Annotated in this window: 94 protein-coding genes and 2 tRNA genes; 34 read left to right on the top strand and 62 right to left on the bottom strand. The window is 34.0% G+C overall.

The genetic code is table 11. The features are described from left to right. From Q0912_RS11360 to mfd, 6 genes are all read right to left on the bottom strand, one after another. The coding region (locus Q0912_RS11360; RefSeq protein WP_299115119.1) for a DUF6443 domain-containing protein at window positions 1-2,012 on the bottom strand (2,012 nt) is incomplete at its 3' end. An 11-nt stretch (window positions 2,013-2,023) separates the two neighbouring features. Then, entirely contained in the window at window positions 2,024-2,461 is a 438-nt protein-coding gene (locus Q0912_RS11355; protein WP_299115117.1) for a hypothetical protein, read from the bottom strand. 11 nt (window positions 2,462-2,472) lie between these two features. Next, a complete protein-coding gene (locus tag Q0912_RS11350; protein WP_299115115.1) occupies window positions 2,473-5,844 on the bottom strand; it encodes a hypothetical protein in 3,372 nt (1,123 codons plus the stop codon). Window positions 5,845-6,205: 361 nt separating this feature from the next. Further along, the gene (locus tag Q0912_RS11345; RefSeq protein WP_299115113.1) at window positions 6,206-7,507 is read right to left on the bottom strand and encodes a thioredoxin-like domain-containing protein; all 1,302 of its coding nucleotides are present in this window, start codon (window positions 7,505-7,507) and stop codon (window positions 6,206-6,208) included. Window positions 7,508-7,550: 43 nt separating this feature from the next. Continuing rightward, window positions 7,551-8,414 carry a DMT family transporter gene (locus Q0912_RS11340; RefSeq protein ID WP_299115111.1) on the bottom strand — a complete coding sequence of 288 codons (864 nt, stop codon included), beginning with the start codon at window positions 8,412-8,414 and terminating at the stop codon, window positions 7,551-7,553. 19 nt (window positions 8,415-8,433) lie between these two features. After that, a complete protein-coding gene (gene mfd / locus Q0912_RS11335) occupies window positions 8,434-11,766 on the bottom strand; it encodes a transcription-repair coupling factor (protein ID WP_299115109.1) in 3,333 nt (1,110 codons plus the stop codon). 75 nt (window positions 11,767-11,841) lie between these two features. Here mfd and Q0912_RS11330 point away from each other — a divergent pair, with 75 nt between their 5' ends. Continuing rightward, window positions 11,842-12,384: a dihydrofolate reductase family protein gene (locus tag Q0912_RS11330; protein ID WP_299115107.1), complete on the top strand. Its 543-nt coding sequence runs from the start codon at window positions 11,842-11,844 to the stop codon at window positions 12,382-12,384. A 105-nt stretch (window positions 12,385-12,489) separates the two neighbouring features. Beyond that, a complete protein-coding gene (locus Q0912_RS11325) occupies window positions 12,490-12,921 on the top strand; it encodes a TerB family tellurite resistance protein (protein WP_299115105.1) in 432 nt (143 codons plus the stop codon). A 47-nt stretch (window positions 12,922-12,968) separates the two neighbouring features. On the opposite strand, the gene budA is transcribed toward Q0912_RS11325, so the two are convergent. The 3 genes from budA to fbp form a co-directional block, all read right to left on the bottom strand. After that, window positions 12,969-13,664 carry an acetolactate decarboxylase gene (gene budA / locus Q0912_RS11320; protein ID WP_299115103.1) on the bottom strand — a complete coding sequence of 232 codons (696 nt, stop codon included), beginning with the start codon at window positions 13,662-13,664 and terminating at the stop codon, window positions 12,969-12,971. A gap of 67 nt (window positions 13,665-13,731) precedes the next feature. Continuing rightward, window positions 13,732-18,165 (bottom strand): histone deacetylase, encoded by a 4,434-nt coding sequence (locus tag Q0912_RS11315; protein WP_299115101.1) that lies wholly within the window; start codon window positions 18,163-18,165, stop codon window positions 13,732-13,734. Between the two features lie 129 nt (window positions 18,166-18,294). After that, a complete protein-coding gene (gene fbp / locus Q0912_RS11310) occupies window positions 18,295-19,305 on the bottom strand; it encodes a class 1 fructose-bisphosphatase (RefSeq protein WP_299115099.1) in 1,011 nt (336 codons plus the stop codon). A gap of 221 nt (window positions 19,306-19,526) precedes the next feature. Here fbp and Q0912_RS11305 point away from each other — a divergent pair, with 221 nt between their 5' ends. From Q0912_RS11305 to Q0912_RS11290, 4 genes are read left to right on the top strand one after another with little or no spacing between them, the layout of a single operon-like run. Then, complete coding sequence (locus Q0912_RS11305; protein WP_299115096.1) at window positions 19,527-20,009, top strand: GNAT family N-acetyltransferase; 483 nt, start codon at window positions 19,527-19,529, stop codon at window positions 20,007-20,009. A gap of 30 nt (window positions 20,010-20,039) precedes the next feature. After that, window positions 20,040-21,290, top strand: a complete 1,251-nt coding sequence (locus Q0912_RS11300) for an aspartate kinase (protein ID WP_299115094.1) — start codon at window positions 20,040-20,042, stop codon at window positions 21,288-21,290. Window positions 21,291-21,327: 37 nt separating this feature from the next. Beyond that, window positions 21,328-23,142 carry a lysophospholipid acyltransferase family protein gene (locus Q0912_RS11295; protein ID WP_299115092.1) on the top strand — a complete coding sequence of 605 codons (1,815 nt, stop codon included), beginning with the start codon at window positions 21,328-21,330 and terminating at the stop codon, window positions 23,140-23,142. After that, on the top strand, window positions 23,126-24,142 hold the full coding sequence (locus Q0912_RS11290) for a carboxypeptidase-like regulatory domain-containing protein (RefSeq protein WP_299115090.1): 1,017 nt from the start codon (window positions 23,126-23,128) through the stop codon (window positions 24,140-24,142). The genes Q0912_RS11295 and Q0912_RS11290 overlap by 17 nt, the downstream gene beginning before the upstream one ends. 42 nt (window positions 24,143-24,184) lie before the next feature. Here the strand turns inward: Q0912_RS11290 and Q0912_RS11285 are convergent, their stop codons facing one another. The 17 genes from Q0912_RS11285 to Q0912_RS11205 all read right to left on the bottom strand — a co-directional run bounded on the left by Q0912_RS11285 (window position 24,185) and on the right by Q0912_RS11205 (window position 40,632). Then, the gene (locus Q0912_RS11285; protein WP_366125132.1) at window positions 24,185-24,664 is read right to left on the bottom strand and encodes a YtxH domain-containing protein; all 480 of its coding nucleotides are present in this window, start codon (window positions 24,662-24,664) and stop codon (window positions 24,185-24,187) included. A 62-nt stretch (window positions 24,665-24,726) separates the two neighbouring features. Further along, entirely contained in the window at window positions 24,727-25,113 is a 387-nt protein-coding gene (locus Q0912_RS11280; protein ID WP_299115088.1) for a VOC family protein, read from the bottom strand. Between the two features lies 1 nt (window position 25,114). Then, complete coding sequence (locus tag Q0912_RS11275) at window positions 25,115-25,573, bottom strand: DUF1801 domain-containing protein (protein WP_299115086.1); 459 nt, start codon at window positions 25,571-25,573, stop codon at window positions 25,115-25,117. Window positions 25,574-25,593: 20 nt separating this feature from the next. Next, on the bottom strand, window positions 25,594-26,100 hold the full coding sequence (locus Q0912_RS11270) for a DUF4199 domain-containing protein (RefSeq protein WP_299115084.1): 507 nt from the start codon (window positions 26,098-26,100) through the stop codon (window positions 25,594-25,596). A gap of 103 nt (window positions 26,101-26,203) precedes the next feature. Continuing rightward, window positions 26,204-26,614, bottom strand: coding sequence for a response regulator transcription factor (locus Q0912_RS11265; protein WP_299115082.1), 411 nt, complete (start codon window positions 26,612-26,614; stop codon window positions 26,204-26,206). 9 nt (window positions 26,615-26,623) lie between these two features. Continuing rightward, complete coding sequence (locus tag Q0912_RS11260) at window positions 26,624-27,601, bottom strand: 2-hydroxyacid dehydrogenase (protein WP_299115080.1); 978 nt, start codon at window positions 27,599-27,601, stop codon at window positions 26,624-26,626. After that, a complete protein-coding gene (locus Q0912_RS11255; protein ID WP_299115129.1) occupies window positions 27,598-27,963 on the bottom strand; it encodes a cupin domain-containing protein in 366 nt (121 codons plus the stop codon). Before Q0912_RS11255 ends, Q0912_RS11260 begins: the two co-directional genes overlap by 4 nt. 170 nt (window positions 27,964-28,133) lie before the next feature. Then, on the bottom strand, window positions 28,134-29,504 hold the full coding sequence (gene mgtE / locus Q0912_RS11250) for a magnesium transporter (RefSeq protein WP_299115078.1): 1,371 nt from the start codon (window positions 29,502-29,504) through the stop codon (window positions 28,134-28,136). Window positions 29,505-29,546: 42 nt separating this feature from the next. After that, entirely contained in the window at window positions 29,547-30,332 is a 786-nt protein-coding gene (gene rsmA / locus Q0912_RS11245) for a 16S rRNA (adenine(1518)-N(6)/adenine(1519)-N(6))-dimethyltransferase RsmA (RefSeq protein WP_299115075.1), read from the bottom strand. Window positions 30,333-30,402: 70 nt separating this feature from the next. Beyond that, on the bottom strand, window positions 30,403-30,726 hold the full coding sequence (locus Q0912_RS11240; RefSeq protein ID WP_299115073.1) for a DUF4286 family protein: 324 nt from the start codon (window positions 30,724-30,726) through the stop codon (window positions 30,403-30,405). 413 nt (window positions 30,727-31,139) lie between these two features. Then, window positions 31,140-32,927 carry a hypothetical protein gene (locus Q0912_RS11235; protein WP_299115071.1) on the bottom strand — a complete coding sequence of 596 codons (1,788 nt, stop codon included), beginning with the start codon at window positions 32,925-32,927 and terminating at the stop codon, window positions 31,140-31,142. Between the two features lie 405 nt (window positions 32,928-33,332). Next, a complete protein-coding gene (serS, locus tag Q0912_RS11230) occupies window positions 33,333-34,604 on the bottom strand; it encodes a serine--tRNA ligase (RefSeq protein ID WP_299115067.1) in 1,272 nt (423 codons plus the stop codon). Window positions 34,605-34,738: 134 nt separating this feature from the next. Further along, window positions 34,739-36,088, bottom strand: coding sequence for an HTTM domain-containing protein (locus Q0912_RS11225; RefSeq protein WP_299115127.1), 1,350 nt, complete (start codon window positions 36,086-36,088; stop codon window positions 34,739-34,741). Beyond that, the gene (locus Q0912_RS11220; RefSeq protein ID WP_299115065.1) at window positions 36,085-36,981 is read right to left on the bottom strand and encodes a bifunctional riboflavin kinase/FAD synthetase; all 897 of its coding nucleotides are present in this window, start codon (window positions 36,979-36,981) and stop codon (window positions 36,085-36,087) included. Before Q0912_RS11220 ends, Q0912_RS11225 begins: the two co-directional genes overlap by 4 nt. A gap of 63 nt (window positions 36,982-37,044) precedes the next feature. Then, a complete protein-coding gene (gene pth / locus Q0912_RS11215; protein ID WP_299115063.1) occupies window positions 37,045-37,677 on the bottom strand; it encodes an aminoacyl-tRNA hydrolase in 633 nt (210 codons plus the stop codon). Window positions 37,678-38,333: 656 nt separating this feature from the next. Next, window positions 38,334-38,819 carry a hypothetical protein gene (locus Q0912_RS11210; RefSeq protein ID WP_299115061.1) on the bottom strand — a complete coding sequence of 162 codons (486 nt, stop codon included), beginning with the start codon at window positions 38,817-38,819 and terminating at the stop codon, window positions 38,334-38,336. Between the two features lie 28 nt (window positions 38,820-38,847). Continuing rightward, window positions 38,848-40,632, bottom strand: a complete 1,785-nt coding sequence (locus Q0912_RS11205; RefSeq protein ID WP_299115059.1) for a hypothetical protein — start codon at window positions 40,630-40,632, stop codon at window positions 38,848-38,850. 149 nt (window positions 40,633-40,781) lie between these two features. Here Q0912_RS11205 and Q0912_RS11200 point away from each other — a divergent pair, with 149 nt between their 5' ends. The 3 genes from Q0912_RS11200 to Q0912_RS11190 are packed head-to-tail and all read left to right on the top strand — an operon-like array spanning window position 40,782 to window position 44,749. Further along, window positions 40,782-41,306 carry a sigma-70 family RNA polymerase sigma factor gene (locus Q0912_RS11200; RefSeq protein WP_299115057.1) on the top strand — a complete coding sequence of 175 codons (525 nt, stop codon included), beginning with the start codon at window positions 40,782-40,784 and terminating at the stop codon, window positions 41,304-41,306. Window positions 41,307-41,355: 49 nt separating this feature from the next. Further along, window positions 41,356-42,255, top strand: a complete 900-nt coding sequence (locus Q0912_RS11195; protein ID WP_299115055.1) for a FecR family protein — start codon at window positions 41,356-41,358, stop codon at window positions 42,253-42,255. Further along, on the top strand, window positions 42,242-44,749 hold the full coding sequence (locus Q0912_RS11190) for a TonB-dependent receptor (protein ID WP_299115053.1): 2,508 nt from the start codon (window positions 42,242-42,244) through the stop codon (window positions 44,747-44,749). The genes Q0912_RS11195 and Q0912_RS11190 overlap by 14 nt, the downstream gene beginning before the upstream one ends. Before the next feature lie 77 nt (window positions 44,750-44,826). On the opposite strand, the gene Q0912_RS11185 is transcribed toward Q0912_RS11190, so the two are convergent. Further along, a tRNA-Ala gene (locus Q0912_RS11185) sits at window positions 44,827-44,900 on the bottom strand. Between the two features lies 1 nt (window position 44,901). Beyond that, window positions 44,902-45,699, bottom strand: a complete 798-nt coding sequence (locus Q0912_RS11180; protein ID WP_299115051.1) for a universal stress protein — start codon at window positions 45,697-45,699, stop codon at window positions 44,902-44,904. A gap of 38 nt (window positions 45,700-45,737) precedes the next feature. Here Q0912_RS11180 and Q0912_RS11175 point away from each other — a divergent pair, with 38 nt between their 5' ends. The 5 genes from Q0912_RS11175 to Q0912_RS11155 all read left to right on the top strand — a co-directional run bounded on the left by Q0912_RS11175 (window position 45,738) and on the right by Q0912_RS11155 (window position 49,104). Beyond that, the gene (locus Q0912_RS11175) at window positions 45,738-46,238 is read left to right on the top strand and encodes a GNAT family N-acetyltransferase (RefSeq protein ID WP_299115049.1); all 501 of its coding nucleotides are present in this window, start codon (window positions 45,738-45,740) and stop codon (window positions 46,236-46,238) included. Then, on the top strand, window positions 46,235-47,569 hold the full coding sequence (locus Q0912_RS11170) for an MATE family efflux transporter (RefSeq protein WP_299115047.1): 1,335 nt from the start codon (window positions 46,235-46,237) through the stop codon (window positions 47,567-47,569). The genes Q0912_RS11175 and Q0912_RS11170 overlap by 4 nt, the downstream gene beginning before the upstream one ends. Window positions 47,570-47,612: 43 nt before the next feature. After that, window positions 47,613-47,789, top strand: a complete 177-nt coding sequence (locus tag Q0912_RS11165; protein WP_299115045.1) for a hypothetical protein — start codon at window positions 47,613-47,615, stop codon at window positions 47,787-47,789. Between the two features lie 99 nt (window positions 47,790-47,888). After that, window positions 47,889-48,341 carry a 6-carboxytetrahydropterin synthase gene (locus tag Q0912_RS11160; protein ID WP_299115043.1) on the top strand — a complete coding sequence of 151 codons (453 nt, stop codon included), beginning with the start codon at window positions 47,889-47,891 and terminating at the stop codon, window positions 48,339-48,341. 10 nt (window positions 48,342-48,351) lie between these two features. Further along, on the top strand, window positions 48,352-49,104 hold the full coding sequence (locus tag Q0912_RS11155) for a UDP-2,3-diacylglucosamine diphosphatase (RefSeq protein ID WP_299115126.1): 753 nt from the start codon (window positions 48,352-48,354) through the stop codon (window positions 49,102-49,104). Here the strand turns inward: Q0912_RS11155 and Q0912_RS11150 are convergent. From Q0912_RS11150 to Q0912_RS11135, 4 genes are read right to left on the bottom strand one after another with little or no spacing between them, the layout of a single operon-like run. Further along, window positions 49,101-50,375, bottom strand: a complete 1,275-nt coding sequence (locus Q0912_RS11150; RefSeq protein ID WP_299115041.1) for an MFS transporter — start codon at window positions 50,373-50,375, stop codon at window positions 49,101-49,103. The genes Q0912_RS11155 and Q0912_RS11150 overlap by 4 nt on opposite strands. A 3-nt stretch (window positions 50,376-50,378) precedes the next feature. Beyond that, entirely contained in the window at window positions 50,379-51,488 is a 1,110-nt protein-coding gene (locus Q0912_RS11145; RefSeq protein ID WP_299115039.1) for an OmpA family protein, read from the bottom strand. 26 nt (window positions 51,489-51,514) lie between these two features. Further along, on the bottom strand, window positions 51,515-53,206 hold the full coding sequence (gene recJ, locus Q0912_RS11140) for a single-stranded-DNA-specific exonuclease RecJ (protein WP_299115037.1): 1,692 nt from the start codon (window positions 53,204-53,206) through the stop codon (window positions 51,515-51,517). Window positions 53,207-53,212: 6 nt separating this feature from the next. Further along, window positions 53,213-53,650, bottom strand: a complete 438-nt coding sequence (locus tag Q0912_RS11135) for an OsmC family protein (RefSeq protein WP_299115035.1) — start codon at window positions 53,648-53,650, stop codon at window positions 53,213-53,215. Between the two features lie 142 nt (window positions 53,651-53,792). Between Q0912_RS11135 and Q0912_RS11130 the strand changes: the two genes are divergently transcribed. Next, a complete protein-coding gene (locus Q0912_RS11130; RefSeq protein ID WP_299115033.1) occupies window positions 53,793-54,395 on the top strand; it encodes a carboxymuconolactone decarboxylase family protein in 603 nt (200 codons plus the stop codon). A 65-nt stretch (window positions 54,396-54,460) separates the two neighbouring features. On the opposite strand, the gene Q0912_RS11125 is transcribed toward Q0912_RS11130, so the two are convergent. Then, the gene (locus Q0912_RS11125) at window positions 54,461-55,030 is read right to left on the bottom strand and encodes a uracil-DNA glycosylase family protein (protein WP_299115031.1); all 570 of its coding nucleotides are present in this window, start codon (window positions 55,028-55,030) and stop codon (window positions 54,461-54,463) included. Window positions 55,031-55,079: 49 nt separating this feature from the next. Further along, on the bottom strand, window positions 55,080-55,748 hold the full coding sequence (gene rsmI, locus Q0912_RS11120) for a 16S rRNA (cytidine(1402)-2'-O)-methyltransferase (protein WP_299115029.1): 669 nt from the start codon (window positions 55,746-55,748) through the stop codon (window positions 55,080-55,082). 92 nt (window positions 55,749-55,840) lie between these two features. Here rsmI and Q0912_RS11115 point away from each other — a divergent pair, with 92 nt between their 5' ends. Continuing rightward, complete coding sequence (locus Q0912_RS11115) at window positions 55,841-59,254, top strand: gliding motility-associated C-terminal domain-containing protein (protein WP_299115027.1); 3,414 nt, start codon at window positions 55,841-55,843, stop codon at window positions 59,252-59,254. Here the strand turns inward: Q0912_RS11115 and Q0912_RS11110 are convergent. Together Q0912_RS11110 and Q0912_RS11105 are read right to left on the bottom strand one after the other, a co-directional pair. Then, on the bottom strand, window positions 59,251-59,607 hold the full coding sequence (locus tag Q0912_RS11110) for a DoxX family protein (RefSeq protein WP_299115025.1): 357 nt from the start codon (window positions 59,605-59,607) through the stop codon (window positions 59,251-59,253). The genes Q0912_RS11115 and Q0912_RS11110 overlap by 4 nt on opposite strands. Before the next feature lie 4 nt (window positions 59,608-59,611). After that, entirely contained in the window at window positions 59,612-60,358 is a 747-nt protein-coding gene (locus Q0912_RS11105; RefSeq protein WP_299115024.1) for a hypothetical protein, read from the bottom strand. A gap of 83 nt (window positions 60,359-60,441) precedes the next feature. Here Q0912_RS11105 and Q0912_RS11100 point away from each other — a divergent pair, with 83 nt between their 5' ends. From Q0912_RS11100 to Q0912_RS11060, 9 genes are all read left to right on the top strand, one after another. Next, window positions 60,442-61,095, top strand: coding sequence for a thymidine kinase (locus Q0912_RS11100; protein ID WP_299115022.1), 654 nt, complete (start codon window positions 60,442-60,444; stop codon window positions 61,093-61,095). Next, entirely contained in the window at window positions 61,088-62,200 is a 1,113-nt protein-coding gene (gene alr / locus Q0912_RS11095; RefSeq protein WP_299115020.1) for an alanine racemase, read from the top strand. Before Q0912_RS11100 ends, alr begins: the two co-directional genes overlap by 8 nt. A 68-nt stretch (window positions 62,201-62,268) precedes the next feature. Continuing rightward, window positions 62,269-62,670, top strand: coding sequence for a large conductance mechanosensitive channel protein MscL (gene mscL / locus Q0912_RS11090; RefSeq protein WP_299115019.1), 402 nt, complete (start codon window positions 62,269-62,271; stop codon window positions 62,668-62,670). Between the two features lie 136 nt (window positions 62,671-62,806). Next, window positions 62,807-63,796: an aspartate-semialdehyde dehydrogenase gene (locus Q0912_RS11085; protein ID WP_299115017.1), complete on the top strand. Its 990-nt coding sequence runs from the start codon at window positions 62,807-62,809 to the stop codon at window positions 63,794-63,796. Window positions 63,797-63,984: 188 nt separating this feature from the next. Continuing rightward, window positions 63,985-66,150, top strand: coding sequence for a prolyl oligopeptidase family serine peptidase (locus tag Q0912_RS11080; RefSeq protein WP_299115015.1), 2,166 nt, complete (start codon window positions 63,985-63,987; stop codon window positions 66,148-66,150). 32 nt (window positions 66,151-66,182) lie between these two features. Next, a complete protein-coding gene (locus Q0912_RS11075) occupies window positions 66,183-68,252 on the top strand; it encodes an HAD family hydrolase (protein ID WP_299115013.1) in 2,070 nt (689 codons plus the stop codon). A gap of 115 nt (window positions 68,253-68,367) precedes the next feature. Then, complete coding sequence (locus Q0912_RS11070) at window positions 68,368-69,735, top strand: hypothetical protein (RefSeq protein WP_299115011.1); 1,368 nt, start codon at window positions 68,368-68,370, stop codon at window positions 69,733-69,735. 16 nt (window positions 69,736-69,751) lie between these two features. Next, entirely contained in the window at window positions 69,752-72,853 is a 3,102-nt protein-coding gene (locus Q0912_RS11065; protein WP_299115009.1) for an FG-GAP-like repeat-containing protein, read from the top strand. Between the two features lie 76 nt (window positions 72,854-72,929). After that, the gene (locus tag Q0912_RS11060) at window positions 72,930-73,844 is read left to right on the top strand and encodes an ABC transporter ATP-binding protein (protein ID WP_299115007.1); all 915 of its coding nucleotides are present in this window, start codon (window positions 72,930-72,932) and stop codon (window positions 73,842-73,844) included. 7 nt (window positions 73,845-73,851) lie between these two features. Here Q0912_RS11060 and Q0912_RS11055 read toward each other — a convergent pair whose 3' ends face one another. The 19 genes from Q0912_RS11055 to pdxA all read right to left on the bottom strand — a co-directional run bounded on the left by Q0912_RS11055 (window position 73,852) and on the right by pdxA (window position 92,777). After that, window positions 73,852-76,104, bottom strand: coding sequence for an MMPL family transporter (locus tag Q0912_RS11055; protein ID WP_299115005.1), 2,253 nt, complete (start codon window positions 76,102-76,104; stop codon window positions 73,852-73,854). Then, window positions 76,104-76,670 carry a 4'-phosphopantetheinyl transferase superfamily protein gene (locus Q0912_RS11050; RefSeq protein ID WP_299115003.1) on the bottom strand — a complete coding sequence of 189 codons (567 nt, stop codon included), beginning with the start codon at window positions 76,668-76,670 and terminating at the stop codon, window positions 76,104-76,106. The genes Q0912_RS11055 and Q0912_RS11050 overlap by 1 nt, the downstream gene beginning before the upstream one ends. Then, a complete protein-coding gene (locus Q0912_RS11045; RefSeq protein WP_299115001.1) occupies window positions 76,670-76,921 on the bottom strand; it encodes a phosphopantetheine-binding protein in 252 nt (83 codons plus the stop codon). Before Q0912_RS11045 ends, Q0912_RS11050 begins: the two co-directional genes overlap by 1 nt. A gap of 102 nt (window positions 76,922-77,023) precedes the next feature. Beyond that, entirely contained in the window at window positions 77,024-78,298 is a 1,275-nt protein-coding gene (locus Q0912_RS11040) for a beta-ketoacyl-[acyl-carrier-protein] synthase family protein (protein ID WP_299114999.1), read from the bottom strand. Beyond that, entirely contained in the window at window positions 78,295-78,732 is a 438-nt protein-coding gene (locus Q0912_RS11035) for a FabA/FabZ family ACP-dehydratase (RefSeq protein ID WP_299114997.1), read from the bottom strand. The genes Q0912_RS11040 and Q0912_RS11035 overlap by 4 nt, the downstream gene beginning before the upstream one ends. 1 nt (window position 78,733) lies before the next feature. Further along, window positions 78,734-79,528: an SDR family oxidoreductase gene (locus Q0912_RS11030; RefSeq protein WP_299114995.1), complete on the bottom strand. Its 795-nt coding sequence runs from the start codon at window positions 79,526-79,528 to the stop codon at window positions 78,734-78,736. A gap of 2 nt (window positions 79,529-79,530) precedes the next feature. Continuing rightward, window positions 79,531-80,583, bottom strand: coding sequence for a type III polyketide synthase (locus tag Q0912_RS11025; RefSeq protein WP_299114993.1), 1,053 nt, complete (start codon window positions 80,581-80,583; stop codon window positions 79,531-79,533). Further along, window positions 80,584-81,288, bottom strand: coding sequence for a methyltransferase domain-containing protein (locus Q0912_RS11020; RefSeq protein ID WP_299114991.1), 705 nt, complete (start codon window positions 81,286-81,288; stop codon window positions 80,584-80,586). Between the two features lie 10 nt (window positions 81,289-81,298). Beyond that, entirely contained in the window at window positions 81,299-82,435 is a 1,137-nt protein-coding gene (locus Q0912_RS11015) for an NAD(P)/FAD-dependent oxidoreductase (protein ID WP_299114989.1), read from the bottom strand. Next, entirely contained in the window at window positions 82,436-82,948 is a 513-nt protein-coding gene (locus Q0912_RS11010) for a YceI family protein (protein WP_299114987.1), read from the bottom strand. 65 nt (window positions 82,949-83,013) lie between these two features. Next, window positions 83,014-83,469 (bottom strand): 3-oxoacyl-ACP synthase, encoded by a 456-nt coding sequence (locus Q0912_RS11005; RefSeq protein WP_366125131.1) that lies wholly within the window; start codon window positions 83,467-83,469, stop codon window positions 83,014-83,016. After that, entirely contained in the window at window positions 83,466-84,581 is a 1,116-nt protein-coding gene (locus tag Q0912_RS11000) for an FAD-dependent oxidoreductase (RefSeq protein ID WP_299114985.1), read from the bottom strand. The genes Q0912_RS11005 and Q0912_RS11000 overlap by 4 nt, the downstream gene beginning before the upstream one ends. A gap of 53 nt (window positions 84,582-84,634) precedes the next feature. After that, window positions 84,635-87,616 carry a reprolysin-like metallopeptidase gene (locus Q0912_RS10995; RefSeq protein WP_299114983.1) on the bottom strand — a complete coding sequence of 994 codons (2,982 nt, stop codon included), beginning with the start codon at window positions 87,614-87,616 and terminating at the stop codon, window positions 84,635-84,637. Between the two features lie 173 nt (window positions 87,617-87,789). Continuing rightward, on the bottom strand, window positions 87,790-89,142 hold the full coding sequence (gene accC, locus Q0912_RS10990; protein ID WP_299114982.1) for an acetyl-CoA carboxylase biotin carboxylase subunit: 1,353 nt from the start codon (window positions 89,140-89,142) through the stop codon (window positions 87,790-87,792). A 77-nt stretch (window positions 89,143-89,219) separates the two neighbouring features. Next, window positions 89,220-89,699: an acetyl-CoA carboxylase biotin carboxyl carrier protein gene (accB, locus tag Q0912_RS10985; protein ID WP_299114980.1), complete on the bottom strand. Its 480-nt coding sequence runs from the start codon at window positions 89,697-89,699 to the stop codon at window positions 89,220-89,222. Between the two features lie 29 nt (window positions 89,700-89,728). After that, the gene (locus Q0912_RS10980) at window positions 89,729-90,727 is read right to left on the bottom strand and encodes a beta-ketoacyl-ACP synthase III (RefSeq protein WP_299114978.1); all 999 of its coding nucleotides are present in this window, start codon (window positions 90,725-90,727) and stop codon (window positions 89,729-89,731) included. A 178-nt stretch (window positions 90,728-90,905) separates the two neighbouring features. Next, a complete protein-coding gene (gene rpmF / locus Q0912_RS10975; protein WP_218545603.1) occupies window positions 90,906-91,109 on the bottom strand; it encodes a 50S ribosomal protein L32 in 204 nt (67 codons plus the stop codon). Window positions 91,110-91,117: 8 nt separating this feature from the next. Next, window positions 91,118-91,657: a DUF177 domain-containing protein gene (locus Q0912_RS10970; RefSeq protein ID WP_299114975.1), complete on the bottom strand. Its 540-nt coding sequence runs from the start codon at window positions 91,655-91,657 to the stop codon at window positions 91,118-91,120. A 79-nt stretch (window positions 91,658-91,736) separates the two neighbouring features. Then, window positions 91,737-92,777 carry a 4-hydroxythreonine-4-phosphate dehydrogenase PdxA gene (pdxA, locus tag Q0912_RS10965; RefSeq protein ID WP_299114973.1) on the bottom strand — a complete coding sequence of 347 codons (1,041 nt, stop codon included), beginning with the start codon at window positions 92,775-92,777 and terminating at the stop codon, window positions 91,737-91,739. 98 nt (window positions 92,778-92,875) lie between these two features. Here pdxA and Q0912_RS10960 point away from each other — a divergent pair, with 98 nt between their 5' ends. Continuing rightward, window positions 92,876-93,466 (top strand): riboflavin synthase, encoded by a 591-nt coding sequence (locus Q0912_RS10960; RefSeq protein ID WP_299114971.1) that lies wholly within the window; start codon window positions 92,876-92,878, stop codon window positions 93,464-93,466. On the opposite strand, the gene Q0912_RS10955 is transcribed toward Q0912_RS10960, so the two are convergent. The 3 genes from Q0912_RS10955 to mce form a co-directional block, all read right to left on the bottom strand. Further along, window positions 93,463-93,663 carry a hypothetical protein gene (locus Q0912_RS10955; protein ID WP_299114969.1) on the bottom strand — a complete coding sequence of 67 codons (201 nt, stop codon included), beginning with the start codon at window positions 93,661-93,663 and terminating at the stop codon, window positions 93,463-93,465. The genes Q0912_RS10960 and Q0912_RS10955 overlap by 4 nt on opposite strands. 258 nt (window positions 93,664-93,921) lie before the next feature. Beyond that, window positions 93,922-93,995, bottom strand: a tRNA-Ile gene (locus Q0912_RS10950). Window positions 93,996-94,081: 86 nt separating this feature from the next. Next, entirely contained in the window at window positions 94,082-94,486 is a 405-nt protein-coding gene (gene mce, locus Q0912_RS10945; protein WP_299114967.1) for a methylmalonyl-CoA epimerase, read from the bottom strand. A 117-nt stretch (window positions 94,487-94,603) separates the two neighbouring features. Between mce and rbfA the strand changes: the two genes are divergently transcribed. Next, window positions 94,604-94,996 carry a 30S ribosome-binding factor RbfA gene (gene rbfA, locus Q0912_RS10940; protein ID WP_299114965.1) on the top strand — a complete coding sequence of 131 codons (393 nt, stop codon included), beginning with the start codon at window positions 94,604-94,606 and terminating at the stop codon, window positions 94,994-94,996. Window position 94,997: 1 nt separating this feature from the next. Further along, on the top strand, window positions 94,998-96,200 hold the full coding sequence (locus tag Q0912_RS10935) for an FtsX-like permease family protein (protein ID WP_299114963.1): 1,203 nt from the start codon (window positions 94,998-95,000) through the stop codon (window positions 96,198-96,200). A 61-nt stretch (window positions 96,201-96,261) separates the two neighbouring features. On the opposite strand, the gene dusB is transcribed toward Q0912_RS10935, so the two are convergent. Then, window positions 96,262-97,254, bottom strand: a complete 993-nt coding sequence (gene dusB, locus Q0912_RS10930; protein WP_299114961.1) for a tRNA dihydrouridine synthase DusB — start codon at window positions 97,252-97,254, stop codon at window positions 96,262-96,264. Window positions 97,255-97,424: 170 nt separating this feature from the next. On the opposite strand from dusB, the gene Q0912_RS10925 reads away from it, so the two are divergent. Genes Q0912_RS10925 through Q0912_RS10910 form a run of 4 tightly spaced genes read left to right on the top strand, consistent with a single transcriptional unit; the run spans window position 97,425 to window position 100,691 of the window. After that, window positions 97,425-98,324, top strand: a complete 900-nt coding sequence (locus Q0912_RS10925; protein ID WP_299114959.1) for an N-acetylmuramoyl-L-alanine amidase — start codon at window positions 97,425-97,427, stop codon at window positions 98,322-98,324. A gap of 39 nt (window positions 98,325-98,363) precedes the next feature. After that, window positions 98,364-99,107 carry a prolipoprotein diacylglyceryl transferase family protein gene (locus Q0912_RS10920; RefSeq protein WP_299114957.1) on the top strand — a complete coding sequence of 248 codons (744 nt, stop codon included), beginning with the start codon at window positions 98,364-98,366 and terminating at the stop codon, window positions 99,105-99,107. Beyond that, the gene (locus Q0912_RS10915) at window positions 99,097-100,491 is read left to right on the top strand and encodes a radical SAM protein (protein WP_299114956.1); all 1,395 of its coding nucleotides are present in this window, start codon (window positions 99,097-99,099) and stop codon (window positions 100,489-100,491) included. The genes Q0912_RS10920 and Q0912_RS10915 overlap by 11 nt, the downstream gene beginning before the upstream one ends. Continuing rightward, window positions 100,488-100,691 (top strand): hypothetical protein, encoded by a 204-nt coding sequence (locus Q0912_RS10910; protein WP_299114955.1) that lies wholly within the window; start codon window positions 100,488-100,490, stop codon window positions 100,689-100,691. The genes Q0912_RS10915 and Q0912_RS10910 overlap by 4 nt, the downstream gene beginning before the upstream one ends. Here the strand turns inward: Q0912_RS10910 and Q0912_RS10905 are convergent. After that, a complete protein-coding gene (locus Q0912_RS10905; protein ID WP_299114954.1) occupies window positions 100,656-101,051 on the bottom strand; it encodes a DUF4345 domain-containing protein in 396 nt (131 codons plus the stop codon). The genes Q0912_RS10910 and Q0912_RS10905 overlap by 36 nt on opposite strands. Before the next feature lie 89 nt (window positions 101,052-101,140). Beyond that, window positions 101,141-102,385 (bottom strand): M28 family peptidase, encoded by a 1,245-nt coding sequence (locus Q0912_RS10900; protein ID WP_299114953.1) that lies wholly within the window; start codon window positions 102,383-102,385, stop codon window positions 101,141-101,143. Window positions 102,386-102,449: 64 nt separating this feature from the next. Here Q0912_RS10900 and Q0912_RS10895 point away from each other — a divergent pair, with 64 nt between their 5' ends. Continuing rightward, window positions 102,450-103,565, top strand: a complete 1,116-nt coding sequence (locus Q0912_RS10895) for a hypothetical protein (RefSeq protein WP_299114952.1) — start codon at window positions 102,450-102,452, stop codon at window positions 103,563-103,565. A gap of 7 nt (window positions 103,566-103,572) precedes the next feature. Here Q0912_RS10895 and Q0912_RS10890 read toward each other — a convergent pair whose 3' ends face one another. Beyond that, on the bottom strand, window positions 103,573-105,978 hold the full coding sequence (locus Q0912_RS10890) for an outer membrane beta-barrel family protein (RefSeq protein WP_299114951.1): 2,406 nt from the start codon (window positions 105,976-105,978) through the stop codon (window positions 103,573-103,575). Between the two features lie 152 nt (window positions 105,979-106,130). Between Q0912_RS10890 and lepA the strand changes: the two genes are divergently transcribed. Further along, on the top strand, window positions 106,131-107,927 hold the full coding sequence (gene lepA / locus Q0912_RS10885; RefSeq protein ID WP_299114950.1) for a translation elongation factor 4: 1,797 nt from the start codon (window positions 106,131-106,133) through the stop codon (window positions 107,925-107,927). The last annotated feature ends 769 nt before the right edge of the window (window positions 107,928-108,696 follow it).

Raw genomic sequence — 108,696 nt, 5'->3', positions numbered from 1 at the left:
TAGGTATAGTCTATATCTTGTAATCTATCGATCGCATTTTGCTTACCACCTACACCCTTAGCTGTCAGTTGCCCCAGGTCGTCGTAGCTATTATCGGTAATGACCTCATAGAGTGGTGCATGTGCAAACTTGTTTCTATGCTCCAAAACACGATTGGTATGGTCATAGGTATACTGGTCTATAAAACTCAGCGTTATCCCAGAGCGTTCCTTAGAGCTTGTGGTCTCTGTAGCTCTACCATCAAAGGTGAGGTCGCTCTTTATTTTATCTACAGTGTCTAAATACGCATTTTTAGAATACACATAGATAGGTCTCGCCTTGTCATCGTAATAGGTCACGGTGGTGATCCAGTCGTTGGTGCCCAGTACTCTTACCTTGCTCCCTGTAGCCAGGCCTTTAACATTGGTAATCGGTGTTACGCCATAGGCCGTTTCTGAGCTGCCACCATCGAGATCGAAGTTATAATCGTCGTAATAATTGATGGTTAACAATTCTTCTAAGTGCATAAACCCTGAGGCATTGGTGTAATATAAGGTTGTGCCTGCTACAGTAATGGGTGTGGTAAGCCGTGTTTCGTATTGCTGTGTTTGACCATTGATTACATCCTGTACAGCCGTTCTGGTATATAATGTATTTGACTCTTCTATAGCTGTATAGGCCACACGCCCAAAGGCATCATACTTTGTTATTAGCCATTTGTAAGGAGCACTTCCCCTTTGTATAGCATCTTGTGTCGCTATGGGTTGATCTAACTTATTATAAACAATATATTCCCAGCCTTTGCCTGGTATTTTCTTTTCTACCAAACGGTTAAGGTCGTCATAAATATATTGGTAACACAACTCACTAAGCTCTGTAGGATCTGGCTTAGCGGTATGGGCTTCGGCCTTTGGTGGCAGTACAAAGCTAAGGTTACCATAATCATCATAGACATAATAAGTGTCGTGGGCCACATTGGTCTGAGCAACCCCATCTACTTCAGAGGTTCCATAAGTACGCTTTAAAATCACCTGGCCTTGTTTGTTTTTAAATTCTTCGGTGGTATGAGCCTTGGTACTTGTACCATCGTGGTTTTCATCTTTGGTTATCGTTTTGGACAACTCATTTGCAGTATAATAGCCATTGTCTTCCAAAGAGGTAGTGTAGGTGATTACAGAGTTGGTAACGTCTTTAAACAGTTTTACATAATAATGTTTGACCTCGTTGGTACCGTTGGTGAGATAGTCCATTTCAATCTCATGGCCATTACCCATTTTCCAATCCTTACCTGGTGCCGCCTGTTTCATCACTCTATTTAGTGGTGAGCTGTCAAATTCTTTCTCAGAATAGGGATTGATATCTGCAACGCTCATCCCTGGAAAATCATCGTCATAGGCCGTGGCATCGTAATAGCTGTTGGTGGCATCAAAGGCATCGACTCTAAAGTCGCCAATATTTGTTGTAGCACTGTAAGGCAGGTATTCTTTGGTCTGTCTGCCAAAGGCATCATAGGCTATATGGGTAATGATATCCTGACTTTGTCCACCAGCACGTATCCCAATGGATTGGCTGGCACGTCCGAGCCCATCAAAATAGGTGATGCTCTCTATCTTTTCATTATTGCTTAGCGTAGTGATATCTGTGGTAGCGATCCGCGGTGTAATGTTATGTATATAGTTAAGTAGGGCCACACTGGTGGTTGGTGGTGCGGCCTGTACAACCACGTCCATACTTTCCAATAAGGAGTTGCTCTTACCACGGGCCTCAACCTTATGGGTACCAATGGTTGGCCATGTGACATCGACGGTATAGGTGGTCCCTGAAGAGCTTGAGCTTACCTGTGTACCACCGATAATGTTCCAGCTCAGGTTGGGCTTTATGTTACCGTCGTTATAGGTGTAAGTTTCGGTGTTACCTACCGTTACGGGTGTTAGCCCCGAGAGGTTCTGAGCATAGGCCTGTATGCTTAAAAGTACAAACCCTAATAGCATCATAAATGGCGTTAACGATGTGATGTTTCTCTGTCTTTTCATGATCTCTTGTTTTAAAGGTGGGTTAAGGTGTCAGTGTCTATCTCAAACAGGTAAATATCATCACTGCCGCCCGCCTGATGAATGCTCAGGGTCATGGTCATGGTCTCAGTTGTGCCAGAGATACTTAGTGTGGCCGTTTGCTGGTCAATGGACTCAAGGTCGTAACTGAGTGTTCCCAGATGGTTTTGCGTATCCCAACTGCCTGAGCTTGCAACGATGGTATAAGTATCAGAGCTGTTGGTATTGTAACCCAGCTGCTGCCAGACAAAGTTTGAGCCTTGCTTGCTTAGAATTGAATGTATTTCAACTTTGGTAGTGTTAGCAGTTACCAGATAACTTTCTGCAGACCAATCGGTGTTTTGGTTTTGTGAACATACGCCAGAGGTCCCTGCAAAAAGGCAAAGGACAAAAACTATGGCTATCTTATGGATTATTAGTGCTGTTTTCATCATATTATGTTTTAGTTGTTGGATTGGAGATGGTAGTTGTACTTGTTCTCGCTCATGATTTTACCATCCTGGTCTTTAACGCGTTGCAGACGGTTAAAGTCATCGTACTCGTAGTATACGGTATAGCCCTTAGGGTCGGTCATACTGGTGACACCAATTAATGGGTCATAAGTATAGGTCGTGACCATGGCCTGTTGCAGATCGGGATGGTTGCGCAAGGCCTCCAAGGCATCCCGAAGTGCCGCTTCTGAAGCTGCATCATCATCATTGTAAGAAGCATTCTTTGCTGCTGAGATGGCACTATTAAGACTTGTAGATATGCCTACATAACTGGCATTTTCAATCTTGGCAATTGGCAAAGTTTCGTTATAGCCCCATACGTACATAATTCTTGTCCCATCTACTTTACTGACTTCCTTGGGATTACCATAGTTGTCATAGGAGTGGAATTTAATACGGTCCTTAAATACATTGTTCTGAGAATCTTCACCTTTTCGGGTTTGAACGATCTGTGGTAATATCCTACCACTACCCCAATCGTGATATACGGTCTTAGTAGTATTCTGTGATAGGATGGTGTTGCCGTTCTTTAAAATGGCATCGGTCTGTATAGTCTCGTAGCGATCTTGATTGATGAGTTCCTGCTCGGCAGTTGTTGGGCTTTGCAAATCCTGCACATAAGTGACATGGTTCTCCTGCGTATGACCACTGCTATGTGCTGTACTGGTGCGTGATGCCAAAAGTGGGTTATTGTCATAATAATAATCGTTAGTGACTGTAATGTCTCCAGTATTGCGGTATTCTGTTGTGGTCTGTGACTTTAAGCGATGGTATTCGGTTTGATAATCGTACTTTGTAGCTTTATAGTTTTCAGCGCTAAAAATACTTCCACCTACTAAAATGAGTACTGGCATACGCATGGATTGAACACTAAAGTAATTGCTGTACTGACTGCCAGAGCTTTCATATGTAGAAATCGATTTCTGAACTAGAGTTCCTAATCTGTCATATACCCTTAAAGAATCAATATTACCATTTAGCCAATCTGGATTTAGCTTAAAATCAAAGTTGTTTGGAATCGGTGGTGCAGTAAAACCTATTGGGGAAGGAGTTGCTTCAAATTGTAAGAAACCATCGGTAGAAAATTCGTATTCTTTATAGCCGGTTCCGTTAACCCCATTAAAGGTTTCGGTAACATTGGTATAGCCTACATAGCTTCCTTTGGTCTGTAACATGGAGCTACTATTATCAGAAAACAATTTAAAGGTGAGTATATCTGCACTATGTGGTGACGCAAAGCAAATTATTCTCCAATTATCTATAAAATTGTCAATAAATCTTATCGTTTTTCCACTAGTAAGTTGATTGCCCCCAAATAGATTGTAGTCATAGCTTCTCGACAAAGGTGATGCCTGTTGATCAGAATAGGTATTAACTTCTTTTATGCGCAGTCCACCATACATAAATTCATTAGGTGTAGGGTCTGTATAATGATTGGCAACAACTTGTAAATATCTCGGCGCTCCTATGGTACAGTTTTGGTTTTGACATGGGTAACAGGTTATAGGCGTATTAGACTCTGCCGTAATTTTATAGGTTTTCCCAGGGAGAAGTTCTAATTCAAAATCACTCTGTAATATAGGATTAGAATAAGGTGTATCCACTCCCTCTAACCTAATCTTATAAGCGCAAGTCGTAAGGTTAAGATCTGGTCCTGGACAGCCGTCCATAGCAATTTGAAAATCTACCCATCCTGTGCTATTAACGTCTAATGTGAATTGTGTTGAAAAGTCAATATCTGGATCAGAATCCCCAAACAGGCACTCTGAGTTTTGTAGTACTACAGGACTCTTAATTAAATGGTCCACATATTGATCTACTTCTGGGGAAAGGGCGTTGGGTTGTTGGATAAAATTGTTTTCCCATACAAATTCTTCATAACCTCCAGTTGGGAATGTTATCTTTTTTAAGATACAGGCTTGAGTATAATTAGGGTCTATCGATCGATCAGCATCTCCAAGACGATGAATAAAATTATACATTGTATACCTCGATTTTGGAATCAGACTTGTATTAGATTTGCCATTATAATAGCCAAAATAGTCCTGCGATCTTGAAAATCGATCTGGTAACGGAACTGCGTTGTATTCGAATATGTAAGGAATTGAACTTACAGAATTTTTATCATACTGCGAAATAGAGTCTAATCGTAATCGGTGTTGCCCCTCATTATATACATCGAAAAAAGGATTCTCATCATTTGGGCTTATAAAATACGAGGTATTTAACTTAAACTGTCTAATAAGCTTACCATCATTATCAAGTAACTTTATATATTCTAATGGGTAAGAATTATTTAAATCTGATCGTTCAGAAGTACCTCTCTGAAAAAGTACCTTCCCCTTTGGAAATTCGATGCTTTCTATTTTAGGCTGAGCAAATGTCTTTTCGAGGTAATTTTGATTGTAAGTTTCCACAAAACAATTGCCATCAACATTAGTTGGTGCATGGATTCCAGGTTTAACATAGTCTTCACCTTGCGGAATATTAGTTAAAACATTGTTTTCTGTTATATAGTTAAATGTGATTTTTTGGGTGGTATTTGGAAAGATAATTGAGGTTAGCATCCAGGTTTGATAATATGCATTTGTTCCTCCTGCAGAATAAAATGCTGTATTACCTGTGATTAAATTACCATTGCTCAGTGTCTTTGTCTTTGCGCTTAAAATAGCCTCTCTGGCTTCATCTAATATACCAATCCCAAACTCATACTTTATACCTTGAGTATCTGTGATTCTAAATCCTGTAATTCGACCTGTTCCACCTATAGATTCTATGATGAAGTTTGTTTTAGGGTATTGTACGAACTCATCTAATGTTTCATCGTAAAAGAACTGACCTGATCCACCTGGGAGACTAAAATTAAAAATATCAGGCTGATAATCCCTATCTGTTGCATTATCAGTATCTAGCTGATTATACTTATAACTACTGTTTCCATTGGTTAAATCCTCAACAGTAAAAGGTGTGTTCATACATCCCAATGAGCTATCATCTGGTAATCCCCTTATAGTCCTACTGACCAACCCACCAGCTTGTAGATTCCATCCCAGACCTGCCCAGGACGCAATATCGGTTACTTTGATGCCACCTCCACTATATCCCAGACCAATGGGAACAGAAACCCCTTTATGGCTTATGGTATAAAAGGGGATGGATATACTTGGAAGACCTGTATAAGGGGATACTTCCGTTTGCGAGTACTTAATCAATTCCGCAGCCTCAGGAGAGGGAGGGACAACATTTGGCAACTCTTGTGCCAAGGTGCCAATTGAAAATGTGAGCATAAAGATGCTCATAAGGATGTTGAAATACGTTTTCATAGAAAAAAGGTCTTAACGATTTATGTTTTATCGACCAACTGAAAAAAGTGTAGGAATTTTATGTGTTTACACTAAATATCCCTTTAGCAATAAATTTTAACTGCTTAGTTCTGTTAGGTCGAAATTAGACCATAAAGTTAGAGTGGCTTCTTGACTTTACACAGAGCATTTTGCTTTAAAATACTAAGCATTTTGCTTGGTGGGAAATGGTCTTTGGAGATTAAATTGAGGGTTAATTATAGTAAAAATTACTAAGGTTAAGGAATAAGGTTACCTTAATATAAAATACGGTCAAGAAATGTTATAATCACAAAGCCCAATTCAATTGAATTGGGCTTTGTATGTTTTTATGGTCAATATATTACAAATCCTTCAACACCACTTCCAAATCTTCAAATGCATAAGGTTTCGCCATAATAATCTTGTCTGCACTTAACAAAAAGTACATTGGTGTGGCTGCGACCCCATAGGTTTTTACAATGGGGTTTTCCCATTTACCCAAACCAATGTTATGGATAAAATCAGGATAATTTTTAATGGCTTCTGTCCATTGAGTGGGTTCACCCTCAAGGCCAAAGGCAACTACTTTTATGTTTGATTTTTTAGCTACAAGCGCTTTTACTTTTGGGAGCTCGTTTAAACAATGCCCACAACCACTACTCCAAAACACAAGCAGATAATATTCCGAGCCTTTTAAATCGTGAAGGGTTGTAGTGTCTTCGCCAGAGCTAATTTCAAAATTAGGCGCTTTGGTTCCTAAAGAGGTGTTTTTATAAGAGTTGATGGTTTCTGCTAAGACTTTATTTTCAGTCTTTTTAGCCAATTGTAAAAGGTATTTATCAGTTATATAATTAGCCAATTCATGATTTTCTAAGGTTACAAATCGCTGCCATAAGATTTCTATTAAATTGGCTTTAATTACCAGATCAAAATCACTAATGCTATGTGCAACATCATCTACGTGTTTTTTATATGTAGTATTACTTGGACTATCTACAATATCAAACACATAACTCGTAACACGATCGACTAAAAATGAGGAGCTCTGTAATAAATAATTACTAAAATCTATATGACTTAGAAAGTTGTTTTTAAGATTGTTTGAGTAGGTACTTATATCTTCATACATCGTAGGAATATAAGGTCTGTTAGCCATTATAAAAGCAGAAACCAATCTGCCATTGGCCGATTCTTCATAAGCTAATTGTGTGTCTTTTACAACCTTAAAAATAGAATTAAACCCTTCCTCATCAGTATTGGCTTTAGAATAGTAATTACTAATCGTTTGGTTAACCATATCCATACTATGCAAGTACGAATTCCAAAGTTTATTTTCTTCAGATTCTGTGAATTCTACACCTTTATCATAACTAAAATTAAAAGCCACAGTTTCTTTACCATCATAAATAAAGTCGAAATTATTTTCTTCTGGTGGAATTGCATATACAATCTTATAAATACCTGGGGCAACAGTAGAATCTAATGGGATTTCAAAATTACCTTCACGATCTAACTGGCCACGATTAACGTAGTTAGCCCCTTCTGGTGTGGCTTGGTATAAAAACGCATAGGAAAAATCTTCTGCTGGCGAAAATGTACCTTTTACACTCTGACTAAAAGTTAATAGAGGAAGTATACAAAGGATGAATACTGTTTTTTTCATTTTATATAATTTTATTGTTATAACGACTTCAATAATTAAGCCATTATGTCTTTTTAGATCTAATACTTTCTATAACAACGGTACAAAGGATTAAGGCGCCTCCAACAAATGTATGTATTGTTGGTGTTTCTTTCAAGAAAAAATAGGCAATTATAATTCCAAAAACAGGTTGTGCACTACCAATAATACTTGCCGTGCTTGCCTTAAAGTATTTTAAACTATTAACAAATAAGGTATGTCCAACAGCTGTAGTGAGTAGTGCCAAAATTATAACATATGGATATTGAGTAGTAATGTTAGCTGTACTTTCAAAGTACAAAACAGGAAGTAACACGATGCTTATGATGGCTACTTGATAAAACATAAGCATAGTACTATTGTATTTAGTAACTTCTCCTTTTAAAATTAAAATTCTGAGTGCGTAACATAATGCAGATATTAAACCAAATAGTACACCTTTAAATTGACCACTTTCTATGTTAAAATCTGGAGCTAAAATGTATACACCTAAGAGAACGATAATGCCTAAAACAATATGAATGGCGTCGGGTTTCGCTTTAGAAAATAAAGGTTCTAATAGTGCTGTTATAACCGGAAATGTAAACAATGACAGCATACCAATAGCAACATTAGACAATTTTAAGGCATAGAAATATGTCACCCAATGTGCGCCCATAAAAAGTGCTCCAAGTACAAATGTCCAATGGTCTTTACCACTATTAATTTTTAAGCTAATGCCTTTGTATAAACAGAACGTAAACAGAAAAATTGCTGCCAAAATTGAGCGCCACCAAATAACAACAGACGTAGGCATATCTATAAATTTCCCTAAAGCGCCAGATGTGCTAATAAAAATGGTAGCAACGGTAAGCCAGAGTAAATGGTTTAAATGAGCGTTTTGTTTCATTCATTTAAAATTTGTCAATTCAATTGAGTTTTGAAAGTGCGTCAAGGGCTTTCTTTGTAGATGTTATATTCTCGAATGTAATGAGTAAGCGTAAACCATTTCTTGTTTGTTTTTCTTTCATTTTACATTTGCCTGTATTCATCTGGACAAAATGTAACACTTTAGTAAATGCCTCACTTTGATAAAACTTACTTTGTTGGTCTTGAATAAAATACCCGATCAATTTGCCTTGTTTCATAATAATTTTTTCAAGCCCCATTTCTATAGCAATCCATTTCAATCTCACACTATCAAATAAATCAACAACTTGAGAAGGGAATTCCCCAAAACGATCAATAACTTCAGATTCAAATTGTTTAAGCCCTTCTTCAGTTTTAATAGTATTTAACTTGGTGTAAAGGTTCAAGCGCTCAGTAATATTATTGACATAATCATCTGGAAATAATAGCTCAAAATCCGTATCGATAGTAATGTCTTTAACATACTGCTTAGGTTTGCCGTCATCTTTATATAAATCAGCAAATTCTGCTTCTTTTAATTCTTCAATAGCTTCATTTAGTATTTTTTGATAGGTATCAAAACCGATATCATTGATAAATCCACTCTGTTCGCCACCTAATAAATCACCTGCACCTCTAATTTCTAAATCCTTCATAGCGATATTGAAACCACTTCCTAATTCAGTAAACTGCTCTAAAGCTGTAATTCGCTTACGAGCATCAGTAGTCATGGCAGAATACTCGGGAGTAATGAAATAACAGAAGGCTTTTTTATTACTACGACCTACGCGACCGCGCATTTGATGGAGGTCGCTCAAGCCAAAATTATTAGCGTTGTTGATAAATATAGTATTAGCATTTGGTACATCCAAGCCACTTTCTACAATAGTGGTACTTACTAAAACATCGAACTCACCATTCATAAAAGCGAGCATAAGTTGCTCTAGTTTTTTACCATCGAGTTGGCCATGACCTATAGCGATTTTGGCATCGGGTACTAAACGTTGAATCACCCCAGCAACCTCTTTAATGTTTTCAATTCTATTGTGAATAAAAAACACTTGACCTCCACGTTGAATTTCGTAACTAATTGCATCTCTAATGATGTCTTCACTAAAACGAATTACGCGGCTTTCAATTGGATAACGGTTAGGTGGTGCAGTGGTAATAACCGACAAGTCTCTTGCAGCCATTAAACTAAATTGAAGCGTTCTAGGGATAGGGGTAGCTGTCAATGTTAACACATCAACATTTTCTTTTATGGTCTTTAGCTTTTCTTTTACAGCAACACCAAACTTCTGTTCTTCATCTACTATAAGCAAACCCAAGTCTTTAAACTTTACATTTTTATTAGCAAGCTGATGCGTGCCAATAACAATATCAACGCTTCCTTTTTCTAAGCCTTCTAATGTTAATCGTTTTTCTTTCGCCGTTCTAAAGCGGTTAACATAATCTACAGCTACAGGAAAGTCTTTTAAACGCTCAGTAAATGTGCGATAATGTTGGTACGCCAAAATAGTCGTTGGCACTAAAATTGCTACTTGCTTGCCATTATCAACCGCTTTAAAAGCTGCTCTTATAGCAACTTCAGTCTTACCAAAACCAACATCACCACAAACCAGGCGATCCATTGGTCGTTCGCTCTCCATATCAGCTTTTATATCTGCTGTAGAAGTAATTTGGTCTGGTGTGTCTTCATATACAAAAGAAGCTTCCAGTTCGTGTTGCATGTAGCTATCTGGAGCATATTGAAAGCCCTTTTTCAACTTGCGCTTAGCATAGAGTTTGATGAGATTGAAAGCAATTTCTTTAACTCTTGATTTGGTCTTCTGTTTTAAGGTTTTCCAGGCTTTGCTTCCTAGCTTATAGATTTTGGGTGGTTTGCCATCTTTACCATTAAATTTGGTGATTTTATGTAAAGAGTGAATGCTTAAATACAACACATCGCGCTCCCCATAAACTAATTTTATAGCTTCCTGTTTTTTACCTTCTACATCTATTTTTTGAAGTCCACCAAACTTACCGATACCATGGTCTATATGTGTTACATAATCACCTATTTCGAGATTAGTTAGTTCTTTTAATGTAATGGCCTGCTTTTTAGCATATCCATTCTTTAGGTGAAATTTATGGTAGCGATCAAAGATTTGATGGTCCGTATACACTGCAATTTTACGTTCCTCGTCAATAAATCCCTGATAAAGAGATAGCACAACTGTTTTATAATGTACCTCAGCTTCATGGTCTTCAAAAATATCATGAAAGCGTTTGGCTTGTTGCTCACTTACACAAGCTATATAATTAGTAATGCCGTTAAGATGATTTTCGTTAAGATTTTCAATTAATAAATTGAATTGTTTATTGAATGAAGGCTGAGGTTTTGTGTTAAAGGTAATTGTATTACCAGACATTATAGTATCAGACCCAAATTCAACAAGATTGTACTCTAAAAACTGACGCTTTAGTAATTCTGAATTACAAAACAATTCATCGGGTGAAGCATGCCTTAAATCACTATTTAAGGCATTAAATGCTTCAACAGCTTTTTCGTAAAACGCATCGATCCTGGAAAATAAAAGTGGTGCATTTTTAGCAAAAACTACAGTTTTATTAGAAATGTACTTAAGGAAGCTTTCCCGTTTTTCTGCAATTTGTTTATTGGCAACATTGGGTATAATACTCACCTTTTTTATACGCTCAGTAGATAACTGGGTTTCAACATCAAAGGTTCTAATACTATCAACCTCATCACCAAAAAACTCTATGCGATAAGGCTCATCATGCGAAAATGAAAACACATCTATAATACCTCCACGCACTGAAAATTCACCTGGTTCAGTAACAAAATCAACACGCTTAAATTTATATTCAAACAGTACTTCATTTACAAAATCGATGCTCAATTCGTTACCAACAGAAATCTTTAAGGTGTTTTTCTCTAATTCTCTTTTTGTGACGACTTTTTCAAACAAGGCATCAGGATATGTAACAATGATTGCTGGTTTTTTCCGTGAGTTAATTCGGTTTAAAACTTCAGCTCTTAAAAGCACGTTAGCATTATTGGTTTCTTCAATTTGGTATGGTCTTCTATAACTACCTGGATAGAATAATACATCCTTATCATTAATGAGTTGCTCTAAATCATTAAGGTAATACGCAGCTTCTTCTTTGTCATTAAAGACTAAAAGAAATGGTTTTTCTACTGATTTAAATGCTGCTGCTATAGTTATTGAAAATGAAGAACCAACAAGACCTTTTAAATGTGTTTTCCCTTCGGGCTGGACAATAAAATCCTGCAGATTTTGCAATTGCAAAGCCTGTGCATACGTTTGCGAGATAAGCGTTTTGCTCACGTATTATAAATTGAGAGTGCAAATATAGCAGGTTATTGTTAAAAGACTAATTTGTAACTTGTAATTTTAAGTCATATGGAGCCAAAAAACAAAGTATTTATCGCTACAAGTCTTGATGGTTATATTGCCGACAAAAATGGAGGTATAGCCTGGTTGGATGATATCCCTGAAATCAACACCATTGATACAGGTTATGAAACATTTACATCACAAATTGATGCTATGCTAATGGGGCGTACTACATTTGAAACTGTTTTGAGTTTTGGAATCGAATGGCCTTATAAAAAACCCGTTTTCGTGTTAAGTAGAACCTTAACTAAGGTACCGCAAAACTTAAAGGGTAAAGTTTTTTTAGTCAATGGAACCTTAAAAGAAGTATTGCAAACTATTCACAACAAAGGGCTTTATAGGTTGTATATAGATGGAGGAAAAACCATCCAAAGTTTTTTGAAGCAGGATTTGATTGATGAAATAATTATCACCATCATTCCAACTTTATTGGGTGGAGGTCTTTCTCTTTTTGGTGAACTTTCAGAAAAATTACAATTTGAATGTGTTTCATCTAAAGTATATTTAGATAAGATTGTTCAAAATCGTTTTGTCAGAAAAAAAGTATAAAAAACCCACTCTTTAGGAGGCGTTTTTTAATGAAATTAGGATTCTTTTTCATTTTATAACCACTTAATAATAATTATATTTGCAGCACCATAAAAAACAGAATATATGTCATTTTCAGAATTATTTGAAAGCGGGTTTAAGAAACGTAATAGTGATCATTTTGCTGCTATAGTTAGAGTAGCGATGAGTGATGGTATTATTAATGATGCAGAAAAAGCGTTTTTAGATCGTCTTGCTACGCGATTAGATATCACAGAGCACGAATATAAAGAGATCCTTAAAGATTATAAAACACACCCTATAAATGCTCCGCATTCTTACGATAAGCGCTTAGAACGTTTGTATGATTTAGCACGTATGGTATGGGCAGATCATATTGAAGGCCCTAATCAGTTAGTGTTATTAGAAAAACTTTGTATAGGATTAGGGTTTAATCAAGACAATGTAAAATACATTGCAGATAAAGCTTTAACTCTTGTACATTATGAAGTCGATCTAGAAGAGTTTACTGAGAAAATGAAAAAAATGAATCAGTAATTATTATTTTCAAGAGATAAAAAAGGCGGACATAATGTTCGTCTTTTTTATCTCTCTATAGTATCTAACTCTTTTTGGGTTGTTTTTGTAAGATCAACATTTTTAAAAGAATTGTCTTTAGGAAGAATCATTTGAAATCCATAAATTGGATTAATAATAAGTTCTGCTTTCAAAACCTCTATATCAAGAACATGCCCTCCAAATAACTTGTCATCGGATAAGAAATGAAAGTGATAACCCGTTACATTAATATCTTTCATATAAGAAGGGAAATAAAATCCTACGAGAGTTCCTCTGGTTTCTGAAGGTTTTATAAAAGGTTTAATATCTTTAGCCACTTCAGTAAGTCGAATGCTAGTCTCTTGTTTGGGGACACTACGCGCTTTAATATTTTTAAAAAAGCCATCTATTCTAAAAGCATAAATGTAGTTTTTTGATGGTAATACCTTATCCAATTCTAACTCTAAATGGTGAAAATTCTTCACAGCACTTATTTTACTACTTTCCTTATTATTAAACTTTGTTACTACTGAAAACGGTGTGAGTTGCTCATCAGACACTTTTACGATTGATCCGTTAGATTTAACTTGATAGAATTCACCATCAAACCCAATCATTTCTCCATCTAAATCCTGAAAGGTACCTAAACCAAAATCGCCATATTCTTTTAGCTCACCAAAGCTAATATCCCCTTTGTAGATACCTTCTACCAAAGCATTTATTGTTGAGTTTTGAAAAACCATACTACTATTTTTTAAATCGTTATTATTTCTGCGACAAGAAATACTTAAAAGTATTATACAAAAAACACTAACTAAGTAAATGTTTCCAAGTCTTTTCATCATTGAACAGTTTATAATTAGAGTTTTTTATTTTACAATCTTTCATAGATAAAACTCTTTTTTTAAGCATCTTTTTAACCTCTTTGAGTTTTTCTGTGTCTTCTTTCTTATTATTTTTTATAAAACCTATTTCATTTTGGTCAATTTTCCAATCTCCTATAATATTCATCATATGTGTAATGCTATTAGCTAATCCTTCTAAACCATAACCACCTTCAACAGCACCAACAGTTTTAATCTTTAGTTTAGACATTACTCTAAAAATACTTTCTGATAAGGATATATATGCTTTTTCGCTAAAGGCACCACCTGGATTCAGTTCGTCATCAAAATGCCCATCAAATCCTGCTGAAATCATAATTAAATCTGGCTTATACTCCAAAGCTAATGGTTCTATAAATTTGGTTGCTATATAATTATAAGCTTCGTCTGTAGTATAACTTGGGTACATTAAATTAAAATTATAGCCTACACCTTTATTTATTCCTATGTGCTCAGGAAATCCACCATCTTTTGCATGACTTCCTTCAATATGAATAGAAAGATAGATGACTTTATCATCTTCACTAAATACTTTAGCTGTGTGCTTACCATGGTGCGCATCACAATCAATGATTAGAACTCTTTCAATAGTTTCTTTATATTCTTTTAGGGCATACTTTGCTCCTATGGCTATATTGTTAAGTATGCATATAGCATTATTTGCTAGGTGACCAGGAGGTCTCCCAAGAGACCAAGCTGAATTAGCCTCATTTTTCATAATATAATCTATAGCACTAATGACACCACCAGCTGAAAGTTTTGCAATCTCAAATGATTCATATCTTAATTCTGCTGGTCCAACTTGTTTTCGCTTTTCTCCTTTCTTTAGTGAATTACTAGCTTGTTTGACCTCGACTAAATAATTTTCCCATAAGGTACCATCACTGTGATAATCATTTTCTTTGCGTTTTCCATGAACAGCTTCGAGTTGAGCTCTTGACGGATTTATTGGTAAAACCCAATTATAATATGTGTCTCCCAATTGAGTTAATTTATTTAATACAGCTTGTATTCTTTGGCGGCACTCTGTGTGATTATCATATGAAGTTTCTAAATAAAAAGGAGTGTAAACCAAACCTGTTTTGTCACATTTGTGTTTATCCAGAATTTCGCCTCCTTTAGTATTAACCTTTTCTTTAGACCAGCTTATTACGGGTATTTTCTCAAGCAAATTTAAATATCTAGAATGCTCTCTTGTTAGTTTAATACTAAGTAAAGTTTCGTTAACAATATAATCTAATTGAGCATTATCTAACTCAAGAGCTTTTTCTAAAACATCCCATATCCAAGAGTTTGTTGAGACATCTCCATACTTGTGCCATTCTTTGAGCTCAAATATTAGATTCCATATTCCCCAAAAAGAGATAGAAGCAGAGTGTATATAGTCTAGGATTTTTTCAGCATATTTTTGATTTCCTTTAACGAGATATGGCAATGTCGAAAAGGCCAAATCTTTTGAGTAAATTGATGCTTCTTTTTCTGCAATAAGCGTATTTAATATTTTCCAAATACCTTTTAGCTGTTTCTCAGAAAGGACTAATTCAGAATCTTTTATAATCTCACTAACAGCAAAGATCAAATTTCTGGATAACCAAAAACTTTTTTTATATTCAGCTTGTACAGATAGATTTTTTATTACTTTAATAGAAGTCCCTAATTCAATTTTTGATAGTCTTGCCAAAACTTGAGTAGAAAAAATTTGTAAAATTCTATTGTTATTCTCTTCGGACCAATCTTGCATACTTGAAGTCACAATTTCTGGTTCTAGTTTGGCCATTTTTTCTAAAGTGTTTTCTAAATCCCAAAGGATAACAAAATCTTCACTTTTTTTTGCAAAATTTCTAAGCCTGCTAAGAGCTTGTCTAATTAAATAATCACTTTTTTTCTTATCTGCTTTTTTAACAAAGCCAGCTAAAAGTGATGAAATTCTCAATGTGGCAAATGCTTTTTGCAAATGGATAAAACTAGCATGTTTACTGTGAAGAATTGTTTGGATTAAATCTAAAAACAATAACGGGGAGTCCTCATATTTTTTATCATCCTCGGTAACTAAAATAGCATATTGTATTGCACCTACTAGGTTAGTAAATGGCTGTTGTTTTTCTTTGAGTTGATTGTCTAAATCTAAAAGACTCTCTAAATCTTGTTTTATTAAATCTTCGGTATTAGGTTTATTAAGAAACTTGCCCCAACGCTTTAATGCGATATAGCGTCCTAAAGTATATTCGAAATACGATTCAAATACAAAGTTATATTTACCTTCTTCCTCTTCTTTATCCAGAATCAAGCCTTCATCTATAAACATATAAAAGATAGATTTATCAGAGGAATCAAAATCATTTTTAGACAATTTTGCATCAAAATGATCTATTTGCTTTGCGACAGCCATAGCTTCATCTAATGTGATATATGCTCTTTTTTGCTTGAACATTAATTCACACAAGCTAATTAAGTAATTTGTAGTATAATTAGCTATCTTCTTTTCGCTTAAATTCTTAGATTTTAGATTTCTATTTAAGCGATTAATCATCCTTTTCCGGATATTTGTAACAAAGGTGTCAAACACTCTTTTTTTCTGAAGAATTTCAGGAGATTTAACTTTTACAACATCAATTAGTGATGGTGGTTTAACTCTATCGTCGTTATCTCTGTTGGTATATGCCTCACATAAGTACCTTAGCATTAAAGGGTCTTGACATTGGATTCTGGCTTTACCTTTGGGCTCACCCTTTAGTCTAAACCAATCAAAATGCTTTTTAATAATATCATCTATTTCATCTTCGGGATAATCCCCAAGTTCGTAGCTTGGGTTTTGACTTAATGTGGGTTCAAATGTATCTTTTAGAACCCAATCATGGTCATAAAAGAAATTCCAAAAATCTGATCTGCAACTCACGCAAAATAGAAACGGATAATTATTTGATTTTGTTAATTGTATTAGCTCATTGAGTTGTTGACCAAAAACTTCAAAAACATCGAAATCATCGTCGCGATCTAATTCGTTAATAGCATCAAAGAAAACAACCAATTTTGGTGGTTCGTTACCTTTTGTGTCCTCAGTTTTTAAATCAGCTTCATTCTTTAATATATCACTAATCTCATGTAGGCTTGAACCTTCAAAACTAGCCTCAATTTTTTTAATTAAAGTGTTTTTATTTAGTTTTAAGTCAGGGCAGTTAAGTAATAAGGACAATCCGTTATCATATATTCCTGTGGAAGACGATGCAAGCTTACAAAAAAGAGAGGTTTTACCTCTACCTGCTTTACCTGTTATTACAAAACATTTTTTCTTGGTCTGTGTTTTAAACCTATCAAATTTTTCGTGAGCTCCTTTTCTAACATGATAAATAGGTTCTATATATTTTTTGTGAAAATGACTATGATTGTCAAAATTCTCTTCAAACAATTTAGTTGCGATGCTTCTTAGATCTTTGTAGGTTTTAGGTTTTTGGGTAATTATAGTGTTTAATTGATTAGGTAGTGACTGTTCTGTAACTTTGGAGTTTAAAGAGTCAATACTCGACTTTATATCTTTTAGGCCTTTCTCAATAAAGGGAAGTCTTTGAGTATCGGATTTAATCGATGATAACTGAGTTATAATATCATTTTTTAGTTGCGAAATCGCATTTTCAAAAAGTTCTTTAAGTTCCTTACTTGTTGCCAGCTTTTTTTGCCAAACCTCTAAGCTATGTAATAAATGTGTGTGGTAACTTACTCTTGCTACGTCATCATCATTCAATTCTATTTTAAAACGATCTATAAAACTTGTTTTAAATGTTTCTACTATGACCTCATCAATCTCTTTTTTCTCTTTTAATGATATTTTTGATTCAGAATTAGGTGCATTAAAGATTTTGTTTAGATCGAGATGGTCTTTTATTGCCTTCTCTATAAAAACAACAGGCTCTAAATGACCATTGTTATTAAACAGTTCTTCCACATAAGCTTCTTGTGTTAATTCTTTTGTAAAATCAGTAAAAATGCTTTTAGATTCTTTTTTATCAAACAAATCAGAACATCGAGGGTGGTCTAATAGTTTCAAATAAACCTTCTCTGATGCCTCATTCATCAATTTTAAAACTGATCTGGAAAACAACTTTAAATTAGAGTGATTTTTTTCTGCTTCCGCCCTTTTTTGATAACCATCAATGTAAGAGCTTACAAACTCTGGAAGACCCATTTTTAAACCTTCAGCAAGTAATGTTTGTAATTTGTCATTAGCAATTAATTTTGAAGATATCATTGTTGGATCAATGAGAGCTATGGCCATACCTAGTGCAGATAAAATAGCAGGTGCGGCTACTTTATCTGTATTAGGCAATTGTTTTTTTAAAAGATTGAAAGATACTTTTTTAGACACTTTAGTTATCTGTATTTTAAATTACTTCTAAATTTAAAAAAAGTAAACTGATTAAGAGTGTCTTACCAATTTTAATTAAGATTAATAAAATAGTGTGCTTGTTTTCAAAACACAAAAGGAGAAAGTGAATTATGCATTACGCATAAATTCTTCGGCTTTTTCTACCATATTTCGACTTCCGCAGATAAAAGGTACACGTTGATGCAATTCTGTGGGTTGTATATCCATAATACGAGTAAAACCATCACTAGCTTTTCCATTGGCTTGTTCTGCCAAAAATGCCATAGGATTACATTCGTACAACAAACGAAGTTTACCATTACTAGCTTTAGAGCTTTTTGGATACATATAGATACCTCCTTTAATCATGTTTCTATGAAAATCAGAAACCAATGAGCCTATATAACGACTAGTATATGGTCTGTCACCTTCTTCTTCCTGGCAATATTTTATGTAGTTTTTAATGCCCTTTGGAAAATGAATATAGTTACCTTCATTTACCGAGTAAATACGACCATCTTCAGGGAATTGCATGTTTGGGTGCGATAAGTAATAAGACCCAATGGCAGGGTTTAGGGTAAACCCATTAACCCCATCTCCTGTTGTATAAACCAACATAGTCGAAGTTCCGTAAACCACATATCCAGCCGCAACTTGTTGATTGCCTTTTTGCAGAAAATCTTCAAGTTGTACAGGCGTACCTATAGGTGTTACACGTCTGTAAACTGAAAAAATGGTTCCAACAGATACATTTACATCAATATTAGACGAACCATCTAATGGATCAATCAACACCACATATTTATTTTGATGATTTTCGTCCTGGCTGTTTATAGTAATAAAATCGTCCTCTTCTTCACTGGCTATACCACAGACAATATTTCGTTTTGTCATAGTTTGTATAAACTTCTCATTAGCATAGACATCTAATTTCTGCTGATCTTCACCTTGGATATTAGTATCGCCTGCCGCACCAATGATATCTACTAAACCTGCTTTATTAACTTCGTGATTAACCACTTTTGCTGCTAAACGAATGGAGTTTATTAATCTTGAAAGTTCCCCTGAGGTATATTTAAAAGACGCTTGATTTTCAATGATAAACTCACCTAAGGTTTGATTTAGTTTAGAATTAGACATGTAGCATTATATTGATTAGATGACACAAATATCGCATTTTTTAACAAACTATAACGTTTTCGTATCGCAAACTATCTGCAAGTAAATTACAGCCCAATCTTTGGAGCCGACGCATAAAATATTTAAGCAAGCTTATATGTATTTAAATCACTATTATCGCGTAAATAAATTATGGAGTAAAGCGAGTTTTAGATTATATTTGATTTCCGTTTTTATCATTAATGATGCATCATCCAAGACCAGCTACTAAACAAGACATGCCAAGAGTTTTAGAACTTATAAAAGAATTGGCTGTATTTGAAAAAGAACCTGAAGCCGTTGAAATTACTCTTTCAGACTTAGAACATGATGGTTTTGGTGAACAACCAAAGTTTAAATGCTTTATTGTAGAGGTAAAAAATAAAGTTGAAGGCTTGGCGTTGGTATATCCCAGATATTCTACATGGAAAGGCAAAACATTACATCTCGAAGATCTTATTGTAAGTAAAACATCTAGATCTAAAGGTTTAGGAACAATGCTTTTGGATGCTGTTGTAAAATATGGCCATTCAATTGGTGTAAAGCGTATAAGTTGGGAGGTTTTAGATTGGAATGAATCTGCAATTGCATTTTACGAAAAAAAAGGAGCAAATGTTATGAGAGATTGGGATGTGGTTCAACTCGATGAGAACGGAATAAAAAACTATTTAGGGAATATTAATTAAAAAAGATTTCCTTTTTTATGAGAACTAATTATGCGAATTTTCAAATTTGGAGGAGCATCAGTAAAAGATGCTGAAGGTGTAAAAAATTTAGCTAAAGTTTTAAAAACCACAGGTTATGACAATACTTTAGTGGTGGTTTCTGCCATGGGAAAAACTACTAATGCCATGGAATTAGTAGTAAAAAACTATTTTGAAAACAAAGCAGAACTGCAAAGCGCTATCCATGACGTTATAAAATATCATAATGAAATTCTGTTAGATTTATTTGATAACGAACGTCATAAAGTATTTTTAGCTGTTAAATCTCTTTTTGATGAATTAGCCTTGTTTTTTAAACGCAATAAATCCCCAGATTATAATTTTGTTTATGACCAAACGATAGGTTTTGGGGAGTTGGTCTCTACGACAATTATTAGTCATTATCTCAATGATCTCGGTTTAAAAAATAATTGGCTAGATGTTAGAGATTACATAAAAACAGATAACTATTACAGACATGCCAACGTAAATTGGGACGTAACCCAAACTCAGATTTCTTCTCAGCTCAACACTGCAATTCTAAATATTACCCAAGGATTCTTAGCAAGTGATACTAACAATTTCACGACCACTTTAGGCAGAGAAGGTAGTGATTATACTGCAGCAATTTTTGCGTATTGTTTAAATGCTAATAGCGTTACCATTTGGAAAGATGTACCAGGTGTTTTAAATGCTGATCCTCGTTATTTTGAAAATGCACAATTGCTTCATCAAATTTCGTATAGAGAAGCAATAGAGTTAGCTTTTTATGGGGCTTCGGTCATACATCCCAAAACACTTCAGCCATTACAACGCAAAGAAATTCCGTTATATGTAAAGTCGTTTTTAAATCCTAATGCCGATGGCACCTGTGTGAGTAAAGGAAAAACCTTAGAGCCTGAAATTCCATGTTTTATTGTGAAAAAGAATCAGATTTTAATTTCACTATCATCATTGGATTTTTCATATATCGTTGAAGAGAATATTAGTGAGATATTTAGTTTATTACACTTATATAAAATGAAAGTTGATGTCATTCAAAATTCTGCCATTAGCTTTTCTGTTTGTATTGATAATTTATACGACAATCTCGAAAAATTATTCCAACATTTAAAAGCAAAATTTAAAGTCACATCTTACGAAAATGTAAGTCTTTATACTATTAGACATTATAATGACACTGCAATAACGGAGCTCGAAAAAGATAAAACCGTGCTATTGAAGCAGTTAACACAAGGAACAGTACAAATCGTAACTAAATAACATTTACTACATTTGTTTTATGGGGAAATCATCTGATATGGGATTAGTTACAGCTAAAGAGGTTGCTAAAGCAATCCATGCCGATAAATATGGTTTCTTAGGCACGTTTTTCGGTTGGATATTAATGAAAGTACTTAAGATCTCTACGATAAATAAAATTTACAAGCGTAACAAACACTTATCAAACTTAGATTTTTTAAACGCATTACTTGATGACTTTCAGATTAAATTCGAAATTCCCGAAGAAGACTTAAAACGACTTCCTAAGGATGGTGCCTATATCACCATATCTAACCACCCTCTTGGCGGCATAGATGGTATTCTACTACTAAAGCTAATGTTAGAGCAACGAAATGACTTTAAGATTATTGCTAATTTTTTGCTTCATAGAATCGAACCTCTCAAGCCTTATGTAATGCCAGTGAATCCTTTTGAGGATCGTAAGGATATAAAAAGTAGTATTACTGGATTTAAAAATGCTATTTTACATTTAAAAGAAGGGCATCCTCTCGGAGTATTTCCGGCAGGAGAAGTGTCTACCTACAAAGATGGTAAATTGGTAGTGGACAAACCCTGGGAAGAAGCCGCAATGAAGCTTATACAAAAAGCCGAAGTCCCAGTAGTCCCAATTTATTTTCACGCTAAAAATAGCCGTCTATTCTATAGGCTATCTAAAATAAGTGATACCCTTAGGACAGCTAAATTACCTTCGGAATTGCTAACGCAGAAACGCAGAGTTATAAAAGTAAGAATAGGCAGACCTATTTCTGTGAAAGATCAAAAAGAACATAAATCACTTGCTGATTTTTCAGAATTTTTAAGACGAAAAACCTATATGCTATCAAAATCTTTTGAGGATAAACCAAAAATTTTAGATAATCTACAGTCGCAACTAAAAGTATCTAAAGTACCAAAGCGTATTGTAACTCCGATAGATACAAATATTATGATTACTGAAGTTGAGCAACTTAAGAAAAAAGATTGTAGACTTTTAGTAAGTAAAAATTACGAAGTGTATTTAGCATCGGCTAAGGACATGCCAAATATTCTGAGAGAACTTGGAAGGCTAAGAGAAATTACCTTTAGAGAGGTTGGTGAAGGCACAAATGAAGCTATAGATTTGGATACATTTGACACTTATTATCACCATATGTTTTTATGGGATAATGAGAAGAATGTTGTAGCTGGTGCGTATAGAATGGGATTAGGTTCTCAAATTTTTGAGCGCCATGGTATCAATGGTTTTTATTTGCAAGATCTGTTTAGGTTTGAACCCGAACTTTATAAAATGATGAGTCAATCCATTGAAATGGGGCGTGCTTTTATCATTAAGGAATACCAACAAAAACCGATGCCCTTATTTCTTCTTTGGAAAGGCATTGTACATACTACTTTACGTTATCCTGAGCACAAATATTTAATTGGTGGTGTAAGTATTAGTAATCAGTTTTCTAACTTTTCTAAAAGTTTGATGATTGAGTTTATGAAATCTCATTATTACGATCCATATGTAGCACAATATGTACATCCTAAGAAAGAATTTAAAGTAAAGCTCAAAGATGCCGATAAAGATTTTGTTTTTGATTCTACAGAAGCTGATTTAAATAAGTTCGATAGAATAATTGACGAGGTTGAGCCAGGTGCATTACGTTTACCCGTTTTACTTAAAAAGTACATAAAACAAAATGCCAAACTTGTAGCATTTAATGTTGATCCACTGTTTAATAATGCAGTTGATGGTTTAATGTATATAAAAATCGCTGATCTGCCAGAAAGCACTGTAAGACCTGTTATGGAAGAGTTTCAGGCAGAATTAGAACGAAAATTTATGGGTAATGGTGAAGATAAGTAAACTTGTTTATATAAGTTTTTTCCTCCCTCTTATTTGTATTTCGCAAACCCTTACAGGACGTGTTATTGATAAAGTCACAAAACAACCTTTAGAAACTGTAGCGGTATATTTTGACAATACAACAGTTGGAACAACAACAGACGAAAAAGGCGAGTTTTCAATTTCATATACAGAAGCCATTCAATCTACATTAGTAATCTCTTACCTAGGTTATGAAAAAGTTTTAATCCCAGACTTTAGAACCCAAAATAACATCACCATAGAAATGGTTGAAGCCAATAACGAACTCGATGAGGTTCTTATAGCATATGACGATGGTTTAACCAGAAAACAAAAACTAAGATTATTTAGAAAAGAATTTTTAGGATCTTCTAGATTCGGAAAATCTTGTAAAATTTTAAATGAGAGTGATATCATCTTAAACTATAATAAGCAAGAGAAAGTATTATATGCAAGTGCCAAAGTGCCTATTATTGTAAAAAATAAAGCCTTACAATACGAGGTGAATTTTGACTTAAAAGATTTTGCAATAGAATTTAGGTATGTTGATGCCAGTGTTAATGAGTTTGTGTTAAAAACTGTGGCATTTCAAGGGACAACTTTTTATAAAAACCTGAAAAATGCCGATCGTAAAAAGACTTTAAAAAATAGAGCAAAAGCATACAAAGGTTCTATACAACATTTTATGCGCTCCTTATATAATGAAAACTTGAAAGATGAGAATTATAGTATATATTACAGAGGGTTTAAAGTAGACGAATGGACTTATTTTAAAATTGAAAAGGTTAAGGATAGTCCATACAAAAAAGTAGTGCTTATAGATAAGGTTTCTATCTTATATGATAAAAAATTTCAATCGAGTTTAAGGGTATTGGTCCCAGAGTTTTTTGTAAACTCGTATGGTTATTATTTGCCTATCCTTGGTATCTACTTTAGTGGAGATATGGGCAATCAACGTTTAGGTGATATGCTACCTTTTGATTATGATTTAAACGATTAAAAAACAAAAAACCCAGAATTAATATTCTGGGTTTAGATATCTTTAAAGACCTTTAAACCATTCTTGAAATTGTGCTCCAAGCAAAAAAACCGGTTTTTGTTCACCTCCCAATGCACTGATTAAACTCATCACCCAAGCAATAAATAAAACAAACCCTATAATAAGTCCTAATATAGGAATCCAACCTGTTGCAAAACCAATAAGCATCAATCCTAGCATTTGTCTAATATAAAAAGAGCCAAATTCTGTTTTTTTGCTGCTATTCATCACAAGTGCTATAATCCATCCTATTAGCGTAATATGAGCAATAATACCTATATTTTTACCATCACTTAATACTTCTTTAGCATCATCGGCAAAATCAGAAGTTGCTTCTTTAGCATCTTGATATACTTCTTTTACTTTCTCTTTGGCATCACCAGCCATTTCTTCGGCTTTGTTTACTGCTTTTTTAGCACCTTCTTTAGCATCACCTAACATATCGTTAAGTTCATCTCCTAAATCTTTATTATCGTCTGCCATAATTCTAAATTGTTTTATGAGTTAATTTATTGAGTCTAAATTTAATAAAAAAACAGATGCAATTATTTAAAAGCTGCATCAATAGGTTCCCACAATTCAATTTTGTTATTTTCATTGTCCATTATCCATGCAAACTTTCCATAATCGTACTCTTCCATCTCTCCTACTATTGTGACACCTTCTTCTTTTAAAGTCACTAATAATTCATTTAAATTTTCAACTCTATAGTTAAACATAAAATCCTTTTTAGAAGGTTCATAGTATTTGGTATCTTCTGCAAATGGACTCCATTGTGTAGAACAATCTTTGCCGTCTTTGTCTTTCCACCAAAAGGTACAACCGTAAGCATCCGTATTGAAACCCAGATGCTTTTTGTACCAATCTTTTGATGCTTTAGGGTCTTTACTCTTAAAGAACAAACCACCTACTCCCGTTACTCTTTTTTTCATCTTATTTCTTTTTTAAGGCTGTTTCGTATATATCTATCCATTCCTTACAAGTCATTTTTCTAGTAAGTTCTCCTATAAGTTCAAAAGGAATTTCGTTCATTTTTTTAAATCTTATACAGCTTTTTCCCATATCTAATTTACGTTTGCTATGCTTTGGATACTCATTGACAAACCAATCGTGTAGCTCTTTTTTAGCATAGATACCACTGTGATATAAGTTAACCGAGTTCTTTTGCGATGCAAAGCTCATAAATGGTAGTGGTGTTTTGGGGCTACAATGGTAACCATCGGGATAAACCGAATGTGGTACGTAATAACCTATCATTTTGTATATCATACCTTCTTCAAAGTCCTTAGGTAAATTGTCATTGATAACTTTCCTCAGTTTTTTAAGGGTTTCCTGACGTTCTTCAGGGACTTGACTAATATAGTCTTCTGGTGATGTTGCTTCGTATTGCATAATTATAAATGTTTTAGTTATTATTTACGCTGTAAGATTAAGCCAGATATTAAAGATATAATAAATCCAATCAAGACAACGGTTATAAACATAAGTGTGGCCATAAAGCCTGAGCCTCCGTAGTCTTCCATCTGTTTTGTAAGTTCTGCTTTTTTTGCAGCAAGCTCTTCGCCAGAATAAAGTGCTTCGTAGCTTTCTATTGTTTTAGTTAGATATTCTTCGGCAAAATCGGGATTAATAACTGTAGTATATAGATAGTCTATTATACCTACACCAAAACCAACAAAAGCTGAAATTAAAAGTCCTATTAAAAGTGCTTTACCAAAAGAGACTTTACCGTCATTAACCTTATCTCTGTAATGTTTAATGCCAAAATAAACAAATGATAAAGACGCTACCATTGAGCCATAACCAATAATTTCCTGAGTTGTATAGCTTAAGCCATCGCCAAAAGTTAAGGCTAATCCAAAAACAACGGCTCCTAATATTAAGCCATAGCCACCAAATTTAAGTACTGTGTTTTTCATGTTTTTAAAATTTTTAGTTCATAACAAAAGTAGCTTCTCTTGCTATTTTTGGGTTCATACTAAAGTACCAAAGCCTTAGTACTTTAGTCTAAAAGTATGGTTTTTAAATAATTTTAAGTGTTTTAGCAATTTGTAGGGCTTGCGTTCTACGCTTGGCATTTAGTTTTAGTAGTAAATTTGAAACATGTGTTTTAATAGTGCTTTCAGAAAGAAATAATTTCTCACCAATTTCTTTATTAGATAAGCCTTCGGAAATACATTGTAAAACCTCATATTCTCTTGAGGTTATTTCTAAGTCCTTTATTTTTTTATGATCAATTGTAATTAATTCTGTTTTATGCGTATTGCGTGATTTTTTATTGATATACAGACCTACAAAGAAAAATACTATAGCGATAATAGAAACAACAATTTCTGTACTAATATCACCTGTAGCAATAGTGTACTTACTAAATTGAAATAGTAGAAGTAATGCAAGAATCAGCAATCCAAAAACGAGAATGGTTTTCTTCATACTTTAAAATTAGCAAAATTTTGCTTTAATTTTATCTACAATCGTTTGTGCCAGTTTTATTTTACTTTCAACAGTCCAACCTGCTACATGAGGAGTGAGAATTACATTATCAGCATTAATTAAGTACTCGAAAGCTTCAGGTAGATTGGACTTTTTACCTTTTCGCATCCAACGAAATTTAGGCTCATCAATTTTAAATAAATTCTCAAATGATGATTTTTCATATTCTAAAACATCGAGTCCTGCGCCCAAAATTTTTCCTGAGTCTAAAGCAGTTATTAAATCTTCGGTAACAACGCTTTTACCTCGCGCTGTATTAATTAGCCAAAATGGTTTTTTAAAACTATTGATAAACTCGGAATCCACCATGTTAATAGTTAATGGTGTTTGAGGTGTATGCAAACTCAACACGTCTGCTTTTTCCTGAAGATCGCTAAGCGATATTTGGGTAGCATTCTCATCACCAACATTGGGTTTAATGTCATAACATAAGGTTTCAACATCAAAACCACGTAACTTTTTCGCAAAGGCTTTTCCCATATTACCATAACCAATAAGTCCAACAGTTTTGCCATCGAGTTCTAAACCGCGATTGGCTTCGCGTAACCACTTACCTTGTCTTACTTCCTTGTCTGCTTTATTGAGTTTATTGAATAAAGACAATAGCATTCCCAATGTATGCTCACCTACAGCATTTCGGTTACCTTCTGGTGCAGAAATAAGATATACCCCTTTTTGCTCAGCATAGTCACAATCAATATTTTCTAATCCAGCACCTACTCGGCCAATGAATTTTAGATTAGTAGCTACATCTAAAAATTGTTGGTCTATAGTAAATCGACTACGAATAATAATACCTTCGTAATCTGATATTTTGGTTTCAATTTCAGACTTTGAAGCTGTATAATTTTCGTGGTTGGTAAAACCTAAATCATTGAGTTGATCTATGAGTAAAGGATGGTTTTTGTCTAGGTGTAATACTTTCATATCCAAGGATATTCTGTTTGTGTCATTTCATCTTTGATATTACCTGTATGATCTGTATTCAATTTCTCAAACAGTAAAAGGTGTACTTCTTCACCATCTTTAGTAGACGGATTATGCTCTACACCTTTGGGAACGACGATTATTTCGCCCTCTTTTACGACTTCAGTTCTGTCTCTAAATTGCATATAAAGTGTACCTTTAATTACCTGAAACAATTCATCTTCGTTATCGTGACTATGCCAAACAAATTCACCTTTAATTTTAGCAAGTATAACCTGCATATCATCGACTATTGCGATACGATGAGGGTGCCATTGCTTTGAAAACAAAGCATGTTTATCTTTAATGTTTATTACTTTCATATTCATTTTCCACGAAAGTGGGAATCTCATGTTTTTAGATACACCAACTAAATCGGTATAACAGTTAACTTTTAATTGATGTTATAAAGTTACGAAGTTTTTTACGTTAAGGATTGAAGCACTATGCTTATTATAGATCAATATCAGGGAGGGAATGGCAAAGGAATTTTTTAAATGCCTAGAATTATTTTAGCAATCCAAAAATAAATTAAGATTCCGAATATATCATTACTTGTTGTAATAAATGGGCCTGTAGCAATAGCTGGGTCAATACCTCTTTTGTCTAAAAATAATGGCACAAAAGTTCCTATAAGTCCTGCAACAATAATCACTGCTATGAGAGAAACAGAAATAGCTAGGGCTGTATTAAAATCGTCTTTTGTAATCCACACAAAAATGAAAAGAAAAAGTGCTAAGATAGTACCGTTAAGTGCGGCTAATAGCATTTCCTTAATTAGTCTACTATTAATACTTCCTTTTACATCATCATTAGCTAAACCTTGAACAATAATGGCACTAGATTGCACACCAACATTACCAGCCATTGCGGCAATTAAAGGTGTAAAAAAGAATAATACGGCGTATTTACTAAAGGCCTCTTGAAAACCTTCCATAATTAAAAATGCTCCGACTCCGCCAACGAGTCCAAGAAATAACCATGGTAAACGTGCTCTTGTGAGTTCAATGATACTATCATCTGCTTCGACATCTTGTGTAATACCAGCTGCTAATTGATAATCTTTATCGGCTTCTTCTTTTAAAACATCAACGATATCATCAATGGTAATTCTACCTAATAAAGTTTGCTTGTCATCTACAACAGGAATGGCTTCTAAATCGTATTTTGCCATCACTTTGGCAACATCTTCATCATCATCATTGACGTGGACAAAGTCCACATTGTCTTTAGCGATATCAGCAATTTTCTGATCACTTTTAGCGACAATTAAGTCTTTTAGGGACAGGCGACCGATTAACTTTTCTTCTTTATCTACAACATATATGGAATGTACACGGGTTACTTCTTTGGCTTGCCCTCTAATTCTGCGCAAACAGCCAGCGACAGTCCAGGTTTCATATACCTTAACGAGCTCTTTTGCCATAAGACTCCCAGCAGTATTATCGTCGTAAGTAAGTAATTCTTGAATTTCGGCTTTGTGTTCCTCATCTTCAATTTGAGAGAAGACGGCCTCTTGTCTCTCCTCAGGCAGTTCCGCAATAATATCAGCTGCATCATCGGTGTCTAATTCTTCTAACTCTTCTGCAATTTCTTTAGCTGATAAATTTTCCAGAACTTTTTCTCGATTGTCTTCATCGAGCTCTGTAAGGACATCTGATGTAGTTTCGGAATCTAAAAGTTTAATAACATAAACGGCATCATCAAGGTCTAGCTCATCAAGAATTTCGGCAATATCAGCGTAGTGAAACTCATTTAAAAGAGCTTTAAGTTCTTTGTCGTTTTGGTCTTCGACAAGAATCTCTACCTTTTCGATAAGTTCATCCGTTAACTGAAATTGTATGTTGTCTTGAAGTTCTTCCATTAAACTTACTAGCTGTCAAATTGAGCGCAGAGGTAATACTATTTAGCTATCATTCTCTATCAGCGACGTTAGCTCAATAAATTGTGATACACTTAATTGCTCTGGTCGCTGCCCAAAGATAGTATTTGCTTTTAAATTATCTGAAAGATTGAAAGTTTTTAAACTATTACGTAATGTTTTTCTGCGTTGTTGGAAACCTGTTTTCACTACCTTAAAGAATAATTTTTCATCACATGGTAAGGTATAATTGGCTTTTCGTTTCAACAGTAAAACACCAGAATCTACTTTTGGTGGTGGGTTAAAAACCGAAGGAGGAACTGTAAATAAATACTCAGCATCGTAAAATGCTTGTGTTAATACCGATAGAATGCCATAGACTTTAGACCCTTCTTTAGAGCAAATACGCTGTGCAACTTCCTTTTGAAACATCCCTGAAAACTCAGGAATTTGATGCCGCATTTCTAAGGTTTTAAAAACAATCTGAGACGATATGTTGTACGGGAAATTACCAATGATAGCAAAAGGCAGGTTCTTAAAAATTTGAGTAAGATCGTGTTTTAAAAAATCCTTCTCGTAAATTCTGCTAGAGAGGTTAAGATAGTTGTTTTTTAAATATTCAACAGACTCTGTATCAATTTCTATAACATGTGTGGTAGTATCCTTTTTAAGTAAATACTTTGTGAGAACTCCCATACCAGGACCAATTTCTAAAACATCGTTGTAGCCCTTTAAGGATAACGTATCAGCAATTTTTTGAGCGATATTTTCGTCTCTAAGAAAATGTTGTCCTAGATGCTTTTTAGCTTTGACTTGGTTTTGGTTTGACACGAGAAGAAGAATATTTAATTATTTGCAAGATATGAAAAGACGCTTCGACTGCGCTCAGAGTTACACTATATTATTTAAAGCTAACAGAATACTCATCAATAACTTCTAATTCTGTTCTAAACGCCAACATTTTATCAGCAAATTTCTTTAGACCATCACCTCTAAGACGTTCTGCATCTTCAGCATAATAAGCGTCTAAGGCTTCTCTTGAATGCGCTTTGTATTGTACAGAGTAGGTGGTGCCTCCCATATCTTCTTCAACCAAAACTTTAGTGAGTTTGGCATCAATGAATTTACCAGTAGCCAAGACTTGTGGAATATGTTCTTTAATCCAAACGAGCCATTCGTTGTGGACAGAATCATCTATGTTTATGGTGACGTTGTATATGATCATTCTTTGAAATTATTTATAAGGGACAAAAATAACTAATTCAATTTCAATTTTTTTATTTCATTTTGCTAGACTATATATATTACTGCATTTTAAATTCTACCGTATTTTCTTCTAATTTTTATTCTGTAAATGTTTTTTTTGCTAACGGCTCAAGAGTTTAAAAAGTCTGATTTATTTTTATAGCGGGCTATCTTTATTAGAAGTCCTAACAGAGAGATATAAAATAAGAGGTTAGGAATTCCAGCAAGTAAACCCAATTCTATAGGCTCAAAATTTAATTCCTCAATCAAATAAGTTATAACTTGCTCTTGGAATACAGCAAGAACTGTTTTTATTAGCCAACATATTATTAAAATATAGATGAAGTACTTTACCTTCATAACTTGGTTTTAATGATTTTAAATTGTAGCTAGCTAATTAATACTATCACCTCGTAGCATTCTAAACTTCTTTCGAGCTTCAATAAAGTAGATACTGTCTTCAAACTCAAAAATAATTTTTTCGTAGAGTTGTTTGGCATCTTCTGGTTTTGCCAAATGCGTGTTGTAAAGTTCAGCCAAATGGTAATGCGCATCATCAGCTAAGATATCTTCTTTCCAGTCTGAAATAATTTTAAGATAATTAGCTTCTGCTTTATCATATTGCATTTTCTTCTCGAAAAGCTTTGCTTGCTTAAAAAGTGCCTGATCGGTGATGCTTTCTCCTTGATGCTCTTCTAGTATTTTATCTAAAAGTGTTATCGCTTCATCCGTTTTATTCTGAAAAGCAAATAAATCGGCTTTGGCATAATACTTTAGTGCGGTTTGCAGGCTGTCTTCAAATTTATTATCAGAAATCAAAAGTTTTAAATCCAAAGCGTCATTGGCTATAAGTTGTGATGTTGAAGATTTTAAAATCTTAAGCTGTGATTCTGCCCAGTCAAAATCACCCTTGTAGTAACTTGTTTTTGCGACTTTAAAACGTGCCTCTTGCGAAATGGTACTATTCTTTAGGCTCAACTGAATTTGAGAATAGAAAATCAAAGCTTCATTAAAACGCTCTTGTAAGACTAAGATATCCGCAAGTAATAACTTGACTTTAGCTTCTTGAAATTCTGAGATATTTAGCTTCATACTTTTTCTCAAGAACTTAGTTGCGCTTTCCGTATCTTTTTGATGGAATGCTAGAAATTCGCCATAAGCTAATTGTAATGGTAATGTTAATTCTGACTTACCAAATTCATCAAATAATGTATTATAGACCTCATCAATACGTGTGAGTTCTTTTTTAGAAGAGGCATTTTGTGTGTCAATCTCTAAAATATATTGATGTGCTGTTAGGGCAGTGCTTGCATCTTGAGTGGTTTCTAAAATGTAGTTGAAAATATTTTTAGAAGTTCCATCATCATTATCATTAAGTGCTGTTATAGCAAGTTCTATAATACGCTCTAAACTTTCAGGATTGCGTTTGTAAAGTGCTTTTTCTTGTATAAACGATTTATTATAAGCCTTCTCTTGCACATACAACCAGCTTAATAATTCGTACCAATATGGGCTTGGATCTTGCTGAATTCTCTTAAGAAGCAGTCGTCTTAAATATGTATTATTTTCATTGGACTTGTTCTCGGATATAAAATCGCTAACTGCGCGCTTAATATTGTTGAGATAATTAGGTCTATAGGCTATATAATCCATATAGTTTTCGAACATTTTTTCAATATCTCCCTGATCTCCATAAATGCGTGCTAATTGTATACTGTAATTTTTGTCTGGTGATAATAATTTTCCTTTATCATACACACTAATAGCTTCATCTAATAAGGAATGGTCTTCAAATTTTTTAGCTATACTATAGATGTAATTAGGGTTTTCGTCTACATAGGCTATCGCTTCTTTATATAATACATTAGCCCTATCTATGCTATCTTTAAGCTGAAAGTTATAGCCTAGCTCAATTATTAGTGTTGGGTTTCGTCGCTTTGCTAAACGTTGTACCAATATATTTTCTGCCTCATCAAACTGTTCTAACTGTTGGTGTGTGTCCACTAATTTGTATATGTACTTGTAACTATAAGGCTTTTCTTTGTTAAGGTTCTCGTATATAACAAGTGCTTTTTTAAATTCCCCTTTTTTATAATAACTATCAGCAAGCACCTCACTGTTTTGGGCAGAACTATAATAGATACCGAATAGTAGTAGTAGTATTGAAAGAATCCTTTTCATAAAATCAGGTAAAGTGTAAATATAACAAAAGCGTAATCTAGATATTGTAAAAGCTTAGTTAAATCATACTCATAAAAAAATGCCTAAACTATTCGTTTAGGCATTTAGACCAGCAAAATAAATGTGCTATTAACCATTATTCATTATAAATATGATTCAATTACTTTGTCGTGGTGTTTTACTATTTTACTATTTCTAATTATAGTTAAAACAAAACTTTACTTACCATAACAACTAATGCAATGAGTAATACAATGCGTTTTAGGTTTTTCATAATTAGGTTAGTTCTTAGATTGGGGATACTAACTTCACGAAAATAATGAAAATAAACGAAGAAATACCTAAAAAATCGATAAAAAACATCTTTTTTTAACAATTAAATCATATTTCCTAAAAGATAAGATGCTAAGAAATCATGTCAAAACCCGTATAAGGCACTAAAACATCTGGAATTTTAATACCTTCTTCGGTTTGATAGTTTTCTAAAATTCCGGCCAATACTCTTGGTAAAGCTAATGAACTTCCGTTAAGTGTATGGCAAAGCTCATTTTTACCATTACTGTTTTTATAACGTAATTTTAATCGATTGGCCTGAAAGGTTTCAAAATTTGACACCGAAGAAATTTCTAACCAACGGTCTTGAGCCGTTGAGAATACCTCAAAGTCGTATGTTAACGCAGAGGCAAACGTTACATCTCCACCACAGAGTTTTAAAATTCTGTAAGGAAGTTTTAGCTCTTTTAGAATGCTCTTAACGTGTTCTATCATTCCGTCAAAAGCCTTGTAAGAGTTATCAGGATGCTCAACTCGTATAATTTCTACTTTATCAAATTGATGAAGTCTATTAAGCCCTCTTACATGTGCTCCGTAACTACCTGCTTCCCTTCTAAAACATGGAGTATAGCCTGTTACACCGATTGGTAAATCACTTTCGTTTAATAGTGTATCTCTAAAAAGATTAGTACCAGGAACTTCTGCTGTAGGAATTAAATACAAGTTATCTGCAGTGACGTGGTACATTTGCCCTTCTTTATCTGGTAATTGCCCTGTTCCAAACCCAGACGCCTCGTTAACCAAATGCGGTAATTGATACTCCGTGTAACCTGCATCTGTGTTTTTATCCAAAAAATAAGCGATTAGAGCGCGTTGTAACCTTGCCCCTTTGCCCTTATATACTGGAAACCCGGCACCAGTAATTTTATTCCCCAATTCAAAATCAATGATATCATATTTTTTAGCTAATTCCCAATGTGGTAGTGCGCCATCAAATAATTTTGGGATGTCCCCTTCGCTATAAATTTCTTCATTATCTTCATCAGAGTTTCCTTCTGGTACTGATATATGAGGCACATTAGGAATTTTATACAACAACTCTGTTAAAGCATCTGCTTTATCATTAAGTTCTTGCTCTAAAGTCTTAGTAGTTTCCTTTAGTTGTGTTGTCTTTTCTTTTAAAAGATTAGCTTTTTGAGCTTCACCAGATTTAAATAAGTTACCTATCTCTTTGGATAAAGTATTAGATTCTGCTTTTGTACTATCTAATTTTGTTTGAAGCGCTCTTCGCTCCTCGTCTAATGCAATAGCATTATTAATCATTTCAGCGGCATCAATGTTTCGCTTTGCTAAGCGTGTAATAACATCTTCCTTGTGTTCTCTAATAAAAGCAACTTGTAACATATCTAAAATTTTGAATTTACGCTTTAGACGTAGAAAAATCAAGCCACAAAAGTAATGAACTCATTTAAACTTTTTCTATTTGCCTAAAAAATATTCTTTTGCGATGGGTAGTATCTCTAGTATGTTATCTTTGATTAGCGTAAATTAATAGAATTGGTATCCGTTTTATTTTTATCTGATGGTAATATCCAATCGTGGTGCTTAAAGTGGTGCCATTCTTCATTGGCCAAATCAACTTCAGGGTCTATAAGCTGTTTATAGGGTTTTTTACCATTGACTTTTACAAAGGCTGTAACATAAACTTTGACAGACTTTCCTCGTTTAGCAAAATCTTGCTTTAAATGCTGCGCAAATTGCCAAATCACATCTGGTTTTGTACTTGCCCCACGTCGTTGTTTATCTGTTAGATAGTCTCCTAACTTTATTGGTATCTGCTGATTAGTAGCTTTATCAATAACTCTATAACTCACACTACCACTTTTAGCACGTAGCATCATTCTCCAGGAAAGACGATGACCTTCTTCGGTCCAGAGGACGTTGTCTTCAAAAAAGTGATGCCTAAGAGGAAGCGCAATATGAATCAGAAAATACAAAGAAAATAAGCCAATTAGTAATGTGTTGTATTTAGGCACCATAACTTCTGTCGAATTATAAAATTCTTTTTTCTTTAAGAATAGATTTCGAACTACTTTAGGTTCAAAAAAGAATAAACTAAATGCTAAAGATAGATATGGAAAGATGCCTATTTGAAAAACTATAGAATTGAATATATGAAAAAATATAGAGGCAAAAAACGCATACTTCCGTGTTGGTTTAAAAAGTAATAACGGAATAATGAGTCCATCAAATAAAATACCCCCATAAGCTATAAAATAATGAATATACTTTTGTTGTAATACATCACCAATTATAGGGTAATCTGCTTTGTTTTTCATTAATAATTCCACTACAGAAGTATCTAACCAATCTGGGTATAATTTAGCAATTGAAGCATAGGTGTAAAGTATAAATAACTGAATAACAAAAATCCATTTACACCAACTTGGCATGGAAATACGTTTTAGATCAGGATTAATTTTTACATCTAAAGACGCATATCTGTTTGCTGGCAAAAACACCATTAAATAACTTAAGATAAAGAGTAAATAATAATGGTTGTTATAAGACGATTTTTGCATTAAATATGTGGCTGTCCACATTGTAGCAAACATAAACATGCTTAAGCGGTACTTATGGCCTACCATAATGAGCAATCCAAAAATTCCCATTACAGCATAATAAACATACATCCAATTGCCTGGTAAGGGTTGTAACCACTCAAAGCCAATAAATGAGAATGTAAACTCAGGTTCAATTAAAGTGCGCCGTATCCATCCTGTTAATATGGCCCCAAAAGACTCTAAAGCACAGAGTAGTCCAAAAATGATTCTAAATACTATTAGACCCGAATTGTCAATATGTTTAAATAGAAACTTATTCATTATAAGCTATTGATATAACCCAGAGCAATGGTCTTATCATTACGAAGCTGAGATTTTAAGGCTTCGAGATTTTTAAACTTTTGCTCACTTCTAAGACGTTTTAAGAATTCAATTCTTAATTCAGAATCATATATATCTTCATCAAAGTTAAAGAAATGTACTTCAATAGATCTTGTTTTTCCATTCACTGTTGGATTTGTGCCAATATTCATCATTCCAAAAATGTCAATATCCTTAATTTGGGACTTCACAACATAAACACCGTCCTTGGGAATTAATTTATAAGATGCCTTAATATAAATATTAGCTGTCGGAAAATCTAAGGTCCTTCCTAAGCCTTTTCCTTTAATTACTTTACCCGTAATAAAATAGTTATAGCCTAAAAACGAATTCGCTAAAGCAACTTTTCCGTCATTAAGTGCATTTCTTATTTTGGTAGAACTCACTGTGATGTTTTCTATATCTTGTGCTGAGATTTCTTCAACTTTAAAATCGTATTTATTTGCGATTTCTTTTAAGTCAATAATATTTGCGCTTCTGTTTTTACCAAAATGGTGATCGTAACCTATCACTATTTGCTTAGTATTAATCTCATCAACTAATATCGTTTTAACATAATCCTCAGCGGTAAGATTTGAGAATTCCTTAGTAAACTCTTTAACAATAACTTCTTCTACTCCAATAGTTTTTAGGAGCTCAATACGTTCTTCAATAGTATTGAGCAGCTTTATAGAATCCTCTTTTTGAAGCACCATTCTTGGATGTGGAAACAAGGTTAAAACTGCAGGAGTAGAACCAAGTTGTTCTGCAAGTTTTACAACACGTTCTAGTATTTTTTGATGCCCAATATGTACACCATCAAAGGTGCCAATTGTTATTGTTTTTGGGGATTTCACTATGAGTTTAAATATTTATTCAAATTTATAGGTTTAATAAATAGGTAGACGCGTTACCCCTTTTTATTTTCCATTAAATTGGTTCATGGTGTTATTTATACCTGCCAGAGCAAAAGACTTTATTAATTCCGTAGCAGTTTTTAAGCGTTCATCTAGTTTAGAATTTTCATCCTCATTCCATTCTCCAAGAACATAATCTACCTGTCTTCCTTTACTAAAGCGATCACTAATACCAAATCTAAAGCGATTATATTTTGTTGTTTGTAGCTTGTCTTGAATGTCTTTGAGGCCATTATGTCCTCCATCACTGCCTTTTGTTTTTAATCGTAATGTGCCAAAGGGCAAATTAAGGTCATCCGTTATAACCAAAAGATTCTCAATAGGGACTTTTTCCTTTTCTAACCAATACTTTACAGCTTTACCACTAAGATTCATATATGTATTCGGCTTCATAAGAACAAGTGTTCGCCCTTTTATTTTTAAATATGCTACATCACCAAGTTTTAAGGTTTCAAAAGAAACAGCATCATTGTTTGCCAGGTAATCTAAAACCTTAAAGCCAATATTATGTCTGGTGTTAGCGTACTTTTCACCTATGTTACCCAGGCCAACAATTAAGAATTTTTTCATATTATCTTCTTCGCTTTGATTTATAGTGCTACCAAAACCAAGCCATTTTTTTAATCGTCTACACATACCTCGTGCATTTAAAATAAAAAGTGTATATCTATTGATTTACACTTTTTTAGAAAAGTTGTATGCAAAAAACTTTAACTCGTCTATGTTAATGTGATTTAGTAAAGCTTACTTACTTTATTTCTTAAAACTAAGGGTAAAATCATATTACCCAATTAGCCTCAGCAAATTTATACATTTTAGCGCAAAATACATCACTAAGCCTCATAACGGAAGTTTATATCATTTTTTTTAAAACTGTTTTAAAAAGGTTATTTTACTTATAAACTGCCTGGTTTGTGTTGTTGGGTCAAATAAGCCTGTCTGTATATCATTAAAGACTAAATAGATGAAAGATAACGGCATATATTCCCAACTCAATCTTAAATTCCAGCGTCTTTGTTCATCAAAAGTATTGAATTGATAAAAGCTATTGAACTGTACTCTGGGGTTTAAAGCGAGTCTTAAGTTAGCCGAATACAAATCGGTCTCTAAATCTTCATTTAGTGATCCAAGATTATTAATATTATAAAGAAAGATTATCCATGAAAATATTTGAGTAGTAAATCTAAAAATCTACAATTAAAAGACCAACCGTAAAATTTACGGTTGATCTGCTATTAATCAAATAATTTGGAGCTAAAGGGGCAAAATTACTAACTTATTTATTTACCTTTTTAGTTTCTCTCGAAAGTGAGCATATCTGTTCCACCATTTCCTCCACTAATATCAATGAGTTCAATTCTAGTGGATAATGTTGTTACTACATCCCAATCATCATTTAAGTCTTCAAAATCATTGTCATCTGATACAGGAAAGAAAATGTTGAAATCGATGTCGTCATCACTACTACTGTCATCACTACTGTTGCTATCATCTGTTACAGACCAAGTTCCTGTTAGGGTATTAGACCCATTTGTCGCTGTAAGTGAACCATCAGAGTTAAATGTAAAGTCATAACCATTGAAATCAGAGGTTTCATTTTCTCCTGAATCATTAAAGTTTGTGATTCTCCAAGTTCCTGACTGTACTGTACTTTCGATTTCTGCTATTTGTTGGCTGTTATTGTTTGGGTTTCCATCGTCATCATCGCTTGAACACATAGATGACATAAGCGAAAAACTTAGCATTAATAACAGTCCTAGATTGAATACTTTTTTCATAATTCTTTAATTTAAATATGTTTTTAGGTTATAGTTTTTGAAGGGTTAAAGTATCAGTTCCGCCACCGCCACCGCTAACATCTTGTATAACGACTTCTGTGTTAGTTACAGAAATTACATCCCAATCATCATCATTAAATTCCTCAAAAGGCATGTCTGTTCCGAAATTTAAAGTCATTTGATTACCAGAACTAAATACTGACCATGTTCCATTGTTAATGTTAGAGCCATTTGAGGCTGATACTGTACCATCCATGTTAAAATCCAATTCATAACCTGCATAATCTGAAGTTTGATCATTTGTATCTTCAGTATAAGATGCTACAATCCACAAACCATCAGTTAGAATATCCTCCAAGTCATCATTTCCATTGCCTCCATCGAAGGGCTCACGCTCAAAAGTTAAAAAGTCTTCCGAACCATCTCCGCCACTAACATCTTTTAATCTAATGATATCGTTAGTTACTTCAAGGACATCCCAATCATCAGCTAATTCATCTAATGGAATCCCAGTTCCAAAGTTTAGGTTTAACCCAAGCGAGGTATCATCTCCTGATGTCGTTGACCATGAGCCGTTGATAGTTCCATTCATATCTGTCGCTGTTGCGGTATTATCAGAAGCAAAATTGAAAGTATAATCAGCAAAATCTGCTGTTTCATCTGTATCATCAAAGAAGTATGTTATATACCAATCTCCATTGGTAAGGGCATTGACTAAGACGGTATCGTCAATACTACCATCACCTGAACAATCGCTTTCAAAACGCAATCTGTCATCGCCTAATCTTAAATCGACTTTTGTTTCATCATCATCTTGTTCAATCTCATGTAAGTTCCACGTGTCATTAAAGTCAGATAAACCTGTAACATTAATAACTACTGAAATATTATTACCTGTACCTGAAGCTTCCCAAGTACCATTGAAAGTATTAGTACCTTGAGTAACTATAATAGTTCCATCACTATTAAATTCAAATGCATAGCCTACATAGTTGTCTTCAAAGTCATTGTCATTACGCTCCAATTTATCAACAATCCATTCAGAGCAATCAGCAAAAACAGTTTCGAGGTCATTGGTTGTACAATTATCACAATCATCATCATCAAAATCATTATCATCATCTTCATCACAAGTGTCATCTGCCATTTCAATAGCGTTCTCTAGCTCTAGTATAGAATTAATGGTTTGTGTTGAGCCATCTGCAAAAATCACGGTAAGTGGGAAGTTAATTGTTACTGCTGCAAATTCATCTAAATCATCAATGAAATCATACATATCATTATCATTATTAATAGTGATAGTGTTAATTAAATCATTGTTTTCATCAAAAATAGATGCTATAATAGGGTATTGAAAATCAATACACTCTATATCGTCATCATCTTCATTTTCACCAACACAATTAGTTGTAAGAGCTGCTAATTCAGAGTCTGAATTTACTACAACAGTTGAAAAGTCTACGAGGATTACAGTTATAGGATACGAAATAACAACAGAATCGACATCATCATCAAACAAATCAATAATATCTTCTATGTCTTCATAACCATCTTCATCATTAATTTCAAGTTCAATACTATTAACTGTAACCGTAACAGGAAGTTGAACACTTAAACAACTAGCATTATCAATAATGTTATCACTAGAGCCATCATTAGATGCCGTTCTACTCATTAAATTAGCTATTGTTGAATTTGCTTCGATTGTTTCTTCAGTAGGAGGATCAACCGCTAAATCGTCTTCAGTTCTACAGGATGTCATAGTAAATAAAACACCAAGAACTATTAGTAAGATTGGTTTCAATGTTTTCATAATAAATGTTTTAATTAATCGAGTTCGTTTTTTGATTTGCCTTTATCTAGGCTCTTTATTCTTAAAACAACCGACTAAAAAATTGTCCCAAGAAAAAATAGATTTTTTTTTATTTATCTTTCATTTCTAAAATCAAAAAATATTTTTCCTTGTCAAAATCATTGCACAAAGATATATGTGATAAAATTCGCTTTTCCAAGCTTTATGAAAAGTATGCACAGTCATTGAGCAATATATTGTTTTACAAATACGGAGAGCTTTTAAACCCTTCTGACAAGGTACAGGAAGCATTTATTAAACTTTGGGAAAACTGTTCTAAAATAAAGCCAGAAGCTGTTAAATCGTATTTGTATACTACAGCAAATAATATGATGCTTAATGAAGTAAAACATCAGAAGATAGTAATGAAGTATCAACAAGTAAAACCAAAAGATTACACAAATGAATCCCCAGAATTTGTTCTACGGAAGAAAGAGTTTTTAAAGCGGTTTGAACGTGCATTATCAGAATTAAATGAAGAGGAACGAGTTGCATTCATCTTAAGTAAAGTAGATGGTAAAACTCATAAAGAAGTAGCTGAAATTTTGGGTATTACTAAAAAGGTGGCTGAACATAGAATATATGGTGCTTTGAACAAACTTAAAGCAGAGCTTGAAGAACTAAATCGAAAATAATTTTGGGACAATTATATTTTGAGTTGTTTTAAAAATATAACAGCACGTTATGAACAAAGAACAATTAGTAATAAAATGGTTAAATAATGACCTTACAGAGGAAGAGTCAAAGGCTTTCAATGCATTAGAAGATGCTAACCTCTATAAGGAGATTATTGAAGAAGCTCAAAGGTTCAATGGAAACACACATGCCAAAGTTGAATCTTTTGATGCATTGGATGAAAAACTAGTTTCCAAAAGTAATAATTCTATCAATTGGGTAAAAGTTGTATCTAGTATAGCTGCAATTTTTATTGTTGGTTTTGCACTCTTTACATTTTTGAATAAAGACCAAATAAGCTCTTTTCAGACCACTTTAGCCCAAAATGAAGTCATTACCTTGCCTGACAACTCAACTGTTAATCTTAACGAATTATCCGAGCTACAATACAATAATTCTAAATGGGACACTAATAGGTCATTAGATTTAAGTGGAGAAGCTTTTTTTGATGTAGAAAAAGGTGAACGATTTGATGTTAATACCCCATTTGGAATCGTGAGTGTTCTTGGTACTGAGTTTAATGTTCTATCCAGAGATAGTATTTTTAAAGTCTCTTGTTATGAAGGCTTAGTACAAGTAGCATACAATAATAATGAAGTCAAAATACCTGCTGGAACAGAGTTTAGTTTGGCTTTAGGAAAAGGTATTAAGTCCAATATAGCTATTGCAGAGCCTTATTGGTTAAAAAACATGAGTGTTTTTGAAAACGCTTCTTTTGAAGATGTTATCATAGAACTCGAAAAACAATACAATATAGAAGTTCAGCATCCATCTGATTTAAATATTCAGTTCACAGGTGCTTTTGAACATGATAATCTTAAAAACGCCCTAAAATCAATCTCTAAGCCCTTTAATTTGACCTATAAAATCGACACAAATAAGGTCATTATTACGAATGGAGAGAACTAGATTTTACATATTTCTGTTATTAAGTGTCTTTCCACTATATCAAATATTAGGACAAAATTCTGAACAGGGAGTACCTATTTCTAAAGTTCTTGAAGAAATTTCGCAGGTTCACTCAGTCACTTTTAATTATGAAAGCAGTCTTCTAAAAGATATTCTTGTAGAACCTATGCCAAAGGATTTAAAACTATCAGCTAAAATTAAGAATCTCGAAAACCAAACTAACCTCATCTTTGAGAGGGTTAGTGATATGGTATATACTATTTCTAAAGCTATTCAATTATGCGGTTATATTAGAGATTCTGAATTACAAAGTCCACTCGTTTCAGCTACGGTAACGAGCAAGTTTGCTTATGCTGTGACTGATGATAACGGTTATTTTGAAATTGAACTCAAATCCTTAAATGAAATATTGACCATTAGGCATATTGGATTCAAGACTATAGAACGTCAATTAAAATACTTCAACTTAGAAGCCTGTTCAACAGTAGCAATGCTTGCCCAACAAGAGGTCATAGCACCTGTACTTATTGAAACGTATCTGGTTCGTGGAATTGACAAAAGACAAGACTGGACAACATCCATTGACTATAAAAAGTTCAGTTTGTTGCCTGGTCTTATTGAATCTGATGTTTTGCAGACTGTTCAAGCACTACCAAGTATTTTGAGTGTTGATGAAACAGTTTCAAACATTAATATTCGAGGAGGCTCAAACGACCAGAACTTAATGCTTTGGGATGATATAAAAATGTATCAGACAGGTCACTTCTTTGGTCTCATATCAAGTTTTAACCCTCTTATGACACAAACTGCTAATGTAATTAATAATGGTTCGGATGTAGCATTGACAGATGGTGTTTCAGGAACAATCCACATGCAAACAGACAAACAAATTGATTCAAAATTTAATGGTGTTTTTGGACTTAACTTCTTAAATGCGGAGTTATTTTCAAACATACCAATAGGTAATAAGTCATCACTTCAAATTGCATCCAGAAAATCAGTAGATGATTTTGTTAGAACACCTACTTATGATGTGTATTTCGATAGAGTAATTCAAGAAACTGAAGCTGATAATAATGTCGCCAATGTCATCAATTCAAACCAAGAGTTTGATTTTTATGATGCTTCTTTAAGATGGTTATATCAACCAACGGATAAAGACTATATAAGGTTGAATTTTATTTTAATTAATAACAACTTGGGCTTCAATGAAACTGCTGATGTAAATGGGTCTTCACAAACAAGGAGGAGTAATATTTCTCAAAATACTTTAGCAATTGGATTACATTATAAAAGACAATGGAATGAGAAGTTGACCTCAACCATTAACATTTATGATAATGAATATAAACTCGATGCTCTTAATGCAGATGTCTTGAACAATCAACTTCAATTACAAGAGAACATTGTTTCCGAAACAAGTATTCGATTGAATAACTTATATGAAGAAAATAGATGGCGTTTTAATCTTGGTTATCAATTCACAGAAACTGAAGTCATTAACCTAAACGATATTGACTTACCTCGTTTTGTTAGGCGTGACGAAGAAATATTAAGAGAACATGGAGTCTTTGGTCAAGCTTGGTATAAAAACCCTAATAATGACTTTTCAGTTAGAGGTGGTGTAAGAGCAAACTATTTAACTCGCTTTGAAAAATTGATAATCGAACCTAGATTAAGTGTTAGAAAATCAATAGGGGAACATTTTGAAATAGAGGCACAAGGGGAATTTAAACACCAAAGCACTTCGCAAATCGTCAATTTCCAAAATGACTTTTTAGGAATTGAAAAAAGACGATGGCAACTAACAGATAAAGATAGTATTCCTGTTTTACAGAGTAAGCAAGCTTCAGTCGGAATTTTGTATGAGAATAGCGGTTGGCTTTTGAATGCTAAAGGTTATTACAAAACTATTGATGGTATAACTACCCAAAGTCAAAGCTTCACAACTAAATACGAATTCGCAAAGGAAAAAGGCAGCTATGAAGTCTATGGATTTGAGTTCCTATGTCGAAAAACGTTTGGTGATTTCAATAGCTGGTTAAGTTATTCTTATATGGATAATACTTATATATTTGATGCACTCGAAGATGTTGAATTTCCAAGCAACTTTGACATCACACATTCTGTTACTTTAGGTACAACGTTTAGTAATAAATCTTGGAATATTTCAGCTGGATTGAACTATAGAACTGGCAATCCAACGACTATTCCATTAGTTGGCAATGAAATAAATGATGATGACGACGTAAATTTCGATGAAGGTAATAGTCAAAGATTAATTGACTACATGAGAGTTGATGCTTCTGCTATTTACAAATTTAAAATAAGTAACACCTTTCGGTCAGAAATTGGTGCATCCGTATGGAATATATCTAATAGGCAAAATGCTATCAACGATTATTATAGAGTCAATGAAGTTGATGGAGTAAATAAGTTCTCACGATTTTCTCTTGGCTTAACTACTAATGCGGTTGTTCGTGTATATTTTTAACTCAAAACGCACCACTACACTACACCACCATCAAAATAAAAAAGCCTTACATCTCTGTAAAGCCTTGTTATTCAGAGTGGAGCATATCGGAGTCGAACCGATGACCTCTACGCTGCCAGCGTAGCGCTCTAGCCAGCTGAGCTAATGCCCCATTATTTTAAACCACTTAACACTAAAACCGGAATTTTAGAACTGTGAAAATCTTGCTTTAAAATTACATCATCTTCCCAAAGTTTTGAGAAAAACCCACGTTTTCGTCTTACCACACATAATAAATCCGGGTTGTGATTTTTATAATGTTCTAATACCGCCTGAAATGTCGTAGGTCGTTCTGCAATTGTTGTATTAGTAACCATTTCTTTTAAATCATCATTAAGTACAAAGTCGTCGTCTTTATGGTGAGCCGTTTTTACTAAAAGGATATTGACTACTGCTTTAAACTGGTTTTTAATGGCGCTCAATGGGTTTAAAACACCTTTTTTTCTGATAATAGCAGACTTGGTCGCAATTAGTATTTTAACGATTGGTTTATAAAAATACCCTTCTGGAACAATCAAAGCCGGGATTTGTGTGCGTTTTACAATCTTACCAGAGGTCTTGCCTAAATATACTTCTTCTTTAATAGAATTTGTGCGCGGTTCTAAGATGATTAAATCAACATCCAGAGATTCGCAAACCTTCTCAATTGTATCCACCAACTTTCCTTTAAATGTTTTGGTAATAACCTCAACACCCTTTGTGTCTATAGAAGCAACATGAGATTCTAAAAACGCTTTAGATTCACGTTCAATGATATGGTCAACCTTAATCATGGTTCCTGCTTTGGTATAAACATTATATATTTGAACCACATATAATTTAGCACCAAATGCTTTAGCAAAATCAACAGCGTATTGGAGATGCAATTTTGCATTTTTTGAAGACCCAACAGGAACTAATATTGTTTTCATTTTTTAATATGAATTTGATGCAAAAATACACATTATAAATGATTCGTAAAGGTAGGCTTACAGATATTGAACCCATTATAAAACTTACAAAAGCCTGTGCTAAAACTATGATAGCCCAAGGTATTTACCAATGGAATGAACATTATCCTAATAAAACAGCTTTTGAAAATGACATAAAACGAAACGAACTCTATGTTTTAGAAATTAAAGGAACAGTCAAAGGCACCATTGTCATTTCTACATTTATGGATAAAGAATATGTGCCCATTAAGTGGTTAACAAAAAACGAAAACAACATTTATATTCATCGTTTAGCCATTGATCCAGAATTGCAAGGAAATGGCTATGCACAACAACTTATGGACTTTGTAGAGCAATATGCTATAGACAATAACTATAGCTCTATTCGATTAGATACCTTTTCGCAGAACAAAAGAAACCAAAAGTTTTACGAACTTCGCAGCTATAAACGATTGGGTGATATTTATTTTCCTAAGCAAAGTGAGTCCCCTTTCCATTGTTACGAATTAGTCCTTTGAGTACGTCAATTACCTTAAAACAAATCAACAAACTCGCTATACCAGCATTAATTTCTGGTGTGTCTGAGCCTATTTTGTCATTAACCGATGCTGCTATTATAGGTAATATGGACTACAATGCTACAGAGTCATTGGCTGCTGTTGGTATTGTAACGACATTCTTATCTATGCTTATTTGGGTTTTAGGGCAAACACGGAGTGCAATTTCTTCTATAGTATCGCAATATTTAGGTGCTGATAAATTGAGTGAAGTTAAAAACCTCCCTGCACAAGCCATATTTTTAATCACATCCTTAAGTGTAGTGATCATCTTAGTTACTTATCCTTTTGCAGCACAAATTTTTAAACTTTATAATGCATCAGATTTAATTTTAAATTATAGTGTAGATTATTATCAAATTCGTGTTTTTGGTTTTCCATTTACATTGTTTACCATTGCTGTATTTGGCACATTTAGAGGGTTACAAAACACCTATTATCCCATGCTTATTGCTATAACCGGAGCCGTTGCTAATATCGTTCTAGATATCGTGTTGGTATATGGTATAAACAATGTAATTCCTGCTATGCACATTAAAGGTGCTGCTTATGCCAGTGTACTGGCTCAAATTATTATGGCCATGCTTTCTGCATATTATATCCTTAAAAAAACAGATATTCCATTGTTGGTTAAATTTCCGTTTAATCCAGAGATAAAACGTTTTGTCTTAATGATCTTGAATTTATTTATTAGAACTATTGCCTTAAACATAGCTTTATATTTTGGCACCAGTTATGCCACTAAATACGGAACAACATACATAGCAGCATATACAATTGCTATCAACCTTTGGTTTTTAGGTGCTTTTTTAATTGACGGCTATGCGAGCGCTGGTAATATTTTGTCTGGAAAACTATTTGGCGCAAAAGCTTATAAAACCCTCTTTGATCTAAGTAACAAGCTCATTAAATATGGTGTTATTGTAGGCTTTATCATTGGTCTCATTGGAGCACTATTCTATTACCCTATCGGAAATATTTTTACAGATGATCAGGCTGTTTTAGATACCTTTTATAATGTGTTTTGGATTATACTCGCCATGCAACCTTTATGTGCTTTAGCATTTATATTTGATGGTGTTTTTAAAGGCTTGGGCAAAATGCAATACCTTAGAAATGTACTTTTGTTTTCTACACTTTTAGTCTTTATTCCTGTTATTTTTTGGACAGATGAGCTCGGTTACAAATTATACGGAATTTTCTTTGCCTTTACCTTGTGGATTTTAGCTCGTGGATTACCATTAATCATAAAATTCAGAAAAACATTTAAACCGCTAGCACAAAACACTTAAATTTGAACCGTGAATCGCTATTGGGTATAAATTAATAATCATAATGAACCTTTTAATAACCCTATTACAAGAGGTCAACATTGACGAAAAGCTAAAAGAAGCACCAGACAGCAGCTATGGTATAGGTGTTTTTATTGGTACTTTACTTCCTTTTATTGTTTTAGTTGCCATAGCTTATGCGATATACAGGTATAATAAAAACAGAATAAAAAACGAATAAAATGGACATTCTCAATTTTTTAGGTGGAAATGGTTTATTTCTAATTTTAGGAATAGTGCTTGTTGTCATCTATTTTTATAATCGAAATAAAAGACGCTAATGAGCAATATTCGTATTACAAAGCAATTTTCTTTTGAAACAGGTCATGCGCTTTATGGTTATGATGGTAAATGTAAAAATGTACATGGCCATAGTTATCGCTTAGATGTTACTGTTATTGGTATACCTATTTCAGATAATACTAATGTAAAATTTGGGATGGTCATCGATTTTGGTGACCTCAAAAAAATAGTAAAAGAAGAAATCGTTAATGTCTTTGATCACGCTACTGTTTTTAATAAAAATACTCCTCATGTAGAATTAGCTAAAGAACTTGAAAACAGAGGTCATAATGTACTTTTGGTAGATTATCAACCAACAAGTGAAATGATGGTTATTGACTTTGCAGGTAAGATAAAGCAACGTTTGCCAGACAATATTAAACTTCATTCTCTAAAACTTCAAGAAACAGCGACCAGCTTTGCAGAATGGTACGCTTCTGATAATGAATAATAGTCATCACATAGAAATTCCTAACGGGAAAAAGATCTATTTTGCGTCCGACAATCATCTTGGTGCGCCAACCATGGAAGCTTCTCGTCCCAGAGAAAAGAAATTTGTGGCTTGGTTAGATGAAATTAAACATGATGCAGCAGCCATTTTTCTACTAGGGGATTTATTTGATTTTTGGTTTGAATATAAAACTGTTGTACCTAGAGGTTTTACCAGAACCTTAGGAAAGCTAGCAGAGATTTCAGACTCAGGAATTCCTATTCACTATTTTGTAGGTAACCACGATTTGTGGATGAATGGCTATTTTGAAGAAGAACTCGGTATCCCTGTATATCACAAACCTCAAGAATTTAAGCTTGGTCATAAAGGTTTTTTTATTGGTCATGGTGATGGTCTTGGCCCTGGTGATAAAGGTTATAAACGCATGAAAAAAGTATTCACCAATTCATTCTTTAAATGGCTATTTAAATGGAGCCATCCAGATATTGGGATGCGAATTGCTCAATACTTTTCTGTAAAAAATAAATTGATTTCTGGCGATGATGACGCTAAATTTTTAGGTGAAGACAATGAATGGTTGGTCGTTTACAGCAAGCGTAAACTTGAAGAAAAATATCGCGATTACTTTATTTTTGGGCATCGCCACTTACCATTAGAGATTCAATTGGATGAGACTTCTAAATATATCAATTTAGGCGATTGGATTCAGTATTATACTTATGGTGTTTTTGATGGCAAAGACTTTGAGCTAAAAGAATATTAAGTCTTCACATCATCATAACTATCATCGATATCTTGTTGTAAATCTAGTTCGCGCAACGGTTGATTTTTTGTGCCAATAATTGCTACAATAATGAGTGTTACTGTACCACCTAGCATAACTGCTAAAGGTGCACCAAAAATACGTGCTGCAATACCACTTTCAACTGCGCCAAGCTCATTAGAAGACCCTACAAACATAGAGTTAACAGCTCCTACACGTCCGCGCATTTCATCTGGAGTCTTGAGTTGAAGAATTGTTTGGCGTACCACCATAGAAATACCATCAAAAACACCTGCAAAAAACAAGGCTAAAACACTAAGCCACATTAGTTTTGAAGCGCCAAAAACAATCATGCAAACCCCAAAACCAAAGATTGAAACAAGCAGTTTCTTTCCTGTACTTTTAGTAATAGGAATATAGGTAGTTGCTAACATGGTAATGATGCTACCAGAAGATAATGCTGCATTTAAAATACCAAAACCTTTGGGTCCTGCGTCTAAAATATCCTTTGCAAAAACAGCAAAAATAGCCACAGCACCACCAAACAAAACAGCTATCATATCTAAGGTTAACGCTCCTAAAATAACCTTGTCGTTAAATACAAAATGCATACCTGCTTTGAGACTTTCTTTAACCGACTCGTTTGTGTTTTTATTTAAAATAGGCTTTTTGCTTATTCTAAAAACTAATATCAATGCCAACATAACCAGCATAAATATGATGCCAAGCGTAGAATGTACACCTATCCATGCAATTAAAAATCCGCCACATAAAGCCCCAAAAACATTGGCTCCTTTCCAAGTACTACTACTCCATGTTGCGGCATTAGGATAAGCGTTCTTAGGGACAAGAAGGGCTATGAGTGAAAAAATAGTTGGTCCAAAAAATGCTCTCAAAACACCACCGAAAAACACCAATGCATAAATACTTAATAAAATGGATTTTATGCTCCAGGTGGTTTCTATATATTCCGAAGTCAGCCAAAACAGACCAAAGCTTATTAAAGAAAATAATGCAATACAAAGCGTAAACAGGTTTCGCTTTTCCTTTTTATCCACAATATGTCCCGCAAAGGGAGCCAAGAAAAAAGCAGGTAAAAATTCGCAGAGACCAATGATTGCAAGTGACAATGGGTTTTTAGTTAATGCATAGACCTGCCATTCGATAACAACAAATTGCATTGACCAAGCTAAAACCAGTGCAAAACGCAATAATAAAAAGATATTGAACTCTTTAAATCTTAAGGCTGCGTATGGGTCGTTCTTTGCCAAAAATTAATTTTCTATAAGTTTAAACTCAACACGTCTATTTAATTGTCTTCCCGCTTCTGAGTTATTGCTTTTGATGGGTTTAGAACTTCCATATCCAAAGAATTTAATTCTCTTTAGGTCCAGACCACGCGAAATTAAATAATCTACAACAGCTTTAGCACGTTCTTCAGACAATTCTTTATTTCGTTTATCTAGTCCTTCACTATCCGTGTGGCCATATATTTCTATATTTAAAGATGGATGTTCATTGAGATACTGGTAAAGTTCATTCAATTCATCAATTGAATCTTCTAATAATTCAGCCTTGTCAAAATTGAATAATACGTTTTTGAACGTGTAAACTCTATCCGTTTTAATTTCTGGTTCTGTTATAACTTCTTCTATCGCTTCTACATCTTCTGCTTCCATAGATTTTAGAGAAACCTCATCGATATAGTAGTATGAAAAGAATAATGTACTTGTTGATAATACCTTTTGTTTTTGAGTCCTGGGGTTTTTATAAAAGTTACCTATTGAAAAATAGTTTTCGTAACCTTGAGCTATAAATTCAAAAGAATATTTCATCCATTGTTCTTTACTGGAAAAGTAAATATCTTCAGCCTTTGAATACATTTTAAATTGCTTTTTAGTCACTTTTGAAGGCTGAATAACCTTTTTACAACCATTAGATTTATAACAAGGTTTTAAGCGTTCTTCAGTCATTAAAACCTGAATGTCTTTTAAGGCATAAGAGGACTTATCTGCTAAACTTAGATAAAAAGTCATCTTATACCTTCTCCCTCTTGTTAAGGGGGTTAACAATTTCCCTTGAACATATTCTCTATAATTTTTATCTGTATAAGCATAAATACCAGCATAGGCATTGCCCGTTTTTGGTTTTTGATATCCATTATAATTTTTAAGTCCGGTATTCTCACTTTCGCTGCAAGCATCAAAAAAATCTGTTGATGCCATATTGGGTATTGACCACTCAGTAACCCTATTATTAAATCCGCCTATATAAAACACACAGCGATCTGTTTTTTGGGTTTCAAAACTTGGGTTTAACACTAAATTTTGTGCCGCTAAAATACTACTGAAGACAAAGAGATAAACTATGGTTAGTTGTTTCATGATTAACCAACGAACTATTTAAGGAATTATTCTTTAATATCTTTTAGTTTTAATTGCAAACTTACATTACCATTCCAATGGTTTTCATCTATACCATATGCAATACTAAATGGTCTTCTACTTTTAATGATATCTATTTTATCCCCCAAACCAAAACCAATACAAGCAATTTTATCATTAAAACTTTGAGTCGCAGTAAATCTAATGTGCTTATTATCCTCACCTACACATTTTCCATGACCTGTGTCATTTACATTTTGTGTCATAAAGGTCGGTGACATATTACCTGGTCCAAATGGTGCAAATTGTTGGATAATTCGAAACAATCGATGGTCTACCTTGGTTAAATTAAGCTCTAGATCTATTTTCAGCTCTGGCGTTAGTAGTTTTGGATCAATGGTGCTTTTTACAACTGATTCAAACTTAGTTTTAAACGCTTCATAATTTTCTGGCAACAAGGTCAAACCTGCTGCGTATTTATGCCCACCAAATTGTTCGATATATTCGCTACATGCTTCCAGAGCATTATAAACATCAAATCCTTTTACAGAACGTGCCGAAGCCGCTAGTTTAGATCCACTTTTTGTAAATACCAGTGTTGGTCTATAATAGGTTTCTGTTAATCGGGAGGCAACGATACCGATGACCCCTTTATGCCAACTTTCGTTATAAACAACTGTAGTAAAACAGTCTTGTTCATTATGAACTTCTATTTGAATTAAAGCTTCTTCAGTAATACGTTTATCGGTTTCTCTTCGGTCTGTATTAAACCGATCGATATCTACCGCATATTCTGCAGCTAAATTAAAATCCGTCTCGGTTAAAAGTGTTACTGCATGATTGCCATGTTTCATACGGCCTGCAGCATTTATGCGAGGTGCTATGATAAAAACAACATCCGTAATGGTTAGCTCATCTTTTTTAACCTCAGCAATAATAGCTTTCATTCCTGGTCTTGGATTAGTATTAATTACTTGTAATCCAAAATATGCCAAAGCTCTATTTTCTCCAATAATAGGAACAATATCTGCCCCAATCGCAGTAGCTACCAAATCTAGGTATTCTACTAAATCTTCAACGGTTTGTCCTTGTTTGGAGGCTAAAGCCGTAATTAACTTAAAACCTACACCACAACCACATAATTCTTTAAAAGGATATTCACAATCGTCTCGCTTTGGATCTAAAACTGCAACTGCATCAGGGATAACATCTCCTGGTCTATGATGGTCACAGATGATAAAATCTATACCTTTTTCTTTGGCGTAGTTTATTTTATCTACGGCTTTTATGCCACAGTCTAAAGCAATGATTAACGAGAAATCATTATCGTCTGCAAAGTCAATACCCTTGTATGAAATTCCATAACCTTCATCATAACGGTCTGGAATATAAGTCGCAATAGAATCAAGTTTTGTTTTTAAATATGAAGACAGTAAAGCCACAGCAGTGGTACCATCGACATCATAATCGCCATAGACCAAAATATTTTCATTCTCAGCAATAGCTTTTTCGATTCTAGAAACTGCTAAATCCATATCTTTCATTAAGAACGGATTGTGTAAGTCACTAAAACTTGGTCTAAAAAAAGTTTTGGCCGCTTCATAAGTATCTATACCACGTTGTAATAATAATGTGGCAACAGTATCATCGACTTGAAGCACTTTATTTAAAGTGTCAATTTTTGAAGTCTCGGGTTTTGGCTTGAGCGTCCAACGCATATAGAATTAAATATTTCGTTTCGTACCTATATGGTAAACAATATTTGTTTTTACATCTGCGAAACGCCTAAACATTTCCATAACACCACAATATTTCTCTACGGATAAATCGACAGCGCGTTGGCACTTTTTCATGTTTAAATCCGAACCGTAAAAGTGGTATTCTACTTCAACGGAATGGTAATATTTGGGGTGCTCGCCTGTAAGTTCTCCTGAAACTTCAATCTTAAAATCATCTATTTCCTCTTTCATTTTATCTAAAGTAGAAATTACATCTAACGCTGTGCAACCCGCTAATGACGATAACATCATAGCCTTTGGTGATAAGCCATAACGTTCTTCTTGTCCTTCAATATCTGTATCCATTATTACAGATTTTCCACTTGGATTATCTGATTCAAAAGTTAATCCACCTTTCCAATGGGTTATGATTTTATCCGCCATATTTAAAGTTTATTAATTATAAGTGCTTAAAGTTAACAAGTTCTAATGGTTTAAAAAGATTAAAATGCACTAAAGTTTAGTTTGCAACGCAAGTGTACTTTAAGTACTTTAGACACTTCAAATTTTAAGTACTTTTAAAACTATGGCATTAGTAACTCCGTTATCCCCAGAGCACGATTTAGAGACCAAAGAATTGGCTGAATTCTTTAACGAAACCCTTGGGTTTTGCCCAAATTCGGTTTTAACCATGCAGCGCAGACCTGCTATAAGTAAAGCTTTTATAAACTTAAATAAAGCTGTAATGGCTAATGAAGGTCGTGTAACCTCAGCCTTGAAGCGTATGATTGCCTGGGTAAGTAGCAACTCTACAGGTTGTCGTTACTGTCAAGCTCATGCGATTAGAGCTGCAGAACGTTATGGTGCAGAGCAAGAACAACTGGATAATATTTGGGAATACAGAACGCATCCTGCTTTTTCTGAAGCAGAACGTGCCGCTTTAGATTTTAGTTTAGCAGCGTCTTTAGTACCAAATGCTGTAAATACAGATATTAAAAAACGCTTATACGAGCATTGGGATGAAGGAGAAATCGTTGAGATGCTTGGTGTTATTTCATTGTTTGGATACCTTAACCGTTGGAACGATTCTATGGGAACCGATATTGAAGAAGGTGCTGTAGAGAGTGGTAATAAGTATTTAGGAAAACATGGTTATAATGTTGGGAAACATGATGGGAGTCAATACTAAATCACTAGACTCTTAGGCTTTTAGATAGATTAGATTGAACCTCGCCATTTTTTTGGTGAGGTTTTTTATATAATATATTGAATCTTCTTCTGAAGTTGAGGCACCACCAATTCCTCAAACCAAGGGTTTTTAGCACGCCAAAATCGATTGGTTGGTGAGGGATGTGGTATTGGAAAATATTTTGGTAAATAACTTTTGTACTCTCCTACTGTTTCGGTAAGTGTTCGTTTCGCTTTATCTTTTAAATAATACTTCTGTGCATAAGCACCAATTAAAATAATCAATTCTACTTTAGGCATCTTTCCTAATAATGCCTCATGCCATTGTGGTGCGCATTCTGGTCGTGGAGGTAAATCTCCTGTTTTTCCTTTTCCCGGATAACAAAATCCCATAGGTATTATGGCAAAATTCTCAGTATTGTAAAATTGTTCATCCGTAACATTTAACCATTGTCTCAATTTTTTACCACTCTGGTCATCCCAGGGAATACCAGACTCATGAACTTTAGTACCTGGTGCTTGTCCTATAATTATAATTTTAGAATTGATATGAGCTGTTGCCACTGGTCTTGGCCCTAAAGGAAGGTGCGATTTGCAAATAGTGCATTGACTTATGTTGTGGAGTAACTCTTTCATTTAACTTAAATAAAACACTTCGACTTTACTCAGTGTGTTAGTTGTGCATTTATTTTTTACCAGCAACCACAATAACTATTTCCCCTTTTGGTGGTTTATTAGTGTAGTGTTTTAACACTTCTTTTGCTGTACCTCTGATAGTTTCCTCATAGAGTTTTGTTAACTCTCTCGAAACCGAAACCAATCTATCCTCACCAAAATAGTCGCAGAAATGCCCTAAAGTTTTTATCAATTTGTGTGGACTTTCATAAAAAATCATAGTTCTGGTTTCTTCGGCCAGTAATAAGAGTCGTGTTTGGCGGCCTTTCTTTACAGGTAAAAACCCTTCAAAAACAAACTTATCGTTTGGCAAAGCACTATTAACTAATGCTGGTACAAAAGCAGTTGCTCCTGGCAAACATTCTACGTCGATATGATTTTCAACACAAGCTCTAACCAATAAAAACCCTGGGTCTGAAATAGCAGGTGTACCTGCATCACTAATTACTGCGATAGTCATTCCCGATTTTAATTTTTCTATTAAACCGTTGACCGTTTTATGCTCATTATGCATATGATGGCTTTGCATAGGTGTAGCGATTTCAAAATGTTTTAGAAGCTTGCCCGAAGTTCTGGTGTCTTCGGCTAAAATGAGATCCACATCCTTTAAAACTTCTATAGCTCTATAAGTAATGTCTTTTAAATTTCCTATTGGTGTTGGAACCAGAAATAACTTCATGTTTAGATATATTATCGTTCAAATTTACAATCTTTTCTATATCTTAACGCAACCATGTGTGTCAATCTACATCTATTATATAAAACCAATTCGTGCTAAAATCAATCTGTCATTTTCTGTTATTAATCATATGCTGTGCAAATTTACCTGCCCAAACCACAGATTTGTCTATTGCTATTGAAGCGCAAAATTTGAGCGGAAGTGCAATTTCTCAAATAGATATCTATGAAGATTTTCAGTACCTCATCACAATTTCTAATTCTGGAAATTCGGTTAACAATCCGTCATTGACTATAGATTTTGATGATGATTTAACTATACTTTCTTTTAACTCGCAAAACAATGTAAACGGAGCTACAGATGTTATAAATATAAATGTAACTGACAATATCTTAACAGCTTCTATTGCCAATATGCCTAACAACTCTAGTGTAGAGTTATTGGTTTTGGTAACTGCACCAACTAACTTAGGCGGAATTGCTGCAAATGGCACAATAAGCGCTCCTCCAGGAACTACTGATACAAATACCAGTAACAATCAATCCATTATCTCTATTGATGTGTTAGATATTGTCATTGATTTTTTAGTAACTCACATACAAACTCAGCCTGCTGAAGGTAATGCAATTAATTCATGGGGAGATGAAGTTACCTACCAATTTACAATTACAAATAACAGTGCTATAGATTTTCCTGTTAATTCTATTGAAGGACGGCTTATTCTCACATCTCCTATAGATAATGGTCAGCCTTTTGCAGAATTTGTCTCATTAGAATGTATAGCAAGTACTAACGGCACTTTGTGTCCCGACTTAACAAATTTAAATGGGAATTCTTCCGTGATATTATCACCTAATCTCCCCGTGGCACCATCGCTCTTTGAGTTTAATGATTCTATGGAATTTACTTCTGGTGGTAGTGTCACTTTTGAAATGGTCTATCGTTACACTAACTTTTCATGTTCGCCAAACCCAATGCCCATTGATGTTGATAGTATTATACTAATAGATCTTGATCATGCTAATGCATCTTCGAATAACTCTAACAGTGTTACCACCAACTTACTTAACGCAGATTTATGTCCTCAAACTGATGTTTGTATTGAATCTGTGCAAGTTGACCCGGATATTTCGGTAACAATTCAATACGAACAGCAAGTTACATTTGAAACAACGGTTTGTAACAACGGACCTTCTGAAGCTCCAATACTTTTCTTTATGCAAAATTTATCAGCAAATGTAGGTTGGAATATTATTTCTGTGAACTGTATTGCAACTACTGGTCCTGTATCGTGTGACGATTTTACGCTAATGGATAATGGCCAATTATGGGTAACTAATGAATTTACCTTACAACCAAATACCACGATTATCATTGAAACAATTGTTGAGTTTATAGAACCTCCTTGTAATCCATTTCCAGGTATGGTTGAGGCGTCTATTAAGAGTGAAGTTGTTCTTACTGCTGGTCAATTGGTAGACATTGATCTTAATAACAACTTTTTCTACAATTATTTAGAGCTCCCGCTTGAAGAACCCTGTGATACTAATAATGTATACGACCTTCAGGTGACCAAAGCACAAATAAGCCCTCAATTACCCATTGGTAGCTCACAACAAAATACCGCAGAATGGGGGGAAGTTACCTATGAGATTACCGTTACTAATGCAGGAGACACTGATCAATTTATTCAGGTTCAAGACCATATGCCAGTTCCTACTTCTGGTGCAACACCATTAAATGCCATGTTAACCGCTATTGATTGTGTCGCAACCACAGGCACTGCTACTTGTTTTAGTATTAATAACGCTTATATTGGTGTGGTTTTTGACGGGATTACTGAAGATGGAAGTTTTGACACCTTTTGGGAAATCTTACCTGAAGACAATTGGTTATTACCAGCTAACAGTTCGGTTACATTTAATGTTACAATAGACTGGCAGCCACAATGCTCAACCAATCCTATTATTGGAGAAAACATTGTTAGAGTAAGCCATGTTAATGATGTCCCTGAGAGTAATACAGGAGACAATAAAGATGAGGTAATAACTTATTTTGCTCCCTGTATAGATTTGGTAGTACAGACTTATCCAGAATTTACTCAAGTTGATACCAATCAAACATTTAATTGGATAATAGATATTAGTAATAGTGCCACAAGTTCTGATGCTGTTGATATACTTTTTGAAAACTCTCTAAATCCTGTTTTCAATATTAATGGCACTCCGACTTGCACAATAGTTTCTGGTAATGCTTCATGCATTATCACTTTTAATAATACAGGGAATTTAATTTGGGGCACTATTCCATCAATGGAAGCTGGTTCAACCATAAGTATCAATATTCCTGTTGCAGCACCGAGTTTTGGCGGGGCGTTTAATAATATTGCTGAAGCCATTCCAAGTCCTACAAGTAATGAAGAATTAACACCAGAAACAAACATCTCTATAAATAGCGTGCAGGTGGTTTCGCCAACACTTGAAAAAATATTCTCCCCCAACATCATTTATGAAGGGGGTGAAAGCGAGTTAGTATTTACGGTTTTTAATATAGCAACTAACCTTACACAAAGTAATATTTCATTTACCGATAACTTACCAGCTGGTGTTACTTTATCAAGTATACCTACCTGGGTAAACTCTAATGGTTGTACAGCAACATTTACTGGTAGTTCTGGAGATAATTTCATAGGTATTACTGATCTTGTTTTTCCTGATGGAATCGAAAGTTGTACGTTCTCTGTAATGGTAACTTCTAATACTGCCGCTACATATTTAAATAATTTTGAAAACTTTACCAATACCAATAATATTGATACATCACAGACCAGCGCTACACTTAATGTTATTGTTGACACCTCTAATGTTGATATTGAAATCACTAAAACCGTTGAGCCATCAGAAGTTATAATTGGCGATGAGGTAACATTTACCATCACTGCTACCAATATAGGAACATCTGCAGGTACAGAAATTGAAGTTATAGATCTACTCCCTATGGGTTATGAATACATTTCTTATTCGACAAGCATAGGTGTTTTCGATGACAACACATTTACATGGAATATAACAAGTTTATTTCCAGGTGAGTTTGCAACACTTAATTTGGTGGCCCGAGTTGTATCGTCTAACGATTTATTAAATCTAGCATTACTAAATAGTATTAATGAAATTGACAGAGATTCATCAAATAATGAAGACGAAGCATTTGTTGAAGTTTCAAACTGCTTAACCATTCCTGAAGGGGTTTCACCAAATGATGACGGCGAAAATGATGTGTTATTTATTCCATGTATAGAAGATTATCCCGATAACACCATTAAAATATACAATCGCTATGGAACACAAATATATGAGGCAAACAATTACATAAACACCTGGGGCGGAAGAGCAAATATGGGATTTCTAAAGGGTTCTAACTTACTGCCAGTGGGCACTTATTTTTATATTCTGCAAATTAATAGTTTTGAAAAACCCTTTATTGGTTATGTATATCTCAATTACTAATCTCTTAAATATTTACCTAAAATATATGATGGCAAAATAGCTATTAATGCATAGAGCGAAAAACCAACAATACCATGGCCAGCGTAATGATGTGCTGCTGTTGCTAAAATTAAATCAAAGAAAAACCCGGCGTAAACCCATTCTGTTAACCATTTGCTTGGTCGCCATAATACTATCACTACACCTAATACTTTTAAAATTGCCAAGGGGATTACGATGTATGTTGGATAGTTAAAGCTTTCGAAAAAGCCTTTTATAGCTTCTGTTTTTGTAAAATAAAGAAATGCAGAGTACAAAAAAATTCCGCATAAAACAGCTGTAGATAACCAATACAAAATTTGTTTGGTGCGCATTAGCTTAACTAAATTTACCTTCTACAATTTCAATAAAACGTTCTTCGTACTCCTCTTTGCCTTCCCAATTATTATAATCGGGTTTTACCATCTCAGTAATGAGTTTTTGAGCTTCAGAAAAAGAATTCGTTGTGTTTATCTGGGAAACAACGCGTTCGTAATCTTCATTCTTACCTTCAAACAAATGCTTAATAAAAGCTAATTTATCATTTAAACCAATTTGAAGACTTTTGCCTTTCAACTTATCATTCAACGATTTTTTGCCTTGTTCTGCTTTGCGTTTTTTGGCATCTTCAATAGGTTCAAATTCTGGTATATCTGCAAAATCAGAAGAAATAGTTTCAAACTCTATCGTTTTTGGTACTTCATTAGCAACTGCTTCTTCTACAATAACATCAACCTGCTGCGTTTCTTGTGGCATTTGTGCTACCATATCTTTAATCTTCTCCATAACAGGCTCCATAATACCATCATCTTCAACCTCATCTAAATTTACATAGGTTTTATTATCAACTTCAATATTATCACTGATTTTATTATTAAAGGCTGTATCTAACATATCAAAAAACGAAGAGTCATTGCCAATTGTTGGCATATCGTCTTCAAAATTTTCTTGTGCAAACTTTAAAACCGTTAGCTTTTCGTAAAGCTTAGCGACCTCTTCGTGCATTTTATCCACATCTTCTCTACCTTTTAATTTTAGAATCCTATGTGCTATACTAACTAATTCTGATTCTAATTTCTTTTTCATGAATTTTACTTTTGATTTTTAATAAATTTGCGTGACCTTTATACAAACGAAAAAAGGCAGCTATTTAGTGCTAAAATTACGAAATGTTTCTCGAAAATACGGTAAATCATAAAGAACAATTTGGATGGATTGAGGTAATTTGCGGATCGATGTTCTCTGGTAAAACCGAAGAGCTGATTCGTAGATTAAAACGCGCCAAATTTGCAAGACAGAAGGTTGAGATCTTTAAACCTGCTGTAGATGTACGTTACGATGACGAAATGGTAGTCTCTCATGATGACAACGAAATCCGCTCTACTCCTGTACCAGCCGCAGCAAATATTCCCATTTTAGCAGATGGTTGTGATGTGGTTGGTATTGATGAAGCTCAATTTTTTGATGATGAGATTGTACGTGTTTGTAATGATTTAGCCAACAAAGGTATTCGTGTTATCGTCGCTGGTTTAGATATGGATTTTAAAGGAAATCCGTTTGGGCCAATGCCTTATCTTATGGCTACAGCTGAGTATGTAACCAAGGTACATGCTATATGTACAAAAACCGGGAACTTAGCTCAATACAGTTATCGAAAAGCAAAAAGTAATGATTTGGTTTTGTTGGGTGAAGTTGATGAATACGAGCCTTTAAGTAGAGCTGCATATTATAAAAGCATGTTGCGTGACAAGGTAAGGCAAATGAAAGTTAAGGATGCTGAAGAAATCGATACTGATACTAAAGAAAAAAAATCTGATGCCTAAAGCTAATGAAACCGTCCTTGAAATTGATTTAGGTGCACTTACCCATAATTTCAATTATTTAAAATCAAAGCTGCAACCACAAACCCGGTTTTTAGCTGTGGTAAAAGCTTTTGCTTACGGCAGTGATTCTGTAGAAATTGCAAAACACCTCCAAAAACTCAATGTTGATTATTTTGCTGTGGCTTATACCAAAGAAGGTGTAGCTTTACGTGATGCAGGCATTACAACCCCAATTTTAGTATTACACCCACAACCTACAAATTTTAAAACCATTATTGAGCGATGCTTAGAACCTAGTCTATACAATGCTAAGGTTTTAAATGAATTTATAAATGTTGCTGAAGAAGAAAAACAATCTAAATATCCTATTCATATAAAATTCAATACTGGCTTAAACCGTTTGGGTTTTTGGGAAAGTGATGTTAATTATGTAGTGTCAAAACTAAAACCCACAACCTCAGTTTTAGCTAAATCTTTATTTTCTCATTTAGCAGCAAGTGAAGATATAAATGAGATTGATTTTACAAATCACCAAATAGAGAATTTTAAAAAAATAGCTGAAATATTTAGAGCTAAAATAGGTCATCGACCATGGTTACATATATGTAATACCTCAGGTGTTCTAAATTATCCTAATGCACATTTAGATATGGTTCGCTATGGTATTGGACTTTACGGCTTTGGCAATTCCGCTAAGGAAGATAAAAACCTAAAACCTGTTGCAAGCCTAAAATCTGTAATATCTCAAATCCACAAGATTGAAAAAGGCGAATCGGTTGGCTACAATAGAGCCTATAAAGCTAAAGGGTTTGAAACAACTGCAACGATTCCTATTGGTCATGCAGACGGAATTACACGAGTCTACGGTAATGAAAAGGGGTTTGTTATTATTAATGGTAAAGTAGCTCCAATAATAGGAAATGTCTGTATGGATATGATTATGGTAAATATTACAGACATAGAATGTAAAGAAGGTGATGAGGTTATAATTTTTGATACTAAACATAAAGCTTCTGTATTAGCAGAATCTGTCCATACTATTTCGTACGAAATTCTAACCGCTATTTCACAGCGCGTTAAACGTGTGTTTTTAAATTCTATTTAATTTCTGAACTTTAACATCTTAAGTTTTTTAGCTATTTTAGTAACTTATTAACCAAACGCTAACTAATTATGCTAAAAGAATTTAAAGAATTTGCAATGAAAGGCAATCTTGTCGACATTGCTGTAGGTTTTGTTATGGGTGCAGCTTTTAAAGAAGTTGTAACAGCATTTACAGGAGGAATTGTTTCTCCATTAATTGGTTTAATTTTCGATTCAGACTTTAAAGCATTACGATATAAATTAAAGGATGGAGCACTTAACGACGCAGGAGAAATGGTAGGAGAAGTATATTTAGAATACGGAACTTTTTTAACTAATGTTATTGACTTTATTATTGTTGCATTTGTAATGTTCTTGGTGGTAAAAGGTGTTAACAAAATGAAAGCAAAAGAAGAGCCTGCACCAGAAGAACCTGCAGGACCATCTGAAGTAGAGTTATTGCAAGAAATTAGAGATGCTCTGAAAAAATAAACATATAGCGTCACCGCTACACTCAACTCTATTAATTAAACCGCTTCAAAAATTTGAAGCGGTTCTTTTTTAAGATATAATTAAATTGTTCAATGAATTTAATATTTATTTTTGTTGAAGATTAAAAACATCTATAATGAAAATAGCAATTGTAGGAGCAACAGGTTTAGTAGGAAATGTAATGCTAAAAGTACTCGAAGAGCGTAATTTTCCGATTGATAAATTATTATTAGTGGCTTCAGAACGTTCTGTTGGTAAAAAAATTAACTTTAAAGGTAATGATATTGAAGTTGTTAGTATAACCTCTGCAATTAATGAACGTCCTGATATTGCTTTATTTTCAGCTGGTGGAAGTACTTCATTAGAATGGGCCCCAAAGTTTGCTGAAGTGGGCACTACAGTTATCGATAACTCATCGGCTTGGAGAATGGATTTGTCTAAAAAATTGGTCGTCCCAGAAATTAACGCCAACCAATTAACCAAAAATGATAAAATTATTGCTAACCCAAATTGTTCTACTATACAAATGGTAATGGCTTTGGCTCCGCTTCATAAAAAATACAAGATTAAACGCATTGTCGTGTCAACATACCAATCCGTTTCTGGTACTGGAGTAAAAGCTGTTGAGCAATTAGAAAACGAAATAGCAGGTAAAAAAGGAGATATGGCTTATCATTATCCTATTCATAAAAATGCTATTCCACATTGCGATGTGTTTGAAGAAAATGGTTACACCAAAGAAGAAATGAAATTGGTAAGAGAAACTCAAAAAATTCTTGATGACAGAACCATTGCGGTTACTGCAACAGCAGTAAGGATTCCTACAGCTGGAGGGCACAGTGAAGCTGTTAACGTTGAGTTTGAAAACGATTTTAATCTTACCGAAATAAAACAACTCTTAAACCAAACTGAAGGTGTTACCGTACAAGACAATTTAGATGTAAACGTCTACCCAATGCCAATGTATGCTAATGGTAAAGATGATGTTTTTGTAGGCAGAATACGACGAGATGGTTCTCAAACCAATACACTAAATCTTTGGATTGTAAGCGATAACCTTAGAAAAGGGGCCGCTACAAATACAGTTCAGATTGCTGAATATTTAGTTAAAAACAGCTTAGTTTAATATATTAAACACCCTTCCCAACAACAGTAATTTTTTGTATTTCAACTAATTAATTAATTTTTTAGTTGGGTTTGTTTATATATTGCTGTCCCTATTTACTGTAAGTTTTAAGAAATTTTTGATTTAATCCATGTCGTTAAATACTTATCTTTGAATTTAATCATGTTTTATTTCAAAATAACCCAATTATGAAAAAATTACTTCTATTTACTATTCTGCTGAGTATTTTTGTTTCTTGTAAAAATGAAACTGAAAAAGTGAAGCCAATTAGCTTAAATTATCCTGAAACCCAAAAAGTTGATACTGTCGATACATATTTTGGAGAAGAAGTTGCTGACCCTTACCGTTGGTTAGAGGACGATAGAAGTACAGAAACTGAAAATTGGGTAAAAGCTCAAAACGAAGTAACTTTCGGTTATCTTGATAATATCCCATATCGAGAAGAATTAAAAGAACGCCTTACCAAACTTTGGAATTACGAGAAAATTGGGTCCCCATTTAAAGAAGGAGATTATACCTATTTCTATAAAAATGATGGACTGCAAAATCAATATGTTATATACAGATATAAAACTGGTACCGACCCAAAAACTGCTGAGGTGTTTTTAGATCCAAATACATTTAAGGAAGATGGTACTATTTCATTAGGAGGTTTAAGTTTTTCTAAAGATGGTAAAACTTTGGCATATTCTATTTCAGAAGGAGGAAGCGACTGGAGAAAGATCCTAATTATGAATGCTGAAACCAAAGAGATTATTGAAGATACACTTGTAGATATAAAGTTTAGCGGCATGTCTTGGTATAAAAACGAAGGATTCTATTATTCAAGCTATGATAAGCCAAAAGGGAGTGAGTTATCTGCAAAAACCGATCAGCATAAAGTTTACTATCATAAGTTAGGAACCAAACAAGCAAAAGATGAATTAATCTATGGTGGTACAGCAAAAGAAAAGCACCGCTACATCTATGGAGGTGTAACGGAAGATGATAGATATTTAATTATTACACCTAGAGTATCAACCTCGGGCAATAAATTATACATCAGAGATTTAACAATCCCTAACTCCCCTCTGGTGGAAATTTTAGGGCATACAGATTCAGACTCAAATATCATAGAAAATGTAGGGTCTAAACTTTATATTGTAACCAATCTAAATGCACCAAACCGAAGAGTTGTAACGGTAGACGCATCAAACCCGGCACCAGAAAACTGGAAAGATTTTATTCCTGAAACCAAAAACGTACTCAGTCCATCAACTGGCGGAGGGTATTTCTTTGCCAATTATATGGTAGATGCTGTTTCAAAAGTATTACAATATGATTATAATGGTAAATTAGTAAGAGAAGTAAAATTACCAGGTGTAGGAAGTGCAGGAGGTTTTGGTTCAAAAAAGGAAGAGAAAGAATTATACTATTCGTTTACAAATTATGTTACACCAGGTAGTATATATAAATATGATATTGAAAATGGTACATCCGAGCTATATCGTAAACCTAGTATAGATTTTAATCCAGAAGATTACGAAAGTAAGCAGGTATTCTACAAATCTAAAGATGGTACAGAAGTACCAATGATTATAACACATAAAAAAGGCATAGAACTTAATGGTAAAAACCCAACAATTCTATATGGCTATGGAGGTTTTAATATTCCTCTAACACCCAGCTTTAGCATTGCTAATGCCGTTTGGATGGAACAAGGTGGTGTGTATGCGGTAGCGAATCTACGTGGTGGTGGAGAATATGGTAAAGCTTGGCACGATGCAGGCACAAAAATGCAAAAACAAAATGTGTTTGATGACTTTATCGCAGCTGGTGAATTTTTAATTGACAATAAATACACCTCATCAGATTATTTAGCTATTAGAGGTGGTTCTAATGGTGGTTTGCTCGTCGGAGCTACAATGACACAACGCCCAGATTTAATAAAAGTAGCATTACCAGCTGTTGGTGTTTTAGATATGTTACGTTATCACACTTTTACTGCTGGTGCAGGTTGGGCATACGATTATGGTACAGCAGAAGATAATAAAGAAATGTTTGAATATTTAAAGGGCTACTCTCCTGTACATAATGTAAAAGAAGGTGTAGAATATCCAGCAACTATGGTAACAACTGGAGATCACGATGATAGAGTCGTTCCTGCACATAGTTTTAAGTTTGCTGCAGAACTGCAAAGCAAACAAACAGGAGATAACCCTGTAGTAATTAGAATAGAAACAGATGCTGGCCATGGAGCAGGAACTCCAGTGAGCAAAACTATTGAGCAGTATGCAGACATTTATGGCTTTACGTTATATAATATGGGGTTTGATATATTGCCAAGTAAAACCAAAGAAAAAATTAAAGGGTAAACCCTTATATAGCTATTAACCAAATCATTTTTTTGTCACTTAACCAATTACATAAACAGCTTAAGGAAAAGAATATAAAATTTCTTTTTACAGATTATTATGATACCATAGCTCATAGGCATGTACACCCAAATCAAACTCAAAGAATTTGGGCTAAACTAATGATACGAGAATTAGGTTTATCAGTTACAATTGATACCTTATACTTTATAAGGCAAGAATCATCAAAGTATCTCGTTGAACAACTAGAGAAAGAAGACTTTGAAATTCCTTACGATATATTACAACACGAAATATGTAAGCGTCTCATCAATGCTGATATTATTACTATTGAAGAAAAAGATGATTTTTTAAATCTCTTTGAAGATGCTGATGTAAGAGCCGAAGCTAGTGTACAATATTTAAACCAAGATGTTTTAGATACTATAAAATATTTTAAATCTAATGGTGGTAAGGTCTATTTAGTTTCAGACTTTTATGGTTCTAAGTCTCTTTTTGAAAAACTGCTGAAACATCACGGCGTTATAGATCTATTTGAAAATATATATAGTTCAGCAGCCTTAGAGAAAAGTAAGCATACAGGAGATATTTATACGTCAATTCTAAAAGAATTAGCGATAAATGCACAAGATGTAATGATGATTGGCGATAATCATCGAAGCGATTATCTCAATGCTACAAAATGTGGTCTTAATGCTTATCAACTTCCTCATAAAAAATATCTTAAAAGGAACAAACGAAATAACTTCGGAAACGATAAAAAGAATCTAAAACGTACTGTTAAAGATGTCTATAACACATGTCAAAAACGTTCTTCTATTCCTTACACTGAATACATCATTTTTTATCATACGTTTATTGAGCGTTTGTATGATACGACCAGAAGAAAAAATATAAAAGATCTATTCTTTTTAGCACGAGAAGGACAATACCTTAAAAGACTATTTGATTCTTATCAAGAGTATGCTCTAATAGATGAAACCCGAAAAATAAAGACCCATTATTTAAAAATGTCAAGGCATGCTGCTCTTCAAATGTCACTAAAAGATATTGAAGTTGAGCCATTCACGTTTCTTCAACTTAAGTACAGTAATATCTCTCCCGATAATTTTTTAATAGCTGTTAACTGTCCCGAAGAATTAAGACAACAAATCATTTCTCAGCTAAATATAGATGGTAAATCTATAATCAAAGGATTCTTTAAATCTTCTGTTTTTGAAAGTATAAAAAAGAATAAAAGCTTCCTTGATTATTATAATTCACATAGGGAGTCTAGTCATAATGCGTTTAAGGCTTATGTCAATTCTTTTGATACTCAAATAGAGAAAAATGGAATTAATGTTGTCGATATTGGTTGGGGAGGCACAATGCAAGAGGCTATTTTTGAATTTTTTGATCAAAAGATTCCTGTAACTGGCTATTATTTAGGACTTGGGAATATTTATAATATTCAACCACAAACTAAGCGGTATGGTCTAATTTCTTCTTTAATGCCTTATTTTGACTACTATGACTACATCTTAATGGCTAATCAACAATTGTATGAACAGTTCTCTGGTGCAGACCACGGAAGTGCTGTGGATTATAGTTTAGAAGCCAAGGATTACACCATAGAATATCATAAACCCGAAGAAAAATGGTTATACGATAATCATATAAAAAGACATCAAGAAGAAATGTTTGGTTTGCATAGATTACTTTTAAAACAATTAGAGCCTATATGCTTCTCGGAAGAGATGATGCAAAATGTTATTTCTAAAATAGCGCTAAGAGTTGGTCTATTTCAGAGTGCAAAAAAATTAAAGTTTATAGACACACTAAGTAGTGGGTTTTATCAAAATGTTGGACATAATAAAGTTGGTTTATCCTATGAACCTCCTAAAGTTAAAAACCCTGTAAAAAGTATGATTAGGTTTTTAATGACACCTGAAAAGTACTTTAGATATTTAGTAAAATTAAAACCCGCTATAAATAAGAAAAGTAAATTTTTGGCCTTTTTTACACCTATGTATTTTATCTATCTTTATTTTGGTTTTAATAAATATATTAGATTTAAAATATTACATCGTTTCTTTCTTTTAAAATACAATGTATTTAAGTAAACGTTTGTCGGTTTTTTTTGAGTATTGCCGATTTAATAAAAAAACATTAGTTTTACCTTTATTTTTTCAATAAAGGTAGGGGTTTTTTCTCTTTAGTTGTCTTATAAATAGTTGTATGAAAAAAAAATACGCTATACACTTTTTTTTATGTTTAACCTTACTGCAATTTTCTTGTGGTACTGATGATGCTACAACACCTTTAACTATAGAAACCTCAGCAGATTCAGCCACATTAGCTCAAAATACCGAGGTGGAGATTTTCATCTTTCAAAATGATGAATATATACCTAGCTCTGGTCAATTAAGCCTTAACACTCCTACTAAAGGAGTTGTTTCCATTAATGATTTTAATGATACGCCCAACAACCCAAGCGATGATACAGTTATCTATATCGCTAACCCTAATATAACTGGAGAAGACTCTTTTCAATATACCATATGTGACAATTCTGGTAATTGTAAAACCGAAAACGTATCCGTTACTATTACATCGTCCTCAGTAATAAGTTTAAACTTAGATAATGTCCCTTACCAAAACTTATCCGAGTATAATTTCTTTGAAGGGGATCTTAAAAATTTAAGCCCAAATTTTGGTGTATTACCCTACACATTAAATTCTACACTGTTTTCGGATTATGCAATTAAAAAGCGTTTTGTTTGGATGCCAAACAATACTAAGGCGACATATATCAGTGATGATGTTTCTTTAGATTTTCCTATTGGCACTGTATTAATTAAAAATTTTTATTACGAAAACGTACTTCCAAATAATGACACCAGAATATTAGAAACTCGTTTAATGATTAGAAAAAGTGACGGGTGGATTTTTGCTAATTATGTGTGGGATACAGAACAAACAGAAGCAAGTTTGGATATGAGCGGAAGTTTTGTTGATCTCCAGTGGCAAGATGGTAGTAATACTAATGCAGTACAATATAGAATACCTGCTGGTCCAGAATGTCATACCTGTCATAAAGTAATGGAAATACCTCAACCTATAGGTCCAAAACCAAGAAATTTAAATCGAGAATATAATTACAACGAAGGTATTGTAAATCAATTAGATAAATTAATAAGTCAAGGCTATTTAGAAAACTCCCTTCCAGCATCTGTATCTCGTGTACCTGATTATAATAATGTATCCGAACCTATAGACTTAAGAGTAAGGGCTTATCTAGATATAAACTGTGCGCATTGTCATTCGGAAGAAACACATTGTGCCTACAGACCATTACGATTAAGTTATAGAGATACAGAAGACTCCAGTAACATAGGTGTTTGTGTACCACCAGATACAGATTTAGGAGAAGGTCTTGGAGATATTGTCCAACCTGGAAATGCTCCCAACTCTGTTTTACACTTTAGACTCAATTCTATAGAACCTTCTTTTAGAATGCCGCTTTTAGGACGCACCTTAAGGCATGATAGAGGAGTAGAACTTATTGAGCAATGGATAGACCAATTATCAAATGAATGTGAATAATAATAAATATACTATTATGAAAAAAATTACGCTTTTAATCTTATTTTTAATATGTTGCTTTTATGGCCATGCCCAAACTACTGTTGATTGTACAGCTGGTCCAGTAAATACAACGTACTGTTATGTTGATAATGATACAACAAGTTTTTCATTTGTAAGTTCTAACGGGGCTTTTCTTAATCTTGTATTTAATTCTGGTCAGGTTGAAAATACTTATGACGAATTAATCGTTCTAGACTCCGATGGTTCCGAACTCTATAATGGATATGGTAACGGAGGTGATTTAGCAGGTTTAAGTTTTCAGTCTTCTGGTGATACGATCACTGTTTCCATAAATTCTGATTTTACTCAGAATTGTTCTGAAAATAGTTATATACCATGGGATTTTGATGTTGCATGTAGCACATGTGCAAATCCTACAGTATCTTATACTTTAGTAGATGATTGTTCTAATAGTGGTGGATTTCTTGTAGATGTAAATGTAAGTGACTTAGGATCAGCTACCTCTTTGACAATTTCTGATAATCAGTCTAGCGCAAATCAAAATATAAATGCCGTTGGAAGTGTTCAGTTTGGACCTTATGTTAATGGAACAAATGTGGTTATAAACACGCAAAATGATCAAGATATTAATTGCAGTTTAAATAGTACCTCTTTAACTCAAAATAACTGTCCACCACAATCCCCTACTGGCGTTACTTGTGCTTCTGGATCTTCTACGTATATTATTACTGAAGAATTTGACTCTGTAGGTGGCTGGACAGGTGATTTGAATGGTGGAAATGGAACCTGGGAAATCCCTAATGGTTCTACATCACCAGGGACTGGTCCAGATAGTGCTTATAATGGTTCTGGTTTTATGAATTATGAAGCTTCAGGAAATTCCTCGGCAACAGCTTCTGCTGTTAGTCCAGCTATTGATTTAACTGCAGCCACAGATGGTGCCGAATTATCCTTTTACATGCATGCATATGGAGAGGCTATGGGAACCCTAAATATAAATGTAGGAAGCTCAGCTAGCGGACCATTTACAACACTTTATACACTTTCAGGAGAATACCAGACTAGCGGAGCAGATGCTTGGATTCCTATTGGTGTTAATCTAGATGCTTATTTAGGCCAAGTAATTTATATTGAATTGAGTCATACAGGTACTGGTATAAGTTATGAAGGAGATATGTCTATTGATTATTTTCGTATTGAAACCTGTGGGTCTTTTTGTGTGGCACCATCTAACATAACAGCAGCAGCTATTACCTCTAGTTCAGCAAGTATTTCTTGGACAGCTAATAGTGGCGAAAGTGCTTGGGAGTACGTAGTACAACCAGCAGGAAGTGGTCCCCCAGCCGGTTCTGGTACCTCAACCACTTCTCCTTCAGCCAGTGCTAGCGGATTAAACCCTCTAACAAATTATGATATCTATGTTAGAGCTAATTGTGGTGTAGATGGTTTTAGTAATTGGGGTTCTTCTAGTTTTACTACTGGAGAAGATCTCTCTAATTTCCCAGTCACTTTTACCGCAAACCCTATCCCTACAACTGAGACTTATGATATTGCTTTGGTAGATTTAAATGGTGATTTCTTAGATGATGTAGTGTCTGTGGGTAGCAATAATATTAATGTGCATTACCAAACGTCTGGTGGTTTTACTGCTACAAATATTGGAACAACAAATGCTGATAACACACCTAACTGGAGTTTAGCTGTTGGTGATTTTGATAAAAATGGATTCAACGACTTATTATATGGTGGCGGATCTGGTGTGACGTTTATGCAAGCGAATGCTACTGGTACTGGATATACAGAAGTATCTTATCCAAATTATGTGTTCTCTCAACGTTCAAATTTTGTAGACATTAATAACGACGGTCATCTTGATGCTTTTGTTTGTCATGATGTAGATCCTAATGTTGTCTTTATTAATGATGGCAGTGGTAATTTAACATTTTATCAAGGTGAAAATACTGGCGTTTTAGATAATGGTTTAGGACTTACACCCGGTGGTGGTAATTATGGTACTGTCTGGATTGATTTTGACAATGATAGAGATATGGACATGTTTATTGCTAAATGTCGTGGTGGCTCAACAACTATAAGCACAAACGAATTATGGAGAAATGATGGTAATGGTGTTTTTGTTAATGTCGCTGATAGTAATGGATGGTATAACACTAATTACCCAGGTAAGGGTCACAATAACTCATCTAATCTTGGAGATAATGTACAGACCTGGTCTTCTGCTTGGGCAGATTTTGATAATGATGGTGATATGGATGGTTACATTGGTGCCAGTAATACATCTAATGGTGATTCTAAACTAATGAGAAATAATGGAGATGGTACCTTTACAGATGTAACTGCGGGTGCAGGTGTCCTTGCTGCGCAGTTAGGTATAGAAAATGCTCCTGCTGATTTTGATAACGATGGTAATGTTGATATTCTTTCTAATGGAGACATATTATTTGGAAACGGAGATCTTACTTTTACTAATTATTCAACCAATATGCCACCAAGCGGTGCTATTGGAGACGCAAATAACGATGGCTTTTTAGATGTGTTTAGAAATGGTCAAATCTACTTTAATAACACTAACTCAAATAATTGGGTAAAAATCAATACTGTTGGTACTGTAAGTAATATTAATGGTATAGGTGCACGTGTTGAGCTGGTAACCCCTTCTGGAACCCAGATAAGAGACGTAAGAAGTGGTGAAGGGTTTGAATTTATGAGTAGTTTAAATACGCATTTTGGTCTAGGCTCTGACACTGCTATTACTAGTATTACAATTTATTGGCCATCTGGTATTGTTGACCAAGTAACAGCACCTGCTATTAATACAACTCATAATATTGTTGAAGGTTCTGTATTAACAGTAGAGGACGAAACCTTAACAGATATGGTCATTTATCCTAATCCTGTTGACGATATATTAACTATCGAAACAGCTGCAGATATTACTGACAAAATTGCCACGGTTTTTGATATTAATGGTAGAAAAGTGCTTAACCAAAAGTTGACCTCAAATACTTTAAAAGTATCTAGTTTACAAAGCGGAATTTATTTCTTAAGGTTAGAGTCTAATGGAAAAAGCATGAAGCGAAAGTTTATTAAACGATAAATTTTATTATTCATATAGAAACCGCTTGAGAGATCAAGCGGTTTTTTTATGGTATTTTTGTGCTGAAAATTTAATTATGCTTCACTTAAAACAAGTCTCTTTTGGCTACTCTAAAATAAAAGTCCTGGACGCCATTAATTTTAAGGTTAATCTTGGTGAAAACCTAGGAATCATTGGAGAAAGTGGCTCTGGAAAAAGCACATTGTTAAAGCTAATTTATGGCGAATTCGATTTAGAAGAAGGGGAAATTTTTTGGAAAGACACTAAAATCCTTGGACCAAAATTCAATTTGGTTATTGGTTATGATTTTATGAAATATGTAACCCAGGAATTTGATTTGATGCCTTTTACAACCGTTGAAGAAAACATTGGTAAATTTTTATCGCGTTTTTACCTCAAAGAACGTAAAGAGCGTATCAATGAATTGGTAAAAGTTGTGGAACTCGAAGCTTATGCAAAAACCAAAGTTAAAAATCTAAGTGGAGGACAAAAACAACGTGTTGCTTTAGCAAGAGCTTTAGCTAAAAAACCCGAAATTTTACTGTTGGATGAGCCCTTTAGCCATATCGATAATTTTAAAAAGCAATCACTTCGTAGAAGTGTCTTTAAATACCTCAAAACAAATAATATTACATGTATCGTCGCAACTCACGACAAAAATGATGTGCTTGGCTTTGCGGATGAAATGCTAGTTCTTCATGATAAAAAAATCATTGCTAAAGACACTCCTCTAAACCTATATAAGAATCCTAGACTACCATTAATCGCTTCATTTTTTAATGAATTCAATGTCATTGAACCTTATGGCATTGTATATGCTCATCAACTAAAAATCGTAGAGCGTTCAGCTTTAAAAGCTGTCGTAGCACAATGCTATTTTAATGGAAATTCTTGGTTGATAGAGGTAAAATATAATTCAGAGTCTTTTTTTATTGAACACCACAAGATCTTAAGTCTTGGTTTAAAAATTAACTTTAAAATAGTTAAATAGCTATGAGCTACCTATCAAACTTCTTTAATAAAGTTGGCAAATAAAAGATATCGGTAATTAGTGCAATAGCAACCGTTACAGCACAGAGTAATCCAAAATCTCTTACCGAAGGTGTTGCGCTTGAGGCAATAATTAAAAATCCACCAACCAAGGCAATTGTGGTAGAAAACAATGCACTACCTGTATAAAGCAAAGCATTATTCATTCGGTCTTCTGGTGAGCCAGAAATAGTTTTGCTTCGTCTGTATTTGTACACTAAATGTATGGTGTCATCCATAGCAATACCTAGCATTATTGGTGTGATCATGGCTGTTGAAACATCTAGAGGGATATCCAACAGACTCATAAATATTGCCAGTAAGGCTAAAGGCAAAATATTAGGAATCAAGACTAAAAGCGTTGTTCTAAGGCTTTTAATAAAAATCAACAAACACAAAAACGCCACAAAAAAGGCAGCAAAAAACGATTTAAACTGAGTTTCTAGTATAAAGTTATTCAACTGTGCAAAAACTACTGCAAAACCATTAACCTTAAGGCTATAATCATTAGTATTAAATGAAGCTTCAAAAGCTTGCTTTATGTCTTCTAAAACTTGTTCTAGTTGCGAAGTCTTCATTTCGCCAAGTGTCAATGTAAAACCTGCTGTTTTCAAGTCTTCAGAAAATAATTTAAAAAAGCTATTACTATCATTATCTACAGAAGCTAAAGTTTCTTTAATCTTTTCTTTAGAAACACTAGATTGAAACAAAACAGGTGTTCGTTTTTCTAAAAATGATTTCAAGTTAATAACTGAGACAGGATTAGAAATAAACACATTGTTTTCAAGCTTTTCCTGAAAGTTTTCCAAACTTTTTATGGCATCTTTATTAAGTATATTATCGCCATTAGTTGCAGATATATTGAGCTGTAATCTATTACTTCCGCCAAGTTCAACCTCAACGGTTCTCAAATCTTGCTTTGCTACACCTTCTGCCAATAGATCTCTGGAATTGGTATCTATCTTCACTTGAAAAACTGAATACAATCCAAAAAGCAATACAGCCGTAAAACAAACGATAATGGAAGTTTGATATTTAGAAGTAAAGCCATTTAACCAATTTATAGCGCTTGTTTGACTGATTTTTTTAATACTTAGAAGTGGCTTAGCCTTCTGAAAATCGAGATTCATAAAACTAAAACCAATAATTGTAATCACATAAACCAAGAAAAAGCTTAATACTAAACCTATACAGGTAAATACACCCATATTTTTAAACGCTGGCAAAGGCGATAGGTACAATGCAAAATAACCTACAAAAGTTGTAAGCGTAGTATAAAAACATGGCGTAAAACTCTTTCTGATTGCTAAGGCTAAAAGGTCTACTTTAGATAAAGATGCGTTTTTGAGTCCTTCTTTATGATAAATATTGATAATGTGTACGGCGTCACTAACACTATATACCATAAGAATAGTAGGAATTAGCATAGAAATCATATTCAATGCATAACCAAGGGACGTTATCAAACCAAATAATAACGATACTGGTACCGCTACCGATAATAAAGAAACTATAAGATAACGCTTACTTGGTAACAAGAATAGTAGCATTATCGTAATAACCAAAACCGTTAAGACACCAAAGACGAGACTTTCCTTATAAATGCCTTTACTGTAGGCTTCATTTAAAACAGGTGGCCCTGTGAGGTAGTAATTAGAATACTCTTTTTCAATAATTGAGCGGATTTCGCCAGCAATGTCTTGTCGCTTTTCTTCAATAGTTGGCGTCGGATTCATCTGAATATAGAAGAACTGATTCTTATAGTCTTTTGTTACCAATTGCGATGTAATATTTGGCAACTTTGAGAACAGATTTTTTAGGCCTTTTTCGCTTCGTTTAGAATTGTATAAATCATCGAAATTAATTTTATTGTTTGCGTAAATCGGATATTTAGCTTTCGCTAAACTAAAGCTCGTCTTTACATAAGGAAGTGCTTCAATACTGGTGTGTAATTTATCTAAAGTTTTAAATTCTGCTTCACCAATGGCATTATCTACGGGCAACATAGCAATGAAAATCTCGTCCGAACCAAAATTCTTCTGAAAATCGATATACGCTTTATAGCTCGGGTCATCCTCTAAAAACCAAATGGAAAGCGAGTTGTCTACACGCAATTTTTGAGTGGTTTGATAACCAGAAATACCCATTAAAACCACCAAAACAGCAATTATTATTACTCTAAATCTTATAATAAATGATATACTATTTTTTAATTTCTTCATTAGTTTGAAATAGCAAAAGCACCATAATCACCGTGATGGGTTAAGCTTACATGTATTTGTTTAGAGTTAAAATCAACTGTCGGAATTCCAAATTCATTCTTACTGAATTTTAAACGGTTTTTTTGAATTTTATGTATATCTGAAATTGAGTTTAGAATCTGATATTTTAATGATTCGCTTTGTTGCTCTTGATTGTCATGATTAAACACTTTGACTTTTGATGTCATTTCATAATTAGATAATCTTGCTTCAGATAGTATATAGTTTTGTGTTAGTCTTGTTTTAACACAACACTCAAAATCATTATACCTCACTTTTAAATTTTCGATATCACATTCAAAAGCCATAGGTTTATAAAAACGACTCGGATAAAGTTGCGTATATAATTTATAAGCGGCTTCTTTCATACTCCATAGTCTCCAAACCATCAAAAATCGATCTTCAGAATCTTCATCTTGAATGTATTGTTTTTCCTGGGTTGTAAAAAGCTTATCTAAAAAGTGTAGTCTTTGCCAGTTAGTCGTCTGTTTTGCTTTGGCAATATCAACAATATCATTGCCTACCATTACACACTTAATTTGGTGTTGATGATATTGATAGCGGCTTTTACATCGAGCATTTTTTCCATGTCCTCATTTTCTAAACGAATATCAAACTCGTCCTCGATGTCTAAAATGATATCTACAAGGTTCGCTGAATTGATTTTTAAATCCTTTACAAAATCTGTGTCTTCAGAGAGGTTATTAAAAGCTTGTTCGTCTTGAACGTAAGGTGAGATAATGGTTTTTAATTTGGTAATTAGTTCATTGTTATTCATAGCTCTATTACTGTAAAAAAACAGAAATCTCTTTTAGTTAAATTCGTTGAGATGAGATGCATCGACTATTCTATGCACAACACCAATTTTTTATTTGTAAAGTTACGCTATAAATCGCTTAAATAAAACACATGCATTTACATCACCAAATCCAAAACTAGCTTTAGCTATAATATCAAAGTTAAGCTCCATTTTTTGTGTTGGAATTTTCTCTGAAGTAACCAAAGGCTTTATTTCTGGATGTAAATCTTCACAATTTAGATTAGGTGCTACAAATTGCTCTTTAAGTTGAATGATACTTGCTACACATTCAATAGCTCCAGCAGCAGCCAGACAATGACCTGTCATAGATTTTGTTGAGTTGATATACGGAAATGTTTTTCCTTTTCTCTCTAAAGCTTTTGTCCAATTTTCTATTTCGAGAGTATCCTTTGACGTTGCTGTGAGATGCCCATTTATAACCTGAATAGCATTAGCATCTATTTCAGAATTTATTAACGCCCTTTTTATACAACGTTGAACAGCCTTAGCATTTGGTGCTGTTAACGTACCGCCTAGTCGTTGGCCTCCAGAATTAACTTCTCCACCTAACACCTCAGCATATATGGTTGCACCACGTTCTAATGCACTTTCTAAATCTTCTAAAACCAAAGCTCCTGCTCCACTTCCTGGCACAAATCCTGAAGCACTTGCGCTCATTGGTCGCGATCCTTTCTCTGGATCTTCGTTGTGCTTATAAGTCATAACACGCATCGCATCAAAACCACCCCAAACATATGGCCCATGGTCACTACAACTACCAACTAACATGCGTTTGGCTTTTCCGTTTTGGATTCGCTCAAAGCCCATAAGTAACGCTTCTGTTCCTGTGCTACATGCCGAGGAATTCGTAGTCACTTGGTTGCCTAAACCCAGCATACCACTTAAATAAGCACTAACACCACTAGTCATGGTTTGTAAAACAACTGTACTTCCAAGTCGTCTTACGTTACCGTCATCTAACTTATAAATCGCTTCCCGAAACTTCTCTACACCTGAGGTTCCTGTGCCAAATATTAAACCTGTGTCATAATCTAAGTCACTATCTGGATTCATATTAAAACCTGCATCTTTCCAGGCGTCTATTCCAGCAATACAACCGTATAAAATCCCTGAGCTGTTAAAGCCTCGTAATTGCAAATCAGTAAAATACTTTGATTTTAAATCATCTGAAATATTTGGAATACCTCCTATTTGACAAGAAAAATTAAGGTCTTTAAGTTCTTGATGAAATGTAATGCCTGACTTGCCTTGTTTTAATGCCTGAGTAAACTCAGATACTCCAACACCATTTGGTGCAACTACTCCTATACCTGTTATGACGACACGTTTTTTCATGCTTTCAACATTCCTGAAATTATACCTCTCGCAACTAACTCTTCCTTTTCATTAAGCATTTTTACCTTACATCTTAATTTATTAAAACGAAACACTTCTCTTTCTGAAATTACTGTTACTCTTTCTTTTGGCAACACAGGTAAATAAAAATCCATCTGATGAGACGTCAATGCAATCTGAGGTTTTTGAGTGGTATTCAATTCATCTCTCAACAAATAAATGCCCAAGCACACTAACCCTATTTGCGCCATACACTCCGTTAAAATTACACCAGGTGTTATTGGGTTGTTCTTAAAATGTCCATCATAGAATACTTCGCCCTCTCTAAAGGTGTAATGCCCTGTAATTCTATTTTCAGATAAATCATCGATACCATCAACAAACAAAAATGGTTTTTGATAAGGTAAAAGCGCTATGATTTCTGATGCTTTCATACTAACTTAAATGTTCCCCTCCATCCACAGGGATTATAGTTCCTGTTATCCAAGCGGCTTCATCTTTACTTAATAAATAAACGGCGTTTGCTACATCTTCTGGCAAGGTTAAGCGTTTATTTGGGTTTCGTTTTAAGGTGTTTTCTATTATTTGTTCGCTTCCAGGAATCATTCGTAAAGACGATGTGTCTGTTACACCTGCTTGAATGCAATTGGCCTTAATTCCATAAGGTGCAAACTCTAAAGCAATACTTCTGGTTATAGCTTCTAATGTGACTTTTGCTGCGGATACTGCGGCATAACTTTGCCAGGCTTTAGAATTGCCTTCACTTGTATAGCTTATAATTCTACTATCCTTTGAAAAGAGTTTTGCTTCAAATAAGGCTTTTGTCCAGTCGTATAGACTAATTCCCATGGCATTTATGGTTAAGGCAAAGTCATCATGTTTTAATGTTGATTTTTCTTCAGATACCATTGGTTTTAAATTTCCTTTGGCGATACTATGCACTAATGTTCTGATTTTTTCTGATATTCCAAATTCAATCTTTAATGCTTCAATGACTTCTTCTCGTTTTTCAGATTTAAAAGCATCCGTATTGAATGCTTTAAACTGAACACCTTCTTGTTTTATGATTTCAAATTCTTTCTGAATGGTATCTTCTTGTGCTCTAGAGTTGCGATACACCACACATATATTCATGCCGTGTTTAGCAAGTTTTTTGGCTGTTGCCAAGCCAAGTCCACTGCTTCCGCCGAGGATTAAAGCCCAATAATTTTTATTTTGAAATTCTTTCATGCTTACCATTCTAATAAAATACGTTGTGCCGAAAAACCTGGGCCAAAACTTAGCATAATACCTTTATCGCCTTTCGGCAGATTTCGATCTATAAACCGCTCTAATACATATAAAACGGTAGCACTACTCATGTTACCATACAAACGTAATACTTCTTTGGTGTCATTTATGTTTTTCCCTAAATCCCCAAACAATTCTTCCACAGTTTGTACAATTTTTTTACCTCCGGGATGAAACACCAAATGGTCAATGTCTTGAATCGTTAAATTATTTTTTTTTAAAAATGGATAAATGATTTTAGGGAAATGCTCGGCTATAGTTTCTGGTACAGATTGGTCTAGTACCATCTGAAGTCCAGAGTTCACTAATTTAAATCCCATCATGTGACTGGCATCATAAAAATGATACATGGCTTCATCTTTAATTTCAGGACCAAGCTCATCTTCATAAGAAGATAAAATAACACTCGCACAACCATCCCCAAAAATAGCAGCGCTTACAATATTTACCATCGAGTAATCATCAAGCTGAAATGTAGCTGTAGGCGATTCTACAGCAATCACAGCAGCGCGTTTGTTAGGGTTTGCTTTCAAGAAATTTTTAGCATAGATCATCCCTGAAACACCAGCCGCGCAACCCATTTCAGTCACGGGAAGGCGCACAACATCTTGCTTCATCTTTAGGCTATTAATCAAATATGCATCAAGAGATGGAATCATAATACCTGTACAGCTTACTGTAATTATAAAATCAATATCCGTAGATTTTAAATGGGCTTTTTCAAGCGCTTTTGCAAGGCTTTGTTCAGCAAGCTTTATGCTTTCTTTAATATAGATGTCATTTTTTTCTTCAAAAGATGTTTTTAAAAACACCTCTTCGGCATCCATTATAGAATAACGTTTATCTACTGCTGCATTTTCAAAAATCTTCAAAACTTTGCGTTTAAAACGTTCTTCCTGACCTTGAAGCCAAAGTTCTACATATGGTAAAATATCTTTGGTTTCTCTGGTGTATTTTGGAAGTTGCTTTGCAACTGATATAATTCTTACTGCCATCTAGGTCTTAATTAACCATTGGTAACGGAATGCCCATTTCCAACGAATTTGTGATTTGAGGTTTAATTTTTTTGATAGCTGTTCTAGTTCTTTTCTTTTAAAAGCTCTTAATATTGATGTTAGTCCATCTTTAACTATCATATGATTAGAAATAGTCAACCCTAATAATTTAAATAAACCATAAGCTATTGTATGACGATGTAAATCATTTATGACTACCCCAAGTTTAGCCCTTACTGACATCGTTTTTAAAAGTGTGTATATTTCCTCTTGATTGAAATGATGTAAAAACAATGTAGAAAGCGCAATATCATAATCTAACTCATTAAAGTCATTAGAAAATATATCCATCTTCCTAAATACCAATTCTTCGTGTTCAGTTGATAATTCTTTTGCATAATCTATCGCGTCTTGATTGGCATCAATACCTATAAGTTTAAACTTGTAGTTGTTTTTTCTTCCAAAGTCTGCTACCAATCTAAGGATGTCTCCATGTCCGCAACCTAAATCGACAATAGTATAAGTTTTATCTTTAGGTATATTGGCTAATAATTTTTTTATGCCATCTATAGTTATGTGATTTCCACCTAGCCACTTATTAATTTTACCTAACTTATCTAAAGTGTCACGCAGCAATTCACCTTTCATGGTAAAATCATCCATGAGTTCAGTTTCATTACTTCTATGTGTTGTATCTATAAACAATATTTTTCTTTTATCGACTCACCTTCATAGGTTTGCCGTGTGTCATTTTTATAATTAGCGGAACCAAAAAAGGTAGCCGCCTTAAAACTTCAAGTAGTTTTGGTGCCAACCAATCTTGTCGAAATAAATAAGCAATAGTATGTCCTGCTTTTAAACGTAAACTAAAATTCCTTTTCCATTGCTTAACATATAATGCTTCTAATTGTTTTCTTGTAGTAATTTTTTCTTGAAGATAGTCAATAATAAGGTTTGATGCTAATTGTGCGCTCCTAATTGCCATTGCCATTCCATTGCCGCATAATGGATGAATCATACCTGCTGAATCACCACACATCAATATGTGATTTTCAACTGGTTTTTTTGTTTCAAAAGAAATTTGACTTATGGTTAGTGGTTTTTCAAGCTCTGGAATTGAATTATTGTATATCTGCTTTAATGTTGAATTTTTAAATAGCACTTCTTCTTGGAATGCATCAATATCCTTGAATTTTTTAAAGGCTTCGTAATTAGTAATATAACATAGATTGATATGGTCATTCTCTACTTTTGATACACCACAATAACCGCCTTTAAAATTGTGAAGTGCTACTTTGTTTTCAGGAAAATCTCCTGACATATGAATTTTTACGCCTAAGTAAGGTGATTTTTTTTTAATGAACTTTCGCTGAAATTGGATGTCGAGATTTGAGCGCTTACCAAAAGCACCTATGACTATTTTTGATTGTAATATTTGATTTGATTTGGTTATAACTTGAAAACTATCATCTTTGAAGTTAACATCTACAACCGTATCTTGAAATAACTCAATCCCATTTTTCAAGGCCTTTTTATACAGTTGAAAATCCATCTCATAACGACTTATACCAAAACCCCCCAAGGGTAATTTTGCTTTAATATGTTTGTTGTTATGTGTGGTTAATTCAAATTCTGAAATATGTTTTGCCTCATATTCAAACGGATTGAAGCCTAGAAAATTTAAATAGGGTAAAACTTCGTTTGAGACGTATTCACCACAAACTTTATGTTTTGGATAATTATTTTTTTCGATAAGTAAAACTTCGGCATTATGTTTTGATAGATGAATAGCACTAATTAGCCCAGCTAATCCACCCCCAATAATTATAACATCTAAGTGTTGTTTTGGCATTTATAAATTTTGATAATGAAGGACATTAATTTTCACTGTTTTACTCATTACAAAGCTACCACCACCAACATCGAAATCCTTACGGTTAATTTCAAAATACGAAGTGATTTTATAAGTGTCATTTATTTTTTGAACCTTGACTGGAATCTTTATCTGCTTGGTCTTTCCCTTTATAGTTAGATTAGCCTTTAGTTGGTAACTGTTAGCTTTTAATGTTTTTACCTCTGTACTTTTTAAAGTAATTGTAGCATATTTTTCCATATGGAAATAGTCCTCCCCTAAAATATGTTCGTCTCTACTATCAATCCCTGTTTCTATTGAAGAGACCTCAATAGTACTAGTAATAGTATTAAGCCTGCCATTTGCATCAAAATTTGCAATTATCGTAAATGTATTAAAGTGACCATCTACATTAATTCCAAGGTTTTTAATGGTAAAACCTATGTTAGAATCTTGAGCATGGAGATTGCTAAAACAAAATATACATAAGAAGAAAATTAAAAAACGTTGCATCACAAAAAAATTACTTTGTTAAATTACTGTACAGCCTAAACACTTAAAAGTGATTTAACGTTTTTCTACATAATCTTTAAAATCATAATATCTTGTTGCCTAAATTTAAAGCTATCGCCTTTGGTTTTAGACAGTAATAATTTGCCTATTGGAGTAGCGGCTGAAATAGCAAAAAAGGATTGCTCACCTACTTCGATTTTTCCCGCACTAATCGCTATAAAATAATTAAATTGAGTGGTGAATACTAATGAGCCTAAAGCGACAGTGTTTGTTGTTGTTTCTGGGTTTATTCTACTTAGTAATCCGAATTGATTTTGGATATTTGCCAGTTGTTGACCTGTCTTTTCTCGTTCTAGTTGAAGCATTGCTCTTCCCGTTTCGTGCTTATCCCCAGCGCTACTTTTGGTTTCAGATAGTAGGCCTTGTTCTATATCCCTAATATTATTTTTAATTGTTAATAAGCGGTGATCAATAAACGCTTTGCACTTACTATACAATTGTTGTTTTAATGTCATCTTCATTCTATCAAATCTGCCAATTCTTTTCCGACTAAACTACCAATGGCAACTCCCATTCCTCCTAAACGCACTCCACAATATACATTTTCGTTAAGTTGCTTTATTATTGCCTTTTTTTGTTGACCCACACCCATTATGCCTGACCAACGGCGGTCAATTTTAAGCTCTGTATTAGGTAAAATGGTTGTTCTTAATAGTTCCTCTAACTTATTTTGAATGATTTCAGTTTCGCCAAACTCTGATGTTTCTTCGGTTTCGAAATCTAAGTTTCTACCACCTCCTAATAGAATTCGATTGTCAACATCTCTGAAATAATAATAGCCTTTGTCTAAATGAAAAGTGCCTTTAATACTTAAATTCTCAATTGGCTTTGTAATAAGTACTTGTGCTCTTGCAGGTTTTATTTGTTGTTTAATGAGTTTAGAGGCAAATCCGTTTGTAGCGATTAATAACTTTGAAGACGAAAACTCAAAACTATTGGTCTTTATTTTTACTATATCAGAACCTTCAGAAAATGCTTCAAATGTGCAGTTATTTAATATTTTTATTCCTGTTTTTTGAGCTTTTAATAACAGAGTCCCCATCATTTTCCCAGTATCTATCTGACCTTCAAACTGGTTAAAGCCAATCTTTGGTTTAATGGTTTGAAATTTAAACTTGTTCTCCTCAAAGGAAAACACCTTTGCATTAAATACTGGATAAAGTAATTTGTTAACGCTTTCCTGATTATTTAAACAAGTATTATAAAGTTCAGTGTCAGATTTTAAAAACAGCTCATAACCACCTAGAGCTTGGTAATCTATAGCCTTATCTCCTAACATCCCCCTGAGCAAGCTTAACCCATCTATTCGTTTTTTAACAAGCTTTATGGTTTCTTCTTCAGAATGGTATTTAAGATCTTCTATAATTTCGCTAAGGCTTCCAAAACATGCAAAGCCCGCATTTTTTGTGCTTGCTCCCTGAGGCAACATTCCTTTTTCAAGAATCAGGATTTTAGATTTTGGAAATCGTTCTTTTAATTGCAAAGCACAATTAAGTCCTACAATTCCACTTCCTATTATAGTAAAGTCAACATTAGATAACCACGTCTTTATTTCCCAATACGATAAGTTCATATAATAAAAAAAGCTCCTAAATATTTAGGAGCTTTTAAAATATAAATTAAATTTTAATCTACTATGATTTTCTTGGTCACTTTTTGCGAACCATCAAAAATGTTTAACAAGTACACACCAGATTGTGCGTTATTTAGTCTCACGATTTCATCAAATCTACTAACAGCGTTAAATGTTTTAGTGTAAATCGCTCTTCCTCTAATATCGTATACCTGGACTCTAATATCTTCTCCAGATTTAGGGTTGAAGCCAATATTGAAGCTACCATTATTAGGGTTTGGATAAATGCTTAAGTTATCTAACTCATTGTCATCTACACTAAGGTTGTTGATAACGTTTAGTGTATAATCCTCTACCTCTCCATCAAATCCTGACTCACATGATGTAGGGAATTGATTTGCATTTGGATCCGTATATTTTGTACTTACCCTCATTATAGTGGCGCCTTCTGCTGCATCGTTAGGTACCATAACTGTAAGTGGTGAGCCATCAGTAGGTTCGTCTGCAATACCTGCACTAGTACCTAAATCGTATTCTTCACCTAGATCGTCAAACGAGCAGTTTTGATTCCAATCTACCCATACTCTAGTAATAATTTGAAAATTACCATCAGAGTTTGCTCTGACAGTTAAGTCGTAGTTCATTCCTGCTTCAACTGTAGTAGAAATTCCCGTAAAATCTGAATATGGTGTTATTTTGGCACCTGGATTCAAATTATTTATAGTATTAAAAATCACGCCTGTTGTTCTTGTTTGATACTGTAAGCTTCCCTCTGATGGACAAACACCATCCGTAATAATTAAATCAACTGAAGCCTGCCTTGTAATAGATGCTGAACTACCAGTTAAGGTTAGAGGATAGGTATTACTCGCGAGTGAGCCTAAGCCAGTTAAATTTAATGTTACAGTACCATCAGAATTTAAAGTCGTCGGATTTATTGAAGACCCAACACCTCCTGGAACACCAGATACACTAAATGTTGTCGTTTCAGAAAAACCATTAGATGTTACATAGTCAAACTCAATCGTAGCAGTATCTTGATTACAAACTGTCACATCTCCTGTGGTAGAACTAATGCTAAAATCTTGAGAATTTGAAATAGAAAATGCATTAGAAACTGCATAAAATATATTATCAGCTGCCTCTACTAACACTTTAGCATTATTTGTATTACCAACTCCTGGAACGGTTATGTTTGCTGTACCTGTGTTAGGAACTCCCGAGGCTAAAGTTGTAAAAGAACCTCCGTTATTTGTCGTAAACAAAATGTTTACAGTCTGGCAATTAATTGGAGCTACATCCGTTTGTCCCACAACCCAAGATACTTGTTGATTTGTATTTGCGCCCCAAGATGGTGGTGTGTTAACCGTGAAAGGTGTAACATCCTGAACGTTAACTACCATACCATCAGAATCTGTAGCCCCACCGTTTGCTTCATTATCTCTAACGGTCAATGAGAAATTCATTGTTCTACCAACCGAAGGAACTACCTCCCATGTTGTAGCTAAAGATCCAGCCATGACTATATTTAGTGGTGGCATGTATCGGTCTGGTGATGTTGATGGGTCTAAAGATCTAAATGTTGGTCCTCCTGTATTAGTTGATTGTGGTGGCATCGCAGCTGGTGTGGTATCTGTTTGCTCCCAGCAATAAGTTAATCCAGCTGGAGTGTCTGCATCTGTCGCGGTACCTTTTAATACAAATGCTGTTGATCTGGGAATACTGAAGTTAGCACCAGCATCAGCATTTGGTGCAACATTATTTGTGGCTGTAGCTGCAAAACAACTACTACTAAACCCAAAAGAAATATTATTCCACATTTCTTTAATATTTTCACCATTAAAGTAATCATCACTATTGTTCTGTACGTTTGGTGCACATATCCCGGCATAGCCCATAATTGTAGAACCACTTCCTGGTTCTATTGATCTTATAGGAGATCTTTGACAATTATTATTTTGAGTATGGTTACCACCATATTGATGTCCCATTTCGTGAGCAACAAAATCAATATCAAAAGCATCCCCTTGAGGTATAAAAGAACCTGTTACTCCTCTGGCTTTAAATCCTGCTCGGCATGGAGATTGTAATTGTGCTATTCCTCCGCCACCAGTACTAAATACATGACCTATATCGTAATTTGCTGAACCTATATTAGCTGGGTTGTCGAGTGTTGTTTGATTTTGACCAAGCATTGCTCCACCATTATTGTTTGTGTATGGATCTGAAGCAGCATTTAAAAAGATGATGTTCTGGTTATTTGCAACAATGACCATAGTTAATCCCAAATCTCTTTCAAAAACACCATTTACTCTATTCATTGTTACATTCATAGCGGCTAGTGCTCCTGCGGTCGTTCCTCCGTGGAATTGTGCATACTCACCGGTGCAAGCTAGAGCTAAACGATACGTTCTAAGTGTGCCATCATCAGCATTTCTTAGAGCTGTGTATTCCTCATCTGTTAGGTTATAACTCGATGGTTGGTATTCTGTTTCACAAATAAATTCTTGCCTAGGACCATCTTCATTTGAATTTATAAATGAAATATATGTTTTTAAGTCTGCTGTATAAGGCTCTATAAAAACCGTTTTACCATCCGACAGCACCATACCGCTGAACCCTTTTTGTGGTGATATGCTAAATCTTAATATAGCTGATGGATTATCAATGCCTTTACCGACAAATGATCTTATTTCTGGGAACTGAACCTGAAGTTCTACTTCCATTACAGATGCTTCTTGTACTAAATAAGATTCTGGCTTTCCTAATTGATTAGGGAATTGCAATACAACTCCTTGGTTCTTATTTGATAAATGACGCTGAGGAACATTAACTAATTTTTGGTTTAGTTTATCAATGTCAATGCTTATAAGTGTAGAGTGCTTTGGGTTCTCTTTATAGAACGTTATGTTATCTTTTTTTAGGTTATTGTTATTTGTAATTGACCAAATATTATCTTTTACTTGTGCGTTTACCGAAAAGAAAAAAATGGACAATAACAAACTAAAAAATAGCCTTGGGTAATGGTTTTTCATAGTTTTTAATTTTAGTTAATTCCCAAAGGTAGGATTATCTTAAGACTTTACAAAAATGATATGACTCAGAGTTTTTAAAATAATATGATTTGTCGTAATGAATCGAGATTCATTACGACAAATCAAGATAAATATCTAAAAAATCAAAAGAGCGACTTTTAAGTCGCTCTTTTTTAATTTTCGGTTTCTTCTTTTATCTGAAAATCTTCCATAAATTTAGTTGTATAATTACCCGCTAAATAATCTGGGTGATCCATCAATTGTCTATGAAATGGTATAGTAGTTTTTATACCTTCAATGACAAATTCATCTAAAGCACGCTTCATTTTGTTAATTGCCTCCTCCCTAGTTTGAGCAGTGGTAATTAACTTTGCGATCATTGAATCGTAATTTGGCGGAATACTATAGCCGGCATATACATGAGTGTCTAAACGCACACCATGACCACCAGGGGCATGAAGTGTAGTGATTTTTCCTGGGGAAGGTCTAAAATCATTAAAAGGATCTTCAGCGTTTATTCTACATTCTATAGAGTGTAGATTTGGTGTATAATTTTTACCTGAAATTGGTACACCTGCAGCAACTAATATTTGCTCTCTTATAAGATCGAAATCAATAACCTGTTCTGTTATAGGGTGTTCTACTTGTATACGCGTATTCATCTCCATAAAGTAGAAATTTCTGTGCTTATCTACTAAAAACTCAACCGTTCCAGCTCCTTCATATTTAATGTATTCAGCAGCTTTAACTGCCGCCTTACCCATTTTATTCCTTAACTTATCTGTCATAAATGGAGAAGGCACTTCTTCGGTTAGCTTTTGATGGCGACGTTGCACAGAACAATCTCTCTCAGACAGATGGCACGCCTTACCGCGTGAGTCTCCAACAATTTGAATTTCAATATGTCTTGGCTCTTCAATTAGCTTTTCCATGTACATATCGTCATTTCCAAAAGCAGCTTTAGATTCTTGTCTTGCAGAATCCCAAGCATCTTTTAAATCTTCGGGCTTCCAAACGGCACGCATTCCTTTTCCGCCACCACCTGCAGTCGCTTTAAGCATTACCGGGTAACCTGTTTCTTTAGCAATTTTTTTACACTCTTCAAAATCCGCTATTATTCCGTCACTCCCAGGAACACATGGGACTCCTGCAGCTTTCATTGTTGCTTTGGCTGTAGCCTTATCTCCCATTTTTGCAATCATTTCTTCTGATGCTCCAATGAATTTTATCCCATGCTCTTCGCATATTTTAGAGAACTTTGCATTTTCAGACAAAAAGCCATAACCTGGATGTATGCCATCAGCATTAGTAATTTCTGCAGCAGCAATTATATTTGATATTTTTAAATAAGATTCGCTACTTGGGGCTGGGCCAATACAAACCGCTTCATCTGCAAACTTTACATGCAAGCTGTCTGCATCTGCTGTAGAATATACAGCTACGGTTTTAATCCCCATTTCTTTACAAGTTCTTATAACACGTAGTGCTATCTCACCTCTATTGGCAATTAGTATTTTTTTGAACATAACTTTTGTTTTAAAAATTCAATTTCCAAGCACCAAATTCCAAATAATTGGGATTTGTGTATTGGAATTTTCAATTGTTATGATGGATCAACCAAAAATAAAGGTTGGTCAAATTCTACTGGAGAGGAATCATCAACTAAGACTTTTACAATCTTTCCTGAAACTTCTGACTCAATCTCATTGAATAATTTCATTGCTTCAATAACACAAAGCACATCGCCTTCTTTTACATCAGTACCTACCTCAACAAAAACTGGTTTGTCAGGTGATGGCTTACGATAAAATGTTCCTATAATTGGTGATTTTATAGTAACGTATTTTGAATCATCATTTGCTGTTGCGGCCGCTGGCTCAGCTGGAGCTGCGGGTGTTGCTGGCACTGGTGCTTGTTGTTGCACCATAGGTGCGGCTTGCATAGGCACTTGCTGTACAATGGTAGTGTCGCTATCAGAACCCGTTCTAATTGTAATTTTAACATCGTCCATTTCTAACTTAACTTCACTTGCGCCAGACTTGGCAACAAATTTTATTAAGTTCTGAATTTCTTTTAAATCCATAGTATTTAGATATTTTTTGTTAGTTAGTTTTAATTTGGATTATATGCCCATTTAAAATAAATTGAGCCCCATGTAAATCCACCACCAAAGGCAGCAAATATAATGTTATCTCCTTTTTTAAGTTGAGATTCGTAATCATGTAGTAATAAAGGTAAGGTTGCAGATGTTGTGTTTCCGTATTTCTGAATATTCATCATTACCTTCTCTTCTTCAAGGTTAATTCTATTGGCTGTAGCATCAATAATTCGTTTATTGGCTTGATGTGCTGCTAGCCAAGAGATATCATTATTGGTTAAGTTATTTCGTTTTAAAATGCGCTCAGCAACATCTGCCATATTAAAAACCGCGTTTTTAAAAACCGTTTTACCGTCTTGAAAAACATAATGCTTACCTTCTTTAAAGGTGTTTTCATTTATTGGATAAGAAGATCCGCCATATGGTGCTTGCAAAAACTCTCTACCAGCTCCGTTGCTCCTTAATAACTCATCTTGCAATCCTAAGCCTTCCTCATTAGGCTCAAACAAAACAGCTCCTGCTCCATCTCCAAAAATAATACAGGTGGCTCTATCTTTATAATCAATAAATGATGAGTTTTTATCCGCACCTATTAAAAGTATTTTTTTGTAGCGTCCAGATTCAATATAAGCTGCTGCTGTTGACATACCAAAAAGAAAGCTAGAACAAGCAGCCTCTAGATCATAAGAAAATGCATTAACCGCACCTATTTGAGTTGCAGTATATGCTGATGTTGAAGCAGCTTTCATATCTGGTGTTGCGGTAGATACTATGACTAAATCTATTTCTTTTGGGTCTAATCCTGTTTTTTTAATTAAATCTTGTGCTGCTTTTATGGCCAAAAATGAAGTACCTTTTCCTTCTTCTTTAAGAATCCTACGTTCTTTAATTCCTGTTCGGGTGGTTATCCATTCATCATTGGTATCCACCATAGTTTCTAAGATTTTGTTTGTTAGCACAAAATCTGGAAGATAGCCTCCTACAGCTGTTATTGCCGCTGTGATTTTACTCATTATTAGCTTTTATATTTATTAAAAGTATTGAAAAGTGATAAAAATCAAGCGCTTTTAATCAATTTTCGGCGTTTTTAGGCAAATAATAATGCAAATTAAGCAGTTTTTGCCTTATTGAGAAAATAATAACAAAAAAAACGCCCACAAGTGAGCGTTTTATTATATGCTTGCATAATACCTATGCTAAATTTTCTTCTTCAGTAGAGTTGTCAATTAACACTTGGCCTCTATAATACAGTTTACCTTCGTGCCAATGTGCTCTATGATATAAGTGTGGCTCACCAGTAGTTGGGCAAGTTGCTATTTGAGGTACAGAAGCTTTGTAATGTGTTCTTCTTTTATCTCTTCTTGTTTTTGATATTTTACGTTTTGGATGTGCCATTTTAAATGTTATTTATCCGTTAATAGTTTTTTTAAATTATTCCAACGAGGATCAATATCCTCTGATGATTTTGTTTTTTTGTCCTCATTTGGACTTAATTCTTCCAATTTTGAAAGTATATCTGACTGCAACGTTCCATCCTCAATACCTGGGTGTACTCGCTTTGCTGGCACTGCCAATACAATAAGCTCATAAATATATTGCGCTACATTTATTTCGTATTCGCCATGAGGTATAATTAATATATCCTCATTATCGTCATTATATTCTGCTCCAAATTTAACAACCAATTTAAATTCGTCTTCAATTTGTTGATTATAAGGCTCATTAGTAAGGTCACAATTTACATTTACATGACCTAATGTTGAAAAATATAATTCTAATAACGTCGCTTTCTTAATGAGTTTTAAATTGACTTTTACATCAGTTTTATTAAACTCTTCGTATTCAAAATTATTAAAGAACGTGTTGTTTACGCTAAATTCAAAATCGTGTTCTCCTTCTTTTAATCCAACAAATGGGATTGTATATTCTTTTAATGCCTTCATTACCACACTCATTTTGAGCCTGCAAATATATAAATTTTTAGTTATTTAAAGCTTAGATATTAACAAATTTTGTTGATATCTACTTTGATGCTTTTTTTAAGGGGTTTTTACTGTAATGATTAAAATCTAATCGCTTTCTGTAAATCTTAATCGCAGTATAAATTGCTTGTTTAAAAGAACCTTCGTCTGCTTCTCCTTTGCCTGCAATTTCATAAGCTGTGCCATGATCTGGTGATGTTCTTACCTTGTGCAAACCAGCTGTGTAATTTACACCTTGTCCAAATGCTATTGTTTTAAAAGGTATTAAACCCTGATCGTGGTATGACGCAATTATAGCATCAAATTTTGTATAAGTGCTTGATCCAAAAAAACTATCAGCAGAATATGGGCCATAAACCAAATGTCCGTCGGATTTTATTTTCTCTAGTGTTGGTTTTAAAACCTTGTCATCTTCATTCCCTATTACACCATTATCCCCTGCATGAGGGTTTATGGCTAAAACAGCAATTTTAGGTTTGCTTATTCCAAAGTCTTGTTTTAAAGCGGTAATTACTGTAGCGATTTTTTCTTGAATTAATTCTTCTGTAATATGATTTGCCGCATCCTTTAATGGCACATGATCAGTTAACAAACCTACTCGTAAGTTTTCGGACACCATAAACATTAAACTTTTTCCATTAAGTGCTTTAGCCAAATAATCCGTGTGGCCGGGGAAATTAAATTTATCCGATTGAATGTTGTGTTTATTGATTGGCGCTGTAACCAAGACATCTATTTTTCCGTCTTTAAGTGCATTAGTGGCAGCTTCAAGAGATTTAATTGCGTATTGTCCAATTTTTGGGTCTTCTTTACCAAACTCAATCTTAACAGGCTCCTTCCATACGTTAACCACATTTACTTTTCCATGAGCCAACTTGTCTGGAGAATCAATATTAAAAAAGTTAATCTTGCTCTTAAAATGGTTCTTGAAAAACTGCATGGTTTTACCTGAAGCAAAAATAACAGGTGTATTTAACTCTAATACCCTTGTGTCTTCATAAGTTTTGATTATAATTTCTGGCCCAATACCATTAAGGTCGCCAACAGAAATACCAACAATAACTTTTTCTTCCTTCTTCATAATAAGTGATTATCCTATTTTTTTATTAAAATTGATAATTGGGTTAAGTTGTGTGCTTAACTTTGCAAATGCAAATTTAATTAAATAAAGCAGATATAATGTTTACAGGTATCATTGAAGATTTAGGAACAATCGAAAAACTCGAAAAAGATGGAGGGAATCTTCATATTGATGTTAAAACTTCTATAACTTCAGAATTAAAAATTGACCAGAGTGTAGCGCATAACGGAGTTTGCTTAACTGTAGTAAGAATTAATGATGATTGTTACACGGTTACTGCTATACAAGAAACACTAGACAAAACTAATTTAGGCTTACTTTCTAAAGGTGATCTTGTTAACATTGAACGCGCCATGAAATTAGGAGACCACTTAGATGGCCATATTGTACAAGGACATGTCGATCAAACTGCTAAATGCATATCTGTTATTGAAGACAATGGCAGTTGGTTTTTTACTTTTGAATATGATAAACATCTTAATAACATTACCATAGAGAAAGGGTCTATTACTATAAATGGTGTTAGTTTAACGGTTGTAAATTCAAAATTAAACCAATTTTCTGTAGCCATTATTCCCTATACATATGAGCACACTACATTTAAAAATCTATCTATCGGTGATAAAGTTAATCTAGAATTTGATGTGATTGGGAAATATGTAAAACGTTTAAACGATTTAAGATACTAAACTGTTTTTCTCGAAAGTTTATACGCTTTGTAAATTCCAAAACTTAAAGCAACAACAAATAATACTAGTATTCCATTGTCAATTGGAAGCCCTGGAGGCGGAGGAGGCATAGGCGGAGGAGGTGCACCTCCCTGAGCCATAGCTATTAAGCCCAAGAAAAAAAATAAGATTGAGGCAAACATTTTTCTATCCTTCATATTATCAACTAAGGGTGTGTAAAAGTAAAAAAAAAACTGAGCTAACAAAATAAATATAACTAAAAAACGTCTTTGAACGGCAAATATTATCGACGAAACGCATAAAATGTGGGAAAATTAGGGAAGAAACTCACATTTTTGAGCAAACTTATACCGCAAATATAATATTAATTTAGAATACATAGCACCTTAGTAATTGCAACAGATATGTTAAAAAACAAAAAACTGCCTCATATTAATGAAACAGTTTCTATAGAGTGGTCCCACATGGACTCGAACCATGGACCACCTGATTATGAGTCAGGTGCTCTAACCAACTGAGCTATAGGACCAATTGACTAATGTCAATCTACTTTATTTCTAAAGCGAGTGCAATATTACTATATATTTTAAAACTCTACAAGAAAAACAAATCGTTTTAGTCCATTATTTCTTGGCACAACTCTACTAAAACTCCATTTGTGGATTTAGGGTGTAAAAATGCAATAAGCTTGTTATCTGCTCCCTTTTTGGGTTTTTCGTGTATCATTTTAAAGCCTTCTTTTGTTAAACGCTTTATTTCCTTTTCAATATCATCTACAGCAAAAGCTATGTGATGAATACCCTCACCTTTCTTCTCAATAAATTTCGCTATAGGACTATCTGCTTTTGTGGCTTGAAGCAATTCTATTTTATTAGGCCCACACTTAAAAAAAGACGTTTTTACACCTTCACTTTCTACATCTTCTATTTTATAATGTGCTTTTCCGAATAACGACTTAAAAAGAGTGTTAGAGCCTTCAATATCTTTTACGGCTATACCTATATGTTCTATTTTTCTCATCTATATTTCCCGAGAAAGCGGGAATCTTTGTTTTAGTTTTCTTAAAAACGACAATATGTATAATAAATTCTACTATCAAAAATAAGATAATCTTCAAATATCCTCTACTTTTGCATCATGGAAAGTAATAGACAGAAAAAAATAGCAGGCATTTTACAACAAGATCTGGTAGATGTTTTGCAGCGTGCTGCTTCTGACGGTGGGCTTAAGGGTGTAATTATTTCAGTCTCTAAAGTTAGTGTTACTGTAGATTTATCTATGGCTAAAGTTTACTTAAGCATTTTTCCAAATAAAGAAGCGCAACCATTACTAGAAGGCATACAATCTAACAAACCCTTAATTAGGCATGAGCTAGCTCAGCGTACACGTCATCAATTAAGGCGAATGCCGCAGCTAGAGTTTTTTATTGACGATTCTTTAGAATATATTGATGGTATTGAGCGTTCTCTTAAAGAAGGAGATAATCCTATAGAAAATCCTGATTTATTGGACGATAGAAAAAAATCCTAGATTGAACTTCCCCTTTTATATAGCAAAACGATATCTGTTTTCTAAAAGCAGCAATAATGCTATAAATATAATGACAAGCATTGCTTCTGGTGGAGTTATTATTGCATCAGCAGCTTTGTTTATTGTGCTTTCTGTTTTTGCTGGACTGAAAGATTATAGCCTTCAATTTTCTTCTTTTGTAGATCCCGATTTAAAATTAATTTCAACAGAGGGTAAATCGTTTCTGTTCTCTGAAGACGATAAGTTAAAATTAACTTCAATTGACGGAATAGCTTATTATTCTGAAATTATAGAAGAGCGCATCATCATAAAATCTGAAAATAAAAATTTACTCGCCACTCTAAAAGGTGTGGACTCTAATTTCTTAAATGTTACTAACATCGACTCTATGGTAACGAAAGGCAATTGGTTATCGCCCCATAGTAATGATGTGGTTTCTGGTTGGGGAATTTCTAACAACCTCTCCTTTGGCATTCTTAATTACCGAAAACCTTTAGCAATTTATGTTCCAAAACCTGGGAAAGGACAATCGAGCTCATTAAAAAGTATTTATAATTCAGTATACGTAAGTAATGTTGGGCTTTTTGACATTAATGAAGAGCTTAATGACGAATATATCTTCTCAGGTATAAACCTGGCAAAAGAATTATTAAACTACAAAGACCATCAAATTAGTTCTTTAGAATTAAAGTTGGATTCCAGAGCTGATGAAAGTGAAGTTAGAACACAACTTAAAAAAACCTATAAAGATAGATTTATCATTAAAAACAGAGAACAGCTTAATGACGCCTTATTTAAAATGCTAAATACCGAAAACCTGGCAATTTATCTCATTTTCACCTTAGTGATTATCATTGCGCTCTTTAATGTTATTGGTGCAATTATTATGATGATATTAGACAAAAAAAAATCTTTGAACACTTTGTTCAACTTAGGTGTTCAACCCAAAGAAATAAAATCAATCTTCTTTTGGCAAGGAAGTTTAATGACTATGGTAAGTGGAATTATTGGTGTTACCCTTGGGCTATTGATTGTGTTTTTACAACAAACTTTTAATTTAATAATGTTAACTCCCGAGCTACCATACCCTGTAAGATTAAATGTCTTAAATGTGCTTGTTGTTTTAGCAACAATTTTTGCCTTGGGTATTATAGCATCTCAAGTTGCCTCGCAACGCATTACAAAAAGGTTGATTAAATCTTAAATAGCATTAACTATTTTAAAAAAGTGAAGAACTATTTAATTCTTAGTGATTTTGCAAAAAACTAAGCAAACTGGTAGTCACCAAACTTCTCAAGCACCTCATCAAAAGCAGCAAAAACATCTTTAGAATCATCGCTCGTCACCATTTTCATTCGATATTCTTTAAAGTTTGGGATACCTTTAAAGTAATTAGTATAGTGCCTTCTCGTTTCAAAAACCCCAAGTTTCTCGCCCTTCCAATCAATCGACATTTGTAAATGACGCCTGGCAGCTTCAACACGCTCTGGCATTGAAATAGGCGCTAGATGCTCTCCTGTTTTAAAATAATGCTTTATTTGCTTAAAAAACCATGGGTTTCCAATAGATGCTCTACCTATCATTGCGCCATCGAGGCCGTAGTTGTCTCTCATTTCGATTGCACGTTCTGGTGTATTGACATCACCGTTTCCAAATACCGGAATGTGCATTCGGGGGTTGTTCTTCACTTCGGCAATGGGTTTCCAATCCGCATTGCCTTTATACATTTGGGCTCGTGTACGTCCGTGAATAGCAATAGATTTTATTCCAACATCTTGTAAACGTTCTGCTACCTCAACAATCTTAATTGAGTCGTGGTCCCAACCTAAACGAGTTTTAACAGTTACAGGTAAATTGGTGCGCTTTACCATTTCTGCTGTTAACTTTTCCATTAAACAGATATCTTTAAGAATTCCCGCTCCAGCACCTTTTGATACTACTTTTTTAACAGGACATCCAAAATTGATATCAATAATATCTGGGTTAGATTTTTCTACAATATCAATAGTTTGTAACATGCTATCCATATTGGCACCGAAAATCTGAATACCGACTGGTCGTTCCTTCTCATAGATATCTAGTTTCATAACACTTTTAGCAGCATTACGAATTAAACCTTCGCTAGATACAAACTCTGTGTAGACCACATCTGCTCCTTGTTCTTTACACAATGTGCGAAATGGTGGATCACTAACATCTTCCATTGGTGCTAAAAGCAATGGAAAGTCGCCTAATTCTATGTCTCCGATTTTAACCAAGTCTCAAATTTTAAAACAAAATTAGTGCTTTTTACTAAAAGCCTAAAAAGCATGGTTTGTTTTATACCAACAGTATATGGCAGAAATAAAAATGTACAAAGATTTTATTTAATCCTTTTCTCACATAATCTTGTAGTTTTTAGTACCTTAGAATACCAAAAATCCATGTAATGAAAAGTTATTTTATAGGTGTTTTTAAGAATACTTCCGATTTTGAAACCAATCATGGTATCATTAAATTAACCTCAGTAAAACTACAATCTCCTAATGATCCTTCCGATTTTCCTTTTGTTGGTGCACGAGAAAACGAAGGCCATATTGCTATTGTCAGTGGTTTTTTTCAAAACAACACGCTTTTTGAATGTGAACTGATTGAAATATCACCTAGTTGGATTTCTGAAATTTTAGTTCAGATGCTAAAAAGTGGTAATACCTCCTGGGATGTTTTGATTGAACAGTTGACAAAATCCAGAGACATTGTTATAGGTCCTAAACCATTAACAGATCCTAATACAACCGCTAAACCTTTATGTGCTTTAGTTGTTGGCCATAGGCAAAGTCAAAAAGGCGCTCGCATGCTTTTGAACAATGTTTTTGAGTTCGATTTTAACTCCGAAATTGCTGAAGCCGTTAAGCAAAAGGTTAAAAAAGCTAATGTGAAAATTGTTTTTAGGGACGATACAAGTAATGGTTACACACGTTTACCTGCAAAAATAAATGCATTGCAACCAAAATTTATTGTCAGTTTACATTTTAATGCCTCTGGTAATTCTCGTGCAAATGGTACGGAGATGTTGTATTATCACAGCTCAAAAAAAGGGTATAAGATGGCTTTAATAATGCAAAGACATGTTTTAGAAGCGTTGGGTTTAAGAAATCGCTTCACTAAAAAAGTTAAAGTCACTGAACGCGGAGGACACTTGTTAAAATATACAGCTGCTCCTTGCATTATTACTGAGCCTTTTTTTGGAACTAACAGCCATGATGAGCAAACAGCTATAGCAAAAAAACAAGATCTTATTAAAGCATATGCTTCAGGAATTGATGAAATTGTTACAGCTTTATTTTAAAAAACTGGTCTTAATCACTAAACCTATAAATCTCGTTTTTTGAATATTCCGTTTGAACCTATAATTTTTGGTTACACCATAAACATTCATTTGGTTTTAGAATACATGGCATTTTTCATTGCCTTTAGATACTATGTCGTTCTAAGGCGAAAAAGCACCGATATTATAAGCTCTGGCAATCGTTTATCCATTATTCTTGGAGCAGCTTTGGGTGCTTTGATTGGCTCGCGGTTAGTTGGGCTTTTAGAAAATCCGATAGTAGTGTTTTCTCAACAAAATTTAATTCAGCTATTAAATACTAAAACTATAATGGGTGGTTTATTTGGCGGGTTACTCGGTGTAGAATTAGCTAAAAAAATCATTGGTGAAAAACAATCTTCAGGCGATTTGTTTGTGTTTCCAATAATACTTGGAATTTTTATTGGTCGTGTTGGCTGTTTTCTTTCGGGTGTTAAAGAATTTACCTATGGAAAGGTTACGACTACATTCTTAGGAATGGATTTAGGCGATGGGTTACTTAGACATCCAACCTCGCTTTACGAATTGATATTTCTGTTTATGCTATTTTTAGGGCTAAAAAGTATTCAAAATAAATTAACATTAAAAAACGGTGAACTCTTCAAGCTATTTATGCTACTATATTTTGTGTTTCGGTTTTTCATTGAATATTTAAAACCTAACGTGTTTTATATATTAGGTTTAAGCACTATACAATTATTATGTGTAATTTGTTGGTTGTATTATTCAAAATTTATACTTCAAAAAACAATAAATGCCGGTTAGAAAATATACTTACTACGATTTTACTTTAAGTCTTTGTCCTGAGTGCTTAAAACGTGTTGACGCTAAAATTGTATTTGAAGATGAAAATGTTTATATGCTAAAGCGCTGTAATGAACATGGTAATTCTAAGGTGTTAATTGCAGATGATATTGAGTATTATAAGAATATTAGGAACTACAACAAACCTAGTGAAACGCCACATACATTTAATACCAAAACGCATTACGGTTGTCCATACGATTGTGGTCTTTGTCCAGACCATGAGCAACACAGTTGCTTGACAGTCGTAGAGGTTACAGACCGATGCAATTTAACTTGTCCAACGTGCTACGCAGGTTCATCGCCAACTTATGGAAGACATCGTACTCTGGAAGAGGTTAAAGTAATGCTAGACACTATTGTTAAAAATGAGAAAGAACCTGATGTGGTTCAAATCTCTGGTGGCGAACCAACTATTCATCCTCAATTTTGGGAGATTTTAGATTATGCAAAATCTTTACCTATCAGGCATTTAATGTTAAATACCAATGGTCTTAAAATTGCCAATGATTTTGAGTTTGCTAAACGCTTGAAATCTTACACACCAGATTTTGAAATTTATTTGCAATTTGATTCGTTTGAAAATTCAGTTTTGCAAGAATTACGACGTGCAGATTTGAATACAACTCGCCAAAAAGCTATTGAAAATCTAAACAAACTAAATCTATCTACTACTTTAGTAGTTACGCTTCAAAAAGGGTTAAACGATAACGAAATAGGAAAAATTATCGACTATGCGCTAAAACAAAAGTGTGTTAGAGGTGTTACGCTTCAACCAACTCAAGTAGCGGGACGATTAGATAACTTTAATCCTGAAACAGATCGAATGACTTTAACTGAAGTTCGAAGAAAAATCATGGAACAGACTACTGTTTTCAACTCAGATGATTTGTTGCCTGTACCTTGTAATCCTGATGCTTTAGTGATGGGTTATGCCTTAAAATTAGATGACGAGGTCTTTCCATTAACACGATTTATTAATCCTAATGATTTATTAGACAATAGTAAGAACACGATTATATACGAGCAAGATGAACAGCTACACGCCAAAATGATTGAACTTTTCAGCACTGGAAATTCTGTTGAAGTTGCCGAGGAAAACCTCAAATCTATTATGTGTTGTTTGCCAAATATCGATGCGCCAGATTTAGGTTATGATAATTTGTTCAGGGTAATTATCATGCAATTTATTGATGCTTATAATTTTGATGTACGCGCCATTAAAAAATCGTGTGTACACATTATAGATAAGGATAATAAAATTATACCTTTTGAAACCATGAACCTGTTTTACAGAGATGAAAAAAAATCGAGATTAGAAAAACTTAGAAACGAAATTATATGACACTTTTAGAGGTTGGAAATTTAGATGGTTTACTTATTATAATCTTAGCCGTAATGTTTGGGCCAGCAATTCTATTAGCCATTATTGGGTTCGCTATACTTAAAAAGCATAGAAAGGCCGCAAAGGTTTTGTTTGTAATTGCAACCGTTTATGTTATTATAAGTTTAGGAATTTGTGGTGCCTTGATATTGAGTTATTAGCACCCAAAGTCCATAAAACCCTAAAAATAATTCTGCAAAAACACCAAATCTATATTCAAAAGTTGGCGTGCCATCTATAAACCAACTAGTAATTCTTCCCACTCCTAGACTCAACATAAAAACAGTATTGGTAACGAGGGCTACTTTTAAATATTTCTTCTTAAAAACACCTAAAACCCAAATTAAAGCAAATCCTAAATACAAACCCATTATGGCCTTAAATTGATTGATTTCGTCTATGGTTTCTGGGTGAATATCAAACTTAGAGCTTGGGTTAAATCCGTAAATAAATGCTACAGGTGCTACGACCAATACCGAAATAACTAAATGAATTTTAGATATGAAGTTTTTGTTAGCCATCTACTAATGTCTGAAATTCATTTATTATATAGTTCAGTTGCTTAAAATACAATTAAAAACAGGTTTGAAAACAAATGCTAGATAAAGTACTAAAATTTCACTTTCGTTTCAATAATTTCTTCACCGCGTTTTACAGTTATGTCTGCTTCATCACCCTTATCAAAAACAGATAATGCTCTCATATAACTCATCATATCTGTAACTGTGCTGTCACCTAACCTAACTACAATATCGCCTTTCATTAAACCTGCATTAAAAGCAGGTGTTTCTTCTCTTGTCCCGTCAATGCGCATCCCCTTTCCGTCAAATAAATAATCTGGAACAACACCAAGACCTACCTTAAATCGTGGTGTTTCTTCACTTTCGTTTTTCGTTTTTCTAAAGGTTAATTTGCCATTATCATCTAAATCGGAAATAATGTTGAAAATGTAATCCGAAATTAAATTCATTCCTGCGTAATTTAACTTTTCAATATCATCCCCTGGTTTATGATAATCTTCGTGCTGACCTGTAAAAAAGTGTAGTACTGGCAAATCAATTAGATAAAATGACGTATGGTCACTTGGCCCCACTCCGCTGTCGTTTTCAACTAATTTAAAGCTGTCGTTATTAGATTTTAAGGTTTGCTTAAATATTGGTGAGGTTCCTGTGCCATAAACCGCTAAAGTACTATCTGCCTTCATACGACCAATCATATCCATATTAATCATGTAGTTAATAGTGGTTACATCAATAGTCGGGTTTTTAGAAAAGTAATTAGAACCTAATAAACCCATTTCCTCTCCAGAAAATGCCATAAACAAATAGTTGTTTTGATCTTTTAATTTAGAGGTATCGTTTTTAATTTTTAAACGACTCGCCAAATGAAGCATTACGGCAACACCACTAGCATTATCATCAGCGCCATTATGCACAGCCTTATCTTTCTCTCTGTATAATGACCCCTCTCCTCCATAGCCTAAATGATCATAGTGTGCTCCAATTACAATAGTTGTTTTAGCATTATTATCTATAAAGCCTATGACATTTCTGCCAGTTATAGTACTATCAGCATTGGTTGTGAACTCCACTTCTTTATGTGGGTCTGTTTTTGGTTTAAATGAAAATGGCTGAAGATAATCTTCTGTTCCTTTTGGGCTTAGACCAATAGATTTAAAACGTTCAGAAATATATTTTGAAGCCATTAACTCACCTTCTGTTCCTGTTTGACGACCTTCTAATTGGTCGTCAGCCAGATAAGCAACATCCTCTTTTATCTTATTCTGAGCAATCTTTGGTTCGTTCTTGCAAGATAGAGCTGTTACTAAAAGCAATAAAAACGCAAATTTTTTCATGAGTAAGTCTTATTTTTGCTCAAAATTAGGCATTAAAACCCACTTATTACAAACCTTTTTTAACATGAAGAAAATAGTCGCACTTCTCATTCTGTTTATAGCAATCTCATCTTGCAAAAACGAAAACTCAAAACCTACGAAAACAACGTCTAAAATTGAAGCCGATTCAACCAAAGCAAAAAATCCATTAATCTTTCCTGAAGAGAAAAACTTCAAGTCTTTAAGGCAAGTCACTTTTGGGGGTGATAATGCTGAAGCTTATTGGAGCTTTGATGATAAACAATTAGTGTTTCAATCTAATAATGCAAAATGGAATGTTGGTTGCGATCAAATGTTTTTGATGAATGCAAATGAAACTTTTACAGATAGCATTGCTCCGCCAATGATTAGTACTGGAAAAGGACGAACAACCTGTGCTTATTTTTTGCCAGACAACAAACACATTATCTATGCTTCTACACACTTAAAACAAGATGTATGCCCAGAAACACCGTTACGTAAAAACGGAAAATACATTTGGCCTATCTACGACAGCTATGATATTTTTGTTGCAGATTTAGAAGGTAATATTGTAAAGCAACTCACTAGTGAAATTGGTTATGATGCTGAGCCAACGGTATCACCAAAAGGCGACAAAATTGTATTTACCTCAACACGAAGTGGCGATTTAGAACTATACACCATGAATATTGATGGCAGTGATGTAAAACAAATTACTAATGAATTGGGTTATGACGGAGGCGCATTCTTTTCTCCAGATGGAACGAAATTAATCTTCCGTTCATCTCGCCCAAAAACAGAACAAGAGATTAAAGACTATAAAGATTTACTGGCAGAAGGGTTAGTTGAGCCAACTGAAATGGAACTTTACATTTGCAATGCAGATGGTTCGGATTTAAGGCAGCTCACGGATTTAGGCAACGCTAATTGGAGTCCATTTTTTCATCCTTCTGGCGAAAAGATTTTATTCTCTTCTAATTTTGAAGCTGAACGTGGTTTCCCCTTTAATCTATACCTAATCGATATTGATGGGAAAAATTTAACCAGAGTAACTCACGGCGAAACTTTTGATGCATTCCCTGTGTTTTCTAATGATGGTAAGTCTTTAGCCTTTTCTTCTAATCGTAATAATGGAGGCGGTAGAGATACTAATTTGTTCATTGCTGAGTGGCAAGACTAGGTTACCCTTACTGCAAATCCTTTAATCGATCGCGTTCTTCAGCAGTTGTGGCACGCTCGTTTGTATTTAGCTTTGTATTTCCAAATTTGTATCGGAAACCTAGTTTTATGAACCTATTATCTGAATCTATAAAACGAGAGCTTGATTGGTTTAAATAGCCAAGTGAAGATTCTGAGTCTTGAAAATTGAAAATATCTTCAACAGATAATGATAGTATTCCCTTTTTATTTAAAATAGACTTGGTTATGCTGAACTCTGAAAATAATCTGTCTTCAACAGTCTGAAGTTGTTGCACATTTTTACCAACCCAGGTAAGTGTTAGATTTGCATTTAAACTCTTGTCTTCTAAAAACGAAAAGCTATTTTGAAAAATGCTGTAATTAGACCATTGGTTTAATTCTACTATATTTTCGTCAAAATCTGCTTCCTCTGAGATATTATAAAATGACGTAGCAAAATACAAATCCCATGTGCTGGTTGCAGAATAATAAAACTCAAAATCAAAACCATAGTCAACTTTATCCTTAAGGTTGGTTGGTGTAAAAGCAATTACATTTGTGGTATTGTTTTGGCGCGGTAACTCTATAATGTTCCCATCATATTTCGAGTAATAAGCAGCTACGGTAAAATGCTCTAAAAAGTTCGTCGCCAACCTATAACTATCTATATATGTGGGCTGCAAACTTGGATTACCTAATACAATGGTGTTTTCATTAATAAAAAATGTAAATGGGTTTAAATCTGTGTAAAACGGTCTTGTAATACTACGCTTATAGCTTCCTGTTAAACTAACGTCTTCTGATAGTTTATAGGTTAAACTCGCATTTGGAAACCAATTGAAATAGTCTTGCTTATTAGTTTCGGTTAATGTTAAAGATCTACCTTTTATATTGGTTTGTTCAACTCTCAAACCAAAATTTAAGTCCCATTTATCCCATGACTTACTATAATTGGCATAAGCAGCAAATACATTTTCGTCGTATTGAAATGTATCTGTGTTTTCTGCGTTTGGTATTTCTTGTCCGTTAACAACATCTAATCGAGCAATACCACTTTCTGTATTTACATTAGAGAATTTTACACCTGTGTCAAAAGTGGAGCTTTCATCAATAGGAAGACTGTAGTCTAATTTGCTTGTAAAAATCTGAGTATCTTGATTGGCGAGTGTATTAAATTCTGAGTCATTTGCATCATCTTGTTCGTCTTGAAAAACGTCTTGATCGCGCTCATAGTCATAAATGGTATAATGCCCATTAAATGTTAAGCTTGCTTCATTATCAAAATCATGTCTAAAAATTAAATCTGTGCCTATATTATATTTATTATCTCTGGATAAGTTGTCTGCAGTAAAACTTGATACTGGAGCTTGGTTGGGGTCGAATATACCTGTATTGTTTTTAATTTGGTATTTAAAATACGGCGTGTACAATGCTGTACTTGTAAAGCTTAATGTATTTCTGTCGTCAATATAATAATCAAAATTAAGGTTAAGATTGTGTATTTCGGATCGTGTATTTCTATTAACATCGGACCTCCATATTTGATCTATTTCATTAGACACATTTAAAAAGTTCACAGTATCATCTTCATCTCTATTAATTTTTTGATTAGTATAGTTGTAATTTATGTTTATGTTAACCTTGTTGTTTTTGAAATAATGACTTGTCCCTATGTTATACCTCGGAAATACACCTTGAGTATAATTTGTATAAACATTACCTCTATATCCTGTCACCAAGTTTTTACTCATTATAATGTTGATTACTGAGCCGCTATCTGCATCATAACTTGCTGGTGGGTTGGTAATTACCTCAACTGATTTTATGCTATTAGCTGGTGCGCTTTCTAAAAGCTGCATTAACTCAGCTGATGTTAATTGTACTCTACGATTATTAATATAAACCGTGGCTGGCGCACTTTTAATATTTATTCCTCCATCTGAAACAATAACACCTGGTGTGGTTTTTAAAACACTAAGCGTAGAGCCTTCAGTAAGTGCTGTGTTTTCAATATTAAAAATTAATCGGTCTGGTTTTCGGGTAATTGTTGGCTTTTGAGCCACAATGGTAATTTCGTCTAAACTTTCAGGTAATTCTTTGAGTTGAATTGTTTTTAAATCTAAATTACCATTTAAAACAATCTTTTGGTTAAACTCATTATGACCAATAAAACTTATTCTAACAAAATACGTGGCTTCGGTTAAATTTTCAATTATAAAGTTTCCTTTATCATCGGTAGATGTTCCTTTAAAAAATTCTTCTTGGGCTTCTAAAGAAAGGATTACGTTGGCAAATTCTATAGGGCTTCCATTCACATCAACTACTTTACCAGAAATAGAAAAGTCTTGTGCAAAAGCATTGAAAGACAGCACTAAAGTTATTGTGCTTATGCAAAATCGTAGGTGAGCAAACATTAGTTAGGTTTGTATCGCAATATAAAGATTGTTTTTTACTTTATATTATGGTTTTTCCGCAGTTCATCGAGTTTTAAATGTGTTTTTAGGTGTTATAAAGCATAAGAAATCAGTTATATTTGCAGTCTTAATATTGCTGTAGAATAATATAGATGAAGAATATTCGCAATTTTTGCATCATTGCACATATAGATCACGGAAAAAGTACACTTGCTGATCGCTTATTAGATTATACGGGCTCTGTTACTGCTCGCGAAAAACAAGACCAACTATTGGATAATATGGATTTGGAGCGTGAACGCGGTATTACCATAAAATCTCATGCTATTCAGATGGAGTATATTCTTGATGGTCAACAATATATCCTTAATTTAATTGACACTCCTGGTCATGTTGACTTCTCTTATGAGGTTTCGCGTTCTATTGCCGCATGCGAAGGTGCTTTACTAATCGTAGACGCTGCTCAAAGTATTCAGGCACAAACTATTTCTAACCTGTATTTGGCTTTAGAAAATGATTTAGAGATTATCCCTATTCTTAATAAAGTAGATTTACCAAGCGCCAATCCTGAGGAGGTGACAGACGATATCGTTGATCTTTTAGGATGTGATCCTGAAGAAGTGATTCATGCCAGTGGTAAAACAGGTTTTGGTGTCGATAATATTTTAAAAGCTATTATAGAACGTATTCCAGCACCAAAAGGAAGTGTAGATGAGCCACTACAAGCATTGATATTTGATTCGGTTTATAACACATTTAGAGGCATTGAGACCTATTTTAGAGTTTTTAATGGTGAAATTAAAAAAGGACAAAAAATAAAGTTTGTTGCCACAGATAAAGAATATTTTGCTGATGAAGTTGGGACATTAAAGCTAAACCAAGTACCCAAACAAAGTGTAAAAGCTGGTGATGTTGGGTATTTAATAACAGGGATAAAAACTGCAAAAGAAGTAAAGGTTGGTGACACTATTACCGATTTTTCCAATCCAACAACCAATATTGTTGAAGGCTTTGAAGATGTAAAACCAATGGTTTTTGCTGGTATATATCCTGTAGACACTGAAGATTACGAAGAGCTACGTGCTTCAATGGAGAAACTTCAGCTCAATGATGCCTCTTTAGTATTTCAACCAGAAAGCTCTGCGGCTTTAGGTTTTGGTTTCCGTTGTGGATTCTTAGGCATGTTGCACATGGAAATTATACAAGAGCGTTTAGAGCGTGAGTTTGATATGACCGTAATTACAACCGTACCTAACGTGTCTTATCATGCTTATACTAATAAAAATCCAGATGAAGCTTTTGTAGTAAATAACCCAAGTGATTTACCAGAACCAACAACGGTTAATCGTGTAGAAGAACCTTATATAAAAGCAACCATAATCACCAAATCTGATTTTGTGGGTAACGTCATGAGTTTGTGTATTGAGAAACGTGGTATGATAGTTAATCAAACCTATTTAACCACGGAAAGAGTTGAGTTGATTTTTGAAATGCCATTAGCAGAAATTGTTTTCGATTTTTATGACCGTTTAAAGACAGTGTCTAAGGGTTATGCTTCTTTTGATTATTCACCTATTGGTATGAAGGTCTCTAAATTAGTAAGATTAGATGTCTTATTAAATGCACAGCCTGTAGATGCGCTTTCGGCTTTAATTCATGCTGATAATGCTCAGAACATTGGTAAAAAAATGTGTGAGAAGTTAAAAGAATTAATCCCAAGGCAACAATTTGATATCCCAATACAAGCTGCTATTGGTGCAAAAATTATTTCTAGAGAAACGGTTAAAGCACTTCGTAAAGATGTTACTGCTAAATGTTATGGTGGAGACATTTCGCGTAAGCGTAAACTTTTAGAAAAGCAGAAAAAAGGAAAGAAGCGCATGCGCCAAGTGGGTAATGTAGAGATACCTCAACAAGCTTTCATGGCTGTATTGAAATTGAACGATTAATTAAAAACCGAAGTTTTTAATTTCGGTTTTTTTGTGCTTTAATTATATGAAAAAGTCTTGGTAGGTACAGTTTATTATATTTCTAGTTGTTCTATTTTATTATTTTATCGCTCTATTCATCTTCTCAAATTATTCAGAAAGATTGTCTCTTTAAATTAATAACTACTGAGGAAGGGGTTACATAGCTTACCACTGATAATGGCTTAAACCGCTATGATAGTTGTAAATCAAAAAATCTCTCTCACAATATAACTGGTGGTTCTTCATTATCTTCATAGTGTAATTTAGGTCACTTAAAGAAGGTCTTAATGCTAATCTTTTAAAGTCCTTTAGGTTTACTCTAATTAAAACAGCTTCTTTAAAATGTTTTTTTGCTTTTATATTCCTTCTCCTTTCTTAAAAACATGTCTGATTTATGGTTAAACTACTCTATACCAGAAGAGTAAAATATTTATTCTCTAATCTTTAAAAAATTTTAAATGATTAGAACAAAGCATTTACAAAATTTGATCAAAAACCTAATTCGGTAAGAAAGTGGACTGTTAGTTGATTGTAGATTTCTTATTTGAAGTTAAAACAGTCTTACCGACCACAAAGTTAATCGTCCGTTTACGGAATCATATAAACCAATCCGCAAATCAACAATAAATGCGTTACTCACTTTAGCTATTTTTATGTTTTACGTAGGTATGTAATTATACTTCATTATAAAAAAATTCTCATTTGAATACTCAGTTACTAACCAATTTATGTATTAAAAAAGCAATAC

The organism is uncultured Winogradskyella sp. (assembly GCF_947498345.1).
In the GTDB taxonomy this organism is placed as follows: Bacteria; Bacteroidota; Bacteroidia; order Flavobacteriales; family Flavobacteriaceae; genus Winogradskyella.
Note: the sequence above shows the minus strand (reverse complement) of the source record. Positions and strands in the feature narration are given on the sequence as shown.

Bases quoted from the DNA above. Each gene is read 5' to 3' on its own strand.
- Q0912_RS11355 (WP_299115117.1), bottom strand. From the start codon at position 2,461: ATGAAAACAGCACTAATAATCCATAAGATAGCCATAGTTTTTGTCCTT.
- Q0912_RS11350 (WP_299115115.1), bottom strand. From the start codon at position 5,844: ATGAAAACGTATTTCAACATCCTTATGAGCATCTTTATGCTCACATTT.
- Q0912_RS11345 (WP_299115113.1), bottom strand. From the start codon at position 7,507: ATGAAAAAAACAGTATTCATCCTTTGTATACTTCCTCTATTAACTTTT.
- Q0912_RS11340 (WP_299115111.1), bottom strand. From the start codon at position 8,414: ATGAAACAAAACGCTCATTTAAACCATTTACTCTGGCTTACCGTTGCT.
- Q0912_RS11330 (WP_299115107.1), top strand. From the start codon at position 11,842: ATGGAGCCAAAAAACAAAGTATTTATCGCTACAAGTCTTGATGGTTAT.
- Q0912_RS11325 (WP_299115105.1), top strand. From the start codon at position 12,490: ATGTCATTTTCAGAATTATTTGAAAGCGGGTTTAAGAAACGTAATAGT.
- budA (WP_299115103.1), bottom strand. From the start codon at position 13,664: ATGGTTTTTCAAAACTCAACAATAAATGCTTTGGTAGAAGGTATCTAC.
- fbp (WP_299115099.1), bottom strand. From the start codon at position 19,305: ATGTCTAATTCTAAACTAAATCAAACCTTAGGTGAGTTTATCATTGAA.
- Q0912_RS11305 (WP_299115096.1), top strand. From the start codon at position 19,527: ATGATGCATCATCCAAGACCAGCTACTAAACAAGACATGCCAAGAGTT.
- Q0912_RS11300 (WP_299115094.1), top strand. From the start codon at position 20,040: ATGCGAATTTTCAAATTTGGAGGAGCATCAGTAAAAGATGCTGAAGGT.
- Q0912_RS11295 (WP_299115092.1), top strand. From the start codon at position 21,328: ATGGGATTAGTTACAGCTAAAGAGGTTGCTAAAGCAATCCATGCCGAT.
- Q0912_RS11290 (WP_299115090.1), top strand. From the start codon at position 23,126: ATGGTGAAGATAAGTAAACTTGTTTATATAAGTTTTTTCCTCCCTCTT.
- Q0912_RS11285 (WP_366125132.1), bottom strand. From the start codon at position 24,664: ATGGCAGACGATAATAAAGATTTAGGAGATGAACTTAACGATATGTTA.
- Q0912_RS11280 (WP_299115088.1), bottom strand. From the start codon at position 25,113: ATGAAAAAAAGAGTAACGGGAGTAGGTGGTTTGTTCTTTAAGAGTAAA.
- Q0912_RS11275 (WP_299115086.1), bottom strand. From the start codon at position 25,573: ATGCAATACGAAGCAACATCACCAGAAGACTATATTAGTCAAGTCCCT.
- Q0912_RS11270 (WP_299115084.1), bottom strand. From the start codon at position 26,100: ATGAAAAACACAGTACTTAAATTTGGTGGCTATGGCTTAATATTAGGA.
- Q0912_RS11265 (WP_299115082.1), bottom strand. From the start codon at position 26,614: ATGAAGAAAACCATTCTCGTTTTTGGATTGCTGATTCTTGCATTACTT.
- Q0912_RS11260 (WP_299115080.1), bottom strand. From the start codon at position 27,601: ATGAAAGTATTACACCTAGACAAAAACCATCCTTTACTCATAGATCAA.
- Q0912_RS11255 (WP_299115129.1), bottom strand. From the start codon at position 27,963: ATGAAAGTAATAAACATTAAAGATAAACATGCTTTGTTTTCAAAGCAA.
- mgtE (WP_299115078.1), bottom strand. From the start codon at position 29,504: ATGGAAGAACTTCAAGACAACATACAATTTCAGTTAACGGATGAACTT.
- Q0912_RS11240 (WP_299115073.1), bottom strand. From the start codon at position 30,726: ATGATCATATACAACGTCACCATAAACATAGATGATTCTGTCCACAAC.
- Q0912_RS11235 (WP_299115071.1), bottom strand. From the start codon at position 32,927: ATGAAAAGGATTCTTTCAATACTACTACTACTATTCGGTATCTATTAT.
- serS (WP_299115067.1), bottom strand. From the start codon at position 34,604: ATGTTACAAGTTGCTTTTATTAGAGAACACAAGGAAGATGTTATTACA.
- pth (WP_299115063.1), bottom strand. From the start codon at position 37,677: ATGTGTAGACGATTAAAAAAATGGCTTGGTTTTGGTAGCACTATAAAT.
- Q0912_RS11210 (WP_299115061.1), bottom strand. From the start codon at position 38,819: ATGAAAAAAGTATTCAATCTAGGACTGTTATTAATGCTAAGTTTTTCG.
- Q0912_RS11205 (WP_299115059.1), bottom strand. From the start codon at position 40,632: ATGAAAACATTGAAACCAATCTTACTAATAGTTCTTGGTGTTTTATTT.
- Q0912_RS11195 (WP_299115055.1), top strand. From the start codon at position 41,356: ATGAACAAAGAACAATTAGTAATAAAATGGTTAAATAATGACCTTACA.
- Q0912_RS11190 (WP_299115053.1), top strand. From the start codon at position 42,242: ATGGAGAGAACTAGATTTTACATATTTCTGTTATTAAGTGTCTTTCCA.
- Q0912_RS11180 (WP_299115051.1), bottom strand. From the start codon at position 45,699: ATGAAAACAATATTAGTTCCTGTTGGGTCTTCAAAAAATGCAAAATTG.
- Q0912_RS11175 (WP_299115049.1), top strand. From the start codon at position 45,738: ATGATTCGTAAAGGTAGGCTTACAGATATTGAACCCATTATAAAACTT.
- Q0912_RS11165 (WP_299115045.1), top strand. From the start codon at position 47,613: ATGAACCTTTTAATAACCCTATTACAAGAGGTCAACATTGACGAAAAG.
- Q0912_RS11160 (WP_299115043.1), top strand. From the start codon at position 47,889: ATGAGCAATATTCGTATTACAAAGCAATTTTCTTTTGAAACAGGTCAT.
- Q0912_RS11145 (WP_299115039.1), bottom strand. From the start codon at position 51,488: ATGAAACAACTAACCATAGTTTATCTCTTTGTCTTCAGTAGTATTTTA.
- recJ (WP_299115037.1), bottom strand. From the start codon at position 53,206: ATGCGTTGGACGCTCAAGCCAAAACCCGAGACTTCAAAAATTGACACT.
- Q0912_RS11135 (WP_299115035.1), bottom strand. From the start codon at position 53,650: ATGGCGGATAAAATCATAACCCATTGGAAAGGTGGATTAACTTTTGAA.
- Q0912_RS11130 (WP_299115033.1), top strand. From the start codon at position 53,793: ATGGCATTAGTAACTCCGTTATCCCCAGAGCACGATTTAGAGACCAAA.
- Q0912_RS11125 (WP_299115031.1), bottom strand. From the start codon at position 55,030: ATGAAAGAGTTACTCCACAACATAAGTCAATGCACTATTTGCAAATCG.
- rsmI (WP_299115029.1), bottom strand. From the start codon at position 55,748: ATGAAGTTATTTCTGGTTCCAACACCAATAGGAAATTTAAAAGACATT.
- Q0912_RS11110 (WP_299115025.1), bottom strand. From the start codon at position 59,607: ATGCGCACCAAACAAATTTTGTATTGGTTATCTACAGCTGTTTTATGC.
- Q0912_RS11105 (WP_299115024.1), bottom strand. From the start codon at position 60,358: ATGAAAAAGAAATTAGAATCAGAATTAGTTAGTATAGCACATAGGATT.
- Q0912_RS11100 (WP_299115022.1), top strand. From the start codon at position 60,442: ATGTTTCTCGAAAATACGGTAAATCATAAAGAACAATTTGGATGGATT.
- alr (WP_299115020.1), top strand. From the start codon at position 61,088: ATGCCTAAAGCTAATGAAACCGTCCTTGAAATTGATTTAGGTGCACTT.
- mscL (WP_299115019.1), top strand. From the start codon at position 62,269: ATGCTAAAAGAATTTAAAGAATTTGCAATGAAAGGCAATCTTGTCGAC.
- Q0912_RS11085 (WP_299115017.1), top strand. From the start codon at position 62,807: ATGAAAATAGCAATTGTAGGAGCAACAGGTTTAGTAGGAAATGTAATG.
- Q0912_RS11080 (WP_299115015.1), top strand. From the start codon at position 63,985: ATGAAAAAATTACTTCTATTTACTATTCTGCTGAGTATTTTTGTTTCT.
- Q0912_RS11070 (WP_299115011.1), top strand. From the start codon at position 68,368: ATGAAAAAAAAATACGCTATACACTTTTTTTTATGTTTAACCTTACTG.
- Q0912_RS11065 (WP_299115009.1), top strand. From the start codon at position 69,752: ATGAAAAAAATTACGCTTTTAATCTTATTTTTAATATGTTGCTTTTAT.
- Q0912_RS11060 (WP_299115007.1), top strand. From the start codon at position 72,930: ATGCTTCACTTAAAACAAGTCTCTTTTGGCTACTCTAAAATAAAAGTC.
- Q0912_RS11055 (WP_299115005.1), bottom strand. From the start codon at position 76,104: ATGAAGAAATTAAAAAATAGTATATCATTTATTATAAGATTTAGAGTA.
- Q0912_RS11050 (WP_299115003.1), bottom strand. From the start codon at position 76,670: ATGGTAGGCAATGATATTGTTGATATTGCCAAAGCAAAACAGACGACT.
- Q0912_RS11045 (WP_299115001.1), bottom strand. From the start codon at position 76,921: ATGAATAACAATGAACTAATTACCAAATTAAAAACCATTATCTCACCT.
- Q0912_RS11040 (WP_299114999.1), bottom strand. From the start codon at position 78,298: ATGAAAAAACGTGTCGTCATAACAGGTATAGGAGTAGTTGCACCAAAT.
- Q0912_RS11035 (WP_299114997.1), bottom strand. From the start codon at position 78,732: ATGAAAGCATCAGAAATCATAGCGCTTTTACCTTATCAAAAACCATTT.
- Q0912_RS11030 (WP_299114995.1), bottom strand. From the start codon at position 79,528: ATGAAAGAATTTCAAAATAAAAATTATTGGGCTTTAATCCTCGGCGGA.
- Q0912_RS11025 (WP_299114993.1), bottom strand. From the start codon at position 80,583: ATGGCAGTAAGAATTATATCAGTTGCAAAGCAACTTCCAAAATACACC.
- Q0912_RS11015 (WP_299114989.1), bottom strand. From the start codon at position 82,435: ATGCCAAAACAACACTTAGATGTTATAATTATTGGGGGTGGATTAGCT.
- Q0912_RS11010 (WP_299114987.1), bottom strand. From the start codon at position 82,948: ATGCAACGTTTTTTAATTTTCTTCTTATGTATATTTTGTTTTAGCAAT.
- Q0912_RS11005 (WP_366125131.1), bottom strand. From the start codon at position 83,469: ATGAAGATGACATTAAAACAACAATTGTATAGTAAGTGCAAAGCGTTT.
- Q0912_RS11000 (WP_299114985.1), bottom strand. From the start codon at position 84,581: ATGAACTTATCGTATTGGGAAATAAAGACGTGGTTATCTAATGTTGAC.
- Q0912_RS10995 (WP_299114983.1), bottom strand. From the start codon at position 87,616: ATGAAAAACCATTACCCAAGGCTATTTTTTAGTTTGTTATTGTCCATT.
- accC (WP_299114982.1), bottom strand. From the start codon at position 89,142: ATGTTCAAAAAAATACTAATTGCCAATAGAGGTGAGATAGCACTACGT.
- accB (WP_299114980.1), bottom strand. From the start codon at position 89,699: ATGGATTTAAAAGAAATTCAGAACTTAATAAAATTTGTTGCCAAGTCT.
- Q0912_RS10980 (WP_299114978.1), bottom strand. From the start codon at position 90,727: ATGAGTAAAATCACAGCGGCAATAACAGCTGTAGGAGGCTATCTTCCA.
- rpmF (WP_218545603.1), bottom strand. From the start codon at position 91,109: ATGGCACATCCAAAACGTAAAATATCAAAAACAAGAAGAGATAAAAGA.
- Q0912_RS10970 (WP_299114975.1), bottom strand. From the start codon at position 91,657: ATGAAGGCATTAAAAGAATATACAATCCCATTTGTTGGATTAAAAGAA.
- pdxA (WP_299114973.1), bottom strand. From the start codon at position 92,777: ATGAAGAAGGAAGAAAAAGTTATTGTTGGTATTTCTGTTGGCGACCTT.
- Q0912_RS10960 (WP_299114971.1), top strand. From the start codon at position 92,876: ATGTTTACAGGTATCATTGAAGATTTAGGAACAATCGAAAAACTCGAA.
- Q0912_RS10955 (WP_299114969.1), bottom strand. From the start codon at position 93,663: ATGAAGGATAGAAAAATGTTTGCCTCAATCTTATTTTTTTTCTTGGGC.
- mce (WP_299114967.1), bottom strand. From the start codon at position 94,486: ATGAGAAAAATAGAACATATAGGTATAGCCGTAAAAGATATTGAAGGC.
- rbfA (WP_299114965.1), top strand. From the start codon at position 94,604: ATGGAAAGTAATAGACAGAAAAAAATAGCAGGCATTTTACAACAAGAT.
- Q0912_RS10925 (WP_299114959.1), top strand. From the start codon at position 97,425: ATGAAAAGTTATTTTATAGGTGTTTTTAAGAATACTTCCGATTTTGAA.
- Q0912_RS10915 (WP_299114956.1), top strand. From the start codon at position 99,097: ATGCCGGTTAGAAAATATACTTACTACGATTTTACTTTAAGTCTTTGT.
- Q0912_RS10910 (WP_299114955.1), top strand. From the start codon at position 100,488: ATGACACTTTTAGAGGTTGGAAATTTAGATGGTTTACTTATTATAATC.
- Q0912_RS10905 (WP_299114954.1), bottom strand. From the start codon at position 101,051: ATGGCTAACAAAAACTTCATATCTAAAATTCATTTAGTTATTTCGGTA.
- Q0912_RS10900 (WP_299114953.1), bottom strand. From the start codon at position 102,385: ATGAAAAAATTTGCGTTTTTATTGCTTTTAGTAACAGCTCTATCTTGC.
- Q0912_RS10895 (WP_299114952.1), top strand. From the start codon at position 102,450: ATGAAGAAAATAGTCGCACTTCTCATTCTGTTTATAGCAATCTCATCT.
- Q0912_RS10890 (WP_299114951.1), bottom strand. From the start codon at position 105,978: ATGTTTGCTCACCTACGATTTTGCATAAGCACAATAACTTTAGTGCTG.
- lepA (WP_299114950.1), top strand. From the start codon at position 106,131: ATGAAGAATATTCGCAATTTTTGCATCATTGCACATATAGATCACGGA.